Genomic DNA, 111249 nt, shown 5'->3' with positions numbered 1-111249 from the left:
GACTGACGACGATGTCGTTGGGTGCGTTGAGCCTCAGACCGTCATGGCTGTCGGCGATCGTGGTGACGCTGCCATCGCGTTCCGTCCGCGTCACCGCCCGCAGACCCTGCGAGCAGGCGAGCAGCCGTCCCTCGCGGTCGCGCGCCTGTCCGTTGGCGTAATGCGAGGGCGCGCGGAAGATCTCGGCCCGTCCCTCCGCTCCAAACAACCCGTCGGTCCAGCGCATCGTCCGGTTCGCCGGCAGGTCCTGGAACAGCAGGCAGTCCCAGTCGCCCATCCAGACCGGCCCCTCGACCCAACGGAAACCCGTGGCGAGGCGTTCCAGCCAGGCATTGCCCAGAACCGCGCCGATGAAGCGGTCGTCGTGAACCTCGACGTCCGTCGCGTCGGCGTCGACGAAATGCGGCATCGATCCTCCCCACCTGCGGACCGGATCGGGTCCGGTGATGTTCGCCTCGTCTCGGTGTCGGCCCTGCATCAGGCCTGCCGGGACAAATGCGCACGGGGCGGGGGACGTTCCGGCTGTACGCTTCCGCACCGGCCGGAGCGTGGAGCCGGTTGCCGGTCCGTGCCTAGCGGTCGGCGTTCAGCTTCGCAGCGGCGTCCGGCCCGTCGGAGCCTGCCGGATAGGGCAGGACATCCGGCCGCGTATCGCCGGCGAGGACGGGATCGACGATGCGCCAGGCCTCCTCGATCATGTCGTAGCGCGGGAAAAGGGCCGGGTTCCCGACCATGCAATCGTGGAGCAGCGCCTCGTAGCCCACATACGCCCGTTCGCCGAAAGTCTCGTCGAAGGCCGATCGCGATCTGGTCCGCGCGGGTACGGTAGCATAGCCGGGACGCTTCACGTCGAAGGCGATGTCCACTCCGTGCTCCGGCGCGATTTCGAGGACGATCTCGTCCAGCGTCTGCCCCTCGGGGTCGGTTCGGGCGAACAGGTCGAACGGCGGCGCCCGGAACCGGATCGCGACCTGCGTCCGCCGCTCGTTCAGCCGCTTGCCGGTGCGCAGGACGAACCGCGTCCCGGACCAGCGCCAGTTCTCCACGGCGAGGCGGAGGGCGACGAAGGTCTCCGTCTCGCTGTCGGGCGCTACATCGTCCTCCTCGTGGTAGCCCGGCACGTCCCGCTCGCCGATGCGGCCGGCTTCGTACTGCCCGAACACGACGTCCTCCGGACGAAGCGACCGCACGCAGCGCAGGAGGCGGGACTTCTCGGAGCGGACCGCCTCGGCGTCGAGCGAGGTGGGCGGCTCCATCGCGACCATGCAGAGAAGCTGGAACAGGTGGTTCGGCACCATGTCCCGCAGCGCGCCGGTCGCCTCGTAGAACCGGCCCCGTTCCTCGACGCCCAGTGTCTCGGACGCCGTGATCTCGACCTCGGCTATATGCTCGGCGCGCCAGATCGGCTCGAAGATGCGATTGGCGAAGCGCATCGCGAGGATCGACTGCACCGGCTCCTTGCCCATGAAGTGGTCGATGCGGAAGATCTGCTCGTCCCGCGCCACGTCGAGGAGGCGCGCGTTCAGGGCCTGCGCCGAGGCGAGATCGGAGCCGAAGGGCTTTTCCACGACGAGACGCCGGAACGCGTCCTCATTCTCCTCGAGCAGCCCCGCGGCGCCCAGGGCCTCCGTGATCGGACAGAAGAACCGTGCCTGCACGGCGAGGTAGAAGATCGCCGCGCCGTCGAGCCGGCCGGCAAGCGTCTCGAAGGTCGCGGGATCGGTGAAGTCGGCGTGCAGGTAGTCGGCACGGTCCATCAGCCGCCCCCAGGCATCCGCGTCGATCTCGCGCGGGTGGAACTCGGCGTCGGGGTCGTCGACGCAATCCTGCACGATCTCCCGCAGATGCGCCTTCCACTGGTCCTCCCCCTCGATCGCCAGGTCTACGCCCAGAAGCGAGAAGCCGTCTGCCAGGACGCCGGAACGTTCGAGGTTGTAGAGCGCGGGCACCAGCAGGCGCGCGGCCAGATCGCCGCCCGCGCCGAAGATGACGAGCGTGCAGGCCGGCGCGGGTTGCGTCTCCGGCGCGCCGCCCGGTTCGTCGCCCGTGGCAATTCGATCCATCTTCGTTCTCCGCCCCGTTTCTAGACCGGCGCCCATCCACGCCGCCGTCCGCGCGCAGAGATGGATCCGGACTGCGGCTCGGCGCTGCAACGGTTCGTCGCAGGCGCGCCGGCGCCGCCCGCAAGTCCGCGTCAGTAGGTCGCCCGGCCGCCCGAGAGGTCGAAGGTGGAGGCCGTGGTGAAGCTGTTCTCCTCGGAGCAGAGCCAGGCGATCATCGCCGCAGCCTCGCCCGTCTCGAGGAACCGCCCGCGCGGGATCTTGGAGAGCATGTAGTCGATATGCTCCTGGCTCATCTGGTCGAAGATCCGGGTTCGCGCCGCGGCGGGGGTGACGCAGTTCACCGCGATGTCGAGATCGGCCAGTTCCTTGCCCAAGGACTTGGTGAACCCGATCACGCCGGCCTTCGACGCGGAATAGGCGCAGGCGTTCGGGTTGCCCTCCTTGCCCGCGACGGAGGCGATGTTGACGATCCGGCCGTAGCCCGCCTTGCGCATCGCGGGCACCGCGGCGCGGTTGACGTGGAACGTGCCCATCAGGTTGATCGTCACGATCCGGTGGAACTCGGCCACGTCGTAGGTCTCCACCGTCGTGTTGGACCCCGCGATCCCGGCGGAATTCACCACGATGTCGAGCCGCCCGAACGCGTCGAGCGTCTCGGCCATCGCCCGCTCGACGTTGTCCCAGTCGGCCACGTCGGCCCGCACCGCGATGGTGCCGCCGCCGATCTCCTCCGCCGCCGCGCGAGCCAGATCCTCGTCCATGTCCCACAGCGCGACCCGCGCGCCGCCCTTCGTCAGCCGCTCCGCCACGGCGCGGCCGATGCCCTGCGCCCCGCCGGTGACGACGGCGGTGCGGTTCTCGAAATCCTCGGTGTTCATCTGTGCTCTCCCTCGATCCGTTGAAACCGGGCGGTCGTGCCGTCCGGCCCGCAAACGCCCCTTCGCGCGCATTCTGATTTCGCAACCCCGCGACAGAATGTCGAGAATGATGAAGGGTTGACGCACCGGCGCGGCCGGCCCGGCGTTGCGTCATGCGCTCGCGGCCCTATGGTTGCCGGGATGGACCCTGCAACCGCACCCTGGTGGACCCGCGCCACCGCTTACCAGATCTATCCACGCAGCTTCGCCGACAGCGACGGCGACGGCATCGGAGACATTCCCGGCATCGTCTCGAAGCTCGACTATCTCGAGCGGCTGGGCGTGGGCTTCGTCTGGCTCTCGCCGGTCTACGCCTCGCCGATGTGCGACAACGGCTACGACATCGCCGATTACCGGGCGATCGCGTCCGAGTTCGGGACGATGGAGGACATGGACAGGCTGATCGCGGAGGCGCGCGGACGGGGCATCGGCATCGTCATGGACCTCGTGGTGAACCACACCTCCGACCGGCACGACTGGTTCCGGAGCGCGACGGGCGGGCCGGATGCGCCCTACCGCGACTATTACGTCTGGCGCGACCCGGCGCCGGACGGCGGTCCGCCAAACGCGCTTCAGTCCAGTTTCGGCGGCTCGGCCTGGAGCCGCGATCCCGGCGGGTCGGGGCAGTACTACCTGCACCTCTTCGATCCGGGTCAGCCGGACCTGAACTGGCACAATTCCGAAATGCGGGCCGAGATTTACGCGATGATGAACTGGTGGCTCGATCGTGGGATCGCCGGCTTCCGGATGGACGTGATCGACCTGATCGGGAAGGAGGTGGACGAGGGCATCACCGCCAACGGCCCCCACCTGCACGACCATATCCGCGAGATGATGGCGGCCACGGCGCAGGGCCGCGACATCGTCACCGTGGGCGAGGCCTGGAGCGCCACGCCGGAGAACGCGCTCCTCTATTGCGGGCGGGACCGCGATGCGCTGTCGATGGTGTTCCAGTTCGCGCACGTGACCCGCTTCTGGGACGATGCGCACGGCAAGTGGGAGCCGCATCCCATCGACCTCGTCGGGCTGAAGGCGGTGTTCGACCGCTGGCAGGCGGCATTGTCCGACGACGGGTGGAACTCGCTCTTCTGGTCTAACCACGACCTTCCCCGGGCCGTCTCGACCTACGGCGATCCGGGCGAATGGCGGGTGCGGTCGGCCAAGATGCTGGCGACCGTCCTGCACCTGATGAAGGGCACGCCCTACATCTATCAGGGTGAGGAGCTCGGCATGACCAATGCCGGCCTCGACGACATCGAGCAGTACCGCGACGTCGAGACGCTGAACAACTACCGGTTGATGTCCGAGGCCGGCATGTCCGAGGCGGAGTTCCTCGCCGGCGCGCGGGTCTCGAGCCGCGATAATGCTCGCACGCCGATGCAATGGACCGACGGACCGCAGGCGGGGTTCACGACCGGCACCCCATGGATCGCGGTCAATCCGAACCACGCGGACATCAACGCCGCCGCGCAGGAGGACGACCCCGACTCCGTCCTCGCGCATTACCGCCATCTCGTGCGGCTCCGGCGCGAGCACGATATCGTCGTCCTCGGCAGCTACACCCCGATCGCACCGGACCACCCGCAGGTCTTTGCCTATCGCCGCGATCTCGAAGGACACGCGCTGACCGTGATCGCGAACTGGACGGGAGCGGAGGTCCGGTTCGAACTTCCCGGCGGCATGGACGTCGCGGGGCGCTGCCTCGTCACAAATGTCGCACCGCGCACGAGCATCGGGGGGACGGTGACGCTCGCCCCCTACGAAGCGTTCGCGCTCCTTCACGACAGAAGCTGAAAGATCCCGCCATGCTCGACCTCTGGTACAAGAACGCCATCATCTACTGCCTCGACCCCGAGACCTTCATGGATTCGAACGGGGACGGGGTCGGCGACTTCCAGGGGCTCGCCGACAGACTCGATCATCTGGAGGCGCTCGGCGTCACCACGATCTGGCTCAACCCGTTCTACCCCACGCCGAACAAGGACAACGGCTACGACATCTCGGACTTCTATTCGGTCGATTCCCGACTGGGCAGCCTCGGCGATTTCGTCCATTTCATCCGCGAGGCGCGCAACCGCGGGATGCGGGTTCTGGTCGATCTCGTCGTCAACCACACCTCGATCGAGCATCCCTGGTTCCAGGCCGCACGGTCCTCACCGGATTCGCCCTACCGGGGCTGGTACGTCTGGTCGGAGGAGAAGCCCGAGGACATCTCCAAGGGCGTCATCTTCCCCGGGGTGCAGGAGGCCGTCTGGACCTACGACGAGACGGCGAAGGCCTGGTACATGCACCGGTTCTACGAGTTCCAGGCCGATCTCAACATCGCCAACCCCGCCGTGCGCGAGGAGATCGAACGGATCATGGGGTTCTGGCTGGAGCTCGGCGTGTCCGGCTTTCGCATCGACGCGGTGCCGTTCCTCGTCGAGTACAAGGGCCTGAAGGAGGAGCCGGAGCGCGATCCGCTGCTGCTCCTGTCGGAGATGCGCGATTTCCTGTCCTGGCGGAAGGCCGAGGCGATCATGCTCGCGGAGGCGAACATCGTCCGCGAGAAGGCGCCCAAGTATTTCGGCGGACGTGGGTTCGAGGCGGATGAGCGGATGCACATGCTGTTCGATTTCCCGCTCAACCAGGCGATCTGGCTCGCCATGGCGCGCGGCGATGCCGGCCCGATCGAGGACGCGCTGCGCTCGCGCCCGACCGAACCCCCGCTGCAGGCGCAATGGGCCACGTTCCTGCGAAACCACGACGAACTTTCGCTCGACAAGCTGACCGAGAGCGAGCGGCAGGAAGTGTTCGATGCGTTCGGCCCGGAGAAGGACATGCAGATCTACGACCGCGGCATTCGCCGGCGGCTCGCACCGATGCTCGGCGGCGACCAGCGGCGCATCCTGCTCACGCAATCCCTGCTCTTCGCGCTGCCCGGCACGCCGGTGATGTGGTACGGCGACGAGATCGGCATGGGCGAGGATCTGTCGCTGCCGGAGCGCAATCCGGTGCGCACGCCGATGCAATGGGCCGATGCGCCGAGTGGCGGGTTCACCACCTCGGACCAGCCCATGCGGCCGGTCGTGAAGGACGGCCCGCTCGGCTACCGGGAAACGAATGTCGCGGCGCAGCGCAACCGCGACGGCACGCTGCTGACGCGTGTGCGGGCGCTGATCGACACGCGCCGCGCCTGTCCGGAGATCGGCTGGGGAGAATGGAGCATCGTTCCGGATCTTCCCGAAGGCGTGCTCGGTCTGAAGACACGATGGAAGACGGACGAGGTCGTCACGTTCCATAACTTCCGCGACGAAACGGTCACCGTGGGGATTTCGGAACTCGCGTCCGAATCTCTGGTGGAACTGATCCAACCGGCTGCGGAGAGTTCACGCGTCGAGGACAGCGAGATCGAGATCGGGCCCTTCGGCTATCGCTGGTTCCGGATCGGCGGCGAACGTCGCTGATTTCGCGGCGCCACGAAAGATACGGATCACGGAGGTAAGGAATTCCTCACCTTTACCCGATGATTAAGATTTGTTAAGGTATATAGTGTCTCGTATCGGTCAGGACGAGTTCTAACGTTTCAGTGCGTATCCAGTTCCCTTGGCCGTTGCCTGCGCGTTGACTGGTCTCGCCAGTGATCGCGCAGGCATTTTTCGTTCATGCGACCCCGGAAAACGCGTCTCGACGGATGAAACCTGCCGTCGCGCTGCCATGCCCTTTGGCTCGTATTTTCAGGCATCCGGACGCGATTGCGGATTCGATTGCATGTTGCGGGGCAACGAACGCTCGGCCTACCGTCCATTCTCGTGCCGGTTCAGGAGGATGCCTTGCCGTTTCGTGACCAGACCATCCTGCTGACCGGGGCGACCGGCACCATCGGGGTCGAGATCGCCCGCTGCCTTGCGGCGGACGGGGCGCGGATGCTGCTGCATTACGTCTCGAACGCGGATCCGGCGGAGGCGCTGGCCGCGGAGATCGGGGGCGGGGCGAGCACGATCCGGGCCGACCTCGCCGATCCCGACGCCGCGACGGCGCTCTGGGACGCCGCCGTGGCACGGGCGGGCCGTATCGACGGGCTCGTCAACAACGCCGCGATTCGCAGCGAACTCACCGTCGAGGCCGATCTCGATGCCTGGCAGGCCTATTGGACGCGGGAGATTCAGGTGAACTTCCAGGCCGCTGCCGACCTGATCCGTGCCGCCATCCGGCACTTCCGCGAACATGGGGGCGGGCGGATCGTCAACATGGGATCCCGCTCCGGGCAGCGCGGCTACACCGCCGACGCGATGGCCTATGGTTGCGGCAAGGCGGCGCTGATGAACCTGACGAAGACCGTCGCGCGCAATTTCGGTACCGAGGGCATCCATTGCGTCGCCATCTCGCCCGGCTGGGTCCGCTCGCCGATGGCGGAAGCCTATATCGCCGAGAACGGGGAGGCGGCCGCGTTGGGAGAGATTCCGATCCGCGCATTGGCCGAACCGTCAGAAGTGGCGCGCGCCGTGGCCTTCGCGCTCGACCGGCGCAACGTGTCGCTGACCGGGTCGGTGATCGACATCAACGGCGCGAGCTACCTTCGATGAACAACCGGACGCGCAGGTTCGCGGGAAAGCGCGCGCTCGTCACCGGCGCCGCCGGCGGGATCGGCACCGCGATCAGTCGCCGCATCGCGAGCGAGGGGGCGAGCCTTCTCGTCACGGATTGCGCGTCCGACGCGCTTCAGAACCTTGCCGACGAGCTCGGCGCGCGCGCGATCCCGGGCGACCTCTCCATACCCGGCGCCTGCCGCGAGATCGTCGAGTCCGCCACGTCCGACGGTCCTCTCGACCTGCTGGTCAACAATGCCGGCATCAACCGGCGCGGCGATATCCTGGCCATCTCCGAAGAGGATTGGGGCGACAGCTTCGCCGTCAACATCGACGCGATGTTCCATCTATGCCGCGCCGCGCTGCCCGGCATGATCGCGAATGGTGGCGGGGCGATCGTCAACATCGCCTCGCAATGGGGCCTGCATCCCGCGCCGGGACATATCGCCTACAACGTCACCAAGGCCGCGGTGGCGAGCTTCACGCAGAACCTCGCCCGCGACATGGCCCCTCGCAAGATTCGCGTGAACGCCGTCTGTCCGGGGGAGATCCACACCGACATGCTGCGCGCCGGCATGGCCCGGTCGGGTCGGACCAAGGCCGACATGGACGCGCTGATCCCCTATGGCCGCATTGGGGAGCCGGAGGAGGTGGCGGCGCTCGTCGCGTTCCTCGCCTCCGACGAGGCGGCCTTCATGTGCGGCTCGCTGGTGGAGATCACGGGGGCGCAGGCCGTGGCCTGAAAGCAACGGAGTCCGCCCGTCGCAGAACCAACGGGACCGTTCCTGCGTTTGACCCCATTCGGAGGACGATGTCATGGCATCACGCGCAGTCTGGAAGGGTCAGTTACGCCTGTCGCTGGTCGCGATCCCGGTGGAGATCCACAGCGCCACGAAGTCCGGCGCCCGGATCAGCTTCCGCCAGATCCACGAGCCGACCGGCAAGCGCATCCGCTACGAGAAGACGGTCGCGGGCGTGGGTCCGGTCAAGAGCGACGAGATCATGAAGGGCTACGAGATCGGGGGCGACGAGTACATGCTCCTCGATCCCGAGGAGATCGACGCGATCAAGCTCGAGACGAAGAAGACGCTGGAGCTCGTGCAGTTCGTCGGCGCCTGCGAGATTCCGCCGCTCTATTTCGACAAGCCCTACTACATCGTGCCCACCGACGAACTGGCCGAGGACGCCTACCGCGTGGTGCGCGATGCGCTGCGCCAGGCCGGCAAGATCGGGCTGGGGCAGCTTACGATGCGGGGCAAGGAACATCTCTGCGCCATCAAGGCTTCGGGCGATGGCCTCGTGATGGAGACGCTGTTCTACGCCGACGAGCTGAAGGAGGCCGACCCGCTGTTTCACGGGATCGAGGACGACCCCGCCGACGAGGAGCTGCTCGACGTCGCGACGCAATTGATCGAGCGCAAGACGGCGCCTTTCGATGCCGCGAACTTCACGGACCACTACGACAAGGCCCTGCGTGCGCTGATCGAGGCGAAGCGCAAGAACAGGAAGACCAAGCGGGCCACCACGTCCGGCGACGACGGCGGGAAAGGCGACGGCAACGTGGTCGACCTGATGGCCGCGCTGAAGGAGAGCCTGAAGTCCGACAAGGGCGGCACCAAGGCCAAGGGCGCCGCCGCCAAGAAGGGGACCTCCGGCCGCAAGAAGTCCGCCTGAGATGGCCGATCTCGAAACCTACCTCGCGAAGCGTGACTTCGACCGCACGCCCGAGCCGAAGGACACGGGCAGCCCCGAAGGCCTCGCGCTCCGCTACTCGATCCAGAAGCACGACGCGACGCGGCTGCATTTTGACCTGCGCCTCGAATGGGAGGGGGCGCTCCTGAGCTGGGCGATCACCCGCGGCCCGTCCCTCGACCCGAAGGAGAAGCGACTGGCCGTCCGCACGGAGGACCATCCGATCGGCTATCTCGGCTTCGAGGGCGTGATCCCGAAGGACAGTTACGGCGCAGGCCGCGTCATGCTCTGGGACCTCGGCCATTGGCAGCCGCTGGAACCGGCGGCGAAGGGGCTCGCCAAGGGGCACCTGTCCTTCGCCATCCACGGGCGCCGGCTGACCGGCCGGTGGGAGCTCGTGCGGATGCGGCGCGAGGGCAAGCGCGAGAACTGGCTCCTCATCAAGGGCCGGGACGAGGCGGCGGGCAAGCGCGACCCGGTACGGCGCTATACGCACAGCGTCGGCACGCGTCGGACCATGACCGGGATCGGCAAGGATGCCACGCCCGCGGATCCGCCCGCGCGGAAGGCGAATGCGCCGAAGGTACCCAAGCCGCAACTCGCCACCCTGACCGACGACCTCGCCGATCCGGCGACGCATTGGCACGAGCTCAAGTTCGACGGCTACCGCGCGCTGGTGCCCATCGGAAAGGACGGTGTCCGTATTCTCACCCGCAGCGGGCTCGACTGGTCCGACCGCTTCGCGCCGCTCCTGCCGACCTTCGAGGACCTGCCCTGCGACACCGCGCTCATCGACGGGGAGATCGTCGCGGGCGCCGGCCTGCACGGGTTCGGCATGCTCCAGAAGGCGATCAAGGCGGGGGGACCGTTCACCTTCCAGGCCTTCGATCTGCTGCATCGCGACGGCGACGACCTCACGGGCGAGCCGTTGGAGACGCGACGCGCGGCGCTGGAGGTGCTCCTGAAGGACGCGCCGCCGCTCGGACCGTTGCAAGTCTCGCCGGTGATCCGGGGCGCGGCGGCCGACGCCTTCGCGGCGATCTGTAAGGCCGGGGGCGAGGGACTGATCGCCAAGCGCCGCGACGCGCCCTACGTGCCGGGCCGGTCGCGCGCCTGGCTCAAGTTGAAATGCGAGCAGCGCGCCGAGTTCGTCGTGGTGGGCTGGCAACGCTCCGACAAGCGCGGCCGTCCCTTCGCCTCCCTCGCGCTCGCCGTCCGGGACGGAGCGGCGTTGCGCTATGTCGGCAAGACCGGCACCGGCTTCGACGCCGAAACGATGCGGGAGGTGGCGGATAAACTCGCGCCGCTGACGCGCAAGTCCGCGCCGGTGAAGGCCCCGCGCGACGAGGCGCGCGGCGTCGTCTGGGTCACGCCGCAGCTCGTCGCCGAAGTCAAATACGCCGAGATGACCGGCGACGGGCGCCTGCGGCAGGCCGTGTTCCTCGGGCTGCGCGAGGACAAGCCCGCAGAAGAGGTTCGCATGGAAAAGACCGAGAGGAAGACCGAGACGACGTCCGACCGGCCGAAGATCGCCGGCATTGCCGTCAGTTCCACCGAGCGCGTCGTCTTCCCCGAGGCAAGGGTCACGAAGGGCGACGTGGCGGAGTATTATGCCGCAATGGCCGACCGCATCCTCGCCTGTGCCGCCGACCGTCCCGTCTCCCTCGTCCGCCTGCCCGAGGGGCTGGAGGGCGAGCGGTTCTTCCAGCGGCACGCGGGGAAGGGCTTTCCGGACGCGGTGAAGGTGGTGGAGATCGAAGAGAGCGACGGCAAGACCGCGCCCTATATCTACCTCGACAGCGCCGCGGGCCTCGTCGGTGCGGCGCAGATGGGGGCGGTCGAGTTCCATGTCTGGGGCGCGCGCCGCGACCGGATGGACCGGCCGGACCGGATGGTCTTCGACCTCGATCCCGACGAGGGGGTGGACTTCGCCAAGGTCCGGGACTCCGCGGCCGACATTCGCGACGTCCTCAAGCGACTGAGCCTCGAGAGCTGGCCACTGCTGACCGGGGGGAAGGGCGTGCATGTCGTGGTGGACCTGCACCGTTCGTCGAGCTGGGACACGGTGAAGGGCTTCGCGCAGACCTTCGCCACGCATCTCGCCGAGACCGAGCCCGCGCGCTACACGGCGAAGATGTCGAAGAAGCGCCGGCAGGGGAAGATCTTCGTCGACTGGCTCCGCAACGAGCGCAGCTCTACCGCCATCGCGCCGTTCTCGCTCCGCGCCCGGACCGGGGCGCCGGTGGCCGTGCCGGTGACATGGGACGAGCTGGCCGAAACCGACAGCGCCGCCGCCTTCGACATCCGCGCCGCCCGAGAGCGCGACTGGCCCGACCGGCCGGGGCCGCAGCGCATCACCGAGGCGGTGATCGACGCGTTCGAGACATGGGTGAGCGGCGCGCCGCGTGATTGATAGACATGCCCGGGATGCCGGTCGAAGGTGAACCCATGCAGTCCTTCACCGGCACCCCCCTCGTTCCCGGCCGCACCGCCGGCCCCGTCCTGTGGTCCGACACGGGCCTGTCCTTCATGGGCGGCGTCGATCCGGTCACGGGCATGATCATCGACACGCATCACCCGCTTCACGGCCGGTCCGTCGCGGGCACGGTGCTCGTCCTCCCGAGCGGCCGCGGCTCCTGCTCCGGCAGCCTCGCGCTGTTCGAGCTCCTGATGAACGGGCACGCGCCAAGGGCGCTGATCTTCCGGCATCCCGAGACGATCCTGACGCTGGGCGTCGTCATCGCCGCCGAGCTCTTCGACCGCGCTATCCCGGTTCTTCAGGTCAATGCGGCAGGCTTCGTCGCGCTGGCCGATGTCGCCCGTATCCAAATCGACGAAGCAAAGATCATGCCCGATGACGGACCGGACGCGGCGCCGGAGGCGTGGCTGCCGCCGCTGGACGCCGAGGCGCTGGCCCTGACCGAGGCGGACCGAGCCATGCTCGACGGCGCGGAGGGGGAGGCCGCACGCGTCGCCTCCCGCATCGTTGCCCGCGCGGCGCTGCTCGAAGGGGCGGACTCGCTGATCGATATCGAGATGGCCCATCTCGACGGCTGCTTCTATCACGGCCCGGCCAGCCTCGACTTCGCTCGACGGATGCGCGACCTCGGCGCGCGCTGCCGCGTGCCCACGACGACGAACGCGCTCTGCGTCGACCGCCGGCGCTGGCGTGACGACGGCGTGCCCGTCGCGCTCGGCACCGCGTCCGAGGAACTCGCCGCGCTCTACGTCGAAATGGGCTTCACGCCGAGCTTCACCTGTGCGCCCTACCACCTCGAGACTGCCCCTGCCTTTGGGCAGCAGATCGCCTGGGCGGAGTCCAACGCCGTGGTCTACGCCAATTCGGTGCTTGGCGCGCGGACGCTCAAATACCCCGACTATCTCGACCTGATGGTAGCGATCACCGGCCGTGCCCCGAATGCCGGGTGCCATCTGGGCGAGGGACGGCTGGCCCGGTTGCGCATCGACGTGCCCTGTCCCGACGCGCCCGACGACGCGTTCTGGCCGCTGCTCGGCTACCATGTCGGCAAGATCGCGACGAATGCGATTCCGGTCGTTTGCGGGCTCGAGACGCTCCCGGCCACGCCGGACGACCTCCGCGCCTTCGGGGCCGCCTTCGCCACCACCTCCGCCGCCGCCATGTTCCATATCCAGGGTCTGACGCCCGAGGCGGAGACCATCGCGCAGGCCACCGGGCCCGCCGGACCCGACGCGCATGTCGCGGTCACCCGGGCCGACCTTGCGGCGACCTGGGCGGAGCTCAATGGGGCCGGAACGGACGCGGTGGATCTCGTCTCGCTCGGCAATCCGCATTTTTCCTCGGGCGAGTTCGCCCGGCTGGCCGCGCTCTGCGAGAGACGGCGGATCGCGGAGGGGGTCGAGATGATCGTGACCAGTGGACGCGACGTTCATGCGCTGGCCGCCGCGGAGGGGCATCTGGCGCGGATCGAGGCGTTCGGCGCGCGTGTCCTGACCGACACCTGCTGGTGCTTCATCGGCGAGCCGGTCGTGCCGCCGAAAGCGAAGGTCATCCTCACCAATTCCGGCAAGTACGCGCATTACGGGCCCGCGGCGGTCGGGCGGGGTTTCCGCTTCGCGAGCCTCGCGGGTTGCGTGGAAGCGGCCTGCACGGGACAGGTTGCATCCGGGCTGCCGGGTTGGCTCAGAGCCTGAGGCGACGAACGACAGAGTCGATCCGTCGCTCGGTCGGAACAGGGCGCCAGTCCCGGCGGCGTATTATTCCGCCGGGTGGCCTGTGCCTTCGCTGGCCGGCGCGGGCTGATCGACTTTCTTGCCTGCGAACAGCCGCATCACGACCGAGAAGAACAGCGGGACGAGCAGCACGCCCAGCACCGTGGCCGAAATCGTTCCGCCAAGGACGCCCGCACCGATCGCGTTGCGTCCGCCCGCGCCGGCCCCGGAGCTCAGCACCAGCGGCAGCACGCCCAGGGAGAAGGCCATCGAGGTCATGATGATCGGACGGAAGCGCTGCCGCGCGGCCTCGCGGATCGCCTCGAGGCGCGGCTCGCCCGCATCCATGCGCTCGCGGGCGAACTCGACGATGAGGATGGCGTTCTTGCCGGTCAGGCCGATCACGGTGAGCAGGCCGACCTGGAAGAACACCCCGTTCTGGAAGCCGCCCAGCCATGCCCCGACCAGCGCGCCGAGCACGCCGATGGGCATCGCGAACATGACGGCGAAGGGGATCGTCCAGCTTTCGTAGAGCGCGGCCAGCGAAAGGAACACCGCCGCGAGCGAGAGCGCGTAGAGGAGCGGCGCCTGGCTGCCGCTCTCGAGCTCTTCCAGCGACAGCCCGGTCCAGGCGATGTCGTAGCCGTCGAGCTGCGCGACCAGCCGCTCCATCTCGGCCATCGCCTCGCCGGTGGAGACGCCCGGCGCGGGGGAGCCCTGGATCTGCATGGCCGGAACGCCGTTGTAGCGATAGATGCCCTGCGCCCCTTGGGTCCAGCTCCCGGTGGCGAAGTTCGAGAACGGGACCAGTTCGCCGGTCGCGTTGCGGACGCGCCATCGCTCGATGTCGGAGGGCGTGCTGCGGGCGTCCGCCTCGCCCTGCACGTAGACCCGCTTGATCTGGCCGCGATCGACGAAATCGTTCACGTAGTTGCCGGCCCAGGCGATCGACAGGAGCGTACTCACGTCGGTCGCCGAGACCCCCATCGCGCCGGCTTTCCGCCAGTCGATGTCGATGTTGTACTGCGAGGCCGGCTCCAGCCCGTTCGGCCGGGCCGAAGCGATGAGCGGGCTCTGCGCGGCCATGCCCAGAAGCTGGTTGCGCGCGTCGTAAAGCTCGTCGTTGGTCTGGTTGAGGCGAGCCTGAAGGTAGAAGTCGAAGCCGGAGACGTTGCCCAGCTCGATCACCGCGGGGGGCACGATCGGGAAGACCATGCCGTCGCGGATCTGGCTGAACGCGCCGAAGGCCCGGCCCTGGAGCGCCTGCACCGACTGCTCCGGCGCGGTCCGCTCCTCCCAGTCCTTCAGGCGCACGAAGGCGAGGCCCATGTTCTGCCCGGCGCCGGCGAAGCTGAAGCCCGCGACCCCGAAGACCGACTCGACGATGTCGCTTTCCGCTTCGAGGTAATAATTCTCCACCTGTTCCAGAACGTCGATCGTCCGGTCGATCGTGGCCCCGGTCGGCGTCTGGATGAGGGTGAACATGATCCCCTGATCCTCGTCCGGGAGGAACCCCGTCGGCGTGCGCAGGAACAGGAACACCATGCCCACCGCGAGCGCCACGTAGATCAGGCCCACGCGCAGCGGACGGCGGATGATCCAGCCGACGCTGCCGGCATAACCGTTCAGCGTCCGGTTGAAGCCCCGGTTGAACAGGCCGAAGGGCCCGCGCGTGCGGGGGTGCTCCGACTTCTTGAGAAGCGTGGCGCAAAGCGCGGGTGTCAGCGTCAGGGCCACGACGACGGAGAGCGCCATGGCCGACACGATGGTGACCGCAAATTGCTGATAGATGACGCCGGTGGAACCGCCGAAGAACGCCATCGGCACGAACACCGCCGAAAGCACCATCGCGATCCCGATCAGCGCGCCGGTGATCTGACCCATCGACTTGCGCGTGGCCTCGCGCGGGGGAAGGCCGTCCTCCTCCATCACGCGTTCCACGTTCTCGACCACCACGATGGCGTCGTCCACGAGCAGGCCGATGGCCAGCACCATGGCGAGCATGGTCAGCGTATTGATGGTGTAACCCGCTGCGGCCAGCACGCCGAACGTGCCCAGAAGCACGACGGGCACGGCAAGGGTCGGGATCAGCGTCGCGCGCCAGTTCTGCAGGAACAGGAACATGACGAGGAAGACCAGCACGATGGCCTCGCCCAGCGTCTTCACGACCTCCTCGATGGAGATCTCGACGAAGGGCGTCGTGTCGTAGGGGATGACGTAGTCGATCCCGTCGGGGAAGCTCTGCGCGAACTCTTCCATCCGCGCCTCGACCGCCGTGGCGGTGTCGAGGGCGTTGGCGCCGGAGGCGAGGCTGATCGCCATGCCGGTCGAAGGGGAACGATCGAAGCGGCTTTCGGTGCTGTAGTTCTCGGCGCCGATCTCCACCTCCGCCACGTCGTCGAGCAGGACGAGACCGCCGTCGGTCTCGGCCCGCAGGACGATCTGACGGAAATCTTCCGGCGTCGACAGAAGGGATTGCGCGGTGATCGTCGCGGTCAGGGCCTGGTCGGACGACGTCGGCCGCGTGCCGAAGGCGCCGGCCGAAATCTGCGCGTTCTCTTCGCGCACGGCGGCGACGACGTCGCTCGGGGCGATCTCGAAGGCGGCGAGTTTGGACGGGTCGAGCCAGATCCGCATCGCGTAGGGCGAGCCGAAGATCTGCACGCTGCCGACGCCCTCGATCCGGCTGATCTCGTCGACGATGTTGCTATCGAGGTAGTCGGAGAGGTCGGCCTGGTCGTAGGTGCCGTCCTCGGAAATGAGCGCCACGACCTGCAGGAAACCCGAGGCGGACTTCTCCACCGTGATGCCCTGCCGCTGCACCGGCTCGGGCAGGAGCGGCGAGGCCTGCGCGAGCTTGTTCTGGACCTGGACCTGCGCGATGTCCGGGTCGGTCCCGGTCTCGAAGGTCAGCGTGATCTGCGTTGAGCCGGCCGAGGACGACGTCGAGGCGAAGTACCGTAACCCGTCCAGTCCGGTCATCTGCTGCTCGATGACCTGCGTGACGGTGTTGGCGAGCGTCTGGGCGGAGGCGCCGGGATAGTTGGCCGAGACGGTGACGGTGGGCGGCGCGATCTGCGGATACTGCGCGATCGGCAGGTTGAAGATCGACAGGAGGCCGACGCCCATGATGAAGAAGGCGATGACCCAGGCGAAGACAGGCCGGTCGATGAAGTAGCGTGACATGGTCTACTCGCCCTCGCCAGCGGTCGAGGCGAGTTCCGGCGTCTGCGCCGCGGCCGCCCCGGGTGGCGCGCGCGCCGTGTCGGTGGCGCCGGTCGTGCTAGGCGTCGCGTCCGGGACCGGCTCGGCGGGTGGCTGACTCTGCGCGCCCTCGGTTTCCGTGCCGTCGCCCGCGGGCGGCGCCCCGTCGGCCGGCGCATCCCCGGGCGCCTCGGCGCTGTCCTCCTCTTCGGGGATCACGGTCGCGCCGGGCGCGGCGTTCTGGCCGCCCATGAGGATCAGGCGGTCGCCCGCTTCGAACCCCGCCTGCACGATCCAGTCCGAACCCCGATCCTGGAGCACGGTCAGCGTCCGCGGCTCAACGACGTTCTCGGCATTGACCACGAGCGCGGTCGGGTTGCCCCGGCGGTCGCGGCTCACCCCTTCCTGCGGGGCGAGAAACACGTCGTCGACGGTGCCCGTCGGCATGTCCACCTGCACGTACATGCCAGGCAGGAGCAGACCGTCGGGGTTGGCAAACTCGAGGCGCAGGACGACGACGCCCGTGGTCTCGTTGACATGCGGCTCCGCCGCGGTCAGCTCGCCGGTGTGCTCGTAGAGCGATCCGTCGGCCAGCGTCAGCCGGACTTCGGCCGCCATGCCCGCGTCGCCTTCCAGCCGGCGGCGGCGCCAGGTGAGCAGCTCGGCCGCCGACTGGGTCACGTCGACATAGACCGGGTCGATGTCGCGGATCACGGCGAGCGGCGCCGCCTGGCTCGCCGTGACGAGCGCGCCTTCGCTGGCCTCCGAGAAGCCGATCGTGCCCGACAGACGGGCGCGGATCTCGGTGCGATCCAGTTCGAGTTCGGACGATTGCAGTTGCGCGTTGGCGAGTTCGAGCGCCGCGGAAGCGCTGTCGCGCGCGGCGATGGCGTCATCGCCGGTCGCGGCGCTGCTGATGCCGCGCTCCTGCAGGGTCGTGATGCGGCCGGCCTCGCGATCGGCGGCCCGAAGCTGCGCCTCGGCCTGACGGACGGAGGCGCGGGCCTGCGCGACGCCGGCCTCGTAGGTGGCGGGATCGACGCGGTAGAGCACCTGACCGGCCTCGACCTCGGAGCCTTCCTCGAACAGGCGTTCGAGCACGATGCCGTTCACCTGCGGCCGGACTTCCGCTTCGGCCGACGGGTGGACGCGGCCGGGCAGCGTTGCGGTCAGCGTGACGGTCTGCGGCTGCAAGGTCCGGACGGTGACGGAAGGGGGTGGCCGATCCTGTTCGCCACCCTCCTGTGCGGCCACGGGAAGCGCGAGGATGACGAGAACGGCAGTGGCAAAACGGAGCATCGGGACAAATCCTTTGCGCGCAAACGGCGCAATCGGACGAATCCGCCGCGGGCCGTCGCGAAACAGTCGACCCGGAACCTACACCCGCGCCGCCGTTTTGCAATTGCAATGCTGCCCCGCAGAAAGTGCGCAAATGCACATACCACTTACGAGCAGGATTACAGGCGCGTCAAAGCGCCGCGTCGTTGGAGCCGATGGCCCGGATCGCCGGCGGAGGGCCGGCCTCTTGCCGGGGCGCCGCTGCGGACAAGATGCCGCGGCGCCCTGCGGATCATTCGTAGAGGACGGCCTGGATCTCCGGGTCGTCGATGTTCGACTGGTCGTAGTAGTAGAAGCCGGTGTCGATGATCTCGGGCAATTCCTCGCCGTTGATGGCGGCGACCGCGGCCTTGACCGTCTCGTAGCCGATGCCGATCGGGTTCTGCGTAATCGCGCCCGCCATGGTCCCGTCGCGGATGGCGTCGATCTGCGCCTGACCGGAATCGTAGCCGATCACGGTCAGCCCCTCCGTCCCCATCTCGCGCACCGCGTTGACGACGCCGATGGCGGAGCCCTCGTTGGTGCCGAACATGCCGTCGAGGTCCGGGTTGGCGGTCAGGATGGCCTTCGCAACCTCGGTCGATTGCAGCTGATCGCCAGCGCCGTACTGGACGGAGACGACCTCGATGTCGGGGTATTCGCTCTCCATCCTTTGGAGGAACCCGTCGCGGCGGTCGATGCCGGTGCGGCTGGTCTGGTCGTGGGCGACGACGGCGACTTGGCCCGACCCGCCGATCAGCTCGGCCATCTTGTCGGCGGCGAGCGCGGCGGCGGCGACGTTGTCGGTCGTGGCGGTCGTCACCGGGATGTCGCTGTCCACGCCGCTGTCGAAGGCGACGACGGGAATGCCTGCCTCTTGCGCCTGCCGCAGGAGCGGGATCGCCGCCTGGCTGTCGAGCGCGGCGAAGCCGATGGCCGACGGGTTGTTGGCGAGCGAGGCCGACAGCATGTCGATCTGGCGGTCCACCATCGTCTCGTTGTCGGGCCCCTCGAAGGTGATGCGGACGCCCTCCTCCTCGGCGGCGCGGTCGGCGCCGGTCTTCACGGCCTGCCAGAACTGGTGCTGGAAGCCCTTGGAGACGAGCGGGATGAACGTGTCCTGCGCGATGGCCGGCGGCGCGGCGAGCGCGAGGCTCAGGGTGGCGGCTCCGAGGAGCGTGCGGCGTGACAACATGATGGTTTCCTCCCTTGGTTGTCGTGGTCGTGTCAGGTCGCCCGTCGGCGGCGCATCATGTCGGCGTAGACCGCGACGATGATGATCGCCCCGGTGACGACCGTCTGCCATTCCTGCGCCACCGACAGGACGCGCAGGCCGTTCGTCAGCACCGCCATGATCAGCGCGCCGATCAGCGAGCCGAGGATCGAGCCGCGTCCGCCCGAGAGCGAGGTGCCGCCGATCACCACTGCGGCGATGGCCTCGAGCTCGTAGCCGAGGCCGAGGGCGGGCTGCGCCGAGTTCAGCCGCGAGGCGATGAGCAGGCCGGCGATGCCGACGATGGCGCCGGAGAGCGCATAGATCGCGATCTTCCAGCGGTCGGTGTTCACCCCCGACAGCCGAACCGCCTCCTCGTTGGAGCCGAGCGCGAAGGTGTAACGGCCGAGCACCGTGCGCCCGAGCACCCAGGCGGCGGCCGCGGCGACGAGGAACAGGATCAGCACGCCGTTCGGGATCGGCAGGGCTGGGATCGCGGCGCCGATGACCGAGCCGCGCGAGATCTCCGAGAAGCCGGGCGTGTCGTTGAAGTAGATCGGCCGCGTCCCCGAGATCACGAGGCTCAGGCCGCGCAGGATCAGCATCATGCCGAGCGTGGCGATGAAGGGCGGTATCTTCATCTTTGCCACGAAGGTCCCCGAGCAGAGCCCGCAGAGCGCCCCCGTCGCGATCGCCGCGACGACGCCGAGGAGGAGCGGCATCCCGGCATAGGTCAGCACGACCCCGGTGATCACCGCGCAGAAGGTCATCATCGTGCCGACCGACAGGTCGATGCCCCCGGTGATGATGACGAGCGTCACCGCGACGGCCAGCACCCCGTTGACCGAGGTCGCCTGCAGGATCGCGATCATGTTCGACGTCTGCATGAAGTTCGGCGAGGCCAGCGAGAAGCCGATCAGCAAGACGACGAGGCTGGCGAAGGCCAAGAGCCGCTGGTGCGCCCCGCTCGACACCAGTCGGGCGAGGGCCGAGCGCGGCGGGGTGGTCGTCGTCGTGGTCATGCCATCTCCTTCGCGGCCGCCGCGTCGTCGCGCCGCGTCGCCAGTTCCATGATCTGCTCCTGCGTGGTCTCGGCCCCGCCGGGCAGGATGCCGGTCAGCCGACCTTCGCACATCACCGCGATCCGGTGGCTGAGCCGCATCACCTCGGGCAGTTCGGAGGAGATCACGACGATCGCCCGGCCCTGCGCGGCCAGCTCCTCGAGCAGCATGTAGATCTCGGATTTCGCTCCGATGTCGATGCCGCGCGTCGGCTCGTCGAAGATCAGCACGTCGCAGTCGCGCAGCAGCCACTTGGCGATCACGACCTTCTGCTGGTTGCCGCCCGACAGGAGCCGCACGTCCTGCATGTCGGACGGCGTGCGGATGCCGAGGCGGGCGATGTAATCCTCCGCGACCCGCTTCATCCCCGCCTCGTCCAGCATGCCGGCGGGGCCGGTGAAGCGCGTCATGTTCGCCATCGCGATGTTGGCGCGCACGCTCATGTCGAGGGCGAGGCCGAAATGCTTGCGGTCCTCCGAGAGGTAGCCGATCCCGGCCCGCACGGCGTCGTGCGGGCTGCGGATGTCGACGGGGCGGCCGGCCACCGCGATCTCGCCCGCGTCGCGCCGGTCGGCGCCGAAGATCATGCGCGCGACCTCCGTCCGGCCCGCGCCCATCAGGCCCGCGAAGCCGAGGATCTCGCCTTTACGGACCGCGAAGCTGACATCGCGGATCTCCGTCCCGCGGCGGAGCCCGCGTACCTCAAGCGCCACCGGATTGCCCGCGACGTCGGGGATCTCGGGCGCGGCCTGGCCGACCTCGCGCCCGACCATGAGCTGGATGATCCGCGCGAGCGGCGTGTCGGCGGCGTCGAGCGTGTCGATATAGGCGCCGTCGCGCAGGACGGTGACGCGGTCGGCGATGCGCTTGATCTCGTCCATCCGGTGGCTGATATAGACGATCCCCACGCCGTCCGCGCGGAGCTTGCGGATCACCCGGAACAGCTCCGCGATCTCCGCGTCGTTCAGCGCCGCGGTCGGCTCGTCCATGACAAGGACGCGCGGGTCGTAGGACAGCGCCTTGGCGATCTCGATGAGCTGCTGGCGCGCAATGGTCTGGCCGCCGACGCGGGCGCGGGGGTCCAAGTCGAGATGCAGGTCGGCGAAGATGGCGGCGGTCCGTCGGTTCAACTCCGCCTCGTCGAGCCGGCCGAACCGGCGCCGCGGCTCCCGCCCGATCAGCACGTTCTGCGCCGCGGTCAGGTCATTCATCAGGCTCAGCTCCTGATGGATGATGCCGATGCCGAGCCCCTGCGCCGCGCGCGGGCTGTCGGGGGCGGCGGGCCGGCCGTTCACGAACATCTCGCCGCCGTCGCGGGCGTAGATGCCGGCCATGATCTTCATCAGCGTGGACTTGCCGGCGCCGTTCTCGCCCATCAGGGCGTGCACCTCGCCCGGGCGCAGGTCGAAGCGCACGTCGCGGAGCGCGTGCACGCCGGGAAACCGCTTCTCGATCCCCCGCATCTCGACGAGATATTCCACGCGCGACGGCCCTCCCAAACCCTCAGGCGCCGCATTTCGCAGCGCCGTGCCATGCAACCATTCCCGGATGCCCGTGCCAAGGGTCCTCGTGCCTCTGGCTGCATAGAAGCGGGCGCGCTAGGCATCGGGGGAAGGACTTGGGGGGACGCAATGCGGGTGGACGATACGGAGCTTCTGAACGACCGGAGCGCCCGGCCGGTGCGGCTGACCCGGATGGGGTTCGGCGCCGCGCCGCTGGGCAACCTCTACCGCGGCGTCAGCGACGCCGACGCGCAGGACGCGCTCAACGCGGCGTGGGAGGCCGGGATTCGGTATTTCGACACGGCGCCGCAATACGGGCTCGGCCGGTCGGAGATGCGAATGGCGGAGGCGCTGACCCGGTTCGGACGGGACGAGCTGACGCTCTCCACCAAGGTCGGCCGCCTGCTCGAGGATTGCGCGCCCGGGGAGGTGACGCCGGAGGCCTTCGTGGACGTGCCGCAGAAGCGCATCGTCTTCGACTACACCCATGACGGCGTGATGCGGAGCTACGAGGCGAGCGTCGCGCGGCTCGGCACCGAGCGGTTCGACATCCTCTACGTCCACGACATCGACGCCGGCACCCACGGCGCGGCGGAAAGCGAGGCCAAGCTGCGCCAACTCTTCGCCGGTGGCGGCTATGCCGCGCTGGACGAGCTTCGCAGGAACGGATCGGTCGGCGCGATCGGGGCCGGGGTGAACACCTGGCCGATCTGCGAGCGTCTGCTGGGCGAGGCCGATTTCGACGGTTTCCTTCTCGCCGGGCGCTACACGCTGCTGGAACAGGAGCCGCTGGAGAGCCTCCTGCCGCTCTGTGTGGCGCGCGACGTCGGCATCGTCCTCGGCGGGCCCTACAATTCTGGCATCCTCGCCACCGGCGCTGTGGAAGGCGCGCGCTACGATTACGCGCCCGCTCCACCCGAGATCTTGGAGCGCGTGCGCCGGCTGGAAGCGGTCTGTGCCGCGCACGATACGCCGCTCATCGCCGCCGCGCTGCAATTCCCGCTCGCGCATCCGGCGGTGAAGTCCGTCATTCCGGGTGCTGCGAACGCCGCCGAAATGGCCGCCAACGTCGACGTGTTCGAGACCGTCGTGCCCGATGCGCTCTGGTCCGACCTGCGGGGCGAGGGGCTGATCCGGCCCGATGCGCCGGTGCCGGGGGAGGTGTCCCATGCTGCGTGACATCCCGCCGATCCTTTCGCCGGACCTGCTCTGGACCCTGCGCGCGATGGGCCACGGCGACGACATCGTCCTCGCCGACGCGAATTTCCCGGCCGAGGCGATGGGCGCGCGGTGCCACCGGCTCGACGGGATCGCCGCGACCGACGTGCTCGACGCCGTGCTGACCGTGATGCCGCTCGACACGTTCGTGCCCGACCCGGCCTGCGTGATGCAGGTCGTGGACGACCCCGACGCCGTGCCGGAGGTCGTGGCTGCGTTCCAGGACCTGGTGAACCGCCGCGCCGACCGGCCCGTGACGCTCGCCTCCCTGGAACGGTTCGCCTTCTACGAGCGGGCGCGCGGCGCCTTCGCCATCGTGCAGACCGGGGAGACGCGGCTCTACGGAAACATCATCCTGAAGAAGGGTGTGATCGCGCCGTGATCGTCGACGCGCACCAGCATTTCTGGCGGCTCGACCGCGGCGATTACGGCTGGCTCACGCCGGAGGCGGGGCCGATCTACCGCGATTTCGGACCCGGGGATCTGCGGCCGCTGATGGGCGCGAACGGGGTCGGGGGCACGATTCTCGTGCAGGCCGCGCCGAGCACGGCGGAGACCGCGTTCCTCCTCGACATCGCCGGGCGGGAGGCGTTCGTGCGCGGCGTCGTGGGCTGGGTCGATTTCGAGGGTCCTGACGCGCCGGCGGAGATCGCGCGGTTCGCGGCCGATCCGAAGCTCGTCGGGCTCCGGCCGATGATCCAGGACATCGCCGACGACGACTGGATGCTGCGCCCGGACCTCGCCCCTGCCTTCGCGGCGATGGTCGCGCAGGACCTGACCTTCGATGCGCTGGTCTTTCCATGCCATCTGGGACGGCTCGAGACGTTGATCGCGCGGCATCCGGACCTGCGGGTTGTGATCGACCACGGGGCCAAGCCGCGGATCGCCGAGGGGGCGTTCGACGAATGGGCCGGCGACATGACGCGCCTCGCGCGCGAGACGCCGGCCTTCTGCAAGCTGTCCGGTCTGGTGACGGAAGCCGGAGAGGAGTGGACGCCGGGCGATCTGGCGCCCTACGTCGCGCACCTGATCGAGATATTCGGACCCGACCGGCTGCTCTGGGGCAGCGACTGGCCGGTGGCGACGCTGGCCTGCGATTATGGGACCTGGCTCGCAATTGCGCGGGATCTGGTGGGCGATGCCGATGCCTGGGACACGATCTCGCAGAAAACGGTCACCCGGGCGTACCGGCTGTCCTGACCTGCATTGTCCCTGAGGGTAGACCGTGGTGCCCAGGAGAAGACTCGAACTTCCACTCCCTTGCGAGAACTGGCACCTGAAGCCAGCGCGTCTACCAATTCCGCCACCTGGGCATCCACGGTGGGCGGTGCGTAGCCGCATCGAAATGCGGTGTCAATCGGCGTGATCGCGAAAACCCGCGCCCTTGCCGGGCGGGGCCGCCGGCGGTATCCGGAAGCGACACGATCCCCGGAGGAACGCGACCCATGCAGAAGCTCGTCACCATCTTCGGCGGTTCCGGTTTCATCGGGCGCTACGTCGCGCGCCGGATGGCCAAGGCCGGCTGGCGCGTCCGGGTCGCCTCGCGACGCCCGAACGAAGCGCATTTCGTCCGCATGTACGGCAGCGTCGGTCAGGTGGAGCCGGTCTTCGCCAACATCCGCGACGACGCCTCCGTGGCCGCGGCGCTGACCGGGGCGTCGGCGGTGGTCAACTGCGTCGGCATCCTCGCACCGTCGGGGCGCAACGGCTTCGACGCCGTGCAGTCCGAGGGGGCAGCGCGGATCGCCCGGCTCGCGGCGGAGGCCGGGATCGCGCGCATGGTGCAGATCAGCGCGATCGGCGCCGCTGCCGACAGCGATAGCGACTACGCCCGCACCAAGGCCGGGGGCGAGGCCGGCGTGCGGGAGCACCTGCCCGACGCCGTGATCCTGCGCCCTTCCATCGTGTTCGGACCCGAGGACGAGTTCTTCAACCGCTTCGCCAACATGGCGCGCCGGGCGCCGGTCCTACCGGTGGTTGGCGCGAATACGCGGTTCCAGCCGGTCTATGTCGACGACGTCGCCGCGGCAGTCGAGGCGGCGCTGGCGGGCAAAGTCGACGGCGGCGTCTACGAGCTGGGCGGGCCGGACACGGAGACGTTCCGCGAACTGATGCATCGGATGCTCCGCACGATCCGGCGCCGCGCCCTGATCCTGCCGGTGCCGTTCTTCGGCGCGCGGGCGATGGCCTGGGGGCTCGACCTCGGGCAGACGATCACCGGCGGCCTGTTCCACAACGGGTTGCTGACGCGCGACCAGGTCCGCAACCTTGCCCGCGACAACGTCGCCTCGGGCGAGCATCCGGGCTTCGAGGCGTTCGGCATCGTGCCGACCACGATGGGTGCAGTGCTGCCCGGCTATCTCTGGCGCTTCCGCCCATCCGGGCAATACGCCGAGATCAAGGACAGCGCGAAGAACCTGCGCACCTAGAGGTAGACGTATCCGAGGAGGGCGAGCCCGAGGACGATCCGATAGATCACGTAGGGCAGGAAGCTGACCGAGCGGAGTAGCCGCATCATCAGGGCGAGCGCGGCAAGCGCGGCCAGAAAGGCGAAGCCCGCCGCGATGCTCGCATCCCGAAGCTGCCCCGCGTGGTCGCCGCCCGCCAGATCGAGGCTGAGCAGGGCGGCGGATGCGAGGATCGTCGGGATCGACATGAGCATGGCGATTCGGGCGGCCTCCTCGCGATCGTAGCCCATCGCGCGGGCGCCGGTGATGCAGATGCCGGAGCGCGAGGTGCCGGGAATGAGGGCCACCGCCTGCCAGAGTCCCAGCTGGAGCGCCTGACCGAGCGACCAGTCGGACAACGTCTTGATCTCGGCGCCCTTTCGGTCGAACCACCACAGCAGCAATCCGAAGCCGATCGTGGCCCAGGCGATCACCGCGACCGAACGAAGCAGGTCGTTCATCCCCGTGATCGTGAGGAGCAGGCCGGCGACGATGACCGGGACCGTGGCGACCGCGAGGCCGGCGGCGAGGCGTTCGTCCGGGCCCCACTGACGTCTGGCGAGGCCGACATATCCGCGCAGGGCCCTTGCAACCTCGTCCCGGAAGTAGAGGATCACCGCGCCGAGCGTGCCGAAATGCAGCGCTACGTCAAGCGCCGTGCCCTGATCCGCCATGCCGGTCAGGGAGGGTAGCAGAATGAGATGGCCCGAGGAGGAGATCGGCAGGAATTCGGTCACGCCCTGCACGAGCGCGAGAAGGAGGAGTTGCCAGAGAGCCATGCGAGTCACCTTGAGTTCGTCGCTCAATGCCTCATGGGGATCACAGACTAAAGACACCTCATGGTTCCGGATCGGACCTAATAATTGACCTTTGTAAGGTCCGAGACGATATGACCACGATGAATGCTTGAATTAGGTCAATGAAGCTGTCTTTTTAATCCGTCGAAGATGAATTAACGCGTTGGTTCAGAACGCTTCGGGAGAGGTTCTATGGCGAATAGCAACATGCTGAAGTTCGTGACTGTCGAGCGGCGGACGCCGGAAAAGCGGGAGGCGGAGAACCGGCGGGTCGATTTCGGCGAGATCTACCGCGAGTTCGCGGCCGAGCGAGCCGCCGAGCAGGCCGGGCGATGCTCGCAATGCGGGGTGCCGTATTGCCAGTCGCATTGCCCGCTGCACAACAACATCCCCGACTGGCTCCGCCTCGTGGCGGAGGGGCGGTTGCGGGAGGCCTACGACGTCAGCCAGGCGACGAACACCTTTCCCGAGATCTGCGGCCGGATCTGTCCGCAGGACCGGCTCTGCGAGGGCAATTGCGTCATCGAGCAGTCGGGCCATGGCACCGTCACCATCGGCGCGGTCGAGAAATACATCACCGACACCGCCTTCGTGGAGGGCTGGGTGCCACGGATCGTGCCGGTCGAGGAGCGCGAGGAGAGCGTGGGCATCATCGGCGCGGGGCCGGGGGGACTGGCCGCCGCGGACATCCTGCGCCGTGCGGGCGTGCAGGTGACGGTTTACGACCGCTACGACCGCGCGGGCGGGCTGATGACCTACGGGATTCCGGGCTTCAAGCTCGAGAAGGACGTGGTGATGCGCCGCAACAAGCAGCTCGAGGAGGGGGGCGTCGAGTTCCGCCTGAACTGCGAGGTCGGCCACGACATCACCTTCGACGAGATCCACGCGAAGCACGACGCGGTGATCGTCGCGACCGGGGTCTACAAGTCCCGCGAGCTGCACGACCACGAGAACCACGACGCGCACGGGGTCGTGCGGGCCATCGACTTCCTGACCGCGTCGAACCGCAAGAGCTTCGGCGACGCGGTGCCGGAGTTCGATTCCGGCGAGCTGAGCGCGAAGGACAAGCGCGTCGTCGTGATCGGCGGCGGCGACACGGCGATGGATTGCGTGCGCACCGCCATCCGGCAAGGCGCCAGGAGCGTGAAGTGCCTGTATCGCCGGGATCGCAGCAACATGCCCGGCTCCCAGCGCGAGGTCGCCAATGCCGAGGAGGAGGGCGTCGAGTTTATCTGGCAGACCGCGCCCGCGGGCTTCGAGGCCGGCGCGGGCGACGCGATCGCGGGCGGCGTGGCGGTCGGCCCCGGCGGGATCGCGCAGGAGGCCGAGCCCGTGGCCAACGTCCACCGCATCATCAGCGGCGTGACCGTGCAGCGCATGCGGCTGGGCGAGCCCGACGCGTCGGGGCGGCAATCGCCCGAGGTGATCGAGGGCGGCGACTACGTGGAGGAGGCCGATCTTGTCGTGAAGGCGCTGGGCTTCGAGCCGGAGGAGCTGCCGACGCTGTGGGCCAAGCCGGAACTGGAGGTCACGCGCTGGGGCACGATAAAGTCCGATTTCCGCACCCACGAGACCCCGCTCGAGGGCGTCTACGCCATCGGCGACATCGTGCGGGGCGCGTCGCTCGTGGTCTGGGCCATCCGCGACGGGCGCGAGGCGGCGGAGGCGATCCTCAAGAAGTTCGACGCGGCGATCGCGATCCCGCCGTCGCATATCGCGGCGGAGTAACCCCTGACCATGCCGAGAGACCCGAAGCACCGCGCCGTCCCGGGGTGGGCGCGGCGCGTGCGACGCCATGCGTTCGTAGCATCGGAGACCGCCGCCGGGCCCGACCCGCGGCGTGTTACGGCTGTGTTACGGCTGTGGGACATCTGTGGCACGGCCCGTGGTATGCGCCTGTCGCAATGGGTCAGGAGCATTGCCCCGATCCGGCAGGGGTGGACATGACCGACGCGCCGGCTCCCGCGGTCGAGACGATCCTGCGGGACGACGACCTGCTGCTGCGCTGGTTGCCGGGGCGGGCGCGCCGTCTCGTCGTGGTGTTCACCGGCATCCGGGCGGGCTTCGGCGGCCAGCCGCTCGACGAGTTCGCGGGAAGCGCGTCGCGCGCGGGCGAGAACAACGTGCTGTTCGTGACCGACCGCCGGGCCAGCTGGTACGCGGTGCCGGGGCTGTGGCGACGGATCGTCGCGCTGATCGCGAATCTGCGGGTCCGCGAGCGGATCGAGGAGATCGTCTCGCTCGGCAATTCGATGGGGGGCTACGGCGCGCTCCTGCTGCCGCGGGACGTGCGGGTGGTGCGGGCGATCGCTTTCTCGCCGCAGGTCTCGCTCGACGCCCGGGCGACGGGGGACGACCGCTGGCCCGACGTGGCCGCCCGGTTCGGGCCGCCGCCCGCGACGAGCGTCGTCGATACCATCGCGGCCACGCGGACGCAGTATTACGTGCTGGCGGGCGGGGCCTGCGCCGAGGACGTGGCGCATCTGGCGCTCGTGCCCGAAACCCGGCGCGTGCATCGCTGGATCCTGCCGGACGGGCGACACAACATCGCCCGGGCGCTCAAGGAGGCGGGGCTTCTGGGTCAGGTGATCGGCGCGATCATCCGGGGCCGGAAGCGGCGGGTCGACACGCTCTGCCGGCGCTACGCAGAGGGGCTGGCATGACCGACACGATCGAGGGCCGGTGCCTGTGCGGGGCGGTGCGGATCACCGTGCGCGGATTGTCGCAGGAGATCAGCGCCTGCCATTGCGAGATGTGCATGCGCTGGGGCGGCGGCATCCAGTTCGGTGTCGACGCCCCGGCCGGGGGAACCGAGGTCAGCGGGCCGGTCGAGGTCTACCGCTCCTCCGCCATCGCGGAGCGGGCGTGGTGTGGTGAATGCGGCTCGGCGCTGTGGCTGCGCGACATCGGGGATGGCGCGCCCTACGAACTTGTGCCCGGGCTGTTCCCGAATGCGGGCGGGGCGCGGCTGGTGCGGGAGGTCTATGCGGACCGGGCGCCGGAGGGCTACGCGCTGGCGGGGGATCATCGTCGGGTCAGCGCGGCCGATTACGCGCGGGAGAACCCCGTGGTGGAGGAGACGGAATGACCGATCTGACACGATACGAACGCCAGGGGCGGCTTCAGGGACGCTGCCTGTGCGGTGCCGTCACCATCGACGTCGATGGCGGGCATGTCGCCGCCGTGGGCGCCTGCCACTGCTACATCTGCCAGCAATGGTCGGGTGCCCTCTACGCGACGTTCGACGCGAAGGCCGACGCGGTCACGGTGACGGGCGAGGTCGGACGCTACCGCTCGTCGGAACATGCCGAGCGGACGTTCTGTCCGACCTGCGGCGCGCATCTGTGGTATCGCAACGTGACGCGGGAGGCCGCCGATTACGAGCTGATGGCCGGGCTGTTCCGGGAGGCCGCGGGGTTCCCGCTCGTCTCCGAGATCTACGTCGATCAGGCGCCGGACTACGTGTCGCTTGCCGGCGACCATTCCCGAAGAACCGCTGCGGACTACGAATCCCGCACGACTTTCGTCGAAGGAGACGACCCATGACGCATTACTTCACGGACTGGGAACGCGACGAACTGGCCCGGCGCGGGGCGATGGAGGCGAAGAGCCTCTACCGCGAGGAGAGCGAGCATGCCTCCTGCGGGGTGGGCCTCGTCGTCAACATCGACGGCAAACGCTCCCGCCGGGTGGTCGAGGCCGGGATCGACGCGCTGAAGGCGATCTGGCACCGGGGCGCGGTGGATGCCGACGGCAAGACCGGCGACGGCGCGGGCATCCACGTGCAGATCCCGGTCGAGTTCTTCAAGGACCAGATCCGGCGCACCGGGCACGAGCCGCACGAGGGGCGGCGCATCGCCGTGGGCCAGGTCTTCCTGCCGCGCAACGATTTCGGCGCGCAGGAGGTCTGCCGGACCATCGTGGAGAGCGAGGTCCTGCGGATGGGCTACTACATCTACGGCTGGCGCCACGTGCCCGTGAACATCGGCGTGCTGGGCGACAAGGCGAACGCGACCCGGCCGGAGATCGAGCAGATCCTGATCTCCAACGTGAAGGGCGTGGACGAGGACACGTTCGAGCGCGAGCTCTACGTCATCCGCCGGCGGATCGAGAAGGCGGCGCTGACCGCGCAGGTGGCGGGGCTGTACCTTGCCTCGCTGTCCTGCCGGGGGATCATCTACAAGGGCATGATGCTGGCCCAGCACGTGGCCGAGTTCTACCCGGACCTGAAGGACGAGCGGTTCGAGAGCGCCTTCGCGATCTACCACCAGCGGTATTCGACCAACACGTTCCCGCAATGGTGGCTGGCCCAGCCGTTCCGGATGCTGGCCCATAACGGCGAGATCAACACGCTGAAGGGCAACGTCAACTGGATGAAGAGCCACGAGATCCGCATGGCCTCGGCGACGTTCGGGGACTGGGCGGAGGACATCAAGCCGATCGTGCCGATGGGCGCGTCCGATTCGGCGGCGCTCGATTCGGTGTTCGAGGTCCTGGTGCGCGCGGGACGGATCGCGCCGATGGCGAAGACGATGCTGGTGCCCGAGAGCTGGTCGAAGCAGGCGGTCGAGCTGCCGGATGCGTGGCGCGACATGTACGCCTATTGCAACGCGGTGATGGAGCCGTGGGACGGGCCGGCGGCGCTGGCCATGTCGGACGGGCGCTGGGTCTGCGCCGGGCTCGACCGCAACGGGCTGCGGCCGATGCGCTACACGGTGACGGGCGACGGGATGCTGATCGCCGGCTCCGAGGCGGGGATGGTGCCGGTGGACGAGGCCACCGTGGTCGAGAAGGGCGCGCTGGGCCCCGGGCAGATGATCGCCGTCGACATGGAGACGGGCGAGCTGTTCCACGACCGGGAGATCAAGGACAAGCTGGCCGCGGACCGGCCCTTCGGCGACTGGGTGGAGCGGATCACCGATCTGCAGGCCGTGACCGAGGGCGTGGCCGAGAACGCCGTCCATACCGGCGACGAGCTGCGCGCGCGGCAGATCGCGGCGGGCTACTCGGTCGAGGAGATCGAGCAGATCCTCGCGCCGATGGCCGAGGACGGCAAGGAGAGCCTGGCCTCGATGGGCGACGACACGCCCTCGGCGGTCCTGTCGGAGAAGTACCGGCCGCTGAGCCATTTCTTCCGGCAGAGCTTCAGCCAGGTCACCAACCCGCCGATCGACTCCTTGCGCGAGTTCCGGGTGATGAGCCTCAAGACGCGGTTCGGAAACCTCAAGAACGTGCTCGACGAGGATGGCAGCCAGACCGAGATCCTCGTGCTCGACAGCCCGTTCGTCGGCAACGCGCAGTTCCAGGCGATGTTCGGGCATTTCGAGGACAACGCGACGACGCTCGACTGCACCTTCCCGGTGGGCGGGCGGATGGGCACGTTGCGGGCCGGGCTCGACAAGCTGCGCGCCGATGCCGAGGACGCGGTGCGTTCGGGGGCGGGGCATATCGTGCTGACCGACCGGATGCAGGGGCCCGACCGGGTGCCGATGCCGATGATCCTCGCCACGAGCGCGGTGCATTCGTGGCTGACGCGCAAGGGGCTGCGGACCTTCTGCTCGATCAACGTGCGCTCGGCGGAATGCATCGACCCGCATTACTTCGCGGTGCTGATCGGCTGCGGCGCGACGACGGTGAACCCCTATCTCGCGCAGGACACGCTGGCCGACCGGATCGGGAAGGGCCTGATCGACGGCACGCTCGACGAAGCGGTGGCGCGCTATCGCGGCGCGATCGACGCGGGGCTTCTGAAGATCATGGCGAAGATGGGGATCTCGGTGATCTCGTCCTATCGCGGCGGCCTCAACTTCGAGGCGGTCGGGCTCTCCCGCGCGATGGTGGCGGAGTTCTTCCCCGGCATGCTGTCGCGGATCTCCGGGATCGGCACGAACGGCCTGCAGAAGAAGGTGGAGGCGGTCCATGCCGCGGGCTGGCGGGGGGCCACGAACATCCTGCCCATCGGCGGCTTCTACAAGGCGCGGCGCTCGGGCGAGCGGCACGCTTGGGAGGCGCAGACGATGCACATGCTGCAGGCGGCCTGCGACCGGGGCAGCTACGAGCTCTGGAAGCAGTTTTCCGGCGCGATGCAGGCGAACCCGCCGATCCACCTGCGCGACCTGCTGGCGATGAAGCCGCTGGGCAAGCCGGTGCCGCTCGAGGAGGTCGAGTCGATCACCGCGATCCGCAAGCGGTTCGTGACGCCCGGCATGTCGCTCGGCGCGCTCTCCCCCGAGGCGCACAAGCTGCTGAACGTGGCGATGAACCGGATCGGGGCGAAGTCCGACTCGGGCGAGGGCGGCGAGGACCCGGCGCATTTCGTGCCCGAGCCCAACGGCGACAACCCGTCGGCCAAAATCAAGCAGGTGGCGTCGGGGCGGTTCGGCGTGACGGCCGAGTACCTCAACCATTGCGAGGAGCTGGAGATCAAGGTGGCCCAGGGCGCCAAGCCCGGCGAGGGCGGCCAGTTGCCGGGCATGAAGGTCACCGACCTGATCGCGCGGCTGCGCCATTCGACCAAGGGCGTGACGCTGATCTCGCCGCCGCCGCACCACGACATCTACTCGATCGAGGATCTGGCGCAGCTGATCTACGACCTCAAGCAGATCAACCCGCGCTGCAAGGTGACGGTGAAGCTCGTCGCGTCCTCGGGCGTGGGCACGATCGCGGCGGGCGTGGCGAAGGCCAAGGCCGACATCATCCTGATCTCCGGCCATAACGGCGGCACGGGGGCGAGCCCCGCGACCTCGATCAAGTATGCCGGCCTGCCTTGGGAGATGGGGCTGACCGAGGCGCATCAGGTGCTGTCGATGAACAACCTGCGCGGGCGGGTGACGCTCCGGACCGACGGGGGGCTCCGCACCGGGCGCGACATCGTGATGGCGGCGATGATGGGGGCCGAGGAATACGGGATCGGCACCGCCGCGCTGATCGCGATGGGCTGCATCATGGTGCGGCAATGCCAGTCGAACACCTGTCCGGTCGGCGTCTGCACGCAGGACCCGCGCCTGCGCGAGAAGTTCACCGGGACGGCCGACAAGGTGGTGAACCTCATCACCTTCTACGCGACCGAGGTGCGCGAGGTGCTGGCCGAGCTCGGTGCGCGCAGTCTTTCGGAGGTGATCGGGCGGGCGGACCTGCTGACGCAGGTGTCGCGCGGCTCGGCCCATCTCGACGATCTGGACCTGAATCCGCTGCTCATCACCGTGGATGGCGCCGACCGCATCGTCTACGACCGCGACAAGGAGCGGAACCCGGTGATGGACACGCTCGACGCGCAGATCGTGAAGGACGCGGCGCGGTTCCTGAACGACGGCGAGAAGATGCAGGTCTCCTACGCGGTGCAGAACACGCACCGGACGGTGGGCACGCGGATCTCCAGCCACATCGTCTCCCGGTTCGGGATGCGCAACACGCTCCAGCCAGACCACCTGACGGTGAAGCTCCAGGGCTCGGCGGGGCAGTCGCTCGGCGCCTTCGCCGCGCCGGGGCTGAAGATCGAGGTCTCGGGCGACGCCAACGACTACGTGGGCAAGGGGCTGTCGGGCGGCACCATCGTCGTGCGGCCGCAGATGGCGAGCCCGCTCCGGGCGGACCGGAACACGATCATCGGCAACACGGTGCTCTACGGCGCGACGGACGGATACCTCTTCGCCGCCGGTCGCGCGGGCGAGCGTTTCGCGGTGCGCAATTCCGGCGCGCGGGTGGTGATCGAGGGCTGCGGCTCCAACGGGTGCGAGTACATGACCGGGGGCGTCGCCGTCATCCTCGGCGATATTGGGGCGAATTTTGGGGCCGGGATGACGGGCGGGATGGCCTATATCCACGACCCCGAGGGCGCCGTGCCCGCGCTGATGAACATGGAGACGCTGGTGACCTGCCCGGTGACCGTGCCGCACTGGGAGGCGGAGCTGCGCGGCCTGGTGGAGCGGCACGCGGCGGAGACGGGGTCGAAGAAGGCGCGCGCGATCCTGTCGGACTGGCGCATGGAGGTCGGCAACTTCCTCCAGGTCTGCCCGAAGGAGATGCTCGTGAACCTGCCCGTCCCGCTCGCGGAGGAGATCGACGCGATCCCGGCGGAGTGAGTCCGGACGAAGCGATGCGAAAGGGCCCCGGTCGGGGCCCTTTCTCGTTCGGGCCGTTTCAGGCGCGCTTGCGGCGACGGATCGCGCCGAGGCCGCCCAGCGCAGCGGCCAGGAGCGGCAGCGCGGCCGGAACCGGGACCGGCGAGGGGACCGGCGACGCGCCGTTTCCGACGACGACGTCGATGCCGGTCGACGCGACGGACTTGCCGTCGAAGAAGGCCTCGAACTCGATGCGGTAGGTGCCGTCCTCGGACGGATCGAACGCCGCGAGCTCCGGCAGGAAGGCCCCGTCGGTCGGCTCGTTGAAGAACTCGTAGTTCCAGGAGTTCTGGGCCACGGAATACTTCGCGAGGTTCGCCTGGTACTCGGCCGCGCTGCGAGACACGACGCCGTCGCCGTTCCCGGTCAGCAGGTTTCCGAGGGCGTGATCGGCTTGAGCGATCCGGATCGGGTCGAATTTCGCGAAGTTCACGCCAATGCCGGAATCGCCGTCGATGCGAAGCTCGTAGGTGAGCGCGCTCAGGCTCGTCACGCCCGAAATCGGCATGTCGCGGTCGAGGTCGGTGGTCACGCTCCACTCGAAGTTCCAGACCGGCGTGGTCGGGCTGTTCGCGTCGAAGCCGAAGCCCCCGGGCGCGGCGCCGGCGTCGAAGGTGTAGGTGCTGCCCGACTGGTTGAAGATGTTCCGGGGCTGGTTGAACTCGTCGAAGCGCAGCTTGGCGCGCAGGCCGATCTCGAGGTTGGTGTCGAAGGACGGGGTGACATTCGTCGAAGCGCTCGAAATCGTGTCGACCTGCGTGATGACGAAGGGCTCGTAGGAGCCCGTGGCCACGGTGTAGCCACCATTGGCGTTGCCCGATCCGAAGATGACGTCGGGAGTCACGGGCGCGGCTTGCGCGGCGGCGGCGCCGAACGAGAGCAGGCCGGCGGCGGAGAGGACGCGAAATGCGGTCGAGGTCGAAGTCATGGTAAAAATTCCCTATTGAAATACCGAAAGGCGTGCCCTTTCTCCGCGATGCCCCGCGGCCGGTGAACCTGTAAAATTGTAGAATACTTAACGCGAAGCTTTCCGTGTCCTCGCCGGTATTCGCACTTTCCCAAGGCACTCCCAGAGGTTAGGGCGTGGCTCGATGGCGGCGAAGGCGAATACGCGACGTAAGGGCAAGCCGGGCGAGACGGCGGGTCCGGGGGCCGTCGAGCGGGTCGGCGCGACCTTGCGTTCGGTCCTTCGCATCGCCCTCAGGATCGTGGCGGCGCTCGCGGTCCTCGTCGTCCTCTGGGTGCTGTCCTATCGCTGGATCGACCCGCCGACGACGCCCTACATCCTGTCGGAATCCGCGCGGCTCGGCGGGGTGGAGCGGGTCTGGACGGATCTCGACGATATCGCGCCGGTGATGGCACGGGCGGTGGTGGCGGCGGAGGACGCCAATTTCTGCCGGCACTGGGGCTTCGACATCGTGGCCATCCGCAGGGCGATCACCGCCGGCGGCGATCGCGGCGCCTCGACCATCAGCCAGCAGGTCGTCAAGAACGCGGTGCTCTGGCAGGGCCGGTCCTGGCCGCGCAAGGCGCTCGAGGCGCTGTTGACGCCGGTGGCCGAGGCGTTCTGGCCTAAGCGGCGCCTCGTGGAGATCTACCTGAACGTGGCCGAGATGGGGCCGGGCATCTTCGGCGCGGAGGCGGCGGCGCGGCACTGGTTCGGCGTCGGTGCGGACGAGCTGACGGCCCGGCAGGCCTCGCTCATCGCGGCGATCCTGCCCGCGCCGAAGCGGCGCGACCCGACCCGGCCGTCGGACTTCGTGGATCGCCGGGCGCGGTCCATCGCGGACGGGGCGGCGACGATACGCGCCGATGGCCGCGCGGCCTGCTTCGAGGATTGAAACCGCCCGCGGGACGGGGCATTCCCGGCGGATGATCCAGCTCTATCACTTCGCCCTGTCGCCCTTCTGCCGCAAGGTCCGGCTCGTGCTGGCCGAGAAGAAGCTCGAGGTGGAACTGGTCGACGAGCGTTACTGGGAGCAGGGCTCGGAGTTCCTGCGCCGCAATCCCGCCGGCAAGGTGCCGGTGCTCAGGATCGACGGCCTGACGCTCGCCGAGTCGGGCGCGATCTGCGAGTATCTCGAGGAGACGCGTCCCGAGCCGGCGCTGATGCCCGAGGGTGCGGCGGATCGGGCCGAGGTGCGGCGTCTGGTGGCGTGGTTCGACGACAAGTTCCACCAGGAGGTGACGTCGAAGCTGGTCTACGAACGCATCCACAAGAAGCTGACGCGGGCGGGCTACCCGGACGGCGCCAACGTCAAGCAGGGCGTGCGGGCGATCAAGTTCCACCTCGACTACATGGGCTGGCTGCTGGACCGGAACCGCTGGCTCGCCGGGTCGAGCCTGTCGATGGCCGATTTCGCGGCGGCGGCGCATCTGTCCTGCCTCGATTATTCCTCGGACGTGGACTGGAACCGCAACGAGGCGGTGTCGACCTGGTACGCCAAGATCAAGTCGCGCCCGGCCTTCCGGTCGATCCTGGCCGATGTGGTGCCTGGGTTCCGGCCGGCGAAGCACTACGCGGATCTGGACTTCTGATGGCGCCGGGGGCGCGTTGACCTTCCGCGCGCGGCTCGATGCGGAGGCCCGCGCGTCGGGATTCGTCTCGGTCGGGGTCTGCCGGCCCGACGCGATCCCGGACGCGAAGGTGCGGCTGCATCAGTATCTGTCGGACGGCCATCACGGCACGATGTCGTGGATGGGCGAGCGCGTCGCCTGGCGTGGCGACCCGGCGTCGCTCTGGCCCGAGGCGCGTTCGGTAGTGATGCTCGCGCATTCCTACGCGCCCGAGCACGACCCGTTGGGCGATCTGGACCGGGCGGAGGACGGCGCGGTCAGCGTCTATGCGCAGGGGCGGGACTACCACGACGTCGTCAAGAAGGCGCTGAAGCGCGTCGCGCGCTGGATCGTCGCAGAGGCTGATGCGGAAGTGAAGGTCTTCGTCGACACCGCCCCGGTCATGGAAAAGCCGCTGGCGCAGGCCGCCGGGATCGGCTGGCAGGGCAAGCATACCAACGTGCTGGGGCGGGACTACGGCAACTGGGTGTTCCTCGGCGCGATCTTCACGACGCAGGAGCTCGAACCCGACGCGGCGGAGGCAGAGCATTGCGGCTCCTGCACGCGGTGCCTCGACATCTGCCCGACCGATGCGTTCCCGGCGCCGTTCCGGCTCGATGCGCGGCGCTGCATCTCCTACCTGACGATCGAGCATGACGGGCCGGTGGACGAGGCGTTCCGCCCCGCGCTGGGCAACCGCATCTACGGCTGCGACGATTGCCTCGCGATCTGTCCGTGGAACAAGTTCGCCGTCCGCGCCTCCGACCTGCGCTATCACGGGCCGCACCGCGCGCCGCCGCTGGCGGAGCTCGCCGGGCTCGACGATGCCGGATTCCGGGCGCGGTTCGCGGGCTCGCCGATCAAGCGGATCGGGCGGAACCGGATGGTGCGGAACGTCTGTTACGCGATCGGCAATTCCGGATCGGCGCGGCTGAAGCCCGTGGCGCAGGCGCTCTGCGACGACGCCGATTCGGTGGTGGCGGAGGCCGCGCGCTGGGCGGTGGCGCGGCTGTGAGCGTGCTTCTGAGCTTCGGGCATGGCTACTCGGCCCGGGCGCTTGCCCCGTCGCTTCTGGCCGAGGGATGGGAAGTGATCGGGACGACCCGGTCGGGGGAGAAGGCCGACGCCTTGCGGGCGGAGGGGGTGACGCCCGCGATCTTCGGCGCGGACCTGTCGACAGAGATCGCACGGGCGACGCATGTCCTGATCTCGGCGGGGCCCGGCGCGGACGGCGATCCTGTGCTGAATGCCTACCGCGACGCGCTGGCCCCGCATCTGGGCGGGATGGCCTGGGTCGGATACCTCTCGACCACGGGGGTCTACGGTGACCACGAGGGCGGCTGGGTGGACGAGACGACGCCGCTGGCCCCCACGACCCGGCGCGGGCGCTGGCGGGTCGAGGCGGAGGCCGCGTGGCAGGATTTCGCGGCGAAGACGGGCGCGGCGCTGCACGTCTTCCGGCTTGCCGGCATCTACGGGCCGGGACGGGGACCCTTCGCGAAGGTGCGGGCCGGGACGGCGCGGCGGATCGTGAAGCCGGGCCAGGTCTTCAGCCGCATCCATGTCGAGGACATCGCGGCGGTACTGCGTGCCTCGATGGCGCGACCGCGGGCGGGCGCGATCTACAACCTCTGCGACGACGACCCGGCCCCGCCGCAGGACGTGATCGGCCACGCGGCGGAGCTGCTCGGCCTGCCATTGCCGCCCGAAGTGGCTTTCGCGGAGGCCGAGATGACGCCGATGGCGCGGAGCTTCTACGCCGAGTCGAAGCGGGTCCGGAACGACCGGATAAGGGAGGAGCTGGGCGTACGCCTGCGCTACCCGGACTACCGCGCGGGACTCGCCGATTTGTTGCGGCGCGAGCGAAATGGTTAACGATTGCAAGAAGAAAGTTCCGGAATCGCCGGACATGCGCTAAAAGACGCTTGGGACAGTGCAACGACAAGAGTGCAGACAGGCCATGAAGGACATAACCCGCCGGGGCGCGCTCGCCCTCGGCGCCGGTGCAGCCGCGATGCTCGCGGGTTGTGGCGGCAAGTTCATGAAATACGATGGCCCGGCGGTCACGCGGGTCATCATCCACAAGTCCGGCCGGCAGATGTACCTGCTGAACGGCCAGACCGCGTTGAAGAAGCATGCGATCCAGCTCGGCTTCACGGCGCACGGACCGAAGCGGTTCGAGGGCGACGGCCGCACGCCGGAAGGGCGATACTTCATCGACCGGCGGAATCCGAATTCGGCCTTCTACCTGTCGATCGGGATCGACTATCCGAACGCGTTCGACCGTGCCTACGCCGAAAGCCTCGGGAAGCCACCCGGGGGCGACATCTTCATCCATGGCTGGGGTGACAAGACACGCGGCAGCAACGACTGGACCGCCGGCTGCGTCGCGGTGACGAATCAGGAGATGCGGCACATCTACGCGATGGTGCGGAACGGGACGCCGGTCGACATCTACGCGTGAACGGAGGCCCCGGGACACCGGGGCCGCCTTGTATCGTCAGGTGCCGACGTTGAGCGTGTACCAGAGCTTGCCGTTGCGCTCCTGAAAGAAGGCGAATCCCATGCGGCGCGCTTCCGGGTCGAGGAGGACGCGGCGCGATCCCGGCTCCTCCAGCCAGGCGGCGACGGTCTCGAGTTCGGTTTCGTAGGTCTCCGAGATCGTCTCGCCGAGCAGGCGGCCGTCGAAGCCCACCCGCTGCGCGCGGTCGATGGGCGAGGAACCGTCGGAGCCGAAATGCCACGGCCGGTTCTGCAGCGACATGTCGCGCGAATGCGTCTCCGCCGCCGCGGAAAGCGCCGAATCGAGGGTCAGCGGGGCCACGCCCGCCCCCTGTCGCAGAGCGTTGACCGCGTCGAGGGCGCGGAACGGGATGCGCCGGCGGTCGGCGCCCGAGATGCGGTAGACCGGCGGCAACGGGCGACCGTCCGGTCCGATCGCCGGCGGCGGCGGGGTGGTGGCGCAGGCGGCGAGGGCGGTCGATCCGAGGAGGACCAGGGCAGTGCGTCGGTTCATCTGAATCCTCTGGCGATATCGGGCGTCAGTTTCGCGAGTATAGCGGAGCCGTTCGCGGTGCAAACGCCTTGGCGAAAGCAGGCCCCCGCGACGCCCCCCTTCGATGCGCGTTTGATTTGCCGGCCCGTCCGCCTATTCTGCGCAATGACGAGGCTTTCGCGGTCCCCGCCCGCCAGTCCGACGACAGGAGTGTTCGCTATGCGCCAACTCGACCGACGTGCGTTTCTCGCCACAGGTGCCGCGGCCGCCACCGCCCTGGCGGCGCCGGCCCGCGCCCAGTCCCTGCCCGATACCGTGCAGATGGAGGACCCGATCGGCACCGGTGTCATGCGCAACACGGCGAGCTTTCGGACCATCGACTGGCGGGACCATTTCGACAGCCTGCGCAAGGGCGCTATCCTGGTCGATATCGACAGCCGGGCCCTGCATATGTGGGAGGAATCGGGGACCTACCACCTCTATCCCTCCTCGGTTCCGCAATCGGACGACATGACCCGCAAGGGGCGGACCCGGGTGGTGCGCAAGGTCGAGGGGCCGACCTGGCGGCCGACCCCCAACATGCGGCGGCGCAACCCCGAATGGCCGGCCGTGGTGCCCCCCGGTCCCGACAACCCGCTCGGCACGCATGCCCTCTATCTCGGCTGGACCTACTACCGGATTCACGGCACACACGACACGCGCAAGATCGGGCGGCGCTCCTCGTCGGGTTGCATCGGGCTCTACAACGCGCACATCGCCCGGGTTTTCGCGATGTCGGATGTCGGGACCCAAGTGTTGCTTATTTGACGAGGTGCGGGGGAAAGCACGCGGCGCCGCCCTCCGTTTCGTTGCAAACGCTTGGACCAACTGTTTATCGAAGGTCACGAGGTACAGTCTTGGGTGCCATATGGTGTGGCAACTGTCGCCTCACCGATGGCGTATCTTGGAGGATAAAGACCTATGAAGAAAATCGCACTCGCCGCCATTCTCGCGGCCACTGCCAGCACCGCCTTCGCGGGCAACATCGCGCCGGCTCCGGTCGAGCCCGAGCCGGTCGTGATCGTCGAGGACACCTCGTCCTCCTCGGCCGGCATCATCGTTCCGATCCTCGCGATCATCCTGCTGGCCGCTGCCGCCGCGTCGGACTGATCCGCACAGGATCGCGCGTACAAGGAGCGTCCCCCCGGGGGCGCTCTTCGCGTTTTGGCGGAGCCGCTTCGCACCGCCGCGAACCGGTGGCGACGCGTTTCTTAACGCTCCGTTTACCCTGATTGCCTACGCCTGCCTGCGTCACGGGACGGAGGCGAGAATGAAGCGTCAGCGATCCACCGATCCCCTGCGCCTTGCGGGCATCGCCAATTATGCACGCTGGCTGACCCGTCAGACGCCGACCGTCAAACCTGCTCCGACGGTCGATACGAGGCTTCTGCCGCCTGCGAAGCCGACCGAAGGCAGGAAGGGTTTTGCCGAGGATGCGGAGCAGGGCCTGCGGGATCTCGAGGCACGCTCGGTCCCGATCGACGCCCGGACCGAACCGCCCGCCGTTCCCACTCCCGGCTATTATCCCAACGAGAAGCTTTCGCGGGAGGTCAGCGCCGGCGGCGGCCTCGTGATGCAGTCGGACGGCTCCCGCAGGCCGCATTACTGGGGTCACCGAGAACGTCTGCGGACGCGGTTCCTCACCGGCGGCCACAAGGCGATGCCGGAATACGAACTGCTTGAGTTGCTGCTGTTCAACGCGATCGAGCGGATCGACGTGAAGCCCCTCGCCAAACGCCTGCTCGCGGCCTTCGGCGATCTGAACGGGGTCATCGCCGCGACCGAGCCGCAGATCCTCCGCATCGAGGGGGCCACGTCGAAGGTCTTCTACCAGCTCCGTCTGGCGGAGGCCTTCGCGCACCGGATGGGGCAGGCGAAGGTCCTGAACCGGCACGTCCTGTCCTCCTGGTCGGACGTGGTCGCCTATTGCCGCACGACCATGGCGCATCTGAAGACGGAGCAGTTCCGCATCCTGTTCCTCGACCGCAAGAACACGGTGATCGCCGACGAGGAGCAGGCCTCCGGCACCGTCGATCACGTCCCGGTCTATCCGCGCGAGGTGGCGCGCCGGGCGCTGGAGCTGAGCGCGAGCGCGCTCATCCTCATCCACAACCACCCCTCGGGCGACCCGACGCCGAGCGAGGAGGATATCGAGATGACGGGGCGCATCATGGCGGCCTGCGGCGCGCTCGACATCGTGGTCCACGATCACATGATCATCGGCAAGAACACCGAAACGTCGTTCCGGTCCTCGGGGCTGATCTGAGCCGAAAAGAAACCCCTGAACCCGACATGGCGGGAACAGGGGTTCAAGTTGCACCCGCCGGACATTGGACAGCGGGCGCAGGCGGTAACTCGTGCGGGCCTCAGCCGGACTTGCCCATCTCGGCCCGAATCTGCTGGCGGAGGGTGTCGATCGGAACGGCCTTCCCCTCGCGCTTGAAGTGCCAGTAGGTCCAGCCGTTGCAGGAGGGCGCGCCCTCGTAGGCGGCGCCGACCTGGTGGATCGACCCCTTCACCCCGTCGCCGCTGAGCGTGCCGTCGACGCGGATTCTGGCGCGGTAGCGGCCGTTGCCGGAGGAAAGCTCCTCGCCCGGGCGCAGCATCCCGCGCTCGACGAGCTGGCCGAAGGGGACGCGCGGCTCGGCGCGTTTCGATGTCGTGACCTCGAGCGCCGGGGCGTCGGCGATGCGGACCCGGGCGATGCGCTCGGCGGCGAGCTGTCTGTACTCCGCCTCGCGTTCGATGCCGATGAAGTGCCGGCCAAGCATCGTCGCGACCGCACCGGTCGTGCCGGTGCCGAAGAACGGGTCGAGCACCACGTCGCCGGGATTGGTCGTCGCCACCAGCAGTCGGTGCAGGAGCGCCTCGGGCTTCTGGGTCGGATGCGCCTTCTCGCCCCGTGCGTTCTTCAGCCGCTCGTGCCCGGTGCAGATCGGGAACGTCCAGTCCGAGCGCATCTGCACGCCCTCGTTCAAGGCCTTCATCGCCTCGTAGTTAAACGTGTACTTCGACCTGTCGGATTTCGACGCCCAGATCAGCGTCTCGTGCGCGTTGGTCAGGCGCTTGCCGCGGAAGTTCGGCATCGGATTCGTCTTGCGCCAGACCACGTCGTTGAGAAGCCAGAACCCCTGATCCTGCAACGTGGCTCCGACGCGGAAGATGTTGTGATAGCTGCCGATCACCCAGATCGCCCCGTTGGGTTTCAGCACCCGCCGGGCGGCCCGCATCCATTGCCGCGTGAAGGCATCGTAGGCCTTCATGCTCTCGAACTGGTCCCAGTCGTCGTCCACCGCGTCGACCCGGCTCATGTCCGGCCGGTGCAGGTCGCCGCGCAGCTGCAGGTTGTAGGGAGGGTCCGCGAAGATCAGGTCGACCGAGTTCTCGGGGAGGGCGTCCATCGCCTGCACGCAGTCTCCGGACATGATCGTATCGAGCGGAAGCGCGCACGCCTCCGGGGTTTGTACTGCCATCGTCTCTCGCCTCGAACGGCGCCTCGTTTTCCGGGGTCGCCTTGTTGTTGTGAGGCGAAGATGACGGCGGCTCGGCGGACATGCCACAAGCCGATTGCGGCAGAAACGTGTCAGGCGTCGAGGCACAACATCTTGCGGATCGGCGCGAATGTGCGCCGATGATGTTGTGTCACCCCATGTTGCAACAATCCCGCGCGGTGTGTCGCCGTGCCGTAGCCGGCATTCGACTCCCAGCCGTAGCCGGGATGTTGTTGCGCCAGGGCCACCATGCCACGATCCCGCCTCGATTTCGCCAGAACCGACGCCGCCGCGATGGAGACCGAGCGGGCGTCACCGCCGACGATCAACTCGTGGGCGCAAGCGACCCAGGCGGGCCTGTCGTTGCCGTCGATCAGGATGTGGCAAGGCGGCGCGGGCAGGGCCGCGATGGCCCGGCGCATGGCGAGGTGGGTGGCCTGCCGGATGTTGAGCGCGTCGATCTCCTCGACGCTGGCCTCGCCGAAGCCGATCTCGCAGCACTCCTTGAGCAGGGGAACCAGAGCTTCCCGCCGGGCCGCGCTCAGCTTCTTGCTGTCGTTCAGCCCTTCGGGCGCCGGTCCGATCAGATTGACGGCGCAGGCGACCACCGGTCCGGCCCAGGGTCCCCGCCCGACCTCGTCCAGCCCCACGACGACGCGCGCGCCGCGGCAGCGGGCGGCCTGTTCGTAGTCGAAATTCGGGGGCAGGGTCGGCATCGGCCGGACCCTGCCCCCCTCCCGGCGTGGCGTCAACGCGGGGGAGCGTCAACGCCTTGCGGTGCGGGGAGTCCAGCCTTCGGCCTCGAGGCAGCGCGCAGCGTAGAGCGCCTTGGGGCCGGTTTCCGTGTCGATCCGGCGGATGCATTCCGGCGGCAGGATGCCCGGTCGGGCCACGGCGTTCTGCATGCAGGCGGCCTCGTAGCCCGCCACGGGGCCTGCCGAGGTGCGGACCGCATCGTAGCACTGATCCGGCAGAATGCGCGTCTCGCGGGCATCGGGCAGCGTGTCGTAGGGAAAGAGCGGATCGTAGGGCGGCAGCGTCTCCGTCTCGACCCGCGCGACGGGGCGCGGACTGCGCGTCGGGGCCGTCGGCGTGGATCTCGCCGGTGCGACACCGGTCCTCGGGGGGTCGTATACGCGCTGCCGCGCGACGGGCGCCGCGGCATCCGCCCCGTCGCGGTTCCGCTCGATGATCTCGCTCAGCGCATAGAGCGCGACGAGTCCGCCGATGACCTTCAGCGCGTCCTTCCTGTCGGCCTGCGCCGGAGTGGCGACGGGCAGGGTCAGAACCAGCACGGCGATCGCGGCGATCAGGCTCCGGAACATGGCGTGTCTCCTCGCTGTCGGGTCATGGGACAGGGCAACGGGTCCCTCGACGCGAAGGGGCCGGACGCGCAATGACGGTCGCTTGTCATGAAATAACCGGCGGCCCGCCATTGCCTGTCGGCCCCCCCTGACGCATCAAGACCGCATGCGGACCGCGCTTCTTTCCTTCGGCCTCGTGGCCTCCCTCACGCTCGCCAATGCGGCGGGAGCGGCGTGCTACGCCGACTACAAGGCCAAGAAGGACGATCCGCTTCGGCTGCATTACGGCGTGATCGAGGTCGGGGACGGCAATTGCTCGGCCGGTGCCGCCGCCTCGGTGATCCAGGGCCGCCTCGGAAACGGCTGGCAGCTTCTGGAGGTCGAATCCGTCTTCGGCCCCGAGGGACTGGACCAAAGGAAGGGCCGTGCCGGCGAATTCTTCCTCCGTTACTGAGACACGGGCCGTCTCGGCCAGGGTCGTGAGCCTCGGCATCGCGGCCATCGTCGTGATTCTCGCGGCGGCGGCCGTGTTCCTCTTCGCGACGCTGCCCGACGGCAACGCCTTCAACGCGCGGGTCGAGCGCCTGTTCGTCGAGTCGGACCTGACGCAGCGGACCGAGATCGGCCTGCTCGAAGTGCTGGCGCAATCGGGCACGGCGTTCAGCGACGTGCTGGCGAGCTATCGGGTCATCATCTTCGTCCTCCTCGTCTTCGCCACCGCGCTGCTCATCGCCTGCGTCGTGCTGCTCGTCGCGATCGTCACGCTGAACCGCCGGATGGGGGAGATCGAGCGGTCGGGAATCCAGGTGACGTCGCTGGTGCTCGCGCGGGCGGAGAATGCGGTTCTGCTGAACGACATCGAGCTCAAGCTGACCGATGCCGCGATGGAGACGCTGAGCGTGCTGGCCGAGGCCCGGCTCGACGGCGACATGCTGACCGGCGCGCAGATCGAGTCGGTCATCACCGGCAAGCCTGAATCGGATTGCGAGGAGGCGGCGGGCGCGACGCGGATCAAGCGGCTGCGCGACGCGCTCGGCAACCAGATCGTGACGCAGCTCCTGATCCGCAACATCACGCGGCAGGGTTACGTGCTGGCGCTCGATCCGAAGGTGATCCGGATGACGTGACGGGCTAGATCCTTCGTCATGCCGGATTATCCTCGAACTTCCGATGGCCGCTACTTCGTCGCCAAGGGCCGCCTGTGGCGGTGCAGCGATCCCTCCCTGTCGGAGGCCGACCGCGACGCGGCGGTGCGCGAGTTGATGGCCGCGCGGCGGGCGGTCCGGGACGCGGGGAATGCGTCCGAGACCCGCGCTGCCCGCGACCGCGTGCAGGCCGCGAAGGAACGTCTGGGCGAACGCGGCCCGGTCTGGTGGGACGATGGCGCGCCGGACGTCACGCGCCACGCCCCGTGGAACACGGACTACGCCGAATGGTGGGACGCGCTCGATGCCGCGGCACAGGCACGGGGCCGGGGATGATCGACGCCGTGATCACCTGGGTGGACGGCGACGATCCGGCCCACCGTGCCAAACGGGCTCGATACGAGGGTCGCGGCACCCATCCCGAGGCGACGGCCACGACGCGCTTCGCCAGCTCGGGCGAGCTTCGCTACGCCGTCCTGTCGCTTTTCCGGTTCTGCCCCTTCGTCCGGCGGGTCCATGTCGTGACCGACGCGCAACACCCGGCCTGCCTCGATCCCCTGCTCTCGGCACCTTCCGATGCCGGACGGATCCACATCGTCGATCACCGGGAGGCGTTCGGGGACCATGCCGATCTGCTGCCCGTCTTCTCGTCGCGCTCCATCGAGACGATGATCCATCGCATTCCGGGCCTCGCTGAGCGGTTCCTCTACCTGAACGACGACATCTTCGTCGGGCGCCCGATGACGGAGGGTGATTATTTCGATGGCGACCGTCCCGTATTGCAGGGCCATTGGCGCCGGTTCCCGAACCCGGCCGTCGCGTGGCTGAAGGCCCGCGTCCGGTCGGAGCGGCCCGGCTTCGGCGCCGCGCAGCGAAAGGCCGCCCGGCTGGCCGGATCGCGCGGTAGATACTTCCTGCTGGAGCACCAGCCGCAGCCGATGCGCCGGTCCACACTCGCCGATTTCTATGCCGGCAACCCGGCGGCCCTACGCCGGCAGGCGGGCCATCGTTTCCGTTCGCCGGAGCAGGTCTCGCCCCTCGGCCTCGCCGCGCATCTGGAGATCGCGGCCGGCGCGCGCACGACGGCGCCGCGCGACATCGGCTACGTTCGTCCCGGCCGCCCGAGCGGCGCGGCACTCGCGCAGGTGATGGACCGGTTGCAGGCGGACGCCTATGCGTCCTTCTGCGTCCAGAGCCTCGACCGGTTCACCGAAGCCGACCGCGCCGTCGTCCTGTCGGGGTTGGAGGCGCGATACGGGTGACGGCCAGTTCGCTGGACCGGAGAGGGCGCAACGGCTAGAGGCCGGGGCGATCCCGACGATCCCGGCAACGAGAAGGCGCAGGACTTGCCCAAGACGAGATCAATCAAACGGCGACCCAAAGTCGAGCGGTCGATGACCGACCGCCAGATGTTCGCCCGTCTCTGGCGCGAGTATCTGCGGCCGCACGCCCCGATGATCGCCTTCGCCGCGCTCCTGATGGTGATGGAGGGCAGCACGCTCGGCATCCTGTCCTGGATGCTGAAGCCGATGTTCGACCTCGTCTTCGTCGACGGCCGCGAGAGCGCGATCCTCTGGGTCGGCTTCGGGATCTTCGGCCTGTTCCTGATGCGCGCCGTCACCGGCGTGCTGCAGCGGATCGTGATGACGCGGATCTCCAACCGCACGAGCGCGGCGATGCAGGTCGACCTGCTGCGCCACGTCCTCACGCTCGACAACGGGTTCTTCCAGACGATGTCGCCCGGCACGCTGATCTCGCGCGTCTCCTCGGATGCCACCGCGACACAGGGGATCTGGTCGGCGCTGATCCTCGGCGCGGGACGCGACGTCGTGGCGCTCCTTTCGCTCGTCGTGGTGGCTGTCGTCGTCGATCCGCTCTGGACGCTGGTCGCGGCGACCGGCACGCCGCTCCTGATCCTGCCGAGCCTCGTCCTGCAGCGCTATCTGCGCCGCAAGAGCGCGCGCCTGCGCGACATCTCGGCGGCCCGGACGACCCGGCTCGACGAGATTTTCCACGGCGTGACCCCGGTCAAGCTGAACGCGCTCGAGGATTACCAGAACGGCCGCTTCGCCGCGCTCACCGACGCCTTCGTGACCGCGAAGGTTAAGACGGCGGGCGGATCGGCGATGATTCCGGGCTTCATCGACGTCGCCATCGGGCTCGGGTTCTTCTGCGTACTGCTCTACGGCGGGCAGGAGATCATCGACGGCGACAAGACGGTTGGCGACTTCATGTCGTTCTTCACCGCGATGGCGCTGGCGTTCCAGCCGCTGCGCCGGCTCGGCTCGCTCGCGGGGACGTGGCAGGTCGCCGCCGCCAGCCTGGAGCGGGTCTTCGAGCTCTTCGACACGAAGCCGGCCATGCCGGCCCCGAAGGCCAAGGCGCGTCCGCCCGAGCTGCCCGACACGACGATCCGGTTCGAGAACGTGAGCCTGTCCTACGGGAGCGCCGATGTGCTCCGCGGGCTCGACTTCATCGCCGATGCGGGTACGACCACGGCACTCGTCGGGCCGTCGGGGGCAGGCAAGAGCACGGTGTTCAACGTCCTCACCCGGCTAGTGGAGCCGTCGGCCGGGCGCGTCACCATCGGCGGGCGCGACATCTCCGAGCTCGAGGTCGGGAGCCTGCGGGCCTTGTTCTCGGTCGTAAGCCAGGACGCGCTCCTGTTCGACGAGACGGTGCGCGAGAACGTCCTCCTCGGGCAGAAGCACGTCACCGAGGCGCGATTGCAGGCCGCGCTCGACGCGGCGCATGTCAGCGATTTCCTGGATAGCCTGCCGAACGGCCTCGACTCCCCCGCCGGTCCGCGCGGCTCGAACCTCTCGGGCGGGCAGCGCCAGCGGGTCGCCATCGCCCGCGCGCTCCTGCGCGACACGCCGATCCTGCTGCTGGACGAGGCGACCTCCGCCCTCGACACGGCGGTGGAGGCCAAGGTGCAGGACGCCATCGCCACGCTGTCGAAAGGCCGCACCGTCCTTGTCATCGCGCATCGGCTCTCGACCATCACCGACGCCGACCGCATCGTCGTGATGGACCGCGGTCAGGTCGAGGATGTGGGCCTGCACGCGGAGCTCCTCGCGCGCGGCGGCATCTTCGCAGGGCTCCATGCGCTGCAATTCGACGGCTGACCAAGCGGCGCGAATGACCTTACCGCGTCGTGCTAAAACCGTACGAAGATAGGATCTTACGCCGCGTTCCGACCGTCTTCCGACAGGAACTCGATCAGAAACCCGGTAGCATCGTCGGCCTCTTCGTGTTTCCCTAGGAACGATGCGGGTTCGCAACGGCGGGCTTGCAACCTAATGACAGGGCGTGTCTACGAGGTGCGCCGCCACGAGAATGGGAGAGATCATGTCGAAGAAGAACCAAGCGCAACTCGACCGGCTCGCCGATGCGGCGCGGCAAGGCCGCATCTCGCGCCGCGACTTCATGCATTACTCCGTCGCTGCTGGCCTTACGGCGACCACCGCGACGGGGCTCTGGACGACGAAGGCAGCCGCGCAGCCGAAATCCGGCGGCAACTTCCGCTGGGGTCTGCACGACGGCAACACGTCCGACACGCACGATCCGGGCACCTACGTCACCCGGCAGAACATCTTCCTCGCCCACACCCATCGCAGCTACCTGACGATGATCATGGGCGACGGGTCCCTCGGGCCCGACCTCGCCGATAGCTGGGAAGCGAACGACGACGCGACCGAGTGGACCTTCGATCTGAACCAGGAGGCCGCTTTCCATAGCGGCAAGCCGGTCACCGCCGACGACGTGATCGCGTCGCTGAACCACCACCGGGGCGACGACACGACTTCGGCGGCCAAAGCGTTGCTGACCGACGTCTCCGACATCGCCAAGGATGGCGACCACACGATCGTCGTGACGCTGTCGCGCGGCAATGCCGACCTGCCGTGGCTGATGACGGATTATCATTTCGCCATCTGTCCCGCGAACGACGACGGCACGATCGACTGGCAGTCGGGCGACGGCTCCGGTCCCTACAAGATCGACTCGGGCGAATGGGGCGTGCAGTTCACGCTGAGCCGGCACGATGGCTGGCACCGCGAGGGGGCCTATTTCGATACGGTCGAGATCCTGACGCTGAACGACCCGAACGCCCGGCAGACGGCGCTCGTCACCGGCGACGTGCACGCGGTCTCGCTGATCGAGCTCAAGACGATGGGCCTCCTGCAGCGCGACCCGAACCTCGACATCCACAACGTGCCCTCGGCCGCGGCGATCACCATGCCGATGTTCTGCGACCAGGCGCCGTTCGACAATGTCGACGTCCGCAACGCGATGAAGCTCGCCATGAACCGGGACGAGATCATCGAGAAGATCACCTTCGGCGCGGCGACCAAGGCCAACGACTTCCACCATTCGCCGGCGCAGCCCTACTATCCCGAGGGGATCCCGCAGCGGGACTACGATCCCGACCAGGCGCGCTCGCTTCTCCAGAAGGCCGGGGCCGAGGGCCTGACGGTCAATCTGAGCGCCGCCGACAGCGTCTATGCCGGCGCGGTCGACATGGCCGTTCTCTATGCCGAACAGGCCCGGGCGGCCGGGATCAACATCAACGTCGTGCGGGAGCCGAACGACGGCTACTATTCCGACGTCTGGCTGACCAAGCCGTTCTGCCTCGTCTCCTGGGGCGCACGCCCGACGCCGGACGTGATGTACACGCTGGCCTACAAGGACGACGCGGCCTGGAACGAGAGCCACTGGCAGAACGAGCGCTTCAACGAGCTCCTACTGCAGGCGAAGTCGGAACTGGACGAGTCGCTGCGTGCCGAGATGTACGCCGAGATGGCGACGCTGGCCCGCGACGATGGCGGCACCATCATCCCGTTCTTCAACAACTTCGTCTACGCGAACCGCGCCAATGTCGGCACGCCCGAAGAATTGGCTGCGAGCTGGGAGAACGACGGCGCCCGGGCCGCCAGCCGCTGGTGGTTCACCGACTGATCTCGCATGATCCGGCCCGGGTTCGACCGGGCCGGATCGCCTGCGATGCCCATCCCGAACGGACAATGAGACGCCGGCATGCCAAGGCCGGATCGGCAGGCCGGAGGTACGGATGTCCGACATCTTCAAACTGGTGATGAAACGGCTGGGATTGGGGCTGGTGACGCTTCTGGTCGTCTCGATCCTGATCTTCTTCGCCGTCGAGCTGTTGCCCGGCGACATCGCCCAGGCCGTTCTGGGGCAGGGCGCCACGGAGGAAACCGTGGCCACCCTGCGCGAGCGGATGGGCCTGAACGACCCTGCCATCGTGCGCTATCTCGACTGGCTCGGCGGCGCGGTCCGCGGCGATTTCGGGGTCTCGCTCATATCCGGCGGCTCCGTCGGGGATGCGATCACGCAGCGGTTCCTCAACACGCTGTTCCTCGCCACCTATGCCGCGGTCATCGCCGTGCCCTTTGCGATCGTCCTGGGCGTGCTCGTCGCGTTGATGCGGGATACGCTCTTCGACCGGGCGGCGAACATCCTGACGCTGACCTCGATCTCCTCGCCCGAGTTCTTCCTGGGCTACGTCCTGATCCTGTACCTGTCGGTGAAGACCGGCTGGTTCCCGGCCATCTCGAGCCTGTCGGCGGGCATGAGTTTCGGCGAACTCCTGGAGCGGACGTTCCTGCCGGCGCTGACGCTCGTACTCGTGGTGACCGCGCACATGATGCGGATGACGCGGGCGGCGATCATCAACCTGCTCGCGTCCCCCTATATCGAAATGGCGCGGCTCAAGGGCATGCCGCCCTGGAAGGTGATCGTGAAGCACGCGCTGCCGAACGCCTGGGCGCCGATCATCAACGTCGTCGCGCTGAACCTCGCCTACCTCATCACCGGCGTCGTGCTGGTCGAGGTGGTGTTCGTCTATCCCGGCATCGGCCAGCTTCTCGTCGACGCTGTGGCCAAGCGCGACTTCCCGATCGTGCAGGCCTGCTGCCTCATCTTCGCGGCGACCTTCATCCTGCTGAACCTCGCCGCCGATGTGGGGTCCATCCTGACCAATCCGCGCCTGCGGCACCCAAAGTAGAGGCGGATCATGAGCGTCTTCGTCATCGGCTACTACACGATCCTGATCGCGGCCTCCTGTCTCGCGGTCTATTTCGAGCGGCGGCGCGTCTTCATGCTGCTGTTCTCGCTCACGCTGGTCTCCTTCGTGGCGGGCATCATCGGCGGCGTCGGTGCGCTGCGCACGATCACCACGCTCGCGGCGGTGCTCTCGCTGGCGGCGGGCGTGTCCTACGCTTTCAAGGAGTTCCTCGTACAGATCGCGCGGCCGGGTCTCGCGCGGGAGCTTCGCACCGCGCCACTGACCGCAGCGTTCGGGATGTTCGTGATCTTCACCTACGCCATCGCCGGCATCTTCGCGCCCTGGATCGCGCCGCACGGACAGGCCGAGGTGATCTCCACCTCCTTCGCGCCGCCCGACGCCAACATGTTGCTCGGCGCCGACCAGCTCGGCCGCGACATCTTCAGCCGCATCATCTACGGCGCGCGCAACACGGTCGGCCTCGCCCTCGCCGCGACGATCCTGGCTTTCGTGATGGGCGCATTCGCCGGGCTGCTCGCGGCGGTGAAGGGCGGCTGGTTCGATCAGTTCATGGGCCGCTTCGCCGACGTCATCATGTCGGTCCCCTCGCTCATCTTCGCGCTCCTGATGCTGTCGATCTTCGGAACCAACCTCTTCGTGATCGTCGTGGTGGTCGCTGTGATCTACTCGCCCCGCGTGTTCCGCCTGACCCGCGCGGTCGCGGGCAACGTGGTGGTGATGGACTACATCGAAGCGGCGAAGCTGCGCGGCGAGGGCGACTGGTATCTCATCCGCCGGGAGATCCTGCCGAACTCCACCGCACCCCTCGTCGCCGAGTTCGGGCTCGAGTTCTGCTTCGTCTTCCTCCTCATCGCCGGCCTCAGCTTCCTGGGCCTCGGCATCCAGCCGCCCACGGCGGACTGGGGCTCCATGGTGCGGGAGAACGCGACGCTGATCTCCTTCGGCGACGTCACTCCGCTGATCCCGGCGGCGGCCATCGCGCTGCTGACGGTCGCGGTCAACTTCGTGGTCGACTGGATGCTGTTCCGGTCCTCCGGCCTGAAAGGGTAATCGCATGGGTCGTTTCAGCGACAAGGACGTCCTTCTCGATATCGAGGATCTGCGGATCGAGGGCTATTCCGACGAGACCTGGGTGCCGATCATCAAGGGCGTCGACCTGAAGCTCCACCGGGGAGAGGTCATGGGCCTCATCGGCGAGAGCGGCGCGGGCAAGTCCACGATCGGCGCCGCCGCGATGGGATACGCCCGCGACGGGACGCGAATCTCCGGCGGCTCGATCGAGTTCGACGGAATGGAGCTTACCACCGCCTCCGAGGGGGAGCGCCGCGCGCTTCGCGGCTCCCGCATCGCCTATGTCGCGCAATCGGCGGCCGCGTCGTTCAACCCGGCCCACAAGATCATCGACCAGCATACCGAGGCGCCCGTCCATTACCGCATCAAGAAGCGGATGGAGGCGCAGGAGGACGCGAAGGAACTCTACGAGCGGCTGCGCCTGCCCAACCCGCAGGAAATCGGATTCCGCTACCCGCACCAGGTTTCCGGCGGCCAACTGCAGCGCGCGATGACGGCGATGGCGATGTCCTGCCGCCCCGACCTCATCATCTTCGACGAGCCGACTACCGCGCTCGACGTGACGACGCAGATCGAGGTGCTGGCCGCGATCCGCGACATCGTCGATCAGTTCAACACGGCCGCGATCTACATCACCCACGACCTCGCCGTGGTCGCGCAGATGGCCGACACGATCAAGGTCCTGCTGAAGGGCGAGGAGGTCGAGCAGGCGTCGACCGACCGCATGCTTTCCGACCCGCAGGAGGACTACACCAAGTCGCTCTGGGCCGTGCGCAGCTTCAAGCGTCCGCAAAAGGCCCGGCCGACCGACGGGACCAAGCCGATCATCTCCGTCCGGGGTGTCGACGCGTCCTATACCGGGGGCGACAAGGTGCTCGACGACGTGTCCTTCGACATCTATCCCGGCATGACCGTGGCCGTCGTGGGCGAGTCCGGCTCCGGCAAGTCCACCACCGCGCGGGTCATCACCGGGCTGTTGCCACCGTCCAAGGGCGACGTGCTCCTGAACGGGGAGCCGCTGCCGCCGAAATACACGAACCGGACCCGTGACCAGCTGCGTCAGGCGCAGATGATCTACCAGATGGCCGACACCGCGCTGAACCCGAAGGTCCGCATCCGGGAGATCATCGGCCGGCCGGCGCAGTTCTATTCGGGGCTGAAGGGACCGGCGCTCAAGCAGCGCGTGGACGAGCTGCTCGACCTGATCGAGCTCGAGCCGTCGAAATACTACAACCGCTATCCGCCCGAGCTCTCCGGGGGCCAGAAGCAGCGGATCGGCATCGCCCGTGCGCTGGCCGCGGAGCCCGACTTCATCATCTGCGACGAGGTGACGAGCGCGCTGGATCAGCTCGTGGCCGAGGGTATCCTGAAGCTGCTCGACCGCCTTCAGAGAGAGCTGAACCTGGCCTACATGTTCATCACCCACGACCTCGCCACCGTCCGCTCGATCGCCGACGAGGTGGTCGTCATGCAGAACGGCCGCGTGGTGGAGCAGGGGCCGAAGGACCAGATGTTCACCCCGCCGCACCACCCCTATACGGATCTCCTCCTCTCCTCCGTGCCGGAGATGGACCCGAACTGGCTCACCACGCTCCTGGAAGAGCGCGGCGTCGACAATATCGGCGAGGCGGGCAGCGAGACGAAGGACGGATCGGAGAAAACGCAATCCGCCTGACGGCGGGCCGGTCGGTTCAGACGATGGTCATCGCCGTCAGCGCCATCGTCCCCACGATGCACGCATAGACGATCACCAGCCCCGGCAGGCTGCCGACCCGGTTGCGATATTCGCGGATGAGATCATCGCGCGACAGCATGGCACCCTCCGTGGGAATCAGCGGCCGTTTTCGGACGGCCCCCCTTTCGCCGTTAGTCGAGCGCATTTCACCGGGCAAGATCCGATTGCAGGCAATTGTCGCAACTACGCGTGTGCGCGGGCGGCACGGAACCGCGGCGCTACTGCGTCATTCGCCGGAAGAGACGGCGGGCGGTCTCGGAATACGGCGGCAGCAGCATCCTGAGCCACGGTCCGCGTGCCGCGGTGAAGACGGCGCGCTCATGGCTGAACTCGCGAAACCCGCGATGCCCGTGATAGGCGCCGTAGCCGCTTTCCCCGATCCCGCCGAAGGGCAGGTCATGCGCCGCAAGATGCAGCACCGTCGCGTTCACCGCACCCCCGCCCGAACGCAGGCGGGTCAGGAACCGCCGGGCGCGCGCGGCGTCCCTGTCGAAGACGTAGGCCGCCAGCGGGGAGGCGTCGGCCTCCGCGACGATCACCTCCTCGGGGTCGCGATAGGTCAGCACCACGAGGACGGGGCCGAAGATCTCCTCCGTCATCAGCGCGGAGTCGGGTGGCGGGTCGACGACGATGGTCGGCGCGATCGTCCGACGGCCCCGCACCTCGCCCTCCGTCACGCGGACCAGCGCGCCGCCCTCGCGCGCCTCCGCGATCATGCGCTCCATCCGGGAGAATGCGCGCGCGTCGATCATCGCGGTGTAATCGTCGGGCAGGAAGCCGCGCGCCGCATCGAGCAGGGCGTCGGTCCAGGCCGGTGCGCTGTCCCTCGGCACCCAGAGATGGTTCGGCGCGACGCAGGTCTGCCCCGCGCTGAGCCATGCCCCCCACGCAATGATCGGGGCATGGTCCTCGGGCGACGCGTCCGGCAAGGCGACGGCGGGGCTGCGTCCACCGAGCTCCAGCGTGACCGGGGTCAGGGTGCGCGCGGCGGCTTGCGCGACCTTGCGCCCCGTCTCCGTGGAGCCCGTGAAGAACAGGTGCCCGAGCGGCAGGGCAGCCACGGCCTGCGCCACATCCGGACCGCCGGTAACGACGGCGAGCTCGTCGGGGGGAAAGACCGCCTCCAAGAGCGAGGCCAACGCCGCCGTGGTCGCGGGGCTGCGCTCGGACGGCTTCAGCAGGACCCGGTTGCCCGCCGCCACGGCCGAGATCAGCGGCATCAGCGCCAGTTGCAACGGGTAGTTCCACGGCGACAGGATGCCCACGACGCCCTTCGGCTCCGTCCAGATATCGGTGCGGCCGGGAACGGGTTGCAGCACGCGCGCGGTCCGGGGCCGCGACCAGCGCGGCAGGTGGCGGATCGTGTGCTTCAGCCCCGTGCGCAGGAAGGCCAGCTCAGCCGTCATCGTCTCGCTCTCGGCCCGCGGGCCGAAATCGGCGTCGATCGCGGCGATCAGGTCGGAGCGGCGGTCGCGGAGCGCGTCGCCCAGCTGCTTCAGCCGCGCGATCCGCGCGGCGACCGGCGGCACGTCCTCGAGGGAGAAGGCCCGGCGCAGGCGGGCATGGGCGGTGATGACGGTCGCGGTCAATGGACGTCGTAGGCCCGGCCGCGCCAGATCGCCCGTTGGCCCCGCCGCCCCGCACGAAGCGCGGACCACTGGATCCAGAGCGTCACCGCGACCCCGACCGGGTGCAGCAGGACGACGAGCGGCGATTGCCGCGCCTTCACGGCCAGCGCGCTTCGGGCGATCAGAACCGCTGCCGTCGTCAGACCGGCGATCGCCGCCGCGAAGCCCGCGCCTGCCGCCAGGGCCACGAGCGCGACGAGCGGCGGCAGCAGATGGCCGCCGGCGAGCAGAACCGTCCAGATCGGCAAGCCGCGCGGCGTGGCCATCCCCTCGGTCGCGTTCTTGGTGAACCCGGCCCAGATATCCGCCCAATTGTCGTACATCCGCACATGCGCCAGCGGCGTCGCGTCGAGGATGTCGGTGCGTCCTCCGGCCCGGCGCACGTTTCGCGGCAGGTTCAGCCCGTCATGCATCCGGTCGCGGAACGCGGCGTGGCCGCCGGCCGCCCGATACGCCTCGGCCCGCACCATCATCAGCTGGCCGCAGCCCGCCGCGAAGCGCGCGTCGGACTTCGCGATACGGGCCATCGGCAGTGGCAGATACCCCAGCAGGAGGACGAGGATCTGCGGGATGACGATGCGTTCCCCGAGCGTTCGGGTGATCTGTCGCGGAAAGCCGGAGACGAGATCCAGCGCGCTGCGTTCCAGATAGCCGAGCATCCGCCCGACGCAATCAGGGGCAAGGCGCACGTCGGCATCGACGAAAAGCAGGACGGGATGGGTCGCCGCGGCCGCCAGCTGGTGACAGGCATGCTGCTTCCCGTTCCAGCCCTTGGGCAGGGCGGCGCCGCGGATCAGCCGCACGCGCGGATCGGCCGCGGCGGCCCGGGCCACGATGCCGGACGTGCCGTCGGTGGAGCCGTCGTCGAGGACGACGACCTCGACCTCCGCGCCGTCCTGCGACAGGGCCGCCTTGAGCGCGGGCCCGATATTGCCGGCCTCGTCGCGGGCGGGGATCAGGATCGAGACGGAATGCCCGGACCGTCCCTTCGCCCGCGGAGGGGATCGGAAGATCGCGAGATTGAGAAGCGTGACGATGGTGTAAAGCGATCCGAGGACGAGACCGACGACGGCGAGGAGGGTCAGGACGGAGTTCATCAGCGCCCCTTCACTCGCCGGCCACATGATCGGGATCGTGCCCGCGTCCCGCGGCGGTGTCCCGGAGCCGCGACCACAGGCCGTAGACGCCCCCGACCCCCCGAGCGCCACCGAGGATCGTCTCGAACGCGGCGGGATCGCGCGCCATCGCGGCCGCCGCGAGGCGGTCCTGCGTCGCGGTCAGCCCCGCCTCCAGCGCGTCTTGCCACGCCGCGGCCGACCCGACATCGACGAGTGGGGCGCCGAACGCCGCCAGCGCCTCGGGGCGCTTCTCGGACCAGAACGGGTATTCGAGGGCCACGGGAAGGGCCATCGCGCCCGGCACCCGCGCCATCAGATGCGCGAGACCGGGCCGAAGCGTGACGGGGCGCTCCCGCGGGTCGGCGAAACGCCCCTGCACCGTCATCCACAGGGTCCGGGACGGATCGTCGAGCAGATGCGTCCCGACCCTGAGGAATCGTACCCCGCCGGCCCGGCTTTCCGGATCGACCGCGAAGATGCCGATCCGCTTCATGAACGGGTAGCGTTCGAGCGCCGTGGCCTCCATCGGGCCGTAGCCCTGCCGCCCGGGGAACAGCGTCTCCTGCAGGACGATGAAGAAGACCGGGTCCCACCAGCCGGGATGGTTCCCGTAGACGACCACCGGCCGGTCGGCGGGCACGTCGGGGCGCCCGGCCCGGAGCACGCGCACGCCCCGGAAGGCGCGACGCATCTGCCGCCGCATGACGCCGTTGAAGAACCGGACCATTCGTGGCGACAGGCGCGCGACCGGATCGTCCGGGATCGTCCCGCCGCTACTCGGCGGCATGGGCATTGGCGATGGCGTCCTGGTGCAGGCTGTCGGCGGCGATCCAGCCCGACATCAGCGCCATCGGCATGCCCGGCCCCGGATGCGCGCTCCCGCCGGCGAGATAGAGGTCGCGCACCTGCCGGGAGCGGTTGCCGGGCTTGAACGCGCCGTTCACGCGGCCGTGGCTCACCAACCCGTAGATCGCCCCGTCGAGCACCTTGTAGCGGTCGTGGATGTCCTGCGGCGTAAGCGCCCGCTCGAACACGATCCGCTCCTGCAGGTCCTCCATCCCGGCGGCGCGGCCGAGCTTCTCCATGATCTTCGCACGCTCCACCGGCAGCATCGTGGACCAGTCGTGGCCGGGGCGCAGATGCGGCGTGTGGACGAGGATGTAGAGCGCCTCGCCCCCCTCCGGCGCGACGCCGGGCTCGGTCCGCGCGGGCGCGGCGATGTAGGCGGTCGGGTCGGGCGCCGGCACGCCCTTGTCGTAGATCGCGCCGAACTCCTCCTTCGGGTCGCGGGAGAAGACGAAGTTGTGATGCGCCAGATGCTCGTAGGCCCGGTCGAGCCCGAGATAGAGCACGATGCCGGAGCAGGCCGCCTCGCGGGACTTGTAGCCGAAATCCTGCCAAGCCTTGCCGCCGACGAGCTCCCGGTAGGTGCGCACCGAATCCATGTTCGACACGACCTTGTCGAAGCGCAGGGTCTCGCCGTTCGCCACGACGGCCACGGCGCGGCCATTCTCGACCTCGATGCGCTCCACGTCGACGCCGGTGCGGTAATCGACGCCCAGCTCCTCGCCCAGCCGGGTGAGGGCCATCGGCACGGCGCGGGTGCCCCCGATCGGGTACCAGACCCCCTCGCCCTGCTGCATCTGCGCGATGCCGCAAAGGACGGCCGGCGCGGCCAGCGGGGAGGAGCCGATATACTGGATGAAGTGCTCCAGCATCTGCGCCACGCGCGGGTCGCGGACGTTCTTCTTGATCTGCCCGGCCACGGTGCGGTGCATCCGCAGCGCCATGACGTCCGACAGGGTCGAGAGCGTCATGTTCTCCTTCAGGTTCATCGTGTCGCGCAGGTCCTCGACCGAGCGCCAGAAGAAGAACTTGTCCGACACGTCCGAGAGCCGGTCGGCCACCTCCATGAAGCGCTGGAAGCCCTGTTCGTCGGCGGGGCTGAGCTTGCCGATCTCGCGCGCCGCCTCCGCTGGGTCGTCGCACAGGTCGAGCACGGTCCCGTCGTCGTAGAAGCAGCGCCATTGCGGGTCGAGCCGGCGCAGGTCGAGATAATCCGAGAGGTTTCGTCCGGACTCCGCGAACACCCGCTCCAGCACGCGGGGCATGGTCAGGATCGTCGGACCCATGTCGAAGCGGAACCCCTCCTCGGAGAGTTCCGCCGCCTTGCCGCCCAGCCAGGCGTTCTTCTCCAGAAGCGTGACCTTGTGGCCGCGCGCCGCCAGCGTCGCCGCCGCGGCAAGCCCGCCCAGGCCGCCTCCGATGATGCCGACGCTGCTCATTTCGCTGCCTCCTCGAGCGACTCGCCCAGACTTTGCACGTTCGGGACCGGCAAGCCCAGATCCTCGGCCGCGAGCTTCGAGGCGATGCGCGCGCTCTCGAAGATGGTGGGCAGGCCGGAGCCCGGATGCGTGCCGCCGCCGGTGAGGTAGACGCCGTCCACGTCCTCGAACCGGTTGCGCGGCCGCCAGTGCAGCATCTGGCCCAGATTGTGCGCGAGGTTGAAGGTCGCGCCTCGGAAGATGCCCATTCGGCTTTCCCAGTCGGCCGGGGTGATCATCCGCTCGGTGCGGATGCGCGGCCGGATGTCGTGACCGGTCAGGCGGGACAGCCGGTCGAGGATCTTCTCGCGGTAACGCGGCCCCATCTCGTCCCAGTCCACCGCGCCGTTCAGGTTGCCCGTCGGCACCAGCACGTAGAGCGTCGAATGTCCCTCGGGCGCGAGCGTGGGGTCGGTGACGGAGGCGTTCTGGACGTAGATCGTCGGCTCCTCCGGCGCGAGGCCCGCCTCGATCTCGCGAATGTTCTCCACGTAGTCCGACGACATGTGGATCGAATGATGATGCAGATCGTCGAGCCGTCCCTCGAGCCCGAGATAGAGCATGAAGGTGGAGCAGGAATACTTCTTCGAATCGATCTTCGCATCGGTCCAGCGCCGGCGCAGGCGGTCGGGGATCAGCGCCTTGGCCGTGGTCGCGAAGTCGCCGTTCATCACCACCGCATCGGTCTCGATCGTCTCGCCCTCGATGCGGACGGCCCGCGCGCGGCGGCCGTCGAACTCGATCTCCTGGGCCGGGGCGGACAGGCGGATGTCCACGCCCATATCGGTCGCCACCCGGGCCATCGCGCGCGGGATCGCGTTGCAGCCGCCGATCGGGTGGAACACGCCGAAGCCGTATTCGATATGCGCCACGATCGTGAAGAGCGACGGGCATTTGAACGGGCTCATCCCGAGGTATTTGGACTGGAAGCTGAAGGCGAGGCGCAGGTCGGGATGCTTGAACCAGCGGCGCAGGTCCTGATCCACGGTAAGCCAGGGGCGCAGCTTGGGCAGCGCACGCACCATGTCGGCGCGCATGAAGTCGCGCGGCCCGTGGAACGGACGTTGCAGGATCGGCCGGAAGGCGTCGAACTTGGCGATGTTGGAGTCGAGATAGCGCTGCACGTTCCGCGCATCCTCGGGGCTGATCCGCGCGGCTTCCGCCGTCAGGCGCTCGATGTCGGGCGTCGCGTCGAACGTGTTGCCGTCGTGGAAATGCAGCCGGTACATCGGGTCGAGCCGGCGCAGATCCACCTCGGCGTCGAGGTCGTAGCCGCAGGCGCCGAAGATCTCCCGCAGGATCTCCGGATAGAGATAGAAAGTCGGGCCGTAATCGAAGGTGAAGCCGTCCTGCGTGAAGCTCGCGGTGCGACCGCCCACGCGGTCCTCCCGCTCCAACACCGTCACCTCTGCTCCGGAGGCCCGCAGGAGCATGGCCGTGGCCAGACCACCGGGGCCGGCCCCGATCACCACGGCGCGGCGGGCATCGGCCCGGCGCCCCGCGAAACGTCCACCCAGCGCATTCATCGTTCGTTCCCCCTCGTCATCGCCGCCCCGGTCCACCGCGAACCCGGATTGCCAAATCCGGACAATGGCCTGATGGTTCCCCCGGGACCAGACGACGAAGTGCCGGGTAGGACACCGGGTCGCAGGGCAGGGGGATGAAACATGTTAGTATCTTCTCCGCAACAGCGGGCGACCTAAGTCGTTGCCCGGGATTGTCACGCAACCATCGTCTGCCGGGGCCGAACGCCACATGACGCTCGCCGAAGAACGCCGCAACGAGACCCGGACCGACCGGGCCACGACGGATCTCGACCGTGCGGCGCGACGGGAGAACTTTCCCGTGGCCTCGCGCCTCCTGCCGCCGCATGCGCGTGGCAAGGTCGTCGCGTTCTACCGGTTCGCCCGCGCCGCCGACGACATTGCCGACGATCCCGATGCGTCGCCCGAGGCCAAGCTCGGCCGGCTCGACGCGTTAGATCGCGCTCTCTCCGGGCAGGACGGCAAGGATCCGGCTGCGGCGCTACGCCGCGCGCTGGACGACGGCCGCACGCCCTCCGACGCGACCGCCCTCGCCGCGGCGGGCGAGCTTCTCGTGGCGTTCCGCCGGGACGCGGGCGGGATCGCCTGCGCCGACTGGGCCGATCTGATGGCCTATTGCGACGTCTCCGCCGCGCCGGTCGGCCGGTTCCTCCTCGCGGTGCATGGCGAGGACGCGGTGACACACGGGCCGTCCGACGCGCTTTGCGCCGCGTTGCAGGTCCTGAACCACCTGCAGGATATCGCGGAGGATCACCGCGACCTCGGACGGCGGTACCTGCCCGGCGACTGGATGGCGGCCGAGGGGGCGGCCGACGCCGATCTGGTCGGTCCCGCCCTGACGCCCGCGCTTCGGCGCGTGGTCGACCGGACGCTGGAGGCGACCGACGCGCTCCTGACGGAGGCCGCACCGCTGCCCACTCTGATCGCCTCGCGCGGCTTGCGGATGCAGGCGGCGGCGACCGTCGCCCTCGCCCGGCGCCTGCATGCGCTGCTGCGTCGGGGCGACCCGCTCGCCCGGCGCGTGGCGCTTCGCCGGGCCGACTTCGCCCGCGCCGGTCTCTCGAGCCTGTGGTTCGCGCCATGAGCTTCGCCCGGGCGACCAGCGAACGGGCCGACCGGGACGAGGTCCGCCGTGTCGTGGCGATGGCCGGGTCGAGCTTCGCCGCCGGCATGCGCATCCTGCCGCAGCGCCGCCGTCGGGCGATCCACGCGGTCTACGCGCTTTGCCGTGCGGTGGACGACATCGCCGACGGCGACGCACCGGAGGCCGTCGATTCCGCCAGCCGCGCCGCCCTGCTCGACCGCTGGGAGGCGGAGCTCGACGCAACCTTCGACGGCATGCCCCGCACCGCCATCGGCGCGGAGATCGCCCGGACGCTCGACTGGATCGACCTGCCCAAGCGGGAATTCGTGATGGTTGTCGAAGGGATGCGCATGGATGCCGCCGCAATCGTCGCCCCGGATGCCGAGCTGTTCTCGGCCTATATCCGCCGCGTCGCGGGCTCCGTCGGCATCCTGTCGATGTTCTGCTTCGGCGCATGGCGCGGCGCGTGTTCCGAGCGGTTCGCGCTCAACCTCGCGCGCGGGTTGCAGGTGATGAACATCCTGCGCGACGTCGAGACGGATGCGGCGATGGGCCGTCTCTACCTGCCGGCGCACGTGCTGCGCGCCGCCGGCCTGCCGGAGGACCCCGCGCAGGTCGCGCGCCATCCCCGGCTGTCGCAGGCCCGCGCGCTGCTCGGCCGCGAAGCGCGGCAGGCCTTCGACGCCGCCGCCGTGGAGATCGCCGCGCATCGCCGCACGCCGCTCCTGCCCGCGCTGATGATGATGGGCCCCTACGAGCGGCTGCTCCGCCGGTGGGAGGCCGACTGGTCCCGCCCGCCGCCCGTGCGCTCGCGCCTGGGCAAGGTCGCGGACGGGTTGGCCGCGGTCGCGCGTCCCGTCTGAATGGGGCGCATCTGGGTCATCGGCGCGGGGCTCGCCGGCCTCGTCGCCGCCGAACGGCTGTCGGGCACGGGGCACACGGTGGAGATGCTCGAGGCGTCGCCGAAGGCCGGCGGGCGTTGCCGCTCCTATCGCGACACGCGGCTCGACCGGGTGATCGACAACGGCAACCATCTGATCCTGTCGGGCAACCGCGCCGTGCTCGACTGGGCCGCGCGCATCGGCGGGGCCGACGCGCTGTCGACGGGGGAGGCGGCGTTTCCGTTCCTCGACCTCGCCACCGGCGCGCGCTGGACGATCCGGCCCGGTCCGGGCCCGCTCGGCGCTCTCCGCCGCGCCGCCCGCCCGCCCGGCGTCTCCGCGCTCGCGCTTGGCCGCGACACCGCCCGCCTCCTTGCCGCCCGCCGCACGACCAGCGTGGCGGAGGTCGTCGCGCGCGGTCCGGCCTGGGACGCGTTCTGGGACCCGATGACCCGCGCCGTCCTGAACGAGCCGCCCGAGACCGGCAGCGCCCCCCTCCTGCGCGCGGCGCTGCTGCGGAGCTTCGCACGGGGGGCGGGCGCGGTGCGGCCGGTCTTCGCGCCCGACGGGCTCGGCCCCGCGCTCGTCGATCCCGCGCTGCCGCTCCTTGAAGCGCGCGGCGTCCGCATCCGCTACCGCACCGCCGCCGCCGCCCTGCGCGGCACGGACCGTCTCGACGCCATCGAGACGGCGGACGGCCCGGTCGCGCTCGGCCCGGGCGACGCCGCCATCCTCGCCGTCCCCGCGCGTCAGGCGGCGACGCTCCTGCCGCAGATCGACGTGCCGGGCCCGGGCCGCACCATCGTGAACGCGCATTTCCTGGCGCCGGAAAGCGGCCTGCCGCCGGTGCTGGCCCTTCTCGGTGGCGCGGCGCAATGGTTGTTCCGGCGCGGCGACGTCGTCTCCGTCACCGTCTCGGCGGCCGAAGCGTCGGAGGTGGACGGGCTGTCGCGCGAGGCCGCGCTCGGGCAGCTCTGGCGCGACGTGGCCGCCGCGATCGCCGCGCATGGCGGGACCGTTCCCGCCGCGATGCCGGTGGCACGACTGCTGCGGGAGAAGGCCGCGACCTTCGATCAGTCGCCCGCCGGCGCCGTCCGCCGCCCGGCCGCGCGCACGCCCTGGCCGAACCTGCTACTCGCCGGGGACCATGTCGGGACCGGGCTGCCCGCGACGCTCGAGGGGGCGGTCCGCTCCGGCCTCGCCGCCGCGCGCCTCGCCGCGCAGGCCGCCTGACGGCCCCCGCCACGCACCGTAGATCACCGGATTCTTCTCCACGAAGTCCAGAAGCACGCCCGCCGGCGGGATGCGCCGCCCGAACGTGACCGCCTGATGCGCCGCGACCGCGCCCAAGACGGCGCCCACGAGGTTCGCGATCGTGTCCGTCATCGTGTCCATCAGGCCGCTCGCCTGCGTGTTGTAGCCGAAGACCTGGTCGAGCGTGAACTCCATGATCTCCCACATCGTGCCGACCATCATCGAGAAGCCGAAGCCCAGCACCGCCAGCAGCCATATCGAGGTCCGGGCCCGGCCGCCGGCCGTGGGCAGAAGCGCGAGCCCCATTCCGGCGACCGACAGGACCGCGGCGCTCACGACATGCAGGAGCATGTCCCACCACGGCAGCGCCTCGTAGCCGTCGGCGAACTCCCCGTAGAGGAGCGCGGTGAGTGCGAAGACGAAGGTGCCGACGACGAGGCGGCGGGGAAACCGGATCCCCGACATCGCCGTGAAGATCGGCAGAAGCGCCGAGAGTGCGGCGCAGGCGAGGACGATTCCGACGACCGGCAGCATCGTTCAGAACGTATCGGCCGGCATCACGACGACATCCTCGGGCTTCCTCCTGCGGGGGCGGGCTCCGCATGGATACGGGCCCGACCCCTTCAGGGCAATGCCCGCCCCCGTGGATCGGTTCCGGCGGCGACCGGCGGGCAGGTCGCGACGGCCCGGCCGGGCCGCGCGGCGATCCGGGTCAGATCGTGGTGTCGGGGTCGAGCGTGGTGGACCAGAGCTCGGTGTCGTCGCGGTCCATCAGCCGCACCGTCATCCGGCCGCTCGCCCCCTCGATGTCGACGAGGCCGAAGAACTGGTAGCCGGCCGAGGGCGGCAGGTTCGCCTGGCCCTCCGGCGGCGCCTTCACGAAGCGCACCTCCGGCCCGAAGGTCATGTCGAGTTCGCTCGGCCCGAACGTCCCGGCATGGATCGGGCCGGAGACGAACTCCCAGAACGGCTCGAAATCCTGGAACGCGGCGCGGTCGGGGCTGTAGTGATGCGCCGCGGTGTAATGCACGTCCGCCGTCAGCCAGACGGTGTTCTTCACCCCCGCCGCGCGGATGAAGCGCAGCACCTCGGCGACGTCGTGCTCGCGACCCTTCGGCGCACCGTCCTCGCGGTTGGCCACCCCCTCGAACATCGTGTCCCCGTCCGGCACGACGAGGCCGATGGGCATGTCGGAGGCGATCACCTTCCACGTCGCGCGGCTGTCGGCCAGCGCCCGCTTCAGCCAGGCGATCTGCCGCGCGCCGAGCATCGCGGTCGCGTCGCCCGCCTCCGTCTGCAGGTTGTCGCTGTTGGCCCCGCGATAGGAGCGCATGTCGAGGAAGAACACGTCCAGATGCGGGCCGTAGGCGATCTTGCGATAGACGCGGCCCGGCTCCTCCGGGACGTAGCGGATCGGCGTCATCTCGTGGAAGGCGCGGCCGGCGCGGGCGGAGAGCACGCCGATCTCCTTCACGCTGTAGCGGTCGTCGGAGAGCAGGTCCTTCGACGCGGACCAGTTGTTGACCACCTCATGGTCGTCCCACTGGAAGAAGGTCGGCAGCGCCGCGTTCATCGCGCGCAGATGCGCGTCCATCATGTTGTACTTCCACTGGCCGCGATACTCGTCGAGCGTCTCGGCCACCTTGCGCTTCTCGGGCGTGACGATCTCGTTCAGCCAGACGCCCCCGTCGGGCAGCTCGACGCGCTCCTCCAGCGGGCCGTCGGCATAGATCGTGTCGCCGGAATGGATGAAGAAGTCCGGCTGTCGCCCGGCGATGGCGGCGTACGTGCGCATGCCCTCCGCGTCGATGCCCCAGCCCTGGCCCACCGTGTCGCCGGACCAGGCGAAGCGCACGTCGCGGCGGTCGCCCGGCGCGGTGCGGAAGCGCCCGGTGATCGGCTCGGAAACGGCGTTCACGTCGTCGAGCGCCTCGGCGGTGAAGCGGTAGAACACGTCCTGCCCCGACGGCAGGTCGGCGAGCAGGCGCTTCACGGCGAGGTCGCTCTCCGGCAGCGCGTCGATCGGGGCGAGCGCGCGCGCATCGGCGAAGCTCTCGGTCGTCGCGATCTCGGTTCGGATGCGGGCCGGGCGGTCGGTGCGCGTCCAGACCATGCCGGAGGACGCGTCGACGTCGCCCGATTGCACGCCGTGGGTGAAGGCGGGGCGGGACTGCGCGCGCACCAGCGAGGGCGTGGCGAGGACGGCGGCCATCGCGGCGCCGCCGGCCAGCACGGCGCGGCGGTGCGGTCGGATGAGGGACGAGGGCATGGCGGGTTTCCTGTGCGAATGAACTCGGCGCGTCCTCGCAGGCCCCTGCGACATTACGGACACGATCCGGTGACGCTAAGGTAACAGGCGGGCCGGTCGCACCGGCCCGCAAGCCGCGTCAGAGCGGGCCGAGGTTCAGGAGCAGCGTCTCGCCCGAGCTGTCGTCCACCCCGTCGTTGTCGGTCACGATCCAGGCGTTCCCGTCCGCGTCGAAGGCCAGCCCCTCGACCTTGTCCACGACGTAGCCGCCGGTCGCGGCGAGCGCGGGCAGCAGGTCCATCGCGACCTCGTGGCCGACCACCGGCAGCGCGCCGCCGAGGGGCGCGGGCACCATCTCGGACACGGGCACGCGGGTGATGCGCTTGATCGCGGCCGCCGCGCCGATCTGGTTGTCACGCTCGATCAGATAGACGTGCTCGCCGTGGACCGTGATCTCCGACAGCCCGACCCAGCCCGCCTCGGGCGCGGCACGTTCGTAGAGGACGGCGCCCCATTCCTCGCTCTCGAGATCGTAGGAGACCAGCTTCACCATGTTCTCCGCGTCGTCCGCCCAGTCCCGCTGCATCGCGATCCAGAGCCGGCCGTCGACCATCGCGATCCCCTCGGCGCCGTAGCGCGTCTCGTGGGCGAGGAGCTCGGGCGGGAAGGCGACCTCCTCGGTGATCTCGCCAGTCGCGTCGACACGGTAGATCGCGTGCGGGATCAGCCGGTCGGTCCGCCCCTCGGAGGCGAGCCAGTGACCCCCCTCGCCGTCGGGCGCGATCCCCTCGATGTCGAGCTTCTGCGCCGGGTTGCCGTTCCGCGTCACCACCGTCGCATCGGTGATCCGTGCCGGAACCTGCGTCGCGTCGATGGTGAAGATGGTCGGCTGCGCGCCGAAGAAGCTGTCGTTGACGACGCGGAAGATGCCCGGCCGTTCCGGATCGGCGGCGAGGCCCGACAGCGCCGACCACCCGATGAGCCGGTCGGCCCCGGCGGAGGTCAGGTGCGGATAGCTCGGCGCCCCCTCGCGGTATTCGTAGATCATCACGTGGCTCCGCGCGCCGCCATCCGCGCCCAGATCGCTCTCGTTCGCGGTGACGAGGAGGTTCCGTTCGGGGATCGCCACGGCCCCCTCCGGCGCGATGCCGGAGGGCAGGATCTGCGCGAGCACCGGGTTCGCCGGGTCGGTCACGTCGTAGACGCCTACGGCGGAGGCGCGTTCGGCGAGGATGAAGACGTAGGGCGTGCCGCCGAACGTGGCGAACTCCATCCCCTCGGGCTCCACGCCCTTCGCGTCGGAGCGCGCGTCCGGGTAGTGCCCGACCTCGACCAGCGCGTGCTCGAACGTCGCGCCGCTGTCCCAGACCACGTTTCCGTCGCGGTCCATCACAGACCAGCCGCGCGTGCCGCCGTCCATGTCCCCCTCGTTGGCGATGGCGACATGGTCCGCGTCGATCCACTGCACGCCGTCGGGCTCGCGCGGGATGTCCGACAGGTTTTCGTCGAAGACCAGCGCGCCGTCGTCGCTGGCGTCGATCCCGTCGAGGCTGACCGTGCCGGCGGAGAAATGCGACAGCACCGTCCCGTCCGCGCCGACGATGGCGATGTGGTTGTTCTCCTGCAACGTGACCACGATCTCGCCCGCGTCGTTCACGTCGACGAATTCGGGCTCGGGATCCTCGGGCGCGATCTCCGCCAGCCCCGTCAGATCCGCGAAGCGCAGGCTCGCGCAGTCGAGCGCCGCGTCCGCGATGTCGACGATGGCGAGCGTGCCGCCGGGCATCTGCCCCACGCGGCCGTCGCCCGCCTCCTCGTCGCGCTCGTTCTCGACGGCGATGGCGATGAAGCTGCCGTCCGGGGCGATCGCCGTGCTGTCGGGTTGCCCGCCGAGGTCGCAGGTCGCGCCCTGCGTGCCGTCCATCCCGTAGCTCGTCACGACGCCCGACGGGTCGGTGTAGCTCTCCGAGGTGTCGACCGCGACGAAGGCGGTCCGCTCCAGCACCGACACGGCGGTCGGCTCGCCCCCGACCTCGATGTGACCCAGCGGCGCGGGCGCGGCGGGGTCGGTGATGTCGACCATGCCGATCGCGCCGAGCGGGCTGTCCGAATAGACCAGCGTCATCCCGTCCGTCGTGGCGGCGATGATCTCGGCCGAACTTTCCGCCGCGCCGTCGGAGTTCCGCGCGACCGGGAAGCTGGCGATGCGGTCGAACGCCATCTCCTCCGCGAAGGCCGGCATGGCGGCGGCGAGGGCGGTGGACGTCAGGATGCTGAGACGGATCGTCATGGTCGGACCTTCGAGCTGTGCGTGACCGGCTCCTGCGCGCCGAACTTGTCGGTTCCGTGACGGTTCGGTTTCAATCGCGTGACAGCGCACCTCCGATGGGGCTGGCGGTGCCGCGGCAATGCGATAGATCGTTCCCCGGACCACGCCGGAGGGGGCCATGGCGACCGAGATCGAACGGAAATACCTCGTCGCGAACGATAGCTGGCGCAACCTCGCGACCGGGAGCAAGCGCCTGCGGCAAGGCTATCTCGCGCGGACCGGGGCGGCGACGGTCCGCGTGCGCATCACCGACGACGCGGCGGCGGTGATCACCGTCAAGGCCACCGGGACGGCCACCAGCCGGGCGGAATACGAATACGCCATCCCGGTCGAAGACGCGCGCGCGCTTCTCGACCTCGCGCAGGGTCGGCCGGTCGAGAAGCGGCGGCACCTCGTCCCCGGCGACCCCGGCACCTGGGAAATCGACGTGTTCGAGGGTGCGCAGACCGGGCTTGTCCTCGCCGAGATGGAGCTGGAGGACGAGGCAGCGGAGATCGTGCGCCCCGACTGGCTCGGCCGGGAGGTGACGGGCGACCCGCGCTACTACAACGCTACGCTGGCCGGGCTGGACCCGGTGGGCGACACGTAAGGCGCTACGTCCGGCCTGTGCGCCACAGGGCCAGATAGCAACTCCAGCGGTCGACCAACGCGTCCGGGTCCTCGGCGAGGAGCATCCGCCCCGTGGCGAGCGCGCGCTCCGCGAGCATCGCCTTCCGTTTGCCGAGGAGCGCGCGGAACGCCGCGAGCGATGTGGCATCGCCGAACGCGTCCGGCGTCCGGGCCAGGCGCGCCTCGAACACTGCGAGGTCGTGGTGGTCGCCCAGAAGGTCCGACAGCCGGTCCGCCTCCGCCACCCACGGCGCCATCATCGCGGGATAGACGGGCGTCAGCAGCCGCGCGTGGTACCAGTGGTACTTCACCCGCTTGCGCCATTCGTGCATCGCCGTGTCGCCACCATCGGACCGGGCGTGCTTCATCCGCGTCCTCGCGCGCCCGTAGGTCTTGTGCAACCCGGCGGCGATCGCGTCGAAGCCCTCGCCCTCCAGCGTCCAGTCGGAGGCCCGCGCCCGCACCGCCTGCATCACGTCCCGGAACGCGTCGACCTGCGCGGCGAGGTCCGGGTTCGCGGCGGCGGCCTTCGCGTCCCGCGTCAGCCTTCCGCGGATCGGTCCGAAGGCCCGGCGGTCGATCTCGTCCGCGAACTGCACGCAGACCGCGTCGTAGGTGACGATGAGGGTCTGGGTGTCGCGCAGGCCCGACAGGCGCCGCGCCGCATCGCGCAGGGCCACGTTCTCCCGTTCGTATCCGGCAAAGACCGGACGGACGAGACGGATCAGCCCCCGCAGCTTCTTGCACCGCTTTCGGACCTGATGGACCCGCTCGGTCAGCGGGATATCGGCGTCGTCGATCTCGCTCAGGGCGCGGTCGATCTGCTCGGCCGCGATCCGCCGCAGGGCCGCCTGCAGGTCGGCGTCGCTCGTCTTGATACGGTATGGCATGTTATAACATCACGTGTCGGTGCCTTCGTGCGCTCCGGTCAGAACGTCCGAGCCGCCGGGCAGTTCAATCGCTAGCCCCGCAGGCCGGCGACGATGTCCTGCCGACGCATCGACAGCGCGGGCAGCAGCGCGATCAGCGAGGCGAGGCTGACGAAGGCGAGCGCGAGCGTGACGTCCGGCAGGCCGAGGGACACGTCGACCGCGAGGCCGGCCCGCACGCCGACGATCGAGGCCAGCGCCGCGACGAGCCCGATCGCGAGGACGACGCCCAGCGCCGCGCCGCTGGCCATCAAACTCACCGCGAGGCTCCAGACCACCGCGACGACGAAGCGCGCCGGCGCCCCCAGCGCGCGGAGTAGCGCCATCTGCCGCCGGATGAGACGGGTCAGCAGCGCGAAGCCGGTCAGCACCGCCGCCGCGACGAGCACCTGCGTCACCAGCGTCAGGACGGACACGATCTGCCGCATGTCGCCCAGCACGTCGTAGAGCCGCGACAGGACGGTGCCGGGGAAGAAGGCCATCGTTTCCTCCGTGCCCTGGAACGCGGAGCGCAGGCCGTAGGTGTCGGCGAGCGTATGGCCGCGCAGCAGGATCGCCGGTGTGCCGGGAAACAGCGCCGCGTCGAAGGGCGGGCCGATCTGCTCCGCGCGCGCCGGAACGTGGCCAATGGGCAGGTCGTGCGCCTCCCACACCGTCTCGATGGGCACCAGGACGGCGCGGTCCCACGGGCTGCCCGTCCGGGCCATGCGGCCGACGACGCGGTATTCGTGATCCCCGTGGGCCTCCGTGTCGGCGAAGTCTCCGACGCCATGCGCGGGGTGCAGCGCGTCGCCGAGGGCGAAGGGCGTGTCGGCGCCGACGACGGCCTCCTCGTGCGCGGTCCAGACCCGGCCCTCGATGGCGCCTTCGGTCAGGTGGTCGAGGAAGTTCGCCGTGGTGCCCACGACCGGCGCACCGCCGGCGCTGTCGCCGAAGGCCAGCGGCGCGGCGAAGGCGACCGCCGGGTGCCCCGTCACCTCCGCCCAGGTCGCGCCGTCCAGCAGCGGCATGTCGGAGGGTTGCAGGAACACCGTCGCCATCAGCGCGGTGATGTCGCTGCCCGGTGCGGCGACGATGAGGTCGAACGGGTCCGCCGCCCGGGCCGTGCCCGCCCGCAGCCCGCGTTCCAGCGCGACGAGGCTGATCCCCGTGCCGACCGAGACGGCGATCAGAAGCACGAAGAGCGCGACCGGCACGCGGAACCGCACCAGCAGGGCGCGCACGAGCGGCCAGGGCGCGAGCCCGCGCAGGAGCAAGGCGCCGACGACGAGGAGCGGCAGCGCCCAGACGAGCGCGACGAGCCCGTCCTGCACGAGGACGGGCAGGCTGTCCCACGCGTCACGCATCGACCGGCTGCATCCGTCCGTCCCGGATCTCGATCCGGCGGTCGAGCTGCGCGAGCAGGGTCTCGTCGTGGCTGACGGCGATCAGCGTCGCGCCGCGCTCCCGGCATCGCGCCAGCAGGTCGTCCACCAGACGCGTCGCCGTCGGACGGTCGAGGTTGGCCGTGGGCTCGTCGGCCAGCAGGATGTCCGCGTTTCCAGCCATCGCCCGGGCGACGGCCACCCGTTGCCGCTCCCCGCCGGAGAGGCCGGGCACGGCGCGGTCCCGGTCCGCGATCCCGAGCCGGGTCAGCAGGTCACCGGCCCGCATCCGGATGCCGCCGCGCGCGTCGCGGGGCGCGTAGAGAGACGCGATGGCCGCGTTATCCGCCGCGCCAAGCTCGTCGAAGAGGAGGAAATCCTGGAACACGATGCCCATTCGTTCGGCACGGAACGCCGCGCGTCGTGCCTCGCCCATGTCGGTGATCGCCGTGTCGCCCCAAGCAACGGTTCCGGACGCGGCGCGCAGAAGGCCCGCGACCGCGAAGAGGAGCGTGGACTTGCCGGACCCGGACGGGCCGGACACGCCGAGCGATCTGCCGGGCGGCACGTCGAGGCGCGGCACCGACAGGAGCTCGCGGCCCCCGTCGCCGCGCACGATCAGGTCGTCGATCCGCAGGCCCGGCCCGCTACCGCCCATAGGTCGCGTCGGCCAGACGCACCATCGAGACGAAGCCGGTCTCGGGGTCGCGGTACTCGCCGATCTCGAGCACGCCGCGCGTCTCGATGCCGACGTTGAAGGGCACCACGTCGACGATGCGCTTGGTGTAGACGGCGAGGATGTTGTCGGGCCACTGGGCCGAGGTCTCGCAGAACGGGCAGACCGACATCGGCATCTTGGTCATCACGAAGAAGCGGGACTCGGCCTTGAGCGGCGGGGCCATGAAGCCCTCGAAGGTCGTCCGCGCATCCACCAGCGACAGCGCGAGGTCCGACATCGTCCGGTCCTTGTCGTAGAGGTCGCGGATCTTGACCGGCGCGGTTCCGGCCCGCAGCAGGGACGGCGCGGCGAGAAGGCCGGTGGCGAGCGCGAGGGTCCGGCGTCGGTTCATCATCGGTGCATCTCCCGGTTTGCTTGCAGCTTCATGTCACGAAAGACCGCGGGCCTTGAGGGGCCCGCGGCCGGTTCACGACGATCTCATTCGGCCGTGGCGGCGTGGTGCATCACGTGGAAAATCACGTTCTGCTCGATCACGCCGTCGAAGAGATGCGCGAAGGGGCCCTTGGCGAAGACCGCGACGTCCTCGCCCGAATGCGTCTCGGAGCTCATCGGGACCAGCGCCTGCTGGAGGTAGTCGATGTCGGTCACGTCCGCGTCCGCGATCGCCGAACGGTCGCCGGAATAGAGCGGCGAGCCTTCCTCGGGCGAGGCCTCGCCGGTCTCCGGCGCCGTCGGCTGCGAATTGTCGGACGGCTCCGGCATCTGCTCGACGAGGACGGAGCCCGCGCCGTTGAGGAAGCCCGCGACCGTGTAGGGCAGCTCGTCGGAGGCCATGTTCGGCTCGTCCAGCGCCTCGGTGCCCGCCTCGTCGATCTGCATGCAGAGCCCGAGGATGTCCGAGCCGCGGCCGCAATAGCCGTTGAACGCGATGGCGTGCTCGTGGTCGGCGGTGACGATGATGAGCGTGTCCTCGTCGTCGGTCAGCTCGTCGGCCAGCGCGATCGCCTCGTTGAAGGCGACGCCGTCGCGCACCGTGCGAGCGAGGTTGCCGGCATGGTTGGCGTGGTCGACGCGGCCGGCCTCGACCTCGAGGTAGAAGCCGGCCTCGTTGTCCTGCATCGCCTCGATGGCGGCGCGGGTCATCTCGGCGAGGCTCGGCTCGCCGGAGCGGTCGGCCTCGTATTGCATGTGCGAGGCCTCGAACAGGCCGAGGATCGGCGTGGCACCGGGCTCGATCGCGTCGAACTCCTCCTGGGTCTGGACGTAGGCGCCGCTGTCGTCGACGATCTCCTGCGTCAGGTCGCGGTCGTCGCCGCGGACGCCGGCCTCGCCCTCGGCATCGGTGGCGGATGCGGGCAGGAAGTGCTGCCGCCCGCCGCCCATCGCCACGTCGATGACGCCGCTCGTCATCTGCTCGGCCAGCTGCGCGGCGATGTCGAGCTGTTCGCAGCCCTCGGGGATCAGCGTGTCGTCCTCCCAGTCGCGGTTCGCGGTGCGGGCGTAGACGGCGGCCGGGGTCGCATGGGTGATCCGCGCGGTGGAGATGACGCCGACGGACTTGCCGGCCCCCGACACGATCTCGGCGAAGGTCCGTACGCCGTTCTCGAGGCCCGCGACGCAATCGCTGACGGCGACGTTCTCGGTGATGTTGATGAGGTCGTTCTTGGTCTTGATGCCCGCGTTCATCGCCGTCGCCGTGGGCGCGCTGTCGGGAGTCTGGCCGTTCGTCGAATAGGTCTTCACCAGTGCCACGTTCGGGAAGGCCTCGTGCGGCTGGACGTAGTCGTCGCCGAGGCCGCCTTCCTGCTGGCCGGCGAAGAGGCGGCTTGCATAGTTCGTGCCGACGCCGTTGCCGTCGGCCACGAAGAGGATGACGTTCTTCGCGCGGTTGGTGTTCGGCTGCGTCTCGAGCTGCGCCTGCACGGCCTCCTGCGCGGAGGTGAACCACGTGTCGCCGGCTTGCGGCAGGTCCTGCGCGAAGGCGGACCCGGTGGCGAGGATGGCTGCGGTCGAGAGTAGCGTGAATCTGGTCATCTGGCATGCCCCGTTGATGTGCGTCGCCGCCCTAGGGCCGGGAGGTTGCAGGGACATGACATGCGCGTGAAGGAATGGTGACAGCGCAGCCGGATGTTATTCTATAACAGTATGTTATGGTGTAACATCGGAGGGTGGTGATCCCGGCAGGAAGGATGGAAACCTTTATTCCGTCCGCGACTTAGCCTCCCCTAACCCGTCGGTAAGGGCCGTTGAAGACGCTTACGAAATCGGCCTGTCCCCTAAGCGCTGCTGCGCAGTTCCACCTGACGATGGAACGGAAAACGCCGCCCCGACTGGCATCGGAAGCGGCGCTGAAACTGGTCAGATTGGTAGCCTGATCACTTCCGAGGATAGCCCCAAATCGGGCTTTCTCGCAAGGCAATTCCCGATTCTCGCCCGGCATTTCGGGCTGGAGGCGGCGGCATGAGACACCCCGGCATCATCGAGATCGCGTTCTTAAACTGGCGCGAGCCTTACGCCGTCATTCATTGGGACGAACACCGCGACAGCGGCGAAACGGTCGGAGCCTTTCTTCGCCATCAGGAAGCCGTGGACTTCGCGCGCGACTACGCCTGCGGAAGCGGCGCCTACCTTCCGACGGCCGAGATCGTTTGCCCCGAATGGGGGGCGCAGCGATGAACGCGCTCACCCCGATCCGTCGCGTCAATCGCGGTCGTCATATTCAAGACCGGCACAAGGGCGCCGCCCGGATGCTGGGCTATGCGCTGGCGTCCGACTGCGCGGATACCTGGCAGGACTTCGCCACTGTCATGACCAAACGGCTGACCCTGCGCGAGCGCGGGGCGGTCACCCTGATGATGGCCGAGACTTTGCCGGACGACGAGCTGCGGACCATTCTTTACGTCGGTCAGCGTGGAGCGGGCTTGCCTCCGGCGCCCTTCGACAACGCCCTTCAGGATGCCGCCCTGTGGGCGGGTGCTGCGACCGATGACGAGCTTCGCGCCTATGCGCTTACGGCGTTTCGCGCCCTGAACATGGCGGATCGGCAGGACTTCATTGCCCACGTCTCGAATGGAGGCGGCGATGAACAAGTTTGCTGATCTGGAAGACCGCGCCCGCGCAGCCGGGGCCGAGGACATTCGGGCGAAAGATGTCGAATTGACCGAAGACGGCGTGGCGCTGGCGTTTTCCGAGCGGTTTCGGGACCGGCTGCGCTTCGACCACGATGTCGGCGCGTGGTACGAATGGACCGGAGATCACTGGCGGATCGACAGGACCGACCTTGCGTTCTCGTGGTGTCGTCGTGTCGCTCGCGAACTGTCGGAAGGCACGCCGGAGCGCGTCAAGGAACGGGTGCGGAAACGTGGGTTCGCCGGGGGCGTCGAGGCGTTTGCCCGGTCGGATCGAGCGCACGCGGTCCGGCAGGACGAATGGGACCAGGACCCTTTCATCCTTGGCGTGCCGGGCGGTGCCATCGACCTTCGCACCGGCGACGCTCTCGACCCGGAACCGGCCAGCGGTCTGACGAAGCGTGCGGCCGTGGCGCCCTCGCTGGTGCCGGACTGCCCGACCTGGATGCGCTTCCTGACCGAAGCGACCAGTGGGGACGCGGGGATGATCGAGTTCCTTCGGCGCTGGTGCGGGTACTGCCTCACGGGCGACACACGGGAACATGCCCTGATCTTCCTCTATGGCCCCGGTGGGAACGGCAAGTCCGTCTTTCTGAACACCGTCACCCGGATCATGGGCGATTATGCCACCACGGCAGCGATGGACACGTTCACCGCCTCGCGCGGGGACAAGCACCCGACAGAGCTTGCCCTGCTACGTGGGGCGCGTCTGGTGTCCGCCTCAGAGACGGAGGAAGGCCGGGCATGGGCCGAAGCCCGCATCAAGCAGATGACCGGCGGCGACCCTATCTCCGCTCGTTTCATGCGGCAGGACTTCTTCACCTACACGCCCGCGTTCAAGTTGACGATTGTCGGAAACCATGCGCCTGCGCTGGCGAACGTCGATGAAGCGGCACGGCGGCGGTTCAACATCGTGCCGTTCACCGTGAAGCCCGAGCAGCCCGACAGGGAGCTGGAGGCGAAGCTGCGCGTCGAATGGCCCGGCATCCTACGCTGGATGATCGGGGGGGCCGTTGCTTGGCGGCGTGAGGGCCTGGAGCGGCCGCAGAGCGTGGTCGACGCCACGGCCAACTATTTCGGCGAACAGGACCTCGTGCGGCAATGGCTGGATGATGCCTGTATTCTGGAACCGGGGAACGAACATCGTTGGGAGACCAGCGCGGACCTTTTCAGGAACTGGACGGACTACGCGAAGTCGAACGGCGAAGAGCCTGGAACTGCCAAGAGCATGGCGCCCCGGCTGCGTCGTCAGGGGCTGCGGGACATGCCCCGGAAGATAAGCGGCAAGACCTATCGCGGCTGGCAGGGCGTGACGATCAACCGGCCCGAGGTGCCCGGCAATGGGTGACGCGGGACACGGTTACGGATGGTTACGTGTAACTCCGATTATACCTCATGCACACGCGCATAAGGGGAAACGGGAAACACACGTAACCATCTGTAACCGTAACCGCTGAAACGTGCAGGAAGGATGAGACAGATGGACAGACCAAACCTCGACCGCTGGCGCTTCGACGCCATCACGAGCGGACCGGAAAAGCTCTGGGGACTGGAGGCGATTGCACATGCCATCGGCCTGAGCGTGGACGCGACCCGTAGGCTGGCCGAGCGTAACCTTGCCCCGATCTATCGGCCGGACGGACGGCGGTACTTCGCACTCCGTGCGGAACTGAACGCATGGTTGAAGACACGCAAGGCGTAGCTAGACCATGCATCACGAGCAGAAGCTGCAATATGCGCCTCGTGAGGGGGGCCAAAAGGTCGGTTCGGTATGTCTATCAAGAGAGCGGAAGTCAGGAAAACGCGAGAGGATGATATGCTGCCCTATGAGGTCGCGTATGTCTGGGACGATACAGCTCCTATCGTCGTTGCGAGGTTCACTGAGCGCAAGATGGCACTTAGATGGGCTGAGGAGCTGTCCCCTGTGGAAGAGGTTGCGGACTGCACGGGTAAGTAACCGGGGGGGTGGTCCTGGACTTTTGGGGCCATCGGGGACCGGCGCGGGGTCGCTTCTTCAACATTTGCGGCAAACTGGATTTTCGGTCTGCCTGAATAACCCATGAATACCTAGCTTTAGCGCCATCGCGCTAGCTTACTTGGGCACGAACCGCCTGCGATCCTCGCGGCATGAGCTGGTTCCGCCGTACTCCGCCCGATGAGCCGACCATCGCCCCCGAGGCGAAAGGTCTGGCGACGCCTGACGATGACCTTTACGCCCTGTTCGGCATTGTTCCGACCGCGACCTCCGGCATCGTCCTGACGCCCGAAGCAGCGCTGAAGGTTCCGGCTGTCGGGTCCGCGATCCGCGTCATCTCGGAAGCCGTCGCGACCCTCGACGTGCATGTGAAGCGCATCGACGCGGCAGGCAACGAGACCCCGCTTCCCGGCCACCCGGCGCTGCCGTTCCTGCGGGATGCGGCGAACGACTGGACATCGGGCTTCGAGCTGATCCGCGACCTCGTCATCGACGCCCTGTCGAGCGATGTCGGTGGCCTCGCCCACGTCAACCGCGTGCGCGGCGAGGTGCAGGAGATCGTCCGCTATCAACGCGGCATCGTCTCCGTGGACTTCGACACCGCGACCGGCGAACCGACCTACAAGATCGACGGCGACATCCAGCCCGCCCGCGACTTCATCCACCTGCGCAGCCCGTTCGGGCGTTCCCCGCTGACCCTCTACCGGGACGCGATCGGCACGGCTGCCGCCCTCGACCGTCACGCCGCCCGACTCTTCGGTCGCGGTGCCCGCCCGTCCGGTGCGCTGAAGTTCCCGAAGGGTATGGGCGAGGACAGCGTGCGGAAGGCACGCGCCGCCTGGCGTGCCACCCACGAAGGCGACGACGCCGGGGGCCGCACGGCGATCCTGTACGATGGCGCCGAGTTCGACCCGTTCACCTTCAACTCGACGGACGCGCAGTTCCTGGAGAACCGCAAGTTCCAGGTGCTGGAAGTCGCCCGTGCGTTCCGCGTCCCGCCGACCATGCTCTTCGAGCTGGACCGGGCAACGTGGTCGAACACTGAGCAGATGGGCGTCGAGTTCCTGTCCTACTGCCTGGAGCCTTGGCTGCGGGCCGCTGAAGGCGCGTTCCGCCGTGCCCTCTTCACGCCCGAAGAGCGGGCCGACCACGCCGTCCGGTTCGATCGCGACGACCTTACCCGCGCCGACCTGTCCACCCGCTCGACGGTCATCAACAGCCTGATCGCGGCGCAGGTCATCAATCCGAACGAAGGCCGGGGATGGCTCGGACTGCCCCCGCGTGCGGGCGGCGAGACCTTCGTCAATCCGAACATCCAGACCGCGCCGACCGACGCGCAGAAGGGCACCGATGGCTGAAACGAAGATGCGCGTACTCGAAGGGGAATGGTCGCGCATTGCCGCAGGCGGCACCGTTACCGTTGCCAACGAGTCCGGCAATTATCTCTTCTGGATCGTGAGCGAGGGCACAACGGCCCCGACCCTGAAGGGCGGGCATCGCCTGTCGCCTTACTCCAACCAATCCTTCGCCCTCGAAGACGGCGAACACCTCTGGGTCAAAGGGTCCGGCACCGTGTTCTTCACTGCCGCCAACCCGGTGGAGGCATGATGCAACTGAATGACATCATCGCCATGTCCGAAGACCAGGAGCGGGGCGCGTGGTTCGTCCTTGCCGATCCGCTGACCGGCAGGCCCACGGGCATCCGCCTGCGCATTGCCGGGCCGGACAGCGAGACGCAGCGCAAGGCACGTCTGCGGCTGGCCGACGATCTGGTCGAGATGTCGGACATCGACGGCCGGGTGTCGTCGGAGAACCGCGAGAAGGCCCGCATCGCCAACCTCGCCCGCTGCGTGCTGGGCTGGGAATGCGATGAGGACGGCCAGCCCGTACCCTTCAACACGGCCAACGTCATTCGCTTGATCCGCGCCGCGACCTGGGTGGAGGCGCAAATCGACGCCTACGCCAGCGACCGCGCCGCCCACCGAGGGGGTGCGTGATGGACCGGCTGCTGATCGAGACGAAGTTCGAAGCGAATAGCGACGGCGAAATCGAGGCGATTGCCTGGTCCTTCGCGACACCCGACCGCGTAGGCGATGTCATCACCAAGGGGGCGTTCGCTTCCGCATCATTCCCGATCCCGCTGCTGTTCGGCCACGATCCGAACGACCCTGTGGGCGTCTGGTCGGCCGGCGAGGAACGCGAGGACGGCCTGCACCTGAAGGGCCGGCTTCTGGTCGAGGACGTTCACCGCGCCCGCGAGGTTCGGGCGCTGGTCCGGGCCGGGGCTGTCCGGGGCGTTTCGATCGGCTTCCGCACGAAGTCCGCCAGCAAGCGCAAGGGCGGCGGCCGGACGATCACCGACCTGGAGCTGATGGAATGCAGCCTGGTCACCTTCCCCTGCCATCCGGGCGCGCAGGTCGCGTCCGCGAAATCCGCCGTGCGTGCGCTTCAGCTCGCGACAGCACTCCACCGCGCTGCGGCGCAACTCACGAGGACAGAATGACTTATCAGGACCACAACACGTTCGTCCGAAAGGCCGAAGAGGACACGCCCGACGACATCGTGACGAAGGCGATCGAGGACTTCACCGGCAAGGTCGAGGACCGGCTGTCGAAGGTCGAGAAGGCCGCCGACACGTCCGCGCTTGTCGAGCGTCTGGACCGGATCGAGGCGAAGACGAACCGCGCCAAGGGTGCGCGCGAGGCCGACAAAGAGCCTTCGGAAATCCGCAAGGCGTTCAGTGCCTATCTGGCGAAGGGCAACGATGCCGGCCCGGACGTGCTGAAGGCCCTGACGACGCTCCAGGACCCGAAGGCCGGTTATCTCGCCCCGCCGGAGATGGCGTCGGAGATCATCAAGGATCTGGTCGAGGTGTCGCCGATCCGCCAGTTCGCCAGCGTGCGCAGCACGTCGTCGCCCTCCGTCATCTACCCGCGCCGTACGGAGATCACGAATGCCCGGTGGCGCGGCGAGACGATGCCGCAACAGCCGAGCGAGCCGGCCTTCGCGCAGGCCGAAGTCGACATCAAATCGCTCGACACCTACGTCGACCTGTCGAACGAACTGCTGTCCGACAGCGCGGGCCAGGCCGAGGCGGAAGTTCGCGCGGCACTCGCCGAGGACTTCGGTCAGAAGGAAGGCATGGCCTTCGTGGGTGGCGACGGCATCCTTGCCCCCCTGGGCATCCTTCGCGACCCGAGCATCCAGGAGTTCAACTCCGGCAGCGCCACGGGCCTGACCGCCGACGCGCTGGTCGCGCTGATGTACCAGCTTCCGGCCATGTACCGGAACCGGGGCGCCTGGGCGCTGAACAGCACCACGCTTGCGGCGATCCGGCTTCTGAAGGATGGCGACGGCCGATTCCTGTGGCAGCCGTCGTTCCAGCTTGGACAGCCCGAGACGATCCTGGGCCGTCCCGTGGTCGAGATGGTCGACATGCCGGACCTCGAAGCGAACGCGACCCCGATCGTCTATGGCGACTGGTCCGGCTACCGCATCGTGGATCACACGGCGCTGTCGATCCTGGTCAACCCGTACCTTCTGGCGACGAACGGCATGACCCGCATCCACGCGACCCGTCGCGTCGGTGGCCGCGTCATCCAGGCCGCCAAGTTCCGCAAGCTCAAGATTGCCGCCTGAGGAGGGCTGAACCATGCGTGACATGAAATCGAACATCGCGGCGCAGGTCGCCGTCTCGCCAGAGGTGCTGGCCGGCAACAAGACTGGCCCGGCCATCGACCTTCGCGACTGCAACCGGATGGCCTTTGTCATCACCACGGGGGCAATCGCGGGGTCCGGCAGCTTCACCGCCAAGGTGCAGGAAGCCGACACGTCGGCCGGCGGCGACTTCGCGGATGCGGATGCGCAATGGATCGACAGCGACGCGGCCTTGCCGCTCGAAGGCGATAGCGCCTACCGGATCGGCTACCACGGCCACAAGCGGTTCGTGCGACTGGTGCTGACGAAGGCCAGCGGTACGTCGATCGCGGCATCCGCCGTGGCCGTCATGGGCGACCTCGCCGAGCGGCCGGTCTGACGATGCCCACGAAGCCCCCCAAGGTCTGCGGATGCGGGAAGGTGGTTCCTTCGGGGACGCGCTGCGCCTGCACCGTGGATCGCGACCGCGCACGCAAGGCCCGGCACGACGCCAAGCGGCCTTCGTCTTCGGCACGCGGCTACACGGGGGCGTGGGACCGGGCACGCCGGGAATACCTCGACCAGCATCCGTTCTGCGTCCGCTGCGGCGCGCGGGCGACGGTCGTGGATCACCGCATCCCGCATCGCGGGGACATGCAGAAGTTCTGGGACCGCACGAACTGGCAAGCCTTGTGCGCCCGCGACCACAACTCCGCGAAACAGCGTGAAGAACGCCGCGGCATGGAAGGAACGAGACAATGACCATCTTCGCGACGGCCGGGGCCAAGCTCTACATCGGCGGCGTCATCGACGTGACCGACGAACTGGCCGAGGACGACTTCACCTCGCAGACCTGGAAAGAGATCAAGGAAACCGAAGCCCTCGGATCGGTCGGAGACGCGGCCGAGCCGGTGACCTTCGACGCCATCAACCGCCAGCGTCGCAAGAAGCTGAAAGGCGTTCGCGACGCGGGCACGATGGAGGTGGTTTGCGGCATCGACTACGACGACGAAGGCCAGCAAGCCGCCCTCGCCGCCGAGAAGACGCAGGACAACTACGCCTTCAAGGTGGTGTTCAACGATGCGACCGGCGGCGGGACTGGCTCGGAGCGCAAGTTCGGCGCCATTGTCGGCAGCGCGGCGGAAGCCCTCGACACGGCCAGTTCGGTGATGAAGCTGAACCTGTCGCTCTGGGTGAACAGCAACGTCGTTCGGAAGAACGCGAGCTGACGCGATGGCGAATGGTCAGTTCTACGTCAACGCGGAAGCCCTCCGGGAGCACTTGAGCTTCACGGAGGACATGCGCGACGTGGATGCCACCGTCCTGAACCGCACGGCCTGGGCGGCGCAGGTCTACGTCGAGAAGTTGCTGGGCTGGCGCCTCGAAGACTTCTACGGACCTGCCCCGAGGGAGCCGCTACCCGAACCTCTGCAAACGGCGATCCTTCAACTCGCCGCCTGGTGGTTCCTGCAACGCGAGGCGGCGACGGTTGGCGACCGGACGGCGGAAGTGCCCTTCGGCGTGCGCGAGATCGTCGCCGAATACCGGGACTGGACGTTCTGATGGGGCGCGGGCTGGCATCGTTCCAGGCCCGGATGCGGGCTGTTCCGAAGGCGGCGCGGGCGGCAGTGAAGCCCGCCCTGCTGTCGGCCGGGCATGACGTTGGCGACACGATCGAGACCCTTGCGCCCGAGGATACCGGCGACCTGAAGGGCAGCGTCGCGGTCACGGGTCCGGGCGAGACGACGCCACCTTACTCGCAGCCGGGCGGTTCGATGACCGTTCCGGAACACATGGTCGCCGTGACCGTGGGCAACAGCGATGTCCGCTATCCGCACCTGGTCGAATACGGCACCGCCGACGCACCCGCGCAGCCGTTCTTCTGGCCCGGCTTTCGACTGAGCCGGAAGAAGGCGCAGGCGAAGATCAAGCGGGCGATCGGCAAGGCGATCCGGGAGGCGCGGTCATGAGCGCCGATCTTGCCATCCAGCGCGCCCTGCGCGCCCGTCTGGTGGCCTCGCCTGCGGTGACGGCCCTGGTGCCGGCCGCATCCATCCTCGACGCCCACAAGCGTCCTGCGCCGCGTCCCGGCATCATCCTGGGCGACGCGCAATCCGTCCGGGTGGAAAGCATCGCCCGCAACCTGGAGACCGTGACGCACACGATCCACGTCTGGACCGAGGAACCCTCGACCGAACGCTGCAAGGGCATCGCCTTCGCGGTTCGCAGCGCGATCGAAGCCGCACGCCTCGACCTTGGCCCGGACTATCATTGCGCCGACTGGGACGTGACCTCCGCGCGCTATCTCCGCGACCCGGACGGGGTGACCGCGCACGGCGTCCTGACGGTCGAGGTGCTGGCCGAACGGGTGCCGGCATGAGGGCGGGCAAGCTCGATCGGCTGATCGTCGTGCAGCGGGCAAGCTACGCCGCGAACGATGTCGGCACGCCGGAAACGCTCTGGACCGATCACCTGCGTTTGCGGGCCGAAGTGGTGGCGCAATCGGCGGGAGAGTTCCTTGCGGCGGGCGGCGATACCGAAAAGCGCATGGCCGTCTTCCGTATCCGATGGATGGCGGACCTCACGAGCGAGGACCGGGTGCTGTTCCGCGACGTGGCCCACGACATCACGGACATCGTGGAAATTGAACGGGGCCGGGTGCTGGAGCTGCGCTGCGTGACACGCGGGAGGGCGGCAGCATGAGGGGCGTCAAACCGATCATGCGCGAGGAAGCGGAACCGCTGGGCATCCTGCCGCCCCCGGCCTGGCTGTCGGCCGACGCGGCGGCGGAATGGAACCGTGTCATGCCGATCCTCGAGGAACGCCGCATCCTGACCGATGCCGATCTTGGCAGCCTGGAGAACTACGCCATCGCCATCGGCACCGTCCGCGAGATGGAGCGCCGTCTGCAAGAGGACGGCCATGTTCTCGACACAGAGAACGGCCTGAAGCGTCACCCCGCCGTAGGCATTCAATCCGACGCCATGACGCGCGCCCGCTTGCTGGCCTCGGAACTTGGCCTGACGCCGGTCAGCCGGTCCCGGCCTTCGATCCGCGACGATGCGGGCGACGAAGACGAGTTGCTGTGATGCTGGCGCCAGCGTGGATCGCGGACGGGTCGGAGATCGCGGACCCGATGGGGCACGGCGAGAAGGCCGTGCAATGGCTGCGCAAGCTGAAGCATCCGAAGAACCCGGCGCCCGGTCACCCGTTCCAGCTCGATCCGTGGCAGGAGCGTGTCGTGCGCCGCATCTATGGCCCCCGCGACGAACACGGGCAACGGATCGTCCGGCGCGTCGTGCTGCTGCTGCCCCGTGGCAACCGCAAGACCTCGCTCGCCGCCGCGCTGAACCTTCTGCACCTGATGGGGCCGGAGCGGAAACCGGGCGGCCTGATCCTGTCGGCGGCGGCCTCGCACGAGCAGGCCAAGGAACTGTTCAACGAGACGGCAATGATCATCCAGGGCGACTACAGGCTCGCCAAACACCTTCAGGTCCGGGAATACGTCTCGCGCATCGGCTTCGGCCGCGAGCGGTCGCGCTATGTCGCGGTCGCCAGCGACGGCAAGGGACAGCACGGCAAGACGCCCGATGTCGTCGTCGCAGACGAAATCCACGCCTGGGAAGGCCGCCCCGGTCTGCGGCTCTGGGAAGCCCTCGACAGCGCGCTGGTGAAGGTGTCGGGCACGCTGCTGATCGTCGCCAGCACCTCCGGGCGGGGGCAGGAGAACCTCGCCTGGCAACAGGTCGAATACGCGATCCGGGTGCAGAAGGGCGAGATTGACGACCCGGCCACGCTTCCTGTCATCTTCATGGCCGAAGAGGACGACGACTGGCAGGACGAAGCCCTGTGGCACGCGGTCAATCCCGGCCTCGCGCACGGCTATCCCGACCTCGAAGCCTTCCGCGACAAAGCAAAGAAGGCGCAGCATTCGCCCTTCGAGCGCGACAGCTTCAAGCAGTTCAACCTGAACCGATGGCTCGATGCCTCGACCTCGCCCTTCGTGGACATGGCGACCTATGACCGGGGCGCGGATGCGGTCGACCTGGACGAACTGGAACTGGTGCAGGCGCCATGCTGGCTAGGTGTCGACCTGTCGAAGAACGAGGATCTGACTGTCGTCGTCGCGTGCTGGCAGGACGGCGCGGGCGGCTACCAGGTGCATCCGTGGTTCTTCTGTCCCGAGGACAACCTGCGAACGCGCGGCGAGCTGCACGGGGTCGACTACATCACCTGGGCCGAGGAAGGCTTCATCATCCCGACGCCCGGCAACACGGTCGATCTGCGCGCGGTCGAGGATCACGTGCGCGAACTGTTCGCCCGGTTCAACGTCCGCGAGGCCGCCTTCGACCCTCATCTGGGCCGGCACATGATGTCGAACCTGCACGACGACGGGCTGCCCGTGGCCGAGTTCCGACAGGGCTGGGTGTCGATGGCCCCGGCGGTCAAGGAACTGGAACGGGCGATCCTGGCCGGGTCGTTCCGGCATGGCGGGCACCCGGTCCTGCGGTGGAACTTCGAGAACATCCAGCTCCACGTCGATGCGGCCGGGAACAAGGCGTTCCACAAGGGCAAGTCCGGCAACAAGATCGACGGCGCGGTCGCCGCCGCGATGGCCGTGGCCCGCTGCGCGGAAGGCGAGGAAGCCTTCGCCACCGCTGCCCCGTGGTTCGATGACGACATGTGGACCGCATAGGAGGCGAGAATGAGCAGCGACGAACAACTGGTGGTCTACCTCGAAGCCCGCGTCCGCGAGTTCGAGAAGCGGATGGAGAAGGCCGAACGCACTGGCACCCGATCCTATCAGGGCCTGGAACGCGGATCGTCACGGGCAACGAAGCGCATGGAAACCGACATGCTGCGGTCGACCTCGCGCATCAACCAGGCGCTCGCGGCGACCTCCACGAAGATCGGCGCCTTCGGCCGGGCCTTCGCCGGAGGCTTTCTTGCGGGCGGTGCAGCCGTGGCGCTGACCGGCATCGTGCGGGGCGTGCGCGGGGCGACGGCGGCGGTGGCGGAACTTGGCGCGGAAGCCAGGCGGGCGGGTGTCAGCGTCGAGGCGTTCCAGGAACTGAAGTTCGTCGCCGAGCAGAACCGGATCGGCGTCGATGCCCTGACGGACGGCCTGAAGGAACTGAACCTGCGCGCCGACGAGTTCATCGTGACCGGCAAGGGGCCGGCGGCCGAGGCGTTCGCGCGGCTGGGCTACGGCGCCACGGACCTGACGCGCAAGCTCGAAGACCCGTCCGACCTGATGCTCGAAATCATCGGGCGGATGGAGGACTTGGATGCCGCCGCGCAGATCCGCATTGCCGATGAAATCTTCGGCGGCACTGGCGGCGAGCAGTTCGTGCAACTGATGGGACAGGGCGAGGCCGCGCTGCGCAAGACCATCCAGACCGCACGCGAAACCGGGGCCGTCCTCGACGCGGAACTGATCGAGAAGGCCGAAGAGCTGGATCGGCGGTTCCAGGCACTCACGACCCGCGTCTCGACCTTTGGCAAGGAACTGGCGGTCGGGCTGGCGGACGCGGCGGTGAAGATCGCGACGCTGCGCACGGACCTCGATGACCTCTTCGCCAATCCCGAACAGGCCCGCGCGTTGCTGGGCGAGGGCATCGCCGACACGCTCGACAATGACAGCGATGCGGTCGACGCGCACCGGGCGAAACTGGAGTCCCTTCGCTCTGAGTACTTCCGGCTGGCCGACGAAGCCGCCGGTCTGGCCGGCCCGCTGTTCCAGGTGGCGGGCAATCTCGCGATGCTGGGCGAGACGGACGCCGCCGGCGAACTGAACAGCATCGCCACGGAAATGACCGAACTCGCCACGGACCTCGATGCGGGCAAGATCGGGGCGGAGACCTTCGAGGTTGCTATGGGCACGCTGGCCCGCACCGCGCAAACGGCATTGTCGGAGGTGTCGGCGATCGACGGGGTGCAGTTTGGTTCGGTGTCATCCGCCCTCGATGCCTTCGTCGGACGACTTGGCGCAGCCATCACCCGCGCCCGCGAGCTGAGGGCGAGCCTGCCCGGTGGCGATGCGTCCGGTCAGGCGGCGCCGGGCGTCTACGGCGAAGTCGGCACGCGGGGCGATCCGCGTCAATACGGGACTGGCGGCTCTTCGTCCGAGCTTGCGCCTTCGTCGTCGTCCCGGCCCCGACCGGCGCCCTTCGAGATCGGCGTTCCCGACCTTCCGGCGGCCAGTTCGGGCGGTGGGGGCGGCAGTGGCCGCGCGCCGGTGGATGTCTGGCGCGAGGCGCTGGAGGGCACGCAACAGGAAATCCGCGAACTGGAAGCCGAGGCGACGGCGCTGGTCGTGCTGGCCGAGACCGGCCGCGACGTGGGCGATGCGCTCGAATACGCCCGCAAGAAGGCCGAGCTGCTGAAGGCGGCGCAGGAACAGGGCACGAAGATCACGCCGCAACTCGAAGCCGAGATCGACAAGCTGGCCGAGTCCTACGCCCGCGCAGGCGATGCGGCGGAACAGGCGGCCGACGATCTGCAACGGGTCGAGGAACGCGCCGAGGCCGGGGCGACGAAGGTGGCCGACATCTTCGGCGGCATCCTCGACGGGTCGATGAAGGCGAAGGACGCACTGGCTTCGCTGCTGACCGAGTTCGCCCGGATGCAGATGCTGCGCGGCTTCCAAGGGCTGGCCTCCGGTGCGGGGGGCGGGGTCTTCGGGGCAATCGGCGGGATGCTGGGCTTCGCATCGGGCGGCTATACCGGGAACGTGCCCGAAGACCGGATCGCGGGTGTCGTGCATGGCCGTGAAGGCGTCCTGAACGCGGGCGCCATGCGGATGCCGGGTGCGCGCGAGATGATGGAATCCCTGAACAGCGGTCGGATGCCGTCGCTGCCCGGTGGCGGATCGCAGGCCGTCGATGTCCGCGTCGCCGTCGACCTGAAGTCCGACATGCTCGACGCCAAGATCGACCAGCGCGCCGCGCCGATCGCCAAACGCGAGGCGGGGAACACGATGCGCCGGGACGGGCCGGGCGTGGTCATGCAGACGCTTCGCCAGTCGGGCAACCGCGGCGCCACGCAGAGGATCGTTCGATGATGGATATGACGACAGGAATCGAATGGGAGATCGCCGACTTCCGCCCGATGTGGCGTCAGGAGACGTTCCGCTCGAATAATCAGGTGCAGGTTCGCGACCTGGGACCGATGCTCTGGCACACCTCCTACCAGTCGGGGCCGATGCCGAAGGACGAGGCGGAAGCCTTCGAGGCGAAGATGATGGCGCTGCGCGGCTCGCTAGGCACGTTCACCGGCCATCCCGCGCAACGCCCGCAACCGGCGCGCTACAGGTCCGGCGGCCTCGGATCGGCGACCATCCATTCCGTCCGTTCGGATCGCGGGGCGCTTCGGATCACGGGCCTGCCCGAAGGACTGGACCTGACGGAAGGCGATCACGTCTCGATCGAGACCGACGCGGGCGGCTTCGAGTTCGTACGGCTGACGAAGGGCGGGCCGGTCAGTTCCACCGGCCTGTCGGCGTGGATCGAGTGCAGCCCGGCGCTCCGGGTGTCCGTGAAGGTCGGGCAGACGGCGAAGCTGAAGAACCCGCCGATGGAGCTGCGCCTCGACGCTGGCGGCGTGACCCTGACCCGTGTCTCCGGCCTGCTCTACGTGGTGGGCTTCGACGCGACGCAGGTGATCAGATGACGCCGGCCTGGGCACGCTTCACCGAGCGGATGGAGGTGGCGGTAACAGCAACGTTGTCGTCCGCAACGATGCTCCGGGTGCCCGAAGGCGGGGCCGATCTGTGGCGGCTGTTCTGCGCGTTATGCAGCGGGCGGCAGGGCACGGGTTACGGTCCGCAGGCGCTGTCGCTGATGGAGATCGAAGCCGGTGCGCGGCTCTACGGGATGCCGCTGGAAGCCCGTCACGTCGCGGTGCTGCAAGCGATGGACCGGGCGTGGCTGCGAACGACCGCGAAGACCAACGACGCGGCGCCGGACGGGACGAAGACATTGCCAGCGGTATCGAAGGCGAGGCTGACCCCGGCCTTGTTCGACATCGTGGCGTAACGGGATAGGGCCTGCGGTCCCTGGGGTTTCTGTTCCCCGATCCGCATCGGCAGTCGGCGGTCCGGTTAGACACCGACATGACGCGGCCTCTGGCCTCCATCGGGGCGCGGCGTCGGGCCGGGGCGGTTACACGGATGGCCGCTCCGGCCAAACTGTGACGATGCATTCTTGCATCTACGCTGTGGATAGATTTTCGTCGCGGTTTCCTCTTGACATACCTTAGAGGCGGCGTTTCAGGCATTTAAGTCTGGTGGAGGGGGATGGACGGCCGCGAAGAAGAAGAGGCTGTCAAGAATTTTTTTACCTGTTCTAGAAGAAGGTGCGTGACGACTGCCGCTGTTCGGCTTACTTGTATTATAGAATGCCTGGGAGACCGACCACTATGACAAAAATACATACGGATCAGCGTTTTCTGGATCGCTTGCGTGAAGCCTCAAGCAAGCAGCCTCACTATGAGCAGCGTGTCTCGTTCGTTATGGGGTCGCTTCCTGATGAGAATGATATGACCCAAGAGCAGGTCGAACGTGTTCTAGAGCGGACCGCGCTAACGAACTGATGATTCTCTTTGAACTCACAAACACAGAGAACCATCCTGTTTATAAATCTTTAGAGGTAGAGAACGGCGATAGGCAGTATGCTTTCGTCAACTCTGTCGCAATAGCCTCCCGGGACATCGGGAGGCCCTTCCTGTCTCAGCATGTTATCAAGGCTCTAAACTACCACGCGATCGCGTGCCTTCATATATCCGCAGGAGAATACCGGCCGTGCGAGGTTCGAGTTGGGCAGCACCAACCCCCTCCATACTATCGTGTTCCTGCGTTGATGGACGACTTTGTTAATCAGGTTAACCGGCACTGGAACGAGACTGACCCGGTCGTTCTTGCGACCTATGTATTATGGCGCCTGAACAACATTCATCCGTTCGTGAACGGGAATGGAAGGACTGCGCGGGCAGCGTGTTACTTTGTGTTATGCTTGGCGCTTGGTCGGTTTCCTCAAGGGAAAATCATTCTGCCACAGTTAATTAAGCAAAATCGCCCAGAGTACGTTGAAGCTCTCCAGAAGGCACACGTTGCCTTTGCTGAACGAGGTGAACCCGACCTTAATGATCTCCACGCACTAGTCGTCCGCCTACTAGGTGAACAGATTGCATCAGCTTAACTTACCTAACCATATCTCTGAACCGCTCGCCCCCTTCCGCCGCACGCCGAACCCGCTCCCGTCATCGTCCAGGAACGTAATCCCCGCCCGCTCTAAGGCATCTTGGAGACGTGTCATGTACAGATCCATTCCGAGCCAACGCCCTTCCTCGACGCCCTTGTAGGCAAACAGCGACATGTCCGCCGCTTCGGCCAGCCGCTCCTGCGTCCATCCAAGGCCAGCACGGGCCATGCGGAGTTGCACGAGGTTCATCGGTTCACACGTCCTTCCGCAGTCTGACCCCGGCCCCGCCACCGTTCGCTTCGATGAACTCGACGCCGGCGGCTTCGAGGGCGGAGCGGATCGCGGCAATGGACTGATCTGAGACTTGACGGCGCTCACGCTCAAAGTCGATCACGGTGGACTGCCCTACTCCGGCAGCCTTCGCCAAGCCTGTTTGCGTCAAGGATAGAAGGCCACGGGCGGCACGAGATTGAGCTGGTGACATGTATCAACGTTTTTCATTGACGGCGCGTCCACCGAGGTTTATCAACGTAAAACATTGATAGCCTGTCTGGGAGAACCTGACAATGCAGAACGCGATTGAACCGACCCCCGTCACCGATTGGGAGAACCGCAGCGTTAGTGGCCTCGCCTTAGCCGGTGAGGACATCTATCGGGACCAACTGGCCAAGGCCCAGGGCTTACGAGACCGCGATGCCGCCTACCGTGCCACTATGCCAACTGATCTGAAGGACAAGTGCGACGCGATCCGTAAGCTATGGATCGATGACGACTACTATTCCGGGGGCATGTTACGCGAAGCGCAGGTCATCGCGTTCGCGCTCGAAAGCATGGTCCAGACCTGCGACCCCGAGAACATGCCGGAGGAACGCGACGCGATGCGCTGGCTCACGGATCGGCTGATTGAGTGCCAGCGGGCAGAGTATGGACGCATCGAGAAGGCGATGGATATTCTTCGGCCGAGGGACTGACCTAAAAGGAACAACCTGTTCGTATTGACAGCGTCCTAGAATTACGCTACCTGTTCAATATGTCTCGTCGTCCAACCCTTTCTGATCTGACCCAATGGGTTGAAGGCGCGCTCCCTGATGAAGAGGGGCGCGCCCGTACCGTTGTGATGCGCGCGCGTAAGGCGGGCATCTTTACAACTGGGGGGCGAGGCCGCGGCGCCCCGATGATGGTTGGCACCGACTTTGCGGCGGCCCTCCTATGTGTTCTATATCCCGGGCCAACGACAGACGTTGCAGAGGCTGTTGATACCTACTGGTCGCTGCCCTTGGCCCTTTTGGAAGTGGACGATCCCGGCCGCACTAAGCCGGTCCAGTTTGGCCCGAAGGACGCTCTATCCGACGAGGTGGCGGCATACTTCGCACGTTATAAGCTGGGTTTGACCCACGGGCGCCATCCGTTCGACGGCCCCGAGAATCTGGTCGGCGTATTGACGTGCATGTTCACGGATTATTCCCCGCGCAACGACCACGACCCGAGCGACCGCATTACATTGACTGTCTGCGGGGAGCGACTGTCGATCGTCATTGAACTGCACGGAAGGTCGGCTTTTGCCGAGGACGGGCATCCTATTTGGTTCGATGAAGAAGCTGGGCCGGAATACGCAACCGTCCGACTGACCTTCGGAGCGCTGATCCACCCGCGAGGCCGCTCACTGCTCACTGAACGGACCCTTTGGGGCGATGCGCTCAACGATTTGGCAAAAGTGGGGGCTGCCTGACATGTCGCGCCCTGCCGCCCCGTCCATGCCGACGCCCACACAAGTACGCGAAGCCCTCGCCTTGGCGCGGGAGGCGAACCCGAGCGCCTACATCAAGCGTCTAGGGCCGGACGGCATCGAGTTCTGCTATCCCGGCAGCGGCGGCATGGACGACATCGACGCCATGATCGGGCGCGCGACATGACACGGCGCCGCAATCCCTTCCCTGGCGTGTTCCGCGAGACTGATCGCCACGGGCGGGCGCGCTGGCGGTTCCAGCGGGTCCGCAAGGGCGTCAAGGTCGTGGACATCTACCTGCCCGGTCCTTGGGGTTCGGATGAGTTCCGCACCGGCTACCACGCCGCCGAGGACGCCGCCGAGAAGGGCGTTGCAGCCCCTGCGCCGCTCCGGGCCGAGGCGGGGACGATCGGCCATGCCATCGAGAGCTACCTTGCGTCCGAGGCGTTCGCGAAGACGCGCGCCAAGGGCGGACTGGCCGACTCGACCAAGCGGGGCAAGCGGCTGCGTCTCGATCGCATTCGCGGCAACTATGCCGAGGCCAAGCTGGCGAGCATCGAAGCGGGTCACGTCGAACGCATGATGGCGCGATATGATGGTCCGGCGGCCGCGAACCGCTTCAAGAAAGACATCGCGCAGATCTTCGATTGGGCGGCGAAGCACCACGGCTTCAAGGGGCCGAACCCGGCGCGCCTAGCCAAGTCGCAGCGCATGCGGAAGGGCGGTCACCATAGCTGGACCGACGACGAGATCGAAGCCTTCCGGGACAAGCATCCGAGCGGCACGAAGGCGCGCCTCGCGCTCGAACTACTGTTGAACACCGGCGCCGCGCGGGTCGACGCGGTGAAGCTGGGACCGCGCAACATCCGCGCCGGTCTGATCGTCTATGAACGTCAGAAGACCGAAGACCAGGCCGAAGACGTTATCGAAGTCCCGATTCCGATCCTGCCCGAGCTGGCGAATGAATTGGCGCTGGCGGGGACGAAGGCGATGACCTTCCTGAATCACGGCACGGTGGGCAAGCCCTACCTGCCCGAGACGTTCGGCAATCTGTTCCGGGACTGGTGCGTCCAGGCTGGCGTTCCCGGCCGGGCGCACGGACTGCGGAAGGCCGGCGCCCGTATGCTAGCCGAGGCCGATGGCACCGAGATGGAGGTCGCGGCCATCCTCGGACACGCAAATACACGTGAGGCATCCCGTTACTGCGCCGCTGCGAAGCGCACGAAATTGGCCGCGTCAGGGATGCGCAAGCGCGCTCTGGCGGCAATTCCGTCCCCTAACCGGAAAGCAGGGTTAGGGGACCAACCCCCAGAAAAGTAAGGAAAGCAAATGTTTACGAAGTTCTGTGGTGATCCCGGCAGGACTCGAACCTGCAACCTATCCCTTAGGAGGGGATTGCTCTATCCAGTTGAGCCACGGGACCCCTTGGGTGCAATAGCCGTCGAACGGCCCGCTTGTCCACAGGCCGGGCGGCGCGGTAACACGGGGCCCTGACCCCGATCAGCGAGGCTTTCCCCGGGTGACGCGCCGCAACGACCGACACCGGCATCTGACGCTTCGCGACGTCTCCGAGGCGTCGGGCGTCAGCGAGATGACGGTCAGCCGCGTGCTGCGCAACCGCGGCGACGTCAGCGACCGGACGCGCGCCAAGGTGCTCGAGGCCGCGCGGCGGCTGGGCTACGTGCCCAACAAGATCGCCGGCGCGCTGGCCTCGAACCGGGTGAACCTCGTCGCCGTGATCGTGCCTTCCCTGTCGAACCTCGTCTTTCCCGAGATGCTGGCCGGCGTGGACGAGGTGCTGGGCGACACCGACCTGCAGCCCGTCGTCGGCACCACCGGCTACGACCCCGGCAAGGAGGAGCGGACGCTGTTCGAGATGCTGTCCTGGCGGCCCTCCGGCGTGATCGTCGCCGGGCTCGAGCATTCCGAGGCGAGCCGGGCGATGCTCGCCAATTCCGGCGTTCCGGTGGTCGAGGTGATGGACGTGGACGGAACGCCGGTCGATGCCGCCGTGGGGATCAGTCACTGGCGCGCGGGCTATCAGGTCGGCACCGAGATCGTGCAACGCGGCTACCGGCGGGTGGGTGTGCTCGGCACCAAGGTCGACGGCGACCACCGCGCCCGCAAGCGGCTGGAGGGGCTGGAGCGCGCGCTGCGGGAGGCCGGCGTGCCGATCGTCGACCAGATGGCCTATTCTGGACAATCGGCCTTCGGCAAGGGCCGCGAGATGACGGCGGAGATGCTGGCGCGCACGCCCGATCTGGACTTCCTGTTCTACACGAACGACCTCACTGGCGGGGGCGGCCTGCTCTACGCGCTGGAGAAGGGGTTCGACGTGGGGGGCGGGCTCGGCCTCGTGGGCTTCAACGCCTTCACCCTGCTCGACGGGCTGCCGAGGCAGCTCGCCACCGTGGACAGCCGTCGCCGCGAGGCCGGGCAGATCGCGGCGCGCATCATCCTCGGCGCGCATGCCTTCCCGGGCGAGGACCGGCGGGTCGAGCTGGTGCCGACCTTTCTGCCCGGCGACACGATGCGTTAACCATTTGTAAACCCCGATCCGCGACCGAGTGACGAGGCGCGCCCCGTACGCGCGTCGCGGCGAGACAGGCGGAGGATCGGTCATGGCGACGCTGTCACGGACATGGACGCCGGTCACCGGCTCGACCGGATGCCCGTTGCCCGGCCGTCCCGCATGAACGACATGCCCGCCGCCAACACGGTCGAATTCCAGCATACCCGCAAGGAAGGCGTGCACCGGACTTGGTTCCGGGGCGCGCATACCAATTTCGCCCCCGACCGCGCGAAGATGGCGGGGACGGGCGCCGCGCTCGACTGGGTCGTCGACGGCTGGCAGCCCGCCGCGCGGACGATCACGCCCGAGACGCGGATCACCGCCTTCGGCTCCTGCTTCGCGGCCAACATCTCGAACTGGCTGGCGGCGCGGAGCTACTCGGTGCTGACCCGCGACGAAGGCTCGAACGCCTATGTCGTGAAATGCGGCGAGGGGATGGTGAACTCCTTCGTCATCCGCCAGCAATTCGAATGGGCCTTCGAGGGGACGCGCTTCGAGGCGGAGCTCTGGCACGGCTATTCCGCCGAAAGCTACGGCTACGACGAGGCGGTGCGGCGGCAGACGTACGACATCTTCGCCCGCACCGACCTGTTCATCCTGACCTTCGGGCTCTCGGAGGTCTGGTACGACGAGGTGACGGGCGGCGTGTTCTGGCGCTCGATCCCGCAGGACGTCTACGATCCGTCGCGCCACAAGTTCCGCGTCACGACCGTCGAGGAGAACAAGGCCAACATCCGGGCGATCCACGACCTGATCCGCCGCCACCGACCGGAGGCGAGGATCATCTGCACGCTGTCGCCCGTGCCGCTCATCGCGACCTTCCGCCCCGTCTCCTGCATCAGCGCGAACGCGGTGTCGAAAAGCGTCCTGCGCGTCGCCATCGACGAGCTGATGCGCGAGCTCGGCCCCGAGGCGGGCGGCGACGGCGTGCTGCATTACTGGCCCAGCTACGAGATCGTCACCGACGTCTTCCACTCGCCCTTCAAGGGCGACCGGCGGCACCTGCCGCGGGCGGTGCTGGACTACATCATGATGCTCTTCGAGATGGTCTGGTGCGAGCGGCAGCCAACCGAGGACGAGATGCGGCGCCACTGGCTCGCCGCGCTTTCGGCGGCGGGACTGGTCTCCGACCGGCTGGAAACGGCGATCCGGGAGGTCGATGCCGGCAAGCTCGCCCGTATCCTCGCCAAGCGCAAGATCGCGCGCCATCCCGAGATGGAGGCCGGGATCCGGGCGGAGGTCGAGCGTCTGGCGGCGGCGCTGCGCGCGTGAGACCGGTGCGCGACAACGCCCGCGCCGTGATCGAGGCGCTGCCGAAGGACGCGCGGGGCGCGGAGGTCGGCACGCATGCGGGCCACCACACCGCCGCGCTTGTCGAGATCGCGCGCCCCGACGCGCTCACCCTGATCGATCCCTGGACCGAGGATGCCGGGCGCGACGTCCGCGCGCTTGCCCGGCCGATCCCGCAGGCCACCCGCGACGCGCAGGCGGCGGAGGTCGCGGCCGCCTATCCGGACGCCACGATCCTGCGGATGACCTCCGCCGAGGCGCTGGCCGGGAGGAGCGATGGCGCGCTGGACTGGCTGTGGCTCGACGGGGGCAAGCATTACGACACGATCCTGGCCGATCTGGAGGCGGCCGCGGGGGTCGTCCGGCCCGGGGGCGTCGTGGCCGGGGCCGGCTGGCACTGGGGCACGGAGCTCGGCCGCCCGGTCCGCGCCGCCGTGACCGACCTCGCCGCCCGCCTGCCGGGTGCCGTAATCGAGACGCGGGGGCGCTACTGGACGCTGCGCCTGCCCGAGCATGTGGTGCTCGCACCTCGGCCGGAGGGTCGGTTCCTTCTCGTTTCCACGATGAAGAACGAGGCGCCCTACATCCTCGAATGGATCGCCCATCACCGCGCCATCGGATTCGACGACTTCCTGATCTTCACCAACGATTGCGAAGACGGCACGACCGCGCTGCTCGATCGGTTGCAGGCGCGGGGCGTCCTCACGCACCAGCCGAACCGCGTGCTGAAGCGCGGGCCGCACAAGTCGGCGCTGAAATGGGCGAAGGATCACGTCGCGACGCTGCGCGCCGAATGGATCTTCATCGCCGACGTGGACGAATTCCTCGACATCCGCGCGGGCGACGGCACCGTCCGGGGCCTCCTGCAGACGCTCGGGCCGGAGACGGACGTTGTGAGCTTTCCGTGGAAGGTCTTCGGCAATGGCGGCGTCGAGACCTTCGCCGACCGGCCCGTGACCGCGCAGTTCACCCGCTGCGAGCCGCTTCCCCGGCGTGGCGGCCGAAAGGTCCGGGAGGTGAAGACGCTCTTTCGTCGAGCGGAAACAATGTATCATTTTGGTCTGCATCGTCCCCGTATTCGCGACAATTGGGTGGACCGGATCGTCTGGAGATCTCCCGACGGGACCGACTTGTCGGAGTGCATGAACCGGGGTCAGGTCTGGACGATGCCCTGGGGCGGGTGCCAGGAGGCGGGCTTCCTGCGGCACTATCCCCTGCGTTCGCTGGAGGCGTATGTTCTCAAGAAGAACCGCGGGCGGGCCAATCACGTGAACGAGGATCTGGGCCGCGACTACTGGGAGAAGTGGAACATGACCGGCGGTCGCGACGCCACCCCCGCCCTGCCGGGCTTCGACGCGGCGCTGGCGGAGTTACGCGCCGACCGGAGGGTGCGGCAGCTGCATCGGCAGGGCGTGGCGTGGCACCGGGCGCAATACGCCGCGCTGATGGAGGTGCCCGCCTACCGGGCGCTGCGCGACGCGCTCCAGTCGCGGGAACCGGCGGACGGGACCGCCTGAGAGGACGATCATGGCCGGAAAGCGCGACGAGACGCGGCGAAAGATGCTGGAGACGCTGCCGAAGGGCGGCACCGGCGCGGAGGTGGGCGTCTGGGAGGGGCGGTTCAGCGAGACCATCCTCGAGATCTGCGCGCCCGTGCGCCTGCACCTCATCGACCCCTGGGAATACGACCCGCGCTTCAACAATACCGGCTTCGGCCGCAAGAAGAACGCCGAGCGCATGCCCGAGATGTACGAGATGGTCTCCGCGCGCTTCGCCGGCGACGACCGCGTCGTCCTGCACCGCGCCACGTCGGAGGCGGCGCTGTCGGCGATGGCGGATGGCGACCTCGACTGGATCTACATCGACGGCAACCACAACGCGCCCTTCGTCGATGCCGACCTCGATCTGGCCTCGCGCAAGGTCCGCCCCGGCGGCGTGATCGCGGGCGACGACTACCATTGGAGCGACGGCGAGGGGACGCCGGTGAAGGACGCCGTGAACCGCCTTGTCGCGCGACTGGATACGCGTGCCGCGCTGGAGACGATGGGGCAGCAATATGTGATACGGCTGGACCGCTAGGGCGTCTCGGACGACATCCGGACGTTGCGTGTCCGCCTTCCGCCCGGCCGTGAGGCCGGGCAGCCCCCGACCGCCCCCACGGGCCGGGGCTTCATCTGCGGCCGCGGGCTGCCCACTCCGAGCTTCGCGTCGATCCTGCTGTCCTGCGCTTCGACCGTTCCCGTCGCAGCCTGCATGGAAATCAGCATTCCGGCAGGTTCACCGCAAGGCCGCCCTGGCTCGTCTCCTTGTATTTCTCCGACATGTCGCGGCCGGTCTGGCGCATCGCCTCGATGCAATTGTCGAGCGGCATGAAATGCGTGCCGTCGCCGCGCAGGCTGAGCGAGGCGGCGGAGACGGCCTTGATCGCGCCGAGGCCGTTGCGCTCGATGCAGGGCACCTGCACCAGCCCCGCCGCCGGGTCGCAGGTCATGCCGAGATGGTGCTCGAGCGCGATCTCGGCGGCGTTCTCCACCTGCGCGTTGGTGCCGCCGAGCGCTGCGCAGAGCCCGGCCGCCGCCATCGCCGAGGCGCTGCCCACCTCGCCCTGGCAGCCGACCTCGGCCCCCGAGATCGAGGCGTTGTGCTTGACGAGCCCGCCGATCGCCGCCGCCGTCAGCAGGAAGGTCCGGATGCCCTCGGGCCGCGCGCCGACGCAATGGTCGCGGTAATAGCGGATCACCGACGGCACCACGCCGGCCGCGCCGTTGGTGGGCGAGGTCACGACCCGGCCCCCGGCCGCGTTCTCCTCGTTGACCGCCATCGCGTAGACCGAGAGCCAGTCGTTGACGACATGCGGTTGCGCGAGGTTGCGGCCCGCCTCCTCGCAGAGCTGCACGTGGATCGCCTGGGCACGACGCCGCACCGAGAGGCCGCCGGGCAGGATGCCCTCCTGCGACAGACCACGGTCGATGCAGGCATCCATCGCCGACCAGATGGCGTCGATCCGTCGGCCCAACTCGCCCTCCGGAATCAACACCGTCTCGTTGCGCCATTTCATCCGGGCGATGCTCAGCCCCGACTCGGCGCCCATCCGAAGCATCTCGGCGGCCGAGCCGAACGGGTAGGGAAAGCCCGCCTCGAACTTTGCCGCGCGCAGGTCGGCGTGCCCCGCATGTTCACGCTCGGTCACGACGAAGCCGCCACCGACGGAGTAATACGTCTCCTGCATCCGAAGATGGCCCGCCGCGTCGAAGGCGCGCAGGACGAGGCCGTTGGCGTGGCCCGGCAGCGGCGGACCCCAGTCGAAGACGACGTCCTCGGCCGGATCGAACCGCATCTCCGGCAACCCCTCGGGTGCCAGCGTCCGGTCCGCCGCGAGCCGCTCGAGCGCCGCCTCCGCCCGGTCCATGTCCACGCGCGCCGGGTCGAAGCCGAGAAGGCCGAGACAGACCGCCCGGTCCGTCGCGTGGCCCTTGCCCGTCCACGCGAGCGAGCCGTGCAGCGTCGCGGTGACATGCGCGGGCGGGCCGGACCCCGGCTCCGGCTCCGTCCCGCCGGCGAGCGCGCCGAGGAAGCGGGCGGCGGCGACCATCGGCCCCATCGTGTGCGAGGAGGAGGGGCCGATGCCCGGCTTGAAGATATCGAATATGGACAGGAACATGGATGCCTCGGGACCGGCGGGCGGGCTAGCGGGCCGCACGGCCACCTTTGACCTTCCAGCGGCGGTGGAGCCAGTACCATTGCGACGGATACCGCGCCACCCACGACGAAAGACGGTCGTTGAAAACCCGCATCATCGTCTCCGCGTCGGTATGCGGGATCGGCGCCTCCAGGGTGACGACGGGCCGGCCGTCGATCTCGGGCGCGAAGGTCGGGATCAGCGGCAGGTCGTAGCGCAGCGCCAGCTCGGCCGCGGCGAGCGAGGTGCGCGCCGGATGGCCGAGATAGTCCAGATAGGGCGCGCCCTTGACGTACTGGTCGGGCAGGATCGCCATGACGGCGCCGCCGCGGAGCGCGCGCAGCAGGTCGCGGTTGCCGGCGCGGCCCTTGGCGACGATCGGCCGGCCGCCCGCCTCGAGCCCGCGTTTGAAGATCGGATCGTAATAGGGGTTGTTGCTCGGCCGGTAGATCGCGCCCGCCTCGATCCCCTCGCGTCGCAGGATGACGCGCACCGCCTCCCACTGGCCGTAATGCCCCGACAGGAGGATGGCGCCGCGCCCTTCCGCGCGGGCGGCGCGCAGCGCGGCGAGCCCCTCGCCATGCGCGTCGAGATCGGCGGCCTCCTGCGCGAAATCCTCGTTGAACCAGACGCTCGCGAGCGTGCGCCCGACATTGCGGGCGGCCTCGTGCGACAGCTGGCGACGCTCCGCCTCCGGCATGTCCGGCCAGACGAGGCGCAGGTTCGCGCGCACCCGGCGGCGCAGCGGACTGAGGCGCACGACCCATTCGGTCACTGCGCCGAGGATGCGCCGGCGGGCGGGCATGGACAGGGGGCGGAGGCAGGCGACGAGGGCGCGCAGGGCGTAGGCCTGCACCCGGTAGACGAGATCTCTCATGGGACCGGGGGTTGACCGATCGGGGCCCGCCTTTCAAGCGCGGACCTCCGCCGATGGCGGAACCGGGGGCTCCCGGGCGGCCGGGCGATTTGCTACCGGAACGGAAAACGCCGAGGGTCTCGATGCACTACGTCCTGCTTCCCGTCCTGCTCCTGCTTGCCGCCTGCGCCAGCGCGCCCGAACCGAAGCTGTCCTTCCAGACGCACGATCTCTATCCCGGCGAGACGCCGGAGGTCCGGACGCTGATCAACAAGTGGGCCGACCGTTACGAGATTCCGCGCAGCCTCGTGCACCGGGTGATCCAGCGGGAGAGCGACTACCGCCCCGGCGCCCGGAATGGCCCCTATTGGGGGATGATGCAGATCCTGCCCGCCACCGCGCGCAACATGAACTTTCAGGGCACCCCGCAGGAGCTGCTGAAGGCGGACACGGCGCTGAAATACTCGGTCCGCTACCTGCGCGGCGCCTGGATGGTCTCGGACGGCAACGAGGAAGCGGCGATGATGTGGTACGCCCGCGGCTTTTACCACGAGGCCAAGCGGCGCGGCCTGCTTCTGGCCACCGGGCTGCGCGGGGCGATGTGGCGGAACTACGATGCCGGGCTGCGGGAATTGCCGCCGCTCGACACGCGCGGCCGGGTCGTCGCGGTGGTCGAGACTTGCGGGCCGGCCGCCGGGTTCGCGGGCCTGCTCGGCGCGGAGACGTGCAGCTAGAGCGTTTGGCAGCATTCGGCGTGAGGCTCCTTGCGGCGGCGGCGTATTCCGGTTGAATCGGATCACGTCGTCCCGCCTTTGAGGCGGAGACCTTTCGTACGAAGAATGCGTTCGGGACAAGCGCGGCGAGGGTCAACGCGGAGCCCGTGATTGACTTGATGCGATCTGCCAAAGCCCCGGGGCAATGCGTAAACCGACCTACAGGCGCAGGCGATAGAAGACGACGCGTTGCGTCTCCTCGAAACCTGCGGCCGCATGGAAGGCGTGGCTCGCGGTGTTCGCGAGATCGGCGTCCGATCCGAGTTCCGAGCATCCGCTCTCATGCGCCCAGGATCGAACCGCCCGCACCAACCGGCTTCCGATGCCGCGGCCGCGGTGCTCCGCGCGCACGAAGACGCCTTCGAGAAAGGCGACCGGCGTCGTTTCGCATCCGTTCACGTGGTCGTGGCGCAAGGCGGCCTCTGCGAAGGCGCGGAGACCAGACCCATCTTCCTCCAGGACGCCGATGCAGAACCCGCCGGGTCCGGCGAGCATCGCCGCGATCTCGTCCAGATGTTCCTCGCGCGACGTATCCGTCCAGAGCTCGGCACGCAGGCCGGCCCACGCCTCGATATCCGCGATGGTGGCGATCCGGATCGACATCGCTCGATCCTTGTCCGCCTTCCCGAGCATCTGCAACTCCGCTTCGGCCGTCGCGATCTTCGAAGATGGGCGTAGAAGGGTCGTGAGCTATGCCGATGCCCAACGACGGCGCAATCGAAGGCCGCTTTCGTGACGCCCCCGGGAAAGTCGATTTCCCTGACAGGAAGACGGAGCTTCTGACGCTTTTGAAGGTAAGGTGGTGAGCCGGCAGGGGCTCGAACCCTGGACCTACTGATTAAAAGTCAGTTGCTCTACCAACTGAGCTACCGGCTCTCCGAGGCGGCTCCTAAACGGGGGGTCTCGGCCCGTCAAGCGGGCCCTTTCAAAATCGCGACGCCGCGCGTATCTGCGCGCGCATGACCTGGACCCCTGCAGACGGCCTGCCGTTCATGAAGATGCACGGCCTCGGCAACGATTTCGTCGTGGTGGACGAGCGCGCGACCGGTCCCGCCGTCGATGCCGCGCTGGCACGGGCGATGGGCGACCGGCATCTCGGCGTAGGCTTCGACCAGCTCGCGGTGATCCGGGACGACGCGGAGGCGGATCTCGCGCTGGTGTTCTGGAACGCGGACGGGAGCACCGCCGGCGCCTGCGGCAACGCGACCCGCTGCGTCGCGGCCCGGGAGATGGCGCGGCGCGGGACGGATGCGCTCACGATCCGGACGGAACGCGGCCTGCTTCGCGCCGAGGCGCGCGGGGAGGGGCTGACGGCGGTGAACATGGGGGCGCCGATCCTCGACTGGTGCGCGGTGCCGCTGGCCCGCGAGGTCGACCTTCTGCACCTGCCGCTCGACGGCGATCCGGTCGCGACCGGGATGGGCAACCCGCACTGCACCTTTTTCGTCGACGATGCCGAGGCGGCCGACCTCGCCGCCTACGGCGCGTTCGAGCGGAACGCGCTGTTCCCCGAGGGCACCAACGTGCAGGTCGTGCATCGCATCGCGCCCGACCACCTGCGGATGCGGGTCTGGGAGCGTGGCGTGGGACCGACGCTCGCCTCCGGCTCCTCCTCCTGCGCCGTGGCGGTGGCCGCCGCGCGGCGGGGGCTGACCGGGCGGGCCGTGCGGATCGATCTCGACGGCGGGACGATCCATGTCGACTGGCGCGAGGACGGCGTCTGGATGACGGGGCCGACCGCGCATGTCTTCGACGGCGTCTGGCCGCGGGGCGCGGCATGAGCGCGCCGATCCTGTCGAACCACGGCTGCCGTCTGAACGCCTACGAGGCGGAGGCGATGCGCGAGCTGGCCACGGGCGCCGGGCTCGAGGACGTGGTGATCGTGAACACCTGCGCCGTGACCGCCGAGGCGGTGCGCAAGGGGCGGCAGGACATCCGCCGCCTGCGCCGCGACCATCCGGACGCGCGTATCGTCGTGACCGGCTGCGCCGCGCAGACCGACCCCGACGGCTTCGCCGCGATGGACGAGGTGGACGCGGTGGTGGGCAACGCCGAGAAGATGCGGGCGGAGACTTGGGCCGGCCTCGCCACCGGCGGAACCGAGCCGGTGCAGGTCGACGACATCATGTCGGTGACGGAGACGGCCGGGCACCTGATCGACGGGTTCGGCACGCGCTCCCGCGCCTATGTGCAGGTCCAGAACGGCTGCGACCACCGCTGCACCTTCTGCATCATTCCCTACGGGCGCGGGAACAGCCGCTCGGTGCCCGCCGGCGTCGTGGTCGAGCAAATCCGGCGGCTGACGGGGCGGGGGTTCAACGAGGTGGTCCTGACCGGGGTGGACCTGACCTCCTGGGGCGCGGACCTGCCGGGACGGCCCGGGCTGGGCGATCTCGTCCTGCGCATCCTGCGGCTGGTGCCGGACCTGCCGCGTCTGCGCATCAGCTCCATCGACTCGATCGAGGTGGACGCGGCGCTGTTGCGGGCAATCGCGGAGGAAGAACGGCTGATGCCGCATCTCCACCTCTCGCTCCAGCACGGGTCGGACCTGATCCTGAAGCGGATGAAGCGCCGGCACCTGCGCGGCGACGCGATCCGCTTCGTGGAGGCGGCGCGGCGGCTGCGGCCCGACATGACCTTCGGCGCCGACATCATCGCGGGCTTCCCGACCGAAAGCGAGGCGCAGTTCGCGGATTCGTTGCGGCTCGTGGAGGAATGCGATCTGACCTGGCTGCACGTCTTCCCCTATTCGCCGCGCGCCGGCACGCCCGCGGCGCGGATGCCGGCCGTCGACGGAACGACGATCCGGGCGCGCGCGGCGCGGCTGCGCGCGGCGGGGGAGGCCGCCGTCGAGAAGCATCTGGCCGAACAGGTCGGACGCGACCACGCCGTCCTGATGGAATCCTCCCGCATGGGCCGCACGGCGCAATTCGCCGAAGTCACCTTCGACGCGGATCAGCCGGTCGGCGCGATCGTCCCCGCGCGGATCACCGGCATCGCGGGCCGGTCCCTGACGGTGAGGGCCTGAGGCGGTCCGGACGCGGATTGCACCTTGGACCGCTTTCGCCCCGGCGCTAGGCTCCGCCGGCCAAGCGACCGGAGTCCGCGCATGCACATCCTCTCCTCCCCCGCCTCGCCCTTCGTCCGGAAGGTCCGCGTGGTCCTGCTCGAGACGAAGCAGACCGATATCGAGGTCCGCGCCGTCACCTCGAGTCCGATGGGCGGCGAGGCCGTGCTGAACGCGGCGAACCCGTCGGGCAAGATCCCCGTCCTCGTGCGCGACGACGGGCCCGCGATCTACGACAGCCGCGTGATCTGCCGGTTCCTCGACCACCGGGCGGGCGCGAAGCTCTACCCGGAGGCGCGGCTCTGGGACGTGCTGGCCCTCGAGGCCAATGCCGACGCGATCATGGAGGCGGCGCTCGCGATCATCTACGAGAAGCGCCTGCGGCCGGAGACCCTCTGGTGGCCGGACTGGTTCGAGGCGCAATGGGCAAAGATCGCCCGCTCGCTCGACGCGCTGGAGCACCGATCGATGCCGCTTCTGGAAGGGCCGCTCAACATGGCGCAGATCTCCGTCGGATGCGCGCTTGGCTATCTGGATTTCCGGCTTGGCGACCGGGCCTGGCGCGAGGGGCGTCCGACGCTCGCCGCCTGGGAGGCGCGCTTCGCCGCGCGCGACGCGATGCAGGCGACGAAGCCCGATTGACCGAGGTGGTGACGATCGCCGAGGTCACCGACCTCGCCGCGCCGCTCGCCATCCGGGCGGAGGTGTTCATCGAGGAGCAGGGCGTTTCGCGGCCGGACGAGGTGGACGGCCGGGACGGCGACTGCCTGCATTGGCTCGCAACGGATGGCGAGGGGCCGGTCGCCACGCTGCGCGTCCTGCCGAGGGGAGACGTGGCGAAAATCCAGCGCGTGGCCGTCCTGCGCCGGGCGCGGGGCACCGGGCTCGGCGCGGCGCTCATGCGGCACGTGATGGCGGCGCTTGCGGAACGAGGGTTCCGGCGTGCCACGCTCGGCGCGCAGACGGAGGCGATCGGTTTCTACACGCGGCTGGGTTTCGTCGCGCGCGGGCCGATCTACGACGATGCGGGCATCCCGCACCGCGACATGGACCGCGACCTCGGGGATACAGGCTGACAATACACGAAGATGCGCGCGTTTGTCCGCTGGAACTCCGCCCCGACCTTGCGCTATGGGAGACGGAACGCGGGCGGGAGGTGACTCCACGTCCCGACGCAGTGTTTTGACGATCGGTTCCATCCGGACCGACACCAGACCGGGAGATGGCTTCGTGTCACATGCCGACGATCACGCGGGCACCCGCCGCGATTTCCTGTACTACGCCACTGGCGCCGCCGGACTCGTTGCGACCGGGGCCGCCGTCTGGCCGCTGGTCAACCAGATGAACCCCTCCGCCGACGTGCAGGCGCTGGCCTCGATCGACGTCGACGTCGCGGGCGTGGAGCCGGGCACGCAGCTCACGGTGAAGTGGCTGGGCAAGCCGGTCTTCATCCGCCGCCGCACCGAGGAGGAGATCACGGCCGCCCGCGAGGTCGACATCTCCGCGCTGCCCGATCCGAACGCCGAGAACGCCAATATTGAGGCGGGCTCCCCTGCGACGGACGACAACCGCGTGCTGGCCGGCTTCAACGACGACGATTCCGCCCCGGCGAGCGGTGAATGGCTCGTGATGATCGGCGTCTGCACCCACTTGGGTTGCGTGCCGCTCGGCGATGCCGGCGATTTCGGCGGTTGGTTCTGCCCATGCCACGGCTCGCACTACGACACCGCGGGCCGCATCCGCCGCGGCCCCGCGCCGCGGAACCTTCCGGTTCCGCTGGCGGAGTTTACATCCGAAACGAACATCAGGCTGGGCTGAGGAGGCACCGACATGGCTGGCATTCCGCACGACCACTACGAACCGAACTCCGGCGCCGAGCGCTGGGTTCACAGGCGTATCCCGATCCTGAGCCTGATCTACGACACGCTCTACATCCCGACGCCCAAGAACCTCAACTGGATGTGGATCTGGGGCATCATCCTGACCTTCACGCTGGTGCTGCAGATCATCACTGGCATCGTGCTGGTCATGCATTACACGCCGCATGTCGACTACGCTTTCGCGAGCGTCGAGCACATCATGCGTAACGTGAACGGCGGCTGGGCGCTGCGCTACGTGCATGCGAACGGCGCGTCGCTGTTCTTCGTCGCGGTCTACGCGCATATCTTCCGCAACCTCTACTACGGGTCCTACAAGACGCCGCGGGAGATCACGTGGATCATCGGCATCGTCATCTACCTGCTGATGATGGGCACGGCGTTCATGGGCTACGTCCTGCCCTGGGGTCAGATGTCGTTCTGGGGCGCGACCGTGATCACCGGCCTGTTCGGCGCGGTGCCGTGGGTCGGCGAGTCGATCCAGGCTTGGCTGCTCGGCGGGCCGGCGGTGGACAACGCGACGCTCAACCGCTTCTTCTCGCTGCACTACCTGATGCCGTTCCTGATCCTCGGTCTGACGGTTGTGCATATCTGGTCGTTCCACTCGACCGGCAACAACAACCCGACCGGGGTCGAGGTGCGCCGCACCTCCAAGGAGGAGGCCGCGCGCGACACGCTGCCGTTCTGGCCGTATTTCGTCATCAAGGACTTCTTCGCGCTGGCCGTGATCCTGCTCGTCTTCTTCGCGATAGTCGGGTTCATGCCGAACTATCTCGGCCACCCGGACAACTACATCGAGGCGAACGCCCTCGCGACGCCGGCGCACATCGTGCCGGAATGGTATTTCCTGCCGTTCTACGCGATCCTTCGCGCCTTCACCGGCGACGTCTGGGTCGTGATCGCGGCCAACTGGCTGACGGGCGGCATCGTCGACGCCAAGTTCTTCGGCGTGCTCGCGATGTTCGGTGCGATCGTGGCGATGGCGCTGGCGCCCTGGCTCGACACGTCGTCGGTCCGTTCGGGCCGGTACCGCCCGATGTTCAAGTGGTGGTTCTGGCTGCTGGTCGTCGACTTCTTCCTGCTGATGTGGCTTGGCTCGATGCCGGCGGAGGAGCCGTGGGCCTCGATCTCGCTGATTGCCTCGGCCTACTGGTTCGCTTACTTCCTCGTGATCCTGCCGCTGCTCGGCGTGATCGAGAAGCCGACCGCACGGCCCCGGACCATCGAGGACGACTTCGCCAGCCATTACGGCGAGGCGGGCGATGCGACCGGCATGCGCCTGCCGGGCGAGAAATCCGCCAGCCCGGCTGAATAAGGAGAGGGACAAATGCTGTCGACCTGCACCAAAGCCCTCGCGGCTCTCGCACTCATGACCTCGGTAACCGTCGCGGCCGAGGAGGGGGTTCACCAGGAAATCACCGATTACGAGTTCTCGTTCGAGGGGCTGTTCGGGACCTACGACCAGAACCAGCTCCAGCGCGGGCTCAAGGTCTATACCGAGGTCTGCGCCTCCTGCCACGGATTGAAGTTCGTGCCGATCCGGACGTTGGGTGACGAGGGCGCGCTCGGCTACTCGGAGGCGCAGGTGCAGGCCTATGCTTCGACCGTCGAGGTCTACGACCCTGCGCTGAACGACCCCGACCCGATCGGTGACTTCCGGCCCGCGACGCCGACGGACAACTTCCCTGCGAACAACACGCAGAACGCACCCGACCTGTCGCTGATGGCGAAGGCGCGGGCAGGCTTCCACGGGCCCTACAACCTCGGGGTCAACCAGCTCGTGAACGGCATGGGCGGGCCCGAATACATCGCCTCCCTCCTCGTTAGCTATACGGGCGAGGAGCGGGAACAGGCCGGAACGATCCTTTACGAGAACACCGCCTTTCCGAGCGGATGGATCAGCATGCCGCCGCCCCTCGGGGATGATTACGTGGCGTTCGACGACGGTGCGCCGACCGATGCCGTCAGCGCCGCGAAGGACGTTGCCGCCTTCCTGATGTGGACGGCAGAACCGAAGCTCGCGGCCCGCAAGCAGATGGGCTTGACGGCCATCGTCCTGCTCGGTGTGCTTTCGGTGCTTCTCTACTTGACCAACAAACGCATCTGGTCGCGCGTGAAGGGGCCGAAGAAAAGCTGAGCGGCCCAGGGATGGCGCGGTTCGGACCGGTCCCCGGCGGGACCGGTCTTTTCTTGTGGGAGGGGCCGGGCAATACTCTGGCAGAATGACCGAGGGGCCGATGAACGAGTCGCGCAGATCACAATCCATCGCCGGTAAGACCGCCGCTGTTTGCTCGGTTTTCGGTTGGGTCGTCATCGTCGTCGGTCTGCTTGTTGCCCTTGCCGGTGCGATGACCGGCGTATCACCGGTCATGAGCGGGGCTGTTGATGCCTCGGACGGTCCGATCGCCCGCATCGTCGTAGTGTCGCTTGGCTTGGGATTTGCACTGATCGGCTTGTATGGCGTCACATTAGCGGGCCTGAGCCGCACCGTCATGGATCAGGCGGACGTTTCTCTCGAGTTGCGCGCCTTGCTACGGGAATGGCCAGCGCCCGCCAAGCCGGAGCTCAAGGGAGTATCGCAGCCCGCGCCCACACAAACGCCTAAGGATCCGTCGGCCATCGCGCTCGGCCTGCGTGGTCGGATCGGGGCGTCGAAGATTTTGCCGACACGCAACGCGCCGCCGCTCGGCGTCCGTTCTCACACCGGCGCACCGGACCGGAAGCACCCGATCTTCACCGCGCGTCCGCCGCAATAGGTCGCGGACGGCGGAGAATGTGTACAATGCGAAGGCTTGATTTGCCGATAGTTTAACCGCTCTCGCCGTCTCCACCGCAGGGCTTCAATCCCGCTAGCTTTTCTATAACGTTCCATCGTTCTTCCGCTGAACGTTGTAGATGCGGATTAAGCTCAGAGGAGATCAGGGCGACTGACATTTCGTTGCTCGGTGTCGTCAGCTTCGATACTGCCGGACATTAGTCCCCCAAATCTGGAACAAAGGCACGATGTATGGGAACGCAAACTTCCCTGACAGGTACAGAATGACATTTCGGAACGACGCGGGCGGCATCGGCTAGATGCTGCGGCAGTCCTTCATACTTGCTAAGGAAAGGCAGCTATCAGCTAAGCCGTTCCCGGTTGTTCCGTCCGGTAAGACGGCTGGAACGCCTTAACCAACACGGTCGTCTCTGGCGTGCGGATCACGGAGGGTGAAAATGGCGGGGATTTGATTGCATGGGCCGGTCAACGACATGCAGTGGGCCGCTTTGGACACACCGCTTACCATCGGCGCGGCCGAGCATCTGGCCAATGACGGCAATCCCGACCGCGACTCGCTGACGATCGTTGTGGTATCGGACCCCGACGCAGCGGGAGGTAGCGTCGCGCTGTCGGGCGACGTGGTGGCTTTCACCCCGGCAGCGGGCTTCGCCGGGATGACGCGCTTCAACTACGACCTCGTCGACACGAACCGCGCCACCGTCGTCGATGGCAGGGCGTCGCTCGAGCCGTCCGGAACCAAATGGAGGAAGCTTTCGCTGCGCGAGCCGCTCACGGTCGGTACCGACACCGTCCTGCGCTTCACCTTCGGTGTGGGACAAATCGGCAAGATCATGAGCATCGCTTCGATACCGGCAACTTCTACGGCTCGACGGCGAATCGGGTCCTGTTACAGTTCGCAAGCACGTAAGTTTGGTCAGCCTATGCCGAGCAGGCTACTCAAGATACCAGAGCGCCGACTGCGCGGACACGATCGAGATCGCACCCGGCGACTGGGCCGGCCAGACCCTTGCCCACGTCGTCTTCATGAACGCAACGAGCCGGCAGCACCGCCACATGCCGCTTCCCCAACGTGTCGATCGTGCAGAAAGCCGTCGCCAAAGCCGATCCGGTGGCGATGGACGACGCGGGCCTCGTAATCGCCGGCGGCCAGATGGCGGTGATTGATCGGCAACGCTTCTGGGCAACGACAGCGGGCCTGAGGACGTCGCGATTTCGTTCGCCCCCGTGGCCGGTGTCACGTGCAGGAACGTCAGCTTCGAGGATGGGGCTAATTTTACTTCAGCCCGGAGGACAGTATCGACGACTAAGCGAGCTTCAAGCACACGATCTAAGACGCGTTCCGTGGGACCAGCACGGTCAGAATGGGCCCACGTCGTCAACATCGATTCCGAGCCCGACGACGCCAGCTTCGAGGACGGCACGCCGCCTTTTCTGACGCCTGCCCAGCACTCGGATAACGACGGTGATGCCCTGACGTCGAAAGGCGTCGGCAACATTACATGCGGCACCTTCGGTTACGAATCCGGCCAGATCGCCTTCGTGCTAGAGACTAGCTCCGCTGCACCGACGCCGTTCGACGACAAGATTGCCCATCCGCGCGGCGGGAGCGCGACCGCCACGGTCACCGCACGGCGATCAGCTTGGCGAAGAGTAAGGGGGCGGGGACGCATGATCGGCTGCACTTGGGGCGAAGTGAATACAAAGTTGCACGCCGTCATTGACAGCGTCAGGCGTCCAATCGGACTCTTCCTCACCGCGGGTCAGGTCAGAGACTATGTCAATGCCCGGGTTCTGTGCGAACCTAACCCCGTCTGTTGACTGGCTCATCGCTGACCGGGGCGGCGACGCCGCCTGGAAAGGTGGCTCGTTTTGTCTGAACAGGTTCCGGGCGTTTCTTGAGTGGATTTCCGCCTTGGTTACGCAGCGGCCGCCTGAGGCATCAACGGTTTGAAATAGGCCTGATCGGGGGTTTTCCCGTCAAGCGATGAATGTGGACGGCGGCTGT

Annotated in this window: 110 protein-coding genes, 3 tRNA genes and 1 pseudogene (1 of these 114 only partly in view); 78 read left to right on the top strand and 36 right to left on the bottom strand. The window is 68.2% G+C overall.

Annotated features, from left to right (window positions below; translation table 11 throughout):
• From Q1A87_RS06975 to Q1A87_RS06965, 3 genes are all read right to left on the bottom strand, one after another.
• Positions 1 to 409 carry the start of an SMP-30/gluconolactonase/LRE family protein gene (locus tag Q1A87_RS06975; protein WP_299648805.1) on the bottom strand. It extends 530 nt beyond the left edge of the window, so only the first 409 of its 939 coding nucleotides appear in the window; it begins with the start codon at positions 407 to 409; its stop codon lies off the left edge, out of view.
• 163 nt (positions 410 to 572) lie between these two features.
• Positions 573 to 2063, bottom strand: coding sequence for a glucose-6-phosphate dehydrogenase (gene zwf, locus Q1A87_RS06970; protein WP_299648802.1), 1491 nt, complete (start codon positions 2061 to 2063; stop codon positions 573 to 575).
• A 131-nt stretch (positions 2064 to 2194) separates the two neighbouring features.
• Complete coding sequence (locus Q1A87_RS06965) at positions 2195 to 2941, bottom strand: SDR family NAD(P)-dependent oxidoreductase (protein WP_299648799.1); 747 nt, start codon at positions 2939 to 2941, stop codon at positions 2195 to 2197.
• A gap of 180 nt (positions 2942 to 3121) precedes the next feature.
• On the opposite strand from Q1A87_RS06965, the gene Q1A87_RS06960 reads away from it, so the two are divergent.
• The 7 genes from Q1A87_RS06960 (at position 3122) to Q1A87_RS06930 (ending at position 13413) form a co-directional block, all read left to right on the top strand.
• Positions 3122 to 4774 carry an alpha-glucosidase gene (locus Q1A87_RS06960; protein ID WP_299648795.1) on the top strand — a complete coding sequence of 551 codons (1653 nt, stop codon included), beginning with the start codon at positions 3122 to 3124 and terminating at the stop codon, positions 4772 to 4774.
• An 11-nt stretch (positions 4775 to 4785) separates the two neighbouring features.
• Positions 4786 to 6426: an alpha-amylase family protein gene (locus tag Q1A87_RS06955; RefSeq protein WP_299648792.1), complete on the top strand. Its 1641-nt coding sequence runs from the start codon at positions 4786 to 4788 to the stop codon at positions 6424 to 6426.
• A gap of 366 nt (positions 6427 to 6792) precedes the next feature.
• A complete protein-coding gene (locus tag Q1A87_RS06950) occupies positions 6793 to 7545 on the top strand; it encodes an SDR family oxidoreductase (RefSeq protein ID WP_299648790.1) in 753 nt (250 codons plus the stop codon).
• On the top strand, positions 7542 to 8291 hold the full coding sequence (locus tag Q1A87_RS06945) for an SDR family NAD(P)-dependent oxidoreductase (protein WP_299648787.1): 750 nt from the start codon (positions 7542 to 7544) through the stop codon (positions 8289 to 8291). The genes Q1A87_RS06950 and Q1A87_RS06945 overlap by 4 nt, the downstream gene beginning before the upstream one ends.
• A gap of 73 nt (positions 8292 to 8364) precedes the next feature.
• Positions 8365 to 9222: a Ku protein gene (locus Q1A87_RS06940; RefSeq protein WP_299648784.1), complete on the top strand. Its 858-nt coding sequence runs from the start codon at positions 8365 to 8367 to the stop codon at positions 9220 to 9222.
• Position 9223: 1 nt separating this feature from the next.
• Complete coding sequence (gene ligD, locus Q1A87_RS06935; RefSeq protein WP_299648781.1) at positions 9224 to 11653, top strand: DNA ligase D; 2430 nt, start codon at positions 9224 to 9226, stop codon at positions 11651 to 11653.
• Between the two features lie 35 nt (positions 11654 to 11688).
• Complete coding sequence (locus tag Q1A87_RS06930) at positions 11689 to 13413, top strand: aconitase X (RefSeq protein WP_299648778.1); 1725 nt, start codon at positions 11689 to 11691, stop codon at positions 13411 to 13413.
• 63 nt (positions 13414 to 13476) lie between these two features.
• Here the strand turns inward: Q1A87_RS06930 and Q1A87_RS06925 are convergent, their stop codons facing one another.
• From Q1A87_RS06925 to Q1A87_RS06905, 5 genes are all read right to left on the bottom strand, one after another.
• On the bottom strand, positions 13477 to 16617 hold the full coding sequence (locus Q1A87_RS06925; protein ID WP_299648775.1) for an efflux RND transporter permease subunit: 3141 nt from the start codon (positions 16615 to 16617) through the stop codon (positions 13477 to 13479).
• Positions 16618 to 16620: 3 nt separating this feature from the next.
• The gene (locus Q1A87_RS06920; RefSeq protein WP_299648771.1) at positions 16621 to 17934 is read right to left on the bottom strand and encodes an efflux RND transporter periplasmic adaptor subunit; all 1314 of its coding nucleotides are present in this window, start codon (positions 17932 to 17934) and stop codon (positions 16621 to 16623) included.
• Between the two features lie 271 nt (positions 17935 to 18205).
• On the bottom strand, positions 18206 to 19147 hold the full coding sequence (locus Q1A87_RS06915; protein WP_299648768.1) for an ABC transporter substrate-binding protein: 942 nt from the start codon (positions 19145 to 19147) through the stop codon (positions 18206 to 18208).
• Positions 19148 to 19179: 32 nt separating this feature from the next.
• Entirely contained in the window at positions 19180 to 20187 is a 1008-nt protein-coding gene (locus tag Q1A87_RS06910) for an ABC transporter permease (protein ID WP_299648765.1), read from the bottom strand.
• On the bottom strand, positions 20184 to 21707 hold the full coding sequence (locus tag Q1A87_RS06905; RefSeq protein WP_299648762.1) for a sugar ABC transporter ATP-binding protein: 1524 nt from the start codon (positions 21705 to 21707) through the stop codon (positions 20184 to 20186). The genes Q1A87_RS06910 and Q1A87_RS06905 overlap by 4 nt, the downstream gene beginning before the upstream one ends.
• Before the next feature lie 150 nt (positions 21708 to 21857).
• Here Q1A87_RS06905 and Q1A87_RS06900 point away from each other — a divergent pair, with 150 nt between their 5' ends.
• Genes Q1A87_RS06900 through Q1A87_RS06890 form a run of 3 tightly spaced genes read left to right on the top strand, consistent with a single transcriptional unit; the run spans position 21858 to position 24146 of the window.
• Complete coding sequence (locus Q1A87_RS06900; protein WP_299648759.1) at positions 21858 to 22907, top strand: aldo/keto reductase; 1050 nt, start codon at positions 21858 to 21860, stop codon at positions 22905 to 22907.
• Positions 22897 to 23328 carry an RbsD/FucU domain-containing protein gene (locus Q1A87_RS06895; protein ID WP_299648756.1) on the top strand — a complete coding sequence of 144 codons (432 nt, stop codon included), beginning with the start codon at positions 22897 to 22899 and terminating at the stop codon, positions 23326 to 23328. The genes Q1A87_RS06900 and Q1A87_RS06895 overlap by 11 nt, the downstream gene beginning before the upstream one ends.
• The gene (locus Q1A87_RS06890; RefSeq protein WP_299648753.1) at positions 23325 to 24146 is read left to right on the top strand and encodes an amidohydrolase family protein; all 822 of its coding nucleotides are present in this window, start codon (positions 23325 to 23327) and stop codon (positions 24144 to 24146) included. Before Q1A87_RS06895 ends, Q1A87_RS06890 begins: the two co-directional genes overlap by 4 nt.
• A 26-nt stretch (positions 24147 to 24172) precedes the next feature.
• On the opposite strand, the gene Q1A87_RS06885 is transcribed toward Q1A87_RS06890, so the two are convergent.
• Positions 24173 to 24259 (bottom strand) — tRNA-Leu (locus Q1A87_RS06885).
• 132 nt (positions 24260 to 24391) lie between these two features.
• On the opposite strand from Q1A87_RS06885, the gene Q1A87_RS06880 reads away from it, so the two are divergent.
• Complete coding sequence (locus Q1A87_RS06880; RefSeq protein ID WP_299648750.1) at positions 24392 to 25375, top strand: complex I NDUFA9 subunit family protein; 984 nt, start codon at positions 24392 to 24394, stop codon at positions 25373 to 25375.
• Here Q1A87_RS06880 and Q1A87_RS06875 read toward each other — a convergent pair.
• Positions 25372 to 26172 (bottom strand): undecaprenyl-diphosphate phosphatase, encoded by an 801-nt coding sequence (locus Q1A87_RS06875; RefSeq protein WP_299648747.1) that lies wholly within the window; start codon positions 26170 to 26172, stop codon positions 25372 to 25374. The two genes, Q1A87_RS06880 and Q1A87_RS06875, sit on opposite strands and share 4 nt — an antisense overlap.
• A 210-nt stretch (positions 26173 to 26382) precedes the next feature.
• Between Q1A87_RS06875 and Q1A87_RS06870 the strand changes: the two genes are divergently transcribed.
• From Q1A87_RS06870 to gltB, 5 genes are all read left to right on the top strand, one after another.
• Positions 26383 to 27918: an NAD(P)-dependent oxidoreductase gene (locus Q1A87_RS06870; RefSeq protein ID WP_299648744.1), complete on the top strand. Its 1536-nt coding sequence runs from the start codon at positions 26383 to 26385 to the stop codon at positions 27916 to 27918.
• A gap of 215 nt (positions 27919 to 28133) precedes the next feature.
• The gene (locus tag Q1A87_RS06865; protein WP_299648741.1) at positions 28134 to 28853 is read left to right on the top strand and encodes a hypothetical protein; all 720 of its coding nucleotides are present in this window, start codon (positions 28134 to 28136) and stop codon (positions 28851 to 28853) included.
• Positions 28850 to 29278: a GFA family protein gene (locus tag Q1A87_RS06860; protein WP_299648738.1), complete on the top strand. Its 429-nt coding sequence runs from the start codon at positions 28850 to 28852 to the stop codon at positions 29276 to 29278. The genes Q1A87_RS06865 and Q1A87_RS06860 overlap by 4 nt, the downstream gene beginning before the upstream one ends.
• Positions 29275 to 29736 carry a GFA family protein gene (locus Q1A87_RS06855; protein WP_299648735.1) on the top strand — a complete coding sequence of 154 codons (462 nt, stop codon included), beginning with the start codon at positions 29275 to 29277 and terminating at the stop codon, positions 29734 to 29736. The genes Q1A87_RS06860 and Q1A87_RS06855 overlap by 4 nt, the downstream gene beginning before the upstream one ends.
• Positions 29733 to 34271, top strand: coding sequence for a glutamate synthase large subunit (gene gltB / locus Q1A87_RS06850; RefSeq protein ID WP_299648732.1), 4539 nt, complete (start codon positions 29733 to 29735; stop codon positions 34269 to 34271). The genes Q1A87_RS06855 and gltB overlap by 4 nt, the downstream gene beginning before the upstream one ends.
• Before the next feature lie 58 nt (positions 34272 to 34329).
• On the opposite strand, the gene Q1A87_RS06845 is transcribed toward gltB, so the two are convergent.
• Positions 34330 to 35238, bottom strand: a complete 909-nt coding sequence (locus tag Q1A87_RS06845; RefSeq protein WP_299648729.1) for a VPLPA-CTERM sorting domain-containing protein — start codon at positions 35236 to 35238, stop codon at positions 34330 to 34332.
• 163 nt (positions 35239 to 35401) lie between these two features.
• Between Q1A87_RS06845 and mtgA the strand changes: the two genes are divergently transcribed.
• From mtgA to Q1A87_RS06820, 5 genes are all read left to right on the top strand, one after another.
• The gene (gene mtgA, locus Q1A87_RS06840) at positions 35402 to 36151 is read left to right on the top strand and encodes a monofunctional biosynthetic peptidoglycan transglycosylase (protein WP_299648726.1); all 750 of its coding nucleotides are present in this window, start codon (positions 35402 to 35404) and stop codon (positions 36149 to 36151) included.
• 31 nt (positions 36152 to 36182) lie between these two features.
• Positions 36183 to 36848 carry a glutathione S-transferase family protein gene (locus Q1A87_RS06835; RefSeq protein ID WP_299648723.1) on the top strand — a complete coding sequence of 222 codons (666 nt, stop codon included), beginning with the start codon at positions 36183 to 36185 and terminating at the stop codon, positions 36846 to 36848.
• A 16-nt stretch (positions 36849 to 36864) separates the two neighbouring features.
• Positions 36865 to 37881: a tRNA epoxyqueuosine(34) reductase QueG gene (gene queG / locus Q1A87_RS06830; RefSeq protein WP_299648720.1), complete on the top strand. Its 1017-nt coding sequence runs from the start codon at positions 36865 to 36867 to the stop codon at positions 37879 to 37881.
• A complete protein-coding gene (locus tag Q1A87_RS06825; protein WP_299648717.1) occupies positions 37878 to 38741 on the top strand; it encodes an SDR family oxidoreductase in 864 nt (287 codons plus the stop codon). Before queG ends, Q1A87_RS06825 begins: the two co-directional genes overlap by 4 nt.
• Before the next feature lie 85 nt (positions 38742 to 38826).
• The gene (locus Q1A87_RS06820; RefSeq protein ID WP_299648714.1) at positions 38827 to 39330 is read left to right on the top strand and encodes a L,D-transpeptidase family protein; all 504 of its coding nucleotides are present in this window, start codon (positions 38827 to 38829) and stop codon (positions 39328 to 39330) included.
• 36 nt (positions 39331 to 39366) lie between these two features.
• On the opposite strand, the gene Q1A87_RS06815 is transcribed toward Q1A87_RS06820, so the two are convergent.
• On the bottom strand, positions 39367 to 39882 hold the full coding sequence (locus tag Q1A87_RS06815; protein WP_299648711.1) for a CAP domain-containing protein: 516 nt from the start codon (positions 39880 to 39882) through the stop codon (positions 39367 to 39369).
• Positions 39883 to 40080: 198 nt separating this feature from the next.
• Between Q1A87_RS06815 and Q1A87_RS06810 the strand changes: the two genes are divergently transcribed.
• From Q1A87_RS06810 to radC, 3 genes are all read left to right on the top strand, one after another.
• On the top strand, positions 40081 to 40668 hold the full coding sequence (locus Q1A87_RS06810; protein WP_299648708.1) for a L,D-transpeptidase family protein: 588 nt from the start codon (positions 40081 to 40083) through the stop codon (positions 40666 to 40668).
• A gap of 153 nt (positions 40669 to 40821) precedes the next feature.
• Positions 40822 to 41010 carry a ferrochelatase gene (locus tag Q1A87_RS06805; RefSeq protein ID WP_299648705.1) on the top strand — a complete coding sequence of 63 codons (189 nt, stop codon included), beginning with the start codon at positions 40822 to 40824 and terminating at the stop codon, positions 41008 to 41010.
• 460 nt (positions 41011 to 41470) lie between these two features.
• Positions 41471 to 42166, top strand: coding sequence for a DNA repair protein RadC (gene radC / locus Q1A87_RS06800; protein ID WP_299649247.1), 696 nt, complete (start codon positions 41471 to 41473; stop codon positions 42164 to 42166).
• 100 nt (positions 42167 to 42266) lie between these two features.
• Here the strand turns inward: radC and Q1A87_RS06795 are convergent, their stop codons facing one another.
• From Q1A87_RS06795 to Q1A87_RS06785, 3 genes are all read right to left on the bottom strand, one after another.
• On the bottom strand, positions 42267 to 43373 hold the full coding sequence (locus tag Q1A87_RS06795) for a site-specific DNA-methyltransferase (RefSeq protein ID WP_299648702.1): 1107 nt from the start codon (positions 43371 to 43373) through the stop codon (positions 42267 to 42269).
• A 110-nt stretch (positions 43374 to 43483) separates the two neighbouring features.
• Positions 43484 to 44107 (bottom strand): ribonuclease HII, encoded by a 624-nt coding sequence (locus Q1A87_RS06790; RefSeq protein ID WP_299648699.1) that lies wholly within the window; start codon positions 44105 to 44107, stop codon positions 43484 to 43486.
• A gap of 48 nt (positions 44108 to 44155) precedes the next feature.
• Complete coding sequence (locus tag Q1A87_RS06785) at positions 44156 to 44716, bottom strand: hypothetical protein (protein ID WP_299648696.1); 561 nt, start codon at positions 44714 to 44716, stop codon at positions 44156 to 44158.
• Between the two features lie 145 nt (positions 44717 to 44861).
• Between Q1A87_RS06785 and Q1A87_RS06780 the strand changes: the two genes are divergently transcribed.
• From Q1A87_RS06780 to Q1A87_RS06740, 9 genes are all read left to right on the top strand, one after another.
• Positions 44862 to 45149, top strand: coding sequence for a hypothetical protein (locus tag Q1A87_RS06780; protein WP_299648693.1), 288 nt, complete (start codon positions 44862 to 44864; stop codon positions 45147 to 45149).
• Positions 45121 to 45822 carry a hypothetical protein gene (locus tag Q1A87_RS06775; RefSeq protein WP_299648690.1) on the top strand — a complete coding sequence of 234 codons (702 nt, stop codon included), beginning with the start codon at positions 45121 to 45123 and terminating at the stop codon, positions 45820 to 45822. The genes Q1A87_RS06780 and Q1A87_RS06775 overlap by 29 nt, the downstream gene beginning before the upstream one ends.
• Before the next feature lie 18 nt (positions 45823 to 45840).
• Complete coding sequence (locus Q1A87_RS06770) at positions 45841 to 46176, top strand: hypothetical protein (RefSeq protein WP_299648687.1); 336 nt, start codon at positions 45841 to 45843, stop codon at positions 46174 to 46176.
• Positions 46173 to 47102 (top strand): Stealth CR1 domain-containing protein, encoded by a 930-nt coding sequence (locus Q1A87_RS06765; RefSeq protein ID WP_299648684.1) that lies wholly within the window; start codon positions 46173 to 46175, stop codon positions 47100 to 47102. Before Q1A87_RS06770 ends, Q1A87_RS06765 begins: the two co-directional genes overlap by 4 nt.
• A gap of 132 nt (positions 47103 to 47234) precedes the next feature.
• Positions 47235 to 48968 carry an ABC transporter ATP-binding protein gene (locus Q1A87_RS06760; RefSeq protein ID WP_299648681.1) on the top strand — a complete coding sequence of 578 codons (1734 nt, stop codon included), beginning with the start codon at positions 47235 to 47237 and terminating at the stop codon, positions 48966 to 48968.
• A 223-nt stretch (positions 48969 to 49191) separates the two neighbouring features.
• Positions 49192 to 50799 carry an ABC transporter substrate-binding protein gene (locus tag Q1A87_RS06755; RefSeq protein WP_299648678.1) on the top strand — a complete coding sequence of 536 codons (1608 nt, stop codon included), beginning with the start codon at positions 49192 to 49194 and terminating at the stop codon, positions 50797 to 50799.
• A gap of 112 nt (positions 50800 to 50911) precedes the next feature.
• A complete protein-coding gene (locus tag Q1A87_RS06750) occupies positions 50912 to 51868 on the top strand; it encodes an ABC transporter permease (RefSeq protein WP_299648675.1) in 957 nt (318 codons plus the stop codon).
• A 9-nt stretch (positions 51869 to 51877) separates the two neighbouring features.
• Positions 51878 to 52939 (top strand): ABC transporter permease, encoded by a 1062-nt coding sequence (locus Q1A87_RS06745; RefSeq protein ID WP_299648672.1) that lies wholly within the window; start codon positions 51878 to 51880, stop codon positions 52937 to 52939.
• Positions 52940 to 52943: 4 nt separating this feature from the next.
• Entirely contained in the window at positions 52944 to 54635 is a 1692-nt protein-coding gene (locus Q1A87_RS06740; RefSeq protein ID WP_299648669.1) for an ABC transporter ATP-binding protein, read from the top strand.
• 16 nt (positions 54636 to 54651) lie between these two features.
• On the opposite strand, the gene Q1A87_RS06735 is transcribed toward Q1A87_RS06740, so the two are convergent.
• The 6 genes from Q1A87_RS06735 to crtI (Q1A87_RS06710) all read right to left on the bottom strand — a co-directional run bounded on the left by Q1A87_RS06735 (position 54652) and on the right by crtI (Q1A87_RS06710) (position 61291).
• Positions 54652 to 54774 (bottom strand): hypothetical protein, encoded by a 123-nt coding sequence (locus Q1A87_RS06735; RefSeq protein ID WP_299648666.1) that lies wholly within the window; start codon positions 54772 to 54774, stop codon positions 54652 to 54654.
• A gap of 139 nt (positions 54775 to 54913) precedes the next feature.
• A complete protein-coding gene (locus tag Q1A87_RS06730) occupies positions 54914 to 56284 on the bottom strand; it encodes an aldehyde dehydrogenase family protein (RefSeq protein ID WP_299648663.1) in 1371 nt (456 codons plus the stop codon).
• Complete coding sequence (locus tag Q1A87_RS06725) at positions 56281 to 57447, bottom strand: glycosyltransferase family 2 protein (protein WP_299648660.1); 1167 nt, start codon at positions 57445 to 57447, stop codon at positions 56281 to 56283. The genes Q1A87_RS06730 and Q1A87_RS06725 overlap by 4 nt, the downstream gene beginning before the upstream one ends.
• On the bottom strand, positions 57431 to 58234 hold the full coding sequence (locus Q1A87_RS06720) for a lysophospholipid acyltransferase family protein (RefSeq protein ID WP_299648657.1): 804 nt from the start codon (positions 58232 to 58234) through the stop codon (positions 57431 to 57433). The genes Q1A87_RS06725 and Q1A87_RS06720 overlap by 17 nt, the downstream gene beginning before the upstream one ends.
• Positions 58215 to 59726, bottom strand: a complete 1512-nt coding sequence (gene crtI / locus Q1A87_RS06715; RefSeq protein WP_299648654.1) for a phytoene desaturase family protein — start codon at positions 59724 to 59726, stop codon at positions 58215 to 58217. The genes Q1A87_RS06720 and crtI (Q1A87_RS06715) overlap by 20 nt, the downstream gene beginning before the upstream one ends.
• Positions 59723 to 61291 carry a phytoene desaturase family protein gene (gene crtI / locus Q1A87_RS06710; protein WP_299648651.1) on the bottom strand — a complete coding sequence of 523 codons (1569 nt, stop codon included), beginning with the start codon at positions 61289 to 61291 and terminating at the stop codon, positions 59723 to 59725. The genes crtI (Q1A87_RS06715) and crtI (Q1A87_RS06710) overlap by 4 nt, the downstream gene beginning before the upstream one ends.
• 229 nt (positions 61292 to 61520) lie before the next feature.
• Here crtI (Q1A87_RS06710) and Q1A87_RS06705 point away from each other — a divergent pair, with 229 nt between their 5' ends.
• The 3 genes from Q1A87_RS06705 to hpnE are packed head-to-tail and all read left to right on the top strand — an operon-like array spanning position 61521 to position 64507.
• Positions 61521 to 62393, top strand: a complete 873-nt coding sequence (locus Q1A87_RS06705; RefSeq protein ID WP_299648648.1) for a squalene/phytoene synthase family protein — start codon at positions 61521 to 61523, stop codon at positions 62391 to 62393.
• Positions 62390 to 63256: a squalene/phytoene synthase family protein gene (locus Q1A87_RS06700; protein WP_299648645.1), complete on the top strand. Its 867-nt coding sequence runs from the start codon at positions 62390 to 62392 to the stop codon at positions 63254 to 63256. The genes Q1A87_RS06705 and Q1A87_RS06700 overlap by 4 nt, the downstream gene beginning before the upstream one ends.
• Positions 63257 to 64507, top strand: coding sequence for a hydroxysqualene dehydroxylase HpnE (gene hpnE / locus Q1A87_RS06695; RefSeq protein WP_299648642.1), 1251 nt, complete (start codon positions 63257 to 63259; stop codon positions 64505 to 64507).
• Here hpnE and Q1A87_RS06690 read toward each other — a convergent pair.
• From Q1A87_RS06690 to Q1A87_RS06680, 3 genes are all read right to left on the bottom strand, one after another.
• On the bottom strand, positions 64406 to 65062 hold the full coding sequence (locus Q1A87_RS06690) for a hypothetical protein (RefSeq protein ID WP_299648639.1): 657 nt from the start codon (positions 65060 to 65062) through the stop codon (positions 64406 to 64408). The two genes, hpnE and Q1A87_RS06690, sit on opposite strands and share 102 nt — an antisense overlap.
• A gap of 178 nt (positions 65063 to 65240) precedes the next feature.
• Positions 65241 to 66797 (bottom strand): alkaline phosphatase D family protein, encoded by a 1557-nt coding sequence (locus Q1A87_RS06685; protein ID WP_299648636.1) that lies wholly within the window; start codon positions 66795 to 66797, stop codon positions 65241 to 65243.
• Between the two features lie 118 nt (positions 66798 to 66915).
• Positions 66916 to 69066 (bottom strand): esterase-like activity of phytase family protein, encoded by a 2151-nt coding sequence (locus Q1A87_RS06680; protein ID WP_299648633.1) that lies wholly within the window; start codon positions 69064 to 69066, stop codon positions 66916 to 66918.
• Positions 69067 to 69223: 157 nt separating this feature from the next.
• On the opposite strand from Q1A87_RS06680, the gene Q1A87_RS06675 reads away from it, so the two are divergent.
• Positions 69224 to 69694, top strand: coding sequence for a CYTH domain-containing protein (locus Q1A87_RS06675; protein WP_299648630.1), 471 nt, complete (start codon positions 69224 to 69226; stop codon positions 69692 to 69694).
• Between the two features lie 4 nt (positions 69695 to 69698).
• On the opposite strand, the gene Q1A87_RS06670 is transcribed toward Q1A87_RS06675, so the two are convergent.
• The 5 genes from Q1A87_RS06670 to Q1A87_RS06650 form a co-directional block, all read right to left on the bottom strand.
• Positions 69699 to 70604 carry a CHAD domain-containing protein gene (locus Q1A87_RS06670; protein ID WP_299648627.1) on the bottom strand — a complete coding sequence of 302 codons (906 nt, stop codon included), beginning with the start codon at positions 70602 to 70604 and terminating at the stop codon, positions 69699 to 69701.
• A gap of 71 nt (positions 70605 to 70675) precedes the next feature.
• On the bottom strand, positions 70676 to 71989 hold the full coding sequence (locus Q1A87_RS06665) for an ABC transporter permease (protein WP_299648624.1): 1314 nt from the start codon (positions 71987 to 71989) through the stop codon (positions 70676 to 70678).
• Positions 71982 to 72665, bottom strand: coding sequence for an ATP-binding cassette domain-containing protein (locus Q1A87_RS06660; RefSeq protein WP_299648621.1), 684 nt, complete (start codon positions 72663 to 72665; stop codon positions 71982 to 71984). Before Q1A87_RS06660 ends, Q1A87_RS06665 begins: the two co-directional genes overlap by 8 nt.
• Positions 72655 to 73080 carry a hypothetical protein gene (locus Q1A87_RS06655; RefSeq protein WP_363322958.1) on the bottom strand — a complete coding sequence of 142 codons (426 nt, stop codon included), beginning with the start codon at positions 73078 to 73080 and terminating at the stop codon, positions 72655 to 72657. Before Q1A87_RS06655 ends, Q1A87_RS06660 begins: the two co-directional genes overlap by 11 nt.
• 83 nt (positions 73081 to 73163) lie before the next feature.
• Positions 73164 to 74720 carry an alkaline phosphatase gene (locus Q1A87_RS06650; protein ID WP_299648618.1) on the bottom strand — a complete coding sequence of 519 codons (1557 nt, stop codon included), beginning with the start codon at positions 74718 to 74720 and terminating at the stop codon, positions 73164 to 73166.
• Between the two features lie 426 nt (positions 74721 to 75146).
• On the opposite strand from Q1A87_RS06650, the gene Q1A87_RS06645 reads away from it, so the two are divergent.
• The 22 genes from Q1A87_RS06645 (at position 75147) to Q1A87_RS24155 (ending at position 90622) form a co-directional block, all read left to right on the top strand.
• Positions 75147 to 75362, top strand: a complete 216-nt coding sequence (locus tag Q1A87_RS06645; protein ID WP_299648615.1) for a hypothetical protein — start codon at positions 75147 to 75149, stop codon at positions 75360 to 75362.
• Positions 75359 to 75784, top strand: coding sequence for a hypothetical protein (locus tag Q1A87_RS06640; protein WP_299648612.1), 426 nt, complete (start codon positions 75359 to 75361; stop codon positions 75782 to 75784). The genes Q1A87_RS06645 and Q1A87_RS06640 overlap by 4 nt, the downstream gene beginning before the upstream one ends.
• Positions 75756 to 77162, top strand: a complete 1407-nt coding sequence (locus Q1A87_RS06635) for a phage/plasmid primase, P4 family (protein ID WP_299648609.1) — start codon at positions 75756 to 75758, stop codon at positions 77160 to 77162. Before Q1A87_RS06640 ends, Q1A87_RS06635 begins: the two co-directional genes overlap by 29 nt.
• Before the next feature lie 132 nt (positions 77163 to 77294).
• Positions 77295 to 77516, top strand: coding sequence for a DNA-binding protein (locus tag Q1A87_RS06630; protein ID WP_299648606.1), 222 nt, complete (start codon positions 77295 to 77297; stop codon positions 77514 to 77516).
• Between the two features lie 425 nt (positions 77517 to 77941).
• Complete coding sequence (locus Q1A87_RS06625; RefSeq protein ID WP_299648603.1) at positions 77942 to 79147, top strand: phage portal protein; 1206 nt, start codon at positions 77942 to 77944, stop codon at positions 79145 to 79147.
• Positions 79140 to 79397 (top strand): hypothetical protein, encoded by a 258-nt coding sequence (locus tag Q1A87_RS06620; protein ID WP_299648600.1) that lies wholly within the window; start codon positions 79140 to 79142, stop codon positions 79395 to 79397. The genes Q1A87_RS06625 and Q1A87_RS06620 overlap by 8 nt, the downstream gene beginning before the upstream one ends.
• Positions 79394 to 79786, top strand: coding sequence for a hypothetical protein (locus Q1A87_RS06615; RefSeq protein ID WP_299648597.1), 393 nt, complete (start codon positions 79394 to 79396; stop codon positions 79784 to 79786). Before Q1A87_RS06620 ends, Q1A87_RS06615 begins: the two co-directional genes overlap by 4 nt.
• Positions 79786 to 80292, top strand: a complete 507-nt coding sequence (locus Q1A87_RS06610; RefSeq protein WP_299648594.1) for an HK97 family phage prohead protease — start codon at positions 79786 to 79788, stop codon at positions 80290 to 80292. The genes Q1A87_RS06615 and Q1A87_RS06610 overlap by 1 nt, the downstream gene beginning before the upstream one ends.
• The gene (locus Q1A87_RS06605) at positions 80289 to 81428 is read left to right on the top strand and encodes a phage major capsid protein (protein ID WP_299648591.1); all 1140 of its coding nucleotides are present in this window, start codon (positions 80289 to 80291) and stop codon (positions 81426 to 81428) included. Before Q1A87_RS06610 ends, Q1A87_RS06605 begins: the two co-directional genes overlap by 4 nt.
• A 13-nt stretch (positions 81429 to 81441) precedes the next feature.
• Entirely contained in the window at positions 81442 to 81825 is a 384-nt protein-coding gene (locus Q1A87_RS06600; protein ID WP_299648588.1) for a hypothetical protein, read from the top strand.
• A gap of 2 nt (positions 81826 to 81827) precedes the next feature.
• Positions 81828 to 82187, top strand: a complete 360-nt coding sequence (locus Q1A87_RS06595; RefSeq protein WP_299648585.1) for an HNH endonuclease — start codon at positions 81828 to 81830, stop codon at positions 82185 to 82187.
• On the top strand, positions 82184 to 82654 hold the full coding sequence (locus Q1A87_RS06590; RefSeq protein ID WP_299648581.1) for a hypothetical protein: 471 nt from the start codon (positions 82184 to 82186) through the stop codon (positions 82652 to 82654). Before Q1A87_RS06595 ends, Q1A87_RS06590 begins: the two co-directional genes overlap by 4 nt.
• A 4-nt stretch (positions 82655 to 82658) precedes the next feature.
• The gene (locus Q1A87_RS06585) at positions 82659 to 82988 is read left to right on the top strand and encodes a head-tail connector protein (RefSeq protein WP_299648578.1); all 330 of its coding nucleotides are present in this window, start codon (positions 82659 to 82661) and stop codon (positions 82986 to 82988) included.
• Positions 82988 to 83395 carry an HK97-gp10 family putative phage morphogenesis protein gene (locus Q1A87_RS06580; RefSeq protein ID WP_299648575.1) on the top strand — a complete coding sequence of 136 codons (408 nt, stop codon included), beginning with the start codon at positions 82988 to 82990 and terminating at the stop codon, positions 83393 to 83395. Before Q1A87_RS06585 ends, Q1A87_RS06580 begins: the two co-directional genes overlap by 1 nt.
• Complete coding sequence (locus Q1A87_RS06575; protein WP_299648572.1) at positions 83392 to 83805, top strand: DUF3168 domain-containing protein; 414 nt, start codon at positions 83392 to 83394, stop codon at positions 83803 to 83805. Before Q1A87_RS06580 ends, Q1A87_RS06575 begins: the two co-directional genes overlap by 4 nt.
• Positions 83802 to 84128 (top strand): phage head closure protein, encoded by a 327-nt coding sequence (locus tag Q1A87_RS06570; RefSeq protein WP_299648569.1) that lies wholly within the window; start codon positions 83802 to 83804, stop codon positions 84126 to 84128. The genes Q1A87_RS06575 and Q1A87_RS06570 overlap by 4 nt, the downstream gene beginning before the upstream one ends.
• Positions 84125 to 84514 (top strand): phage terminase small subunit P27 family, encoded by a 390-nt coding sequence (locus Q1A87_RS06565; protein WP_299648566.1) that lies wholly within the window; start codon positions 84125 to 84127, stop codon positions 84512 to 84514. The genes Q1A87_RS06570 and Q1A87_RS06565 overlap by 4 nt, the downstream gene beginning before the upstream one ends.
• Positions 84514 to 86121 (top strand): terminase TerL endonuclease subunit, encoded by a 1608-nt coding sequence (locus Q1A87_RS06560; RefSeq protein WP_299648563.1) that lies wholly within the window; start codon positions 84514 to 84516, stop codon positions 86119 to 86121. Before Q1A87_RS06565 ends, Q1A87_RS06560 begins: the two co-directional genes overlap by 1 nt.
• A gap of 9 nt (positions 86122 to 86130) precedes the next feature.
• Complete coding sequence (locus Q1A87_RS06555) at positions 86131 to 88488, top strand: hypothetical protein (protein WP_299648560.1); 2358 nt, start codon at positions 86131 to 86133, stop codon at positions 88486 to 88488.
• Positions 88485 to 89096, top strand: a complete 612-nt coding sequence (locus Q1A87_RS06550) for a hypothetical protein (RefSeq protein ID WP_299648557.1) — start codon at positions 88485 to 88487, stop codon at positions 89094 to 89096. The genes Q1A87_RS06555 and Q1A87_RS06550 overlap by 4 nt, the downstream gene beginning before the upstream one ends.
• On the top strand, positions 89093 to 89461 hold the full coding sequence (locus tag Q1A87_RS06545) for a hypothetical protein (RefSeq protein WP_299648554.1): 369 nt from the start codon (positions 89093 to 89095) through the stop codon (positions 89459 to 89461). Before Q1A87_RS06550 ends, Q1A87_RS06545 begins: the two co-directional genes overlap by 4 nt.
• A gap of 555 nt (positions 89462 to 90016) precedes the next feature.
• Positions 90017 to 90622, top strand: coding sequence for a Fic family protein (locus tag Q1A87_RS24155; protein WP_363322957.1), 606 nt, complete (start codon positions 90017 to 90019; stop codon positions 90620 to 90622).
• On the opposite strand, the gene Q1A87_RS06540 is transcribed toward Q1A87_RS24155, so the two are convergent.
• Both Q1A87_RS06540 and Q1A87_RS06535 read right to left on the bottom strand, forming a co-directional pair.
• A complete protein-coding gene (locus Q1A87_RS06540; protein WP_299648551.1) occupies positions 90614 to 90874 on the bottom strand; it encodes a hypothetical protein in 261 nt (86 codons plus the stop codon). The two genes, Q1A87_RS24155 and Q1A87_RS06540, sit on opposite strands and share 9 nt — an antisense overlap.
• Positions 90875 to 90878: 4 nt before the next feature.
• Positions 90879 to 91109, bottom strand: coding sequence for a helix-turn-helix transcriptional regulator (locus tag Q1A87_RS06535; protein WP_299648548.1), 231 nt, complete (start codon positions 91107 to 91109; stop codon positions 90879 to 90881).
• Between the two features lie 82 nt (positions 91110 to 91191).
• Between Q1A87_RS06535 and Q1A87_RS06530 the strand changes: the two genes are divergently transcribed.
• From Q1A87_RS06530 to Q1A87_RS06515, 4 genes are all read left to right on the top strand, one after another.
• A complete protein-coding gene (locus Q1A87_RS06530) occupies positions 91192 to 91596 on the top strand; it encodes a hypothetical protein (protein WP_299648546.1) in 405 nt (134 codons plus the stop codon).
• 203 nt (positions 91597 to 91799) lie between these two features.
• A complete protein-coding gene (locus Q1A87_RS06525; RefSeq protein WP_299648543.1) occupies positions 91800 to 92354 on the top strand; it encodes a hypothetical protein in 555 nt (184 codons plus the stop codon).
• Between the two features lies 1 nt (position 92355).
• Positions 92356 to 92538, top strand: a complete 183-nt coding sequence (locus tag Q1A87_RS06520; protein WP_299648540.1) for a hypothetical protein — start codon at positions 92356 to 92358, stop codon at positions 92536 to 92538.
• A gap of 98 nt (positions 92539 to 92636) precedes the next feature.
• Positions 92637 to 93671 carry a tyrosine-type recombinase/integrase gene (locus Q1A87_RS06515; RefSeq protein ID WP_299648537.1) on the top strand — a complete coding sequence of 345 codons (1035 nt, stop codon included), beginning with the start codon at positions 92637 to 92639 and terminating at the stop codon, positions 93669 to 93671.
• A 26-nt stretch (positions 93672 to 93697) separates the two neighbouring features.
• On the opposite strand, the gene Q1A87_RS06510 is transcribed toward Q1A87_RS06515, so the two are convergent.
• Positions 93698 to 93774 (bottom strand) — tRNA-Arg (locus tag Q1A87_RS06510).
• Between the two features lie 96 nt (positions 93775 to 93870).
• Between Q1A87_RS06510 and Q1A87_RS06505 the strand changes: the two genes are divergently transcribed.
• The 4 genes from Q1A87_RS06505 (at position 93871) to Q1A87_RS06490 (ending at position 98292) form a co-directional block, all read left to right on the top strand.
• Positions 93871 to 94890 carry a LacI family DNA-binding transcriptional regulator gene (locus tag Q1A87_RS06505; RefSeq protein WP_299648533.1) on the top strand — a complete coding sequence of 340 codons (1020 nt, stop codon included), beginning with the start codon at positions 93871 to 93873 and terminating at the stop codon, positions 94888 to 94890.
• Between the two features lie 102 nt (positions 94891 to 94992).
• Positions 94993 to 96195, top strand: coding sequence for a GSCFA domain-containing protein (locus tag Q1A87_RS06500; RefSeq protein WP_299648530.1), 1203 nt, complete (start codon positions 94993 to 94995; stop codon positions 96193 to 96195).
• The gene (locus Q1A87_RS06495) at positions 96192 to 97730 is read left to right on the top strand and encodes a glycosyltransferase family 2 protein (RefSeq protein WP_299648527.1); all 1539 of its coding nucleotides are present in this window, start codon (positions 96192 to 96194) and stop codon (positions 97728 to 97730) included. The genes Q1A87_RS06500 and Q1A87_RS06495 overlap by 4 nt, the downstream gene beginning before the upstream one ends.
• Positions 97731 to 97740: 10 nt before the next feature.
• Entirely contained in the window at positions 97741 to 98292 is a 552-nt protein-coding gene (locus Q1A87_RS06490) for a class I SAM-dependent methyltransferase (RefSeq protein WP_299648524.1), read from the top strand.
• A gap of 181 nt (positions 98293 to 98473) precedes the next feature.
• Here the strand turns inward: Q1A87_RS06490 and Q1A87_RS06485 are convergent, their stop codons facing one another.
• Together Q1A87_RS06485 and Q1A87_RS06480 are read right to left on the bottom strand one after the other, a co-directional pair.
• Entirely contained in the window at positions 98474 to 99874 is a 1401-nt protein-coding gene (locus tag Q1A87_RS06485; RefSeq protein ID WP_299648521.1) for an L-serine ammonia-lyase, read from the bottom strand.
• Positions 99875 to 99899: 25 nt separating this feature from the next.
• On the bottom strand, positions 99900 to 100769 hold the full coding sequence (locus Q1A87_RS06480) for a lysophospholipid acyltransferase family protein (RefSeq protein ID WP_299648518.1): 870 nt from the start codon (positions 100767 to 100769) through the stop codon (positions 99900 to 99902).
• A gap of 122 nt (positions 100770 to 100891) precedes the next feature.
• On the opposite strand from Q1A87_RS06480, the gene Q1A87_RS06475 reads away from it, so the two are divergent.
• The gene (locus Q1A87_RS06475; RefSeq protein WP_363322956.1) at positions 100892 to 101482 is read left to right on the top strand and encodes a lytic transglycosylase domain-containing protein; all 591 of its coding nucleotides are present in this window, start codon (positions 100892 to 100894) and stop codon (positions 101480 to 101482) included.
• A gap of 198 nt (positions 101483 to 101680) precedes the next feature.
• On the opposite strand, the gene aac(6') is transcribed toward Q1A87_RS06475, so the two are convergent.
• Entirely contained in the window at positions 101681 to 102154 is a 474-nt protein-coding gene (aac(6'), locus tag Q1A87_RS06470) for an aminoglycoside 6'-N-acetyltransferase (protein WP_299648515.1), read from the bottom strand.
• A 167-nt stretch (positions 102155 to 102321) separates the two neighbouring features.
• Positions 102322 to 102397, bottom strand: a tRNA-Lys gene (locus Q1A87_RS06465).
• A gap of 83 nt (positions 102398 to 102480) precedes the next feature.
• On the opposite strand from Q1A87_RS06465, the gene dapF reads away from it, so the two are divergent.
• The 10 genes and pseudogenes from dapF to Q1A87_RS06415 form a co-directional block, all read left to right on the top strand.
• Positions 102481 to 103302: a diaminopimelate epimerase gene (gene dapF / locus Q1A87_RS06460; RefSeq protein WP_299648512.1), complete on the top strand. Its 822-nt coding sequence runs from the start codon at positions 102481 to 102483 to the stop codon at positions 103300 to 103302.
• Positions 103299 to 104549, top strand: a complete 1251-nt coding sequence (gene mtaB / locus Q1A87_RS06455) for a tRNA (N(6)-L-threonylcarbamoyladenosine(37)-C(2))-methylthiotransferase MtaB (RefSeq protein ID WP_299648509.1) — start codon at positions 103299 to 103301, stop codon at positions 104547 to 104549. Before dapF ends, mtaB begins: the two co-directional genes overlap by 4 nt.
• A gap of 81 nt (positions 104550 to 104630) precedes the next feature.
• Positions 104631 to 105230, top strand: coding sequence for a glutathione S-transferase (locus tag Q1A87_RS06450; protein WP_299648506.1), 600 nt, complete (start codon positions 104631 to 104633; stop codon positions 105228 to 105230).
• A complete protein-coding gene (locus Q1A87_RS06445) occupies positions 105227 to 105664 on the top strand; it encodes a GNAT family N-acetyltransferase (protein ID WP_299648503.1) in 438 nt (145 codons plus the stop codon). The genes Q1A87_RS06450 and Q1A87_RS06445 overlap by 4 nt, the downstream gene beginning before the upstream one ends.
• A 154-nt stretch (positions 105665 to 105818) precedes the next feature.
• Positions 105819 to 106406: a ubiquinol-cytochrome c reductase iron-sulfur subunit gene (petA, locus tag Q1A87_RS06440; RefSeq protein ID WP_299648500.1), complete on the top strand. Its 588-nt coding sequence runs from the start codon at positions 105819 to 105821 to the stop codon at positions 106404 to 106406.
• Positions 106407 to 106418: 12 nt separating this feature from the next.
• The gene (locus tag Q1A87_RS06435) at positions 106419 to 107780 is read left to right on the top strand and encodes a cytochrome b N-terminal domain-containing protein (RefSeq protein WP_299648497.1); all 1362 of its coding nucleotides are present in this window, start codon (positions 106419 to 106421) and stop codon (positions 107778 to 107780) included.
• Positions 107781 to 107792: 12 nt separating this feature from the next.
• Positions 107793 to 108602 (top strand): cytochrome c1, encoded by an 810-nt coding sequence (locus tag Q1A87_RS06430; RefSeq protein WP_299648494.1) that lies wholly within the window; start codon positions 107793 to 107795, stop codon positions 108600 to 108602.
• Between the two features lie 100 nt (positions 108603 to 108702).
• Entirely contained in the window at positions 108703 to 109221 is a 519-nt protein-coding gene (locus Q1A87_RS06425) for a hypothetical protein (RefSeq protein WP_299648491.1), read from the top strand.
• Positions 109222 to 109693: 472 nt separating this feature from the next.
• Positions 109694 to 110380 carry an Ig-like domain-containing protein gene (locus Q1A87_RS06420; protein WP_299648488.1) on the top strand — a complete coding sequence of 229 codons (687 nt, stop codon included), beginning with the start codon at positions 109694 to 109696 and terminating at the stop codon, positions 110378 to 110380.
• A gap of 520 nt (positions 110381 to 110900) precedes the next feature.
• Positions 110901 to 111099 (top strand): annotated as a pseudogene (locus Q1A87_RS06415) (IS5/IS1182 family transposase); the annotation flags it as partial.
• Positions 111100 to 111249: the final 150 nt, after the last annotated feature.

It is taken from the genome of uncultured Jannaschia sp. (assembly GCF_947494055.1).
Classification (GTDB): domain Bacteria; phylum Pseudomonadota; class Alphaproteobacteria; order Rhodobacterales; family Rhodobacteraceae; genus Jannaschia.
This window is presented reverse-complemented; position numbering and strand designations above follow the sequence as displayed.

Excerpts from the sequence above, each read along its gene's own strand:
- zwf (WP_299648802.1), bottom strand. The coding sequence starts at position 2,063 with ATGGATCGAATTGCCACGGGCGACGAACCGGGCGGCGCGCCGGAGACG.
- Q1A87_RS06965 (WP_299648799.1), bottom strand. The coding sequence starts at position 2,941 with ATGAACACCGAGGATTTCGAGAACCGCACCGCCGTCGTCACCGGCGGG.
- Q1A87_RS06960 (WP_299648795.1), top strand. The coding sequence starts at position 3,122 with ATGGACCCTGCAACCGCACCCTGGTGGACCCGCGCCACCGCTTACCAG.
- Q1A87_RS06955 (WP_299648792.1), top strand. The coding sequence starts at position 4,786 with ATGCTCGACCTCTGGTACAAGAACGCCATCATCTACTGCCTCGACCCC.
- Q1A87_RS06945 (WP_299648787.1), top strand. The coding sequence starts at position 7,542 with ATGAACAACCGGACGCGCAGGTTCGCGGGAAAGCGCGCGCTCGTCACC.
- Q1A87_RS06940 (WP_299648784.1), top strand. The coding sequence starts at position 8,365 with ATGGCATCACGCGCAGTCTGGAAGGGTCAGTTACGCCTGTCGCTGGTC.
- ligD (WP_299648781.1), top strand. The coding sequence starts at position 9,224 with ATGGCCGATCTCGAAACCTACCTCGCGAAGCGTGACTTCGACCGCACG.
- Q1A87_RS06930 (WP_299648778.1), top strand. The coding sequence starts at position 11,689 with ATGCAGTCCTTCACCGGCACCCCCCTCGTTCCCGGCCGCACCGCCGGC.
- Q1A87_RS06925 (WP_299648775.1), bottom strand. The coding sequence starts at position 16,617 with ATGTCACGCTACTTCATCGACCGGCCTGTCTTCGCCTGGGTCATCGCC.
- Q1A87_RS06920 (WP_299648771.1), bottom strand. The coding sequence starts at position 17,934 with ATGCTCCGTTTTGCCACTGCCGTTCTCGTCATCCTCGCGCTTCCCGTG.
- Q1A87_RS06915 (WP_299648768.1), bottom strand. The coding sequence starts at position 19,147 with ATGTTGTCACGCCGCACGCTCCTCGGAGCCGCCACCCTGAGCCTCGCG.
- Q1A87_RS06910 (WP_299648765.1), bottom strand. The coding sequence starts at position 20,187 with ATGACCACGACGACGACCACCCCGCCGCGCTCGGCCCTCGCCCGACTG.
- Q1A87_RS06900 (WP_299648759.1), top strand. The coding sequence starts at position 21,858 with ATGCGGGTGGACGATACGGAGCTTCTGAACGACCGGAGCGCCCGGCCG.
- Q1A87_RS06895 (WP_299648756.1), top strand. The coding sequence starts at position 22,897 with ATGCTGCGTGACATCCCGCCGATCCTTTCGCCGGACCTGCTCTGGACC.
- Q1A87_RS06880 (WP_299648750.1), top strand. The coding sequence starts at position 24,392 with ATGCAGAAGCTCGTCACCATCTTCGGCGGTTCCGGTTTCATCGGGCGC.
- Q1A87_RS06875 (WP_299648747.1), bottom strand. The coding sequence starts at position 26,172 with ATGGCTCTCTGGCAACTCCTCCTTCTCGCGCTCGTGCAGGGCGTGACC.
- Q1A87_RS06870 (WP_299648744.1), top strand. The coding sequence starts at position 26,383 with ATGGCGAATAGCAACATGCTGAAGTTCGTGACTGTCGAGCGGCGGACG.
- Q1A87_RS06865 (WP_299648741.1), top strand. The coding sequence starts at position 28,134 with ATGACCGACGCGCCGGCTCCCGCGGTCGAGACGATCCTGCGGGACGAC.
- Q1A87_RS06860 (WP_299648738.1), top strand. The coding sequence starts at position 28,850 with ATGACCGACACGATCGAGGGCCGGTGCCTGTGCGGGGCGGTGCGGATC.
- Q1A87_RS06855 (WP_299648735.1), top strand. The coding sequence starts at position 29,275 with ATGACCGATCTGACACGATACGAACGCCAGGGGCGGCTTCAGGGACGC.
- gltB (WP_299648732.1), top strand. The coding sequence starts at position 29,733 with ATGACGCATTACTTCACGGACTGGGAACGCGACGAACTGGCCCGGCGC.
- Q1A87_RS06845 (WP_299648729.1), bottom strand. The coding sequence starts at position 35,238 with ATGACTTCGACCTCGACCGCATTTCGCGTCCTCTCCGCCGCCGGCCTG.
- mtgA (WP_299648726.1), top strand. The coding sequence starts at position 35,402 with ATGGCGGCGAAGGCGAATACGCGACGTAAGGGCAAGCCGGGCGAGACG.
- Q1A87_RS06835 (WP_299648723.1), top strand. The coding sequence starts at position 36,183 with ATGATCCAGCTCTATCACTTCGCCCTGTCGCCCTTCTGCCGCAAGGTC.
- Q1A87_RS06820 (WP_299648714.1), top strand. The coding sequence starts at position 38,827 with ATGAAGGACATAACCCGCCGGGGCGCGCTCGCCCTCGGCGCCGGTGCA.
- Q1A87_RS06815 (WP_299648711.1), bottom strand. The coding sequence starts at position 39,882 with ATGAACCGACGCACTGCCCTGGTCCTCCTCGGATCGACCGCCCTCGCC.
- Q1A87_RS06810 (WP_299648708.1), top strand. The coding sequence starts at position 40,081 with ATGCGCCAACTCGACCGACGTGCGTTTCTCGCCACAGGTGCCGCGGCC.
- Q1A87_RS06805 (WP_299648705.1), top strand. The coding sequence starts at position 40,822 with ATGAAGAAAATCGCACTCGCCGCCATTCTCGCGGCCACTGCCAGCACC.
- Q1A87_RS06795 (WP_299648702.1), bottom strand. The coding sequence starts at position 43,373 with ATGGCAGTACAAACCCCGGAGGCGTGCGCGCTTCCGCTCGATACGATC.
- Q1A87_RS06790 (WP_299648699.1), bottom strand. The coding sequence starts at position 44,107 with ATGCCGACCCTGCCCCCGAATTTCGACTACGAACAGGCCGCCCGCTGC.
- Q1A87_RS06785 (WP_299648696.1), bottom strand. The coding sequence starts at position 44,716 with ATGTTCCGGAGCCTGATCGCCGCGATCGCCGTGCTGGTTCTGACCCTG.
- Q1A87_RS06780 (WP_299648693.1), top strand. The coding sequence starts at position 44,862 with ATGCGGACCGCGCTTCTTTCCTTCGGCCTCGTGGCCTCCCTCACGCTC.
- Q1A87_RS06770 (WP_299648687.1), top strand. The coding sequence starts at position 45,841 with ATGCCGGATTATCCTCGAACTTCCGATGGCCGCTACTTCGTCGCCAAG.
- Q1A87_RS06765 (WP_299648684.1), top strand. The coding sequence starts at position 46,173 with ATGATCGACGCCGTGATCACCTGGGTGGACGGCGACGATCCGGCCCAC.
- Q1A87_RS06760 (WP_299648681.1), top strand. The coding sequence starts at position 47,235 with ATGACCGACCGCCAGATGTTCGCCCGTCTCTGGCGCGAGTATCTGCGG.
- Q1A87_RS06755 (WP_299648678.1), top strand. The coding sequence starts at position 49,192 with ATGTCGAAGAAGAACCAAGCGCAACTCGACCGGCTCGCCGATGCGGCG.
- Q1A87_RS06750 (WP_299648675.1), top strand. The coding sequence starts at position 50,912 with ATGTCCGACATCTTCAAACTGGTGATGAAACGGCTGGGATTGGGGCTG.
- Q1A87_RS06745 (WP_299648672.1), top strand. The coding sequence starts at position 51,878 with ATGAGCGTCTTCGTCATCGGCTACTACACGATCCTGATCGCGGCCTCC.
- Q1A87_RS06740 (WP_299648669.1), top strand. The coding sequence starts at position 52,944 with ATGGGTCGTTTCAGCGACAAGGACGTCCTTCTCGATATCGAGGATCTG.
- Q1A87_RS06735 (WP_299648666.1), bottom strand. The coding sequence starts at position 54,774 with ATGCTGTCGCGCGATGATCTCATCCGCGAATATCGCAACCGGGTCGGC.
- Q1A87_RS06725 (WP_299648660.1), bottom strand. The coding sequence starts at position 57,447 with ATGTGGCCGGCGAGTGAAGGGGCGCTGATGAACTCCGTCCTGACCCTC.
- Q1A87_RS06720 (WP_299648657.1), bottom strand. The coding sequence starts at position 58,234 with ATGCCCATGCCGCCGAGTAGCGGCGGGACGATCCCGGACGATCCGGTC.
- crtI (WP_299648654.1), bottom strand. The coding sequence starts at position 59,726 with ATGAGCAGCGTCGGCATCATCGGAGGCGGCCTGGGCGGGCTTGCCGCG.
- crtI (WP_299648651.1), bottom strand. The coding sequence starts at position 61,291 with ATGAATGCGCTGGGTGGACGTTTCGCGGGGCGCCGGGCCGATGCCCGC.
- Q1A87_RS06705 (WP_299648648.1), top strand. The coding sequence starts at position 61,521 with ATGACGCTCGCCGAAGAACGCCGCAACGAGACCCGGACCGACCGGGCC.
- Q1A87_RS06700 (WP_299648645.1), top strand. The coding sequence starts at position 62,390 with ATGAGCTTCGCCCGGGCGACCAGCGAACGGGCCGACCGGGACGAGGTC.
- hpnE (WP_299648642.1), top strand. The coding sequence starts at position 63,257 with ATGGGGCGCATCTGGGTCATCGGCGCGGGGCTCGCCGGCCTCGTCGCC.
- Q1A87_RS06690 (WP_299648639.1), bottom strand. The coding sequence starts at position 65,062 with ATGCTGCCGGTCGTCGGAATCGTCCTCGCCTGCGCCGCACTCTCGGCG.
- Q1A87_RS06685 (WP_299648636.1), bottom strand. The coding sequence starts at position 66,797 with ATGCCCTCGTCCCTCATCCGACCGCACCGCCGCGCCGTGCTGGCCGGC.
- Q1A87_RS06680 (WP_299648633.1), bottom strand. The coding sequence starts at position 69,066 with ATGACGATCCGTCTCAGCATCCTGACGTCCACCGCCCTCGCCGCCGCC.
- Q1A87_RS06675 (WP_299648630.1), top strand. The coding sequence starts at position 69,224 with ATGGCGACCGAGATCGAACGGAAATACCTCGTCGCGAACGATAGCTGG.
- Q1A87_RS06670 (WP_299648627.1), bottom strand. The coding sequence starts at position 70,604 with ATGCCATACCGTATCAAGACGAGCGACGCCGACCTGCAGGCGGCCCTG.
- Q1A87_RS06665 (WP_299648624.1), bottom strand. The coding sequence starts at position 71,989 with ATGCGTGACGCGTGGGACAGCCTGCCCGTCCTCGTGCAGGACGGGCTC.
- Q1A87_RS06660 (WP_299648621.1), bottom strand. The coding sequence starts at position 72,665 with ATGGGCGGTAGCGGGCCGGGCCTGCGGATCGACGACCTGATCGTGCGC.
- Q1A87_RS06655 (WP_363322958.1), bottom strand. The coding sequence starts at position 73,080 with ATGATGAACCGACGCCGGACCCTCGCGCTCGCCACCGGCCTTCTCGCC.
- Q1A87_RS06650 (WP_299648618.1), bottom strand. The coding sequence starts at position 74,720 with ATGACCAGATTCACGCTACTCTCGACCGCAGCCATCCTCGCCACCGGG.
- Q1A87_RS06645 (WP_299648615.1), top strand. The coding sequence starts at position 75,147 with ATGAGACACCCCGGCATCATCGAGATCGCGTTCTTAAACTGGCGCGAG.
- Q1A87_RS06640 (WP_299648612.1), top strand. The coding sequence starts at position 75,359 with ATGAACGCGCTCACCCCGATCCGTCGCGTCAATCGCGGTCGTCATATT.
- Q1A87_RS06635 (WP_299648609.1), top strand. The coding sequence starts at position 75,756 with ATGGAGGCGGCGATGAACAAGTTTGCTGATCTGGAAGACCGCGCCCGC.
- Q1A87_RS06630 (WP_299648606.1), top strand. The coding sequence starts at position 77,295 with ATGGACAGACCAAACCTCGACCGCTGGCGCTTCGACGCCATCACGAGC.
- Q1A87_RS06625 (WP_299648603.1), top strand. The coding sequence starts at position 77,942 with ATGAGCTGGTTCCGCCGTACTCCGCCCGATGAGCCGACCATCGCCCCC.
- Q1A87_RS06620 (WP_299648600.1), top strand. The coding sequence starts at position 79,140 with ATGGCTGAAACGAAGATGCGCGTACTCGAAGGGGAATGGTCGCGCATT.
- Q1A87_RS06615 (WP_299648597.1), top strand. The coding sequence starts at position 79,394 with ATGATGCAACTGAATGACATCATCGCCATGTCCGAAGACCAGGAGCGG.
- Q1A87_RS06610 (WP_299648594.1), top strand. The coding sequence starts at position 79,786 with ATGGACCGGCTGCTGATCGAGACGAAGTTCGAAGCGAATAGCGACGGC.
- Q1A87_RS06605 (WP_299648591.1), top strand. The coding sequence starts at position 80,289 with ATGACTTATCAGGACCACAACACGTTCGTCCGAAAGGCCGAAGAGGAC.
- Q1A87_RS06600 (WP_299648588.1), top strand. The coding sequence starts at position 81,442 with ATGCGTGACATGAAATCGAACATCGCGGCGCAGGTCGCCGTCTCGCCA.
- Q1A87_RS06595 (WP_299648585.1), top strand. The coding sequence starts at position 81,828 with ATGCCCACGAAGCCCCCCAAGGTCTGCGGATGCGGGAAGGTGGTTCCT.
- Q1A87_RS06590 (WP_299648581.1), top strand. The coding sequence starts at position 82,184 with ATGACCATCTTCGCGACGGCCGGGGCCAAGCTCTACATCGGCGGCGTC.
- Q1A87_RS06585 (WP_299648578.1), top strand. The coding sequence starts at position 82,659 with ATGGCGAATGGTCAGTTCTACGTCAACGCGGAAGCCCTCCGGGAGCAC.
- Q1A87_RS06580 (WP_299648575.1), top strand. The coding sequence starts at position 82,988 with ATGGGGCGCGGGCTGGCATCGTTCCAGGCCCGGATGCGGGCTGTTCCG.
- Q1A87_RS06575 (WP_299648572.1), top strand. The coding sequence starts at position 83,392 with ATGAGCGCCGATCTTGCCATCCAGCGCGCCCTGCGCGCCCGTCTGGTG.
- Q1A87_RS06570 (WP_299648569.1), top strand. The coding sequence starts at position 83,802 with ATGAGGGCGGGCAAGCTCGATCGGCTGATCGTCGTGCAGCGGGCAAGC.
- Q1A87_RS06565 (WP_299648566.1), top strand. The coding sequence starts at position 84,125 with ATGAGGGGCGTCAAACCGATCATGCGCGAGGAAGCGGAACCGCTGGGC.
- Q1A87_RS06560 (WP_299648563.1), top strand. The coding sequence starts at position 84,514 with ATGCTGGCGCCAGCGTGGATCGCGGACGGGTCGGAGATCGCGGACCCG.
- Q1A87_RS06555 (WP_299648560.1), top strand. The coding sequence starts at position 86,131 with ATGAGCAGCGACGAACAACTGGTGGTCTACCTCGAAGCCCGCGTCCGC.
- Q1A87_RS06550 (WP_299648557.1), top strand. The coding sequence starts at position 88,485 with ATGATGGATATGACGACAGGAATCGAATGGGAGATCGCCGACTTCCGC.
- Q1A87_RS06545 (WP_299648554.1), top strand. The coding sequence starts at position 89,093 with ATGACGCCGGCCTGGGCACGCTTCACCGAGCGGATGGAGGTGGCGGTA.
- Q1A87_RS24155 (WP_363322957.1), top strand. The coding sequence starts at position 90,017 with ATGATTCTCTTTGAACTCACAAACACAGAGAACCATCCTGTTTATAAA.
- Q1A87_RS06540 (WP_299648551.1), bottom strand. The coding sequence starts at position 90,874 with ATGAACCTCGTGCAACTCCGCATGGCCCGTGCTGGCCTTGGATGGACG.
- Q1A87_RS06535 (WP_299648548.1), bottom strand. The coding sequence starts at position 91,109 with ATGTCACCAGCTCAATCTCGTGCCGCCCGTGGCCTTCTATCCTTGACG.
- Q1A87_RS06530 (WP_299648546.1), top strand. The coding sequence starts at position 91,192 with ATGCAGAACGCGATTGAACCGACCCCCGTCACCGATTGGGAGAACCGC.
- Q1A87_RS06525 (WP_299648543.1), top strand. The coding sequence starts at position 91,800 with ATGATGGTTGGCACCGACTTTGCGGCGGCCCTCCTATGTGTTCTATAT.
- Q1A87_RS06520 (WP_299648540.1), top strand. The coding sequence starts at position 92,356 with ATGTCGCGCCCTGCCGCCCCGTCCATGCCGACGCCCACACAAGTACGC.
- Q1A87_RS06500 (WP_299648530.1), top strand. The coding sequence starts at position 94,993 with ATGGACGCCGGTCACCGGCTCGACCGGATGCCCGTTGCCCGGCCGTCC.
- Q1A87_RS06490 (WP_299648524.1), top strand. The coding sequence starts at position 97,741 with ATGGCCGGAAAGCGCGACGAGACGCGGCGAAAGATGCTGGAGACGCTG.
- Q1A87_RS06485 (WP_299648521.1), bottom strand. The coding sequence starts at position 99,874 with ATGTTCCTGTCCATATTCGATATCTTCAAGCCGGGCATCGGCCCCTCC.
- Q1A87_RS06480 (WP_299648518.1), bottom strand. The coding sequence starts at position 100,769 with ATGAGAGATCTCGTCTACCGGGTGCAGGCCTACGCCCTGCGCGCCCTC.
- Q1A87_RS06475 (WP_363322956.1), top strand. The coding sequence starts at position 100,892 with ATGCACTACGTCCTGCTTCCCGTCCTGCTCCTGCTTGCCGCCTGCGCC.
- dapF (WP_299648512.1), top strand. The coding sequence starts at position 102,481 with ATGACCTGGACCCCTGCAGACGGCCTGCCGTTCATGAAGATGCACGGC.
- mtaB (WP_299648509.1), top strand. The coding sequence starts at position 103,299 with ATGAGCGCGCCGATCCTGTCGAACCACGGCTGCCGTCTGAACGCCTAC.
- Q1A87_RS06450 (WP_299648506.1), top strand. The coding sequence starts at position 104,631 with ATGCACATCCTCTCCTCCCCCGCCTCGCCCTTCGTCCGGAAGGTCCGC.
- Q1A87_RS06435 (WP_299648497.1), top strand. The coding sequence starts at position 106,419 with ATGGCTGGCATTCCGCACGACCACTACGAACCGAACTCCGGCGCCGAG.
- Q1A87_RS06430 (WP_299648494.1), top strand. The coding sequence starts at position 107,793 with ATGCTGTCGACCTGCACCAAAGCCCTCGCGGCTCTCGCACTCATGACC.
- Q1A87_RS06425 (WP_299648491.1), top strand. The coding sequence starts at position 108,703 with ATGAACGAGTCGCGCAGATCACAATCCATCGCCGGTAAGACCGCCGCT.